Source organism: Streptomyces sp. NPDC014894 (assembly GCF_043080985.1).
Taxonomy (GTDB): Bacteria; Actinomycetota; Actinomycetes; order Streptomycetales; family Streptomycetaceae; genus Streptomyces.
This window is the reverse complement of record NZ_JBIBWD010000007.1, coordinates 1-115,343: the sequence shown is the minus strand read 5'-3', so window position 1 is coordinate 115,343 and position 115,343 is coordinate 1. Positions and strand designations below refer to the sequence as shown.

Annotated in this window: 98 protein-coding genes, 1 tRNA gene and 1 riboswitch (1 of these 100 running past the window's edge); of the genes, 51 read left to right on the top strand and 48 right to left on the bottom strand. The window is 71.4% G+C overall.

Translation table 11 applies throughout. From position 1 onward, the window contains the following. From gnd to dnaA, 3 genes are all read right to left on the bottom strand, one after another. A protein-coding gene (gene gnd / locus ACF089_RS18365) for a phosphogluconate dehydrogenase (NAD(+)-dependent, decarboxylating) (protein WP_392027494.1) crosses the window boundary here: on the bottom strand, positions 1-71 show its 5' end (the start). The gene continues 808 nt to the left of window position 1, outside the view; 71 of the gene's 879 nt are visible here — the first part of the coding sequence; it begins with the start codon at positions 69-71; the stop codon falls past the left edge of the window. 125 nt (positions 72-196) lie between these two features. Next, a complete protein-coding gene (gene dnaN, locus ACF089_RS18360) occupies positions 197-1,327 on the bottom strand; it encodes a DNA polymerase III subunit beta (RefSeq protein WP_392027491.1) in 1,131 nt (376 codons plus the stop codon). Between the two features lie 1,067 nt (positions 1,328-2,394). Then, positions 2,395-4,155: a chromosomal replication initiator protein DnaA gene (gene dnaA, locus ACF089_RS18355; RefSeq protein WP_392027488.1), complete on the bottom strand. Its 1,761-nt coding sequence runs from the start codon at positions 4,153-4,155 to the stop codon at positions 2,395-2,397. Positions 4,156-4,532: 377 nt separating this feature from the next. On the opposite strand from dnaA, the gene rpmH reads away from it, so the two are divergent. From rpmH to ACF089_RS18310, 9 genes are all read left to right on the top strand, one after another. Then, entirely contained in the window at positions 4,533-4,670 is a 138-nt protein-coding gene (rpmH, locus tag ACF089_RS18350; RefSeq protein ID WP_323448769.1) for a 50S ribosomal protein L34, read from the top strand. A gap of 18 nt (positions 4,671-4,688) precedes the next feature. After that, entirely contained in the window at positions 4,689-5,060 is a 372-nt protein-coding gene (gene rnpA, locus ACF089_RS18345) for a ribonuclease P protein component (RefSeq protein ID WP_392027485.1), read from the top strand. Continuing rightward, positions 5,057-5,416 carry a membrane protein insertion efficiency factor YidD gene (yidD, locus tag ACF089_RS18340; RefSeq protein WP_392027482.1) on the top strand — a complete coding sequence of 120 codons (360 nt, stop codon included), beginning with the start codon at positions 5,057-5,059 and terminating at the stop codon, positions 5,414-5,416. The genes rnpA and yidD overlap by 4 nt, the downstream gene beginning before the upstream one ends. Before the next feature lie 3 nt (positions 5,417-5,419). After that, positions 5,420-6,667 carry a membrane protein insertase YidC gene (yidC, locus tag ACF089_RS18335; RefSeq protein WP_392027480.1) on the top strand — a complete coding sequence of 416 codons (1,248 nt, stop codon included), beginning with the start codon at positions 5,420-5,422 and terminating at the stop codon, positions 6,665-6,667. Between the two features lie 14 nt (positions 6,668-6,681). Next, positions 6,682-7,209 (top strand): protein jag, encoded by a 528-nt coding sequence (locus ACF089_RS18330; protein WP_392027478.1) that lies wholly within the window; start codon positions 6,682-6,684, stop codon positions 7,207-7,209. A gap of 114 nt (positions 7,210-7,323) precedes the next feature. Continuing rightward, positions 7,324-8,040 (top strand): 16S rRNA (guanine(527)-N(7))-methyltransferase RsmG, encoded by a 717-nt coding sequence (rsmG, locus tag ACF089_RS18325; protein ID WP_392027475.1) that lies wholly within the window; start codon positions 7,324-7,326, stop codon positions 8,038-8,040. Between the two features lie 275 nt (positions 8,041-8,315). Continuing rightward, complete coding sequence (locus tag ACF089_RS18320) at positions 8,316-9,392, top strand: ParA family protein (protein WP_392027472.1); 1,077 nt, start codon at positions 8,316-8,318, stop codon at positions 9,390-9,392. Continuing rightward, positions 9,389-10,486: a ParB/RepB/Spo0J family partition protein gene (locus ACF089_RS18315; protein ID WP_392027470.1), complete on the top strand. Its 1,098-nt coding sequence runs from the start codon at positions 9,389-9,391 to the stop codon at positions 10,484-10,486. Before ACF089_RS18320 ends, ACF089_RS18315 begins: the two co-directional genes overlap by 4 nt. Positions 10,487-10,674: 188 nt before the next feature. Further along, positions 10,675-11,292: a GNAT family N-acetyltransferase gene (locus ACF089_RS18310; RefSeq protein ID WP_392027467.1), complete on the top strand. Its 618-nt coding sequence runs from the start codon at positions 10,675-10,677 to the stop codon at positions 11,290-11,292. A gap of 90 nt (positions 11,293-11,382) precedes the next feature. Here ACF089_RS18310 and trxA read toward each other — a convergent pair whose 3' ends face one another. The 7 genes from trxA to ACF089_RS18275 form a co-directional block, all read right to left on the bottom strand. Beyond that, on the bottom strand, positions 11,383-11,718 hold the full coding sequence (gene trxA / locus ACF089_RS18305; protein WP_392027464.1) for a thioredoxin: 336 nt from the start codon (positions 11,716-11,718) through the stop codon (positions 11,383-11,385). Positions 11,719-11,769: 51 nt separating this feature from the next. Continuing rightward, positions 11,770-12,744, bottom strand: a complete 975-nt coding sequence (gene trxB / locus ACF089_RS18300; RefSeq protein ID WP_392027461.1) for a thioredoxin-disulfide reductase — start codon at positions 12,742-12,744, stop codon at positions 11,770-11,772. A 126-nt stretch (positions 12,745-12,870) separates the two neighbouring features. Then, positions 12,871-13,764, bottom strand: a complete 894-nt coding sequence (locus tag ACF089_RS18295; protein ID WP_392027459.1) for an anti-sigma factor family protein — start codon at positions 13,762-13,764, stop codon at positions 12,871-12,873. After that, positions 13,761-14,462, bottom strand: coding sequence for an RNA polymerase sigma factor SigM (gene sigM, locus ACF089_RS18290; RefSeq protein WP_392027456.1), 702 nt, complete (start codon positions 14,460-14,462; stop codon positions 13,761-13,763). The genes ACF089_RS18295 and sigM overlap by 4 nt, the downstream gene beginning before the upstream one ends. A 25-nt stretch (positions 14,463-14,487) precedes the next feature. Then, on the bottom strand, positions 14,488-16,200 hold the full coding sequence (locus ACF089_RS18285; protein WP_392027453.1) for a protein kinase family protein: 1,713 nt from the start codon (positions 16,198-16,200) through the stop codon (positions 14,488-14,490). 116 nt (positions 16,201-16,316) lie between these two features. After that, positions 16,317-18,686: a murein biosynthesis integral membrane protein MurJ gene (gene murJ, locus ACF089_RS18280; RefSeq protein ID WP_392027450.1), complete on the bottom strand. Its 2,370-nt coding sequence runs from the start codon at positions 18,684-18,686 to the stop codon at positions 16,317-16,319. A gap of 45 nt (positions 18,687-18,731) precedes the next feature. Then, complete coding sequence (locus tag ACF089_RS18275; protein ID WP_392027448.1) at positions 18,732-21,137, bottom strand: DUF6049 family protein; 2,406 nt, start codon at positions 21,135-21,137, stop codon at positions 18,732-18,734. A 226-nt stretch (positions 21,138-21,363) separates the two neighbouring features. Here ACF089_RS18275 and ACF089_RS18270 point away from each other — a divergent pair, with 226 nt between their 5' ends. Then, positions 21,364-22,812: a CCA tRNA nucleotidyltransferase gene (locus ACF089_RS18270; RefSeq protein WP_392027446.1), complete on the top strand. Its 1,449-nt coding sequence runs from the start codon at positions 21,364-21,366 to the stop codon at positions 22,810-22,812. A gap of 96 nt (positions 22,813-22,908) precedes the next feature. Here ACF089_RS18270 and ACF089_RS18265 read toward each other — a convergent pair whose 3' ends face one another. The 3 genes from ACF089_RS18265 to ACF089_RS18255 all read right to left on the bottom strand — a co-directional run bounded on the left by ACF089_RS18265 (position 22,909) and on the right by ACF089_RS18255 (position 26,134). Beyond that, positions 22,909-24,177: an MFS transporter gene (locus tag ACF089_RS18265; protein ID WP_392027444.1), complete on the bottom strand. Its 1,269-nt coding sequence runs from the start codon at positions 24,175-24,177 to the stop codon at positions 22,909-22,911. Positions 24,178-24,280: 103 nt separating this feature from the next. Further along, on the bottom strand, positions 24,281-25,363 hold the full coding sequence (locus ACF089_RS18260; RefSeq protein ID WP_392027441.1) for an inositol-3-phosphate synthase: 1,083 nt from the start codon (positions 25,361-25,363) through the stop codon (positions 24,281-24,283). A gap of 51 nt (positions 25,364-25,414) precedes the next feature. Then, a complete protein-coding gene (locus ACF089_RS18255; protein WP_392027439.1) occupies positions 25,415-26,134 on the bottom strand; it encodes a helix-turn-helix transcriptional regulator in 720 nt (239 codons plus the stop codon). 359 nt (positions 26,135-26,493) lie between these two features. On the opposite strand from ACF089_RS18255, the gene ACF089_RS18250 reads away from it, so the two are divergent. Both ACF089_RS18250 and ACF089_RS18245 read left to right on the top strand, forming a co-directional pair. Then, positions 26,494-29,340, top strand: coding sequence for a transglycosylase domain-containing protein (locus tag ACF089_RS18250; protein WP_392027436.1), 2,847 nt, complete (start codon positions 26,494-26,496; stop codon positions 29,338-29,340). 146 nt (positions 29,341-29,486) lie between these two features. Continuing rightward, positions 29,487-31,001, top strand: coding sequence for a glycosyltransferase family 87 protein (locus ACF089_RS18245; RefSeq protein ID WP_392027433.1), 1,515 nt, complete (start codon positions 29,487-29,489; stop codon positions 30,999-31,001). A gap of 3 nt (positions 31,002-31,004) precedes the next feature. Here the strand turns inward: ACF089_RS18245 and ACF089_RS18240 are convergent, their stop codons facing one another. The 3 genes from ACF089_RS18240 to ACF089_RS18230 form a co-directional block, all read right to left on the bottom strand. Further along, on the bottom strand, positions 31,005-32,036 hold the full coding sequence (locus ACF089_RS18240; RefSeq protein ID WP_392027430.1) for an alanine racemase: 1,032 nt from the start codon (positions 32,034-32,036) through the stop codon (positions 31,005-31,007). 151 nt (positions 32,037-32,187) lie between these two features. After that, positions 32,188-33,306 (bottom strand): lipid II:glycine glycyltransferase FemX, encoded by a 1,119-nt coding sequence (locus tag ACF089_RS18235; protein ID WP_392027427.1) that lies wholly within the window; start codon positions 33,304-33,306, stop codon positions 32,188-32,190. Between the two features lie 112 nt (positions 33,307-33,418). After that, positions 33,419-33,724 carry a hypothetical protein gene (locus tag ACF089_RS18230; protein ID WP_392027425.1) on the bottom strand — a complete coding sequence of 102 codons (306 nt, stop codon included), beginning with the start codon at positions 33,722-33,724 and terminating at the stop codon, positions 33,419-33,421. 310 nt (positions 33,725-34,034) lie between these two features. Here ACF089_RS18230 and rpsF point away from each other — a divergent pair, with 310 nt between their 5' ends. From rpsF to rplI, 4 genes are all read left to right on the top strand, one after another. Beyond that, positions 34,035-34,325, top strand: coding sequence for a 30S ribosomal protein S6 (gene rpsF / locus ACF089_RS18225; protein ID WP_006604399.1), 291 nt, complete (start codon positions 34,035-34,037; stop codon positions 34,323-34,325). A 73-nt stretch (positions 34,326-34,398) separates the two neighbouring features. Then, entirely contained in the window at positions 34,399-35,004 is a 606-nt protein-coding gene (locus ACF089_RS18220) for a single-stranded DNA-binding protein (RefSeq protein WP_392027421.1), read from the top strand. 56 nt (positions 35,005-35,060) lie between these two features. Continuing rightward, the gene (gene rpsR / locus ACF089_RS18215) at positions 35,061-35,297 is read left to right on the top strand and encodes a 30S ribosomal protein S18 (RefSeq protein WP_003956534.1); all 237 of its coding nucleotides are present in this window, start codon (positions 35,061-35,063) and stop codon (positions 35,295-35,297) included. Positions 35,298-35,314: 17 nt separating this feature from the next. Next, on the top strand, positions 35,315-35,761 hold the full coding sequence (rplI, locus tag ACF089_RS18210) for a 50S ribosomal protein L9 (RefSeq protein ID WP_392027418.1): 447 nt from the start codon (positions 35,315-35,317) through the stop codon (positions 35,759-35,761). 180 nt (positions 35,762-35,941) lie between these two features. Here the strand turns inward: rplI and ACF089_RS18205 are convergent, their stop codons facing one another. Next, positions 35,942-37,279, bottom strand: a complete 1,338-nt coding sequence (locus ACF089_RS18205; protein ID WP_392027415.1) for an MATE family efflux transporter — start codon at positions 37,277-37,279, stop codon at positions 35,942-35,944. 425 nt (positions 37,280-37,704) lie between these two features. On the opposite strand from ACF089_RS18205, the gene dnaB reads away from it, so the two are divergent. The 3 genes from dnaB (at position 37,705) to ACF089_RS18190 (ending at position 40,388) form a co-directional block, all read left to right on the top strand. After that, a complete protein-coding gene (dnaB, locus tag ACF089_RS18200; protein ID WP_392027412.1) occupies positions 37,705-39,189 on the top strand; it encodes a replicative DNA helicase in 1,485 nt (494 codons plus the stop codon). Positions 39,190-39,283: 94 nt separating this feature from the next. Beyond that, positions 39,284-39,499: a DUF6243 family protein gene (locus ACF089_RS18195; protein WP_392027409.1), complete on the top strand. Its 216-nt coding sequence runs from the start codon at positions 39,284-39,286 to the stop codon at positions 39,497-39,499. 232 nt (positions 39,500-39,731) lie between these two features. Next, entirely contained in the window at positions 39,732-40,388 is a 657-nt protein-coding gene (locus tag ACF089_RS18190; protein ID WP_392027406.1) for an HAD family hydrolase, read from the top strand. A gap of 95 nt (positions 40,389-40,483) precedes the next feature. Here ACF089_RS18190 and ACF089_RS18185 read toward each other — a convergent pair whose 3' ends face one another. Further along, positions 40,484-41,371: an MBL fold metallo-hydrolase gene (locus ACF089_RS18185; RefSeq protein WP_392027403.1), complete on the bottom strand. Its 888-nt coding sequence runs from the start codon at positions 41,369-41,371 to the stop codon at positions 40,484-40,486. A 199-nt stretch (positions 41,372-41,570) separates the two neighbouring features. Between ACF089_RS18185 and ACF089_RS18180 the strand changes: the two genes are divergently transcribed. Further along, positions 41,571-42,950: a serine hydrolase domain-containing protein gene (locus ACF089_RS18180; RefSeq protein ID WP_392027401.1), complete on the top strand. Its 1,380-nt coding sequence runs from the start codon at positions 41,571-41,573 to the stop codon at positions 42,948-42,950. Positions 42,951-43,049: 99 nt separating this feature from the next. Here the strand turns inward: ACF089_RS18180 and ACF089_RS18175 are convergent, their stop codons facing one another. The 7 genes from ACF089_RS18175 to ACF089_RS18145 all read right to left on the bottom strand — a co-directional run bounded on the left by ACF089_RS18175 (position 43,050) and on the right by ACF089_RS18145 (position 48,415). Then, the gene (locus ACF089_RS18175; RefSeq protein ID WP_392027398.1) at positions 43,050-43,502 is read right to left on the bottom strand and encodes a GNAT family N-acetyltransferase; all 453 of its coding nucleotides are present in this window, start codon (positions 43,500-43,502) and stop codon (positions 43,050-43,052) included. Between the two features lie 38 nt (positions 43,503-43,540). Further along, on the bottom strand, positions 43,541-43,999 hold the full coding sequence (locus ACF089_RS18170; RefSeq protein ID WP_392027395.1) for a MarR family winged helix-turn-helix transcriptional regulator: 459 nt from the start codon (positions 43,997-43,999) through the stop codon (positions 43,541-43,543). Between the two features lie 180 nt (positions 44,000-44,179). Beyond that, positions 44,180-45,040, bottom strand: a complete 861-nt coding sequence (locus tag ACF089_RS18165; protein WP_392027392.1) for a GNAT family N-acetyltransferase — start codon at positions 45,038-45,040, stop codon at positions 44,180-44,182. Positions 45,041-45,174: 134 nt separating this feature from the next. After that, on the bottom strand, positions 45,175-45,654 hold the full coding sequence (locus ACF089_RS18160; protein WP_392027389.1) for an NUDIX domain-containing protein: 480 nt from the start codon (positions 45,652-45,654) through the stop codon (positions 45,175-45,177). 52 nt (positions 45,655-45,706) lie between these two features. Continuing rightward, the gene (locus ACF089_RS18155; protein WP_392027387.1) at positions 45,707-46,597 is read right to left on the bottom strand and encodes a LysR family transcriptional regulator; all 891 of its coding nucleotides are present in this window, start codon (positions 46,595-46,597) and stop codon (positions 45,707-45,709) included. Between the two features lie 300 nt (positions 46,598-46,897). Further along, complete coding sequence (locus ACF089_RS18150) at positions 46,898-48,031, bottom strand: cystathionine gamma-lyase (RefSeq protein WP_392027384.1); 1,134 nt, start codon at positions 48,029-48,031, stop codon at positions 46,898-46,900. Positions 48,032-48,037: 6 nt separating this feature from the next. Continuing rightward, positions 48,038-48,415: a phage holin family protein gene (locus ACF089_RS18145; protein WP_392027382.1), complete on the bottom strand. Its 378-nt coding sequence runs from the start codon at positions 48,413-48,415 to the stop codon at positions 48,038-48,040. A 51-nt stretch (positions 48,416-48,466) separates the two neighbouring features. On the opposite strand from ACF089_RS18145, the gene ACF089_RS18140 reads away from it, so the two are divergent. The 4 genes from ACF089_RS18140 (at position 48,467) to ACF089_RS18125 (ending at position 50,862) form a co-directional block, all read left to right on the top strand. Next, positions 48,467-48,784 (top strand): cupin domain-containing protein, encoded by a 318-nt coding sequence (locus ACF089_RS18140; protein ID WP_392027379.1) that lies wholly within the window; start codon positions 48,467-48,469, stop codon positions 48,782-48,784. A 327-nt stretch (positions 48,785-49,111) separates the two neighbouring features. After that, positions 49,112-49,324 carry a DUF5326 family protein gene (locus ACF089_RS18135; RefSeq protein ID WP_392028157.1) on the top strand — a complete coding sequence of 71 codons (213 nt, stop codon included), beginning with the start codon at positions 49,112-49,114 and terminating at the stop codon, positions 49,322-49,324. Between the two features lie 206 nt (positions 49,325-49,530). Next, on the top strand, positions 49,531-50,301 hold the full coding sequence (locus ACF089_RS18130) for an IclR family transcriptional regulator (RefSeq protein ID WP_392027376.1): 771 nt from the start codon (positions 49,531-49,533) through the stop codon (positions 50,299-50,301). A gap of 120 nt (positions 50,302-50,421) precedes the next feature. Further along, positions 50,422-50,862, top strand: coding sequence for an SsgA family sporulation/cell division regulator (locus ACF089_RS18125; protein ID WP_392027373.1), 441 nt, complete (start codon positions 50,422-50,424; stop codon positions 50,860-50,862). Positions 50,863-50,974: 112 nt separating this feature from the next. On the opposite strand, the gene ACF089_RS18120 is transcribed toward ACF089_RS18125, so the two are convergent. Next, positions 50,975-52,486, bottom strand: coding sequence for a YibE/F family protein (locus ACF089_RS18120; protein WP_392027370.1), 1,512 nt, complete (start codon positions 52,484-52,486; stop codon positions 50,975-50,977). Between the two features lie 71 nt (positions 52,487-52,557). After that, positions 52,558-52,715, top strand: a riboswitch (TPP riboswitch). Here ACF089_RS18120 and thiC point away from each other — a divergent pair. Then, entirely contained in the window at positions 52,708-54,486 is a 1,779-nt protein-coding gene (gene thiC / locus ACF089_RS18115; RefSeq protein ID WP_392027367.1) for a phosphomethylpyrimidine synthase ThiC, read from the top strand. Its footprint overlaps the riboswitch before it by 8 nt. A 181-nt stretch (positions 54,487-54,667) precedes the next feature. Here thiC and ACF089_RS18110 read toward each other — a convergent pair whose 3' ends face one another. The 3 genes from ACF089_RS18110 to ACF089_RS18100 form a co-directional block, all read right to left on the bottom strand. Continuing rightward, positions 54,668-55,495 carry a hypothetical protein gene (locus ACF089_RS18110; protein ID WP_392027364.1) on the bottom strand — a complete coding sequence of 276 codons (828 nt, stop codon included), beginning with the start codon at positions 55,493-55,495 and terminating at the stop codon, positions 54,668-54,670. Positions 55,496-55,643: 148 nt separating this feature from the next. After that, a complete protein-coding gene (locus ACF089_RS18105; protein WP_392027361.1) occupies positions 55,644-56,855 on the bottom strand; it encodes a metallophosphoesterase in 1,212 nt (403 codons plus the stop codon). A gap of 174 nt (positions 56,856-57,029) precedes the next feature. Next, complete coding sequence (locus tag ACF089_RS18100) at positions 57,030-58,142, bottom strand: LacI family DNA-binding transcriptional regulator (RefSeq protein ID WP_392027358.1); 1,113 nt, start codon at positions 58,140-58,142, stop codon at positions 57,030-57,032. 443 nt (positions 58,143-58,585) lie between these two features. On the opposite strand from ACF089_RS18100, the gene hisC reads away from it, so the two are divergent. The 5 genes from hisC to ACF089_RS18075 all read left to right on the top strand — a co-directional run bounded on the left by hisC (position 58,586) and on the right by ACF089_RS18075 (position 68,594). Then, positions 58,586-59,665 carry a histidinol-phosphate transaminase gene (hisC, locus tag ACF089_RS18095; protein WP_392027355.1) on the top strand — a complete coding sequence of 360 codons (1,080 nt, stop codon included), beginning with the start codon at positions 58,586-58,588 and terminating at the stop codon, positions 59,663-59,665. 699 nt (positions 59,666-60,364) lie between these two features. Beyond that, a complete protein-coding gene (locus tag ACF089_RS18090) occupies positions 60,365-61,873 on the top strand; it encodes a cytochrome ubiquinol oxidase subunit I (protein ID WP_392027352.1) in 1,509 nt (502 codons plus the stop codon). 22 nt (positions 61,874-61,895) lie between these two features. Then, a complete protein-coding gene (cydB, locus tag ACF089_RS18085; RefSeq protein WP_392027350.1) occupies positions 61,896-62,897 on the top strand; it encodes a cytochrome d ubiquinol oxidase subunit II in 1,002 nt (333 codons plus the stop codon). Positions 62,898-62,970: 73 nt separating this feature from the next. Then, a complete protein-coding gene (cydD, locus tag ACF089_RS18080; protein ID WP_392027348.1) occupies positions 62,971-66,513 on the top strand; it encodes a thiol reductant ABC exporter subunit CydD in 3,543 nt (1,180 codons plus the stop codon). Between the two features lie 317 nt (positions 66,514-66,830). After that, positions 66,831-68,594, top strand: coding sequence for a GAF domain-containing sensor histidine kinase (locus ACF089_RS18075; protein WP_392027344.1), 1,764 nt, complete (start codon positions 66,831-66,833; stop codon positions 68,592-68,594). 117 nt (positions 68,595-68,711) lie between these two features. On the opposite strand, the gene ACF089_RS18070 is transcribed toward ACF089_RS18075, so the two are convergent. Continuing rightward, complete coding sequence (locus ACF089_RS18070) at positions 68,712-69,578, bottom strand: Cof-type HAD-IIB family hydrolase (RefSeq protein WP_392027341.1); 867 nt, start codon at positions 69,576-69,578, stop codon at positions 68,712-68,714. A gap of 174 nt (positions 69,579-69,752) precedes the next feature. On the opposite strand from ACF089_RS18070, the gene ACF089_RS18065 reads away from it, so the two are divergent. Further along, on the top strand, positions 69,753-70,703 hold the full coding sequence (locus tag ACF089_RS18065) for an LLM class flavin-dependent oxidoreductase (RefSeq protein WP_392027339.1): 951 nt from the start codon (positions 69,753-69,755) through the stop codon (positions 70,701-70,703). A 115-nt stretch (positions 70,704-70,818) separates the two neighbouring features. On the opposite strand, the gene ACF089_RS18060 is transcribed toward ACF089_RS18065, so the two are convergent. Together ACF089_RS18060 and ACF089_RS18055 are read right to left on the bottom strand one after the other, a co-directional pair. Continuing rightward, a complete protein-coding gene (locus ACF089_RS18060; RefSeq protein ID WP_392027336.1) occupies positions 70,819-71,778 on the bottom strand; it encodes a MerR family transcriptional regulator in 960 nt (319 codons plus the stop codon). Then, complete coding sequence (locus ACF089_RS18055; RefSeq protein WP_392027333.1) at positions 71,775-73,631, bottom strand: SDR family oxidoreductase; 1,857 nt, start codon at positions 73,629-73,631, stop codon at positions 71,775-71,777. Before ACF089_RS18055 ends, ACF089_RS18060 begins: the two co-directional genes overlap by 4 nt. A 272-nt stretch (positions 73,632-73,903) precedes the next feature. On the opposite strand from ACF089_RS18055, the gene ACF089_RS18050 reads away from it, so the two are divergent. The 5 genes from ACF089_RS18050 (at position 73,904) to ACF089_RS18030 (ending at position 78,325) form a co-directional block, all read left to right on the top strand. Beyond that, a complete protein-coding gene (locus tag ACF089_RS18050; RefSeq protein WP_392028155.1) occupies positions 73,904-74,881 on the top strand; it encodes an ABC transporter ATP-binding protein in 978 nt (325 codons plus the stop codon). Next, the gene (locus ACF089_RS18045) at positions 74,878-75,780 is read left to right on the top strand and encodes an ABC transporter permease (RefSeq protein WP_392027331.1); all 903 of its coding nucleotides are present in this window, start codon (positions 74,878-74,880) and stop codon (positions 75,778-75,780) included. The genes ACF089_RS18050 and ACF089_RS18045 overlap by 4 nt, the downstream gene beginning before the upstream one ends. Further along, the gene (locus ACF089_RS18040; protein WP_392027329.1) at positions 75,777-76,688 is read left to right on the top strand and encodes an ABC transporter ATP-binding protein; all 912 of its coding nucleotides are present in this window, start codon (positions 75,777-75,779) and stop codon (positions 76,686-76,688) included. Before ACF089_RS18045 ends, ACF089_RS18040 begins: the two co-directional genes overlap by 4 nt. Positions 76,689-76,704: 16 nt before the next feature. Further along, the gene (locus ACF089_RS18035) at positions 76,705-77,424 is read left to right on the top strand and encodes an ABC transporter permease (protein WP_392027326.1); all 720 of its coding nucleotides are present in this window, start codon (positions 76,705-76,707) and stop codon (positions 77,422-77,424) included. A gap of 259 nt (positions 77,425-77,683) precedes the next feature. Further along, on the top strand, positions 77,684-78,325 hold the full coding sequence (locus ACF089_RS18030) for an NADPH-dependent F420 reductase (RefSeq protein ID WP_392027324.1): 642 nt from the start codon (positions 77,684-77,686) through the stop codon (positions 78,323-78,325). Between the two features lie 652 nt (positions 78,326-78,977). On the opposite strand, the gene ACF089_RS18025 is transcribed toward ACF089_RS18030, so the two are convergent. From ACF089_RS18025 to ACF089_RS17985, 9 genes are all read right to left on the bottom strand, one after another. Further along, on the bottom strand, positions 78,978-79,790 hold the full coding sequence (locus tag ACF089_RS18025; protein ID WP_392027321.1) for an HAD family hydrolase: 813 nt from the start codon (positions 79,788-79,790) through the stop codon (positions 78,978-78,980). Next, a complete protein-coding gene (serS, locus tag ACF089_RS18020) occupies positions 79,787-81,076 on the bottom strand; it encodes a serine--tRNA ligase (RefSeq protein WP_392027319.1) in 1,290 nt (429 codons plus the stop codon). The genes ACF089_RS18025 and serS overlap by 4 nt, the downstream gene beginning before the upstream one ends. Before the next feature lie 686 nt (positions 81,077-81,762). After that, a complete protein-coding gene (gene pheA / locus ACF089_RS18015; protein WP_392027316.1) occupies positions 81,763-82,698 on the bottom strand; it encodes a prephenate dehydratase in 936 nt (311 codons plus the stop codon). Positions 82,699-82,793: 95 nt separating this feature from the next. Beyond that, on the bottom strand, positions 82,794-84,122 hold the full coding sequence (gene efeB, locus ACF089_RS18010) for an iron uptake transporter deferrochelatase/peroxidase subunit (protein WP_392027313.1): 1,329 nt from the start codon (positions 84,120-84,122) through the stop codon (positions 82,794-82,796). Positions 84,123-84,129: 7 nt separating this feature from the next. Beyond that, entirely contained in the window at positions 84,130-86,295 is a 2,166-nt protein-coding gene (locus ACF089_RS18005) for a copper resistance CopC/CopD family protein (RefSeq protein WP_392027310.1), read from the bottom strand. 21 nt (positions 86,296-86,316) lie between these two features. Beyond that, positions 86,317-86,778 (bottom strand): copper chaperone PCu(A)C, encoded by a 462-nt coding sequence (locus ACF089_RS18000; protein ID WP_392027308.1) that lies wholly within the window; start codon positions 86,776-86,778, stop codon positions 86,317-86,319. After that, complete coding sequence (locus ACF089_RS17995) at positions 86,775-87,446, bottom strand: SCO family protein (RefSeq protein WP_392027305.1); 672 nt, start codon at positions 87,444-87,446, stop codon at positions 86,775-86,777. Before ACF089_RS17995 ends, ACF089_RS18000 begins: the two co-directional genes overlap by 4 nt. A gap of 300 nt (positions 87,447-87,746) precedes the next feature. Beyond that, the gene (locus ACF089_RS17990; protein ID WP_392027303.1) at positions 87,747-88,538 is read right to left on the bottom strand and encodes a YcnI family protein; all 792 of its coding nucleotides are present in this window, start codon (positions 88,536-88,538) and stop codon (positions 87,747-87,749) included. Positions 88,539-88,631: 93 nt separating this feature from the next. Then, complete coding sequence (locus ACF089_RS17985) at positions 88,632-89,447, bottom strand: hypothetical protein (protein ID WP_392027301.1); 816 nt, start codon at positions 89,445-89,447, stop codon at positions 88,632-88,634. A 231-nt stretch (positions 89,448-89,678) separates the two neighbouring features. Here ACF089_RS17985 and ACF089_RS17980 point away from each other — a divergent pair, with 231 nt between their 5' ends. Next, positions 89,679-90,137: an ATP-binding protein gene (locus ACF089_RS17980; RefSeq protein ID WP_392027299.1), complete on the top strand. Its 459-nt coding sequence runs from the start codon at positions 89,679-89,681 to the stop codon at positions 90,135-90,137. A 63-nt stretch (positions 90,138-90,200) separates the two neighbouring features. Here ACF089_RS17980 and ACF089_RS17975 read toward each other — a convergent pair whose 3' ends face one another. Together ACF089_RS17975 and ACF089_RS17970 are read right to left on the bottom strand one after the other, a co-directional pair. Continuing rightward, positions 90,201-91,658 (bottom strand): aminopeptidase P family protein, encoded by a 1,458-nt coding sequence (locus ACF089_RS17975; protein ID WP_392027296.1) that lies wholly within the window; start codon positions 91,656-91,658, stop codon positions 90,201-90,203. 418 nt (positions 91,659-92,076) lie between these two features. Beyond that, positions 92,077-93,837 (bottom strand): PP2C family protein-serine/threonine phosphatase, encoded by a 1,761-nt coding sequence (locus tag ACF089_RS17970; protein ID WP_392027293.1) that lies wholly within the window; start codon positions 93,835-93,837, stop codon positions 92,077-92,079. A gap of 578 nt (positions 93,838-94,415) precedes the next feature. Here ACF089_RS17970 and ACF089_RS17965 point away from each other — a divergent pair. Continuing rightward, a complete protein-coding gene (locus ACF089_RS17965) occupies positions 94,416-95,108 on the top strand; it encodes a bifunctional DNA primase/polymerase (protein WP_392027289.1) in 693 nt (230 codons plus the stop codon). A gap of 1,098 nt (positions 95,109-96,206) precedes the next feature. Here ACF089_RS17965 and ACF089_RS17960 read toward each other — a convergent pair. The 3 genes from ACF089_RS17960 to ACF089_RS17950 form a co-directional block, all read right to left on the bottom strand. Continuing rightward, entirely contained in the window at positions 96,207-97,193 is a 987-nt protein-coding gene (locus ACF089_RS17960; RefSeq protein WP_392027287.1) for a DUF5926 family protein, read from the bottom strand. A 280-nt stretch (positions 97,194-97,473) separates the two neighbouring features. Next, positions 97,474-98,031, bottom strand: a complete 558-nt coding sequence (locus tag ACF089_RS17955) for an ATP-binding protein (protein WP_392028153.1) — start codon at positions 98,029-98,031, stop codon at positions 97,474-97,476. A gap of 115 nt (positions 98,032-98,146) precedes the next feature. Beyond that, positions 98,147-98,956, bottom strand: coding sequence for a glycerophosphodiester phosphodiesterase (locus tag ACF089_RS17950; RefSeq protein WP_392027284.1), 810 nt, complete (start codon positions 98,954-98,956; stop codon positions 98,147-98,149). A gap of 372 nt (positions 98,957-99,328) precedes the next feature. On the opposite strand from ACF089_RS17950, the gene ACF089_RS17945 reads away from it, so the two are divergent. Together ACF089_RS17945 and ACF089_RS17940 are read left to right on the top strand one after the other, a co-directional pair. Continuing rightward, positions 99,329-100,966, top strand: a complete 1,638-nt coding sequence (locus ACF089_RS17945; protein WP_392027281.1) for a S1C family serine protease — start codon at positions 99,329-99,331, stop codon at positions 100,964-100,966. A gap of 93 nt (positions 100,967-101,059) precedes the next feature. Next, positions 101,060-101,149 (top strand) — tRNA-Ser (locus ACF089_RS17940). Between the two features lie 166 nt (positions 101,150-101,315). Here ACF089_RS17940 and ACF089_RS17935 read toward each other — a convergent pair. Both ACF089_RS17935 and ACF089_RS17930 read right to left on the bottom strand, forming a co-directional pair. Next, positions 101,316-101,453, bottom strand: a complete 138-nt coding sequence (locus tag ACF089_RS17935; RefSeq protein ID WP_392027278.1) for a hypothetical protein — start codon at positions 101,451-101,453, stop codon at positions 101,316-101,318. 186 nt (positions 101,454-101,639) lie between these two features. Next, positions 101,640-102,134: a GNAT family N-acetyltransferase gene (locus tag ACF089_RS17930; RefSeq protein WP_392027275.1), complete on the bottom strand. Its 495-nt coding sequence runs from the start codon at positions 102,132-102,134 to the stop codon at positions 101,640-101,642. A 379-nt stretch (positions 102,135-102,513) separates the two neighbouring features. Here ACF089_RS17930 and ACF089_RS17925 point away from each other — a divergent pair, with 379 nt between their 5' ends. The 11 genes from ACF089_RS17925 (at position 102,514) to ACF089_RS17875 (ending at position 115,241) form a co-directional block, all read left to right on the top strand. Next, a complete protein-coding gene (locus ACF089_RS17925; RefSeq protein WP_392027272.1) occupies positions 102,514-106,443 on the top strand; it encodes a DNA polymerase III subunit alpha in 3,930 nt (1,309 codons plus the stop codon). Between the two features lie 6 nt (positions 106,444-106,449). Further along, a complete protein-coding gene (locus tag ACF089_RS17920) occupies positions 106,450-107,544 on the top strand; it encodes a hypothetical protein (protein WP_392027269.1) in 1,095 nt (364 codons plus the stop codon). Between the two features lie 232 nt (positions 107,545-107,776). Next, complete coding sequence (locus tag ACF089_RS17915) at positions 107,777-108,079, top strand: hypothetical protein (protein WP_392027266.1); 303 nt, start codon at positions 107,777-107,779, stop codon at positions 108,077-108,079. Positions 108,080-108,474: 395 nt separating this feature from the next. Beyond that, positions 108,475-108,651: a hypothetical protein gene (locus tag ACF089_RS17910; RefSeq protein WP_392027263.1), complete on the top strand. Its 177-nt coding sequence runs from the start codon at positions 108,475-108,477 to the stop codon at positions 108,649-108,651. A 40-nt stretch (positions 108,652-108,691) separates the two neighbouring features. After that, complete coding sequence (locus tag ACF089_RS17905) at positions 108,692-109,768, top strand: bifunctional MaoC family dehydratase N-terminal/OB-fold nucleic acid binding domain-containing protein (protein ID WP_392027260.1); 1,077 nt, start codon at positions 108,692-108,694, stop codon at positions 109,766-109,768. A gap of 2 nt (positions 109,769-109,770) precedes the next feature. Continuing rightward, positions 109,771-109,914 carry a hypothetical protein gene (locus tag ACF089_RS17900; protein WP_392027257.1) on the top strand — a complete coding sequence of 48 codons (144 nt, stop codon included), beginning with the start codon at positions 109,771-109,773 and terminating at the stop codon, positions 109,912-109,914. Positions 109,915-110,051: 137 nt separating this feature from the next. After that, complete coding sequence (locus ACF089_RS17895; RefSeq protein ID WP_392028151.1) at positions 110,052-110,474, top strand: MaoC family dehydratase; 423 nt, start codon at positions 110,052-110,054, stop codon at positions 110,472-110,474. Then, positions 110,471-111,637: a lipid-transfer protein gene (locus ACF089_RS17890; RefSeq protein ID WP_392027255.1), complete on the top strand. Its 1,167-nt coding sequence runs from the start codon at positions 110,471-110,473 to the stop codon at positions 111,635-111,637. Before ACF089_RS17895 ends, ACF089_RS17890 begins: the two co-directional genes overlap by 4 nt. 52 nt (positions 111,638-111,689) lie before the next feature. Further along, positions 111,690-112,676, top strand: a complete 987-nt coding sequence (locus ACF089_RS17885; protein WP_392027252.1) for a DUF1906 domain-containing protein — start codon at positions 111,690-111,692, stop codon at positions 112,674-112,676. Positions 112,677-112,878: 202 nt separating this feature from the next. Further along, positions 112,879-113,463 (top strand): SigE family RNA polymerase sigma factor, encoded by a 585-nt coding sequence (locus ACF089_RS17880; RefSeq protein WP_392027250.1) that lies wholly within the window; start codon positions 112,879-112,881, stop codon positions 113,461-113,463. Positions 113,464-113,594: 131 nt separating this feature from the next. Beyond that, positions 113,595-115,241, top strand: a complete 1,647-nt coding sequence (locus ACF089_RS17875; RefSeq protein ID WP_392027247.1) for a long-chain fatty acid--CoA ligase — start codon at positions 113,595-113,597, stop codon at positions 115,239-115,241. Positions 115,242-115,343: the final 102 nt, after the last annotated feature.

Here is a 115,343-nt window from a genome sequence, read left to right as displayed (position 1 = left end):
TGGCCCGCGCGGCGGATGCGCTCGCGCATGTTGCCGCCCATTTTGCCGAGGCCGACGAGGCCGAGCTCCATCTTCGTGTCCTTAAGCGTCGAATGCCGATGCGTAAACCGGTTCCGAGCCTACGCCGGAGTGCGGTGTGCAGCCCGACGGGCCTGCCCCGGTGGGAACAGGCCCGTCGTGATCGTCCGGCCGGGGCTCAGCCCGAGAGCCGTACGGGCATGATCAGGTACTTGTACGCCTCGTCCGCCTCGGCGTCCACGGCGGGCTTGCCGCTGAGCAGCGCCGGCTTGGTGGAGGTGGTGAACGACAGCTGGGCGACCGGGGAGTCGATCGCGCTCAGGCCGTCGAGCAGGAAGGTCGGGTTGAAGGCGATCGAGATGTCGTCGCCGTCCAGCTGGGCGTCGACGCGCTCCACAGCCTGTGCGTCGTCGCTGGAGCCCGCCTCCAGGATCAGCACGCCCTGCTCGAAGCTGAGCCGGACCGGGGTGTTCCGCTCGGCGACGAGGGCGACGCGCTTGACGGCCTCGACGAAGGGCGCGGTCTCGATGACCGCCACCGAGTTGAACTCGGTCGGGAACAGCGTCCGGTACTTCGGCAGATCGCCTTCGAGCAGCCGGGTGGTGGTGCGGCGGCCGGCGCCCTCGAAGCCGATGAGGCCCTCGCCCGCACCCGAGCCCGAGAGCGCCAGGGTGACGGTGTCACCGCTGGTCAGGGCCTTGGCGGTGTCCAGGAGCGTCTTGGCGGGCACCAGCGCGACGGCGGAGGCGTCCGGGTTCTCCGGCTTCCAGAGGAACTCGCGGACCGCGAAGCGGTAGCGGTCGGTGGAGGCCAGGGTGACCGTCTCGCCCTCGATCTCGATGCGCACACCGGTGAGGACGGGCAGCGTGTCGTCGCGGCCGGCCGCGATGGCGACCTGGGCGGCGGCGGAGGCGAAGATCTCGCCGGGCACGGTGCCGGTCGCGGTCGGCATCTGCGGCAGCGCCGGGTACTCCTCCACCGGAAGGGTGTGGAGGGTGAAGCGCGAGGAGCCGCAGACGACGGTCGCCCGTACACCGTCTGTGGAAATCTCCACCGGGCGGTTGGGGAGGGCGCGGCAGATGTCGGCGAGCAGCCGGCCGGAGACGAGAACGGTGCCGCCCTCGTCGACCTCGGCCTCGACGGAGACCTTGGCCGAGACCTCGTAGTCGAAGCTCGAGAAGCTCAGCGCGCCGTCCTCGGCCTTCAGCAGGAGGCCCGCGAGCACGGGCGCCGGCGGACGGGCCGGGAGGCTCCGGGCCACCCACGCCACCGCCTCCGCGAGTACATCGCGCTCAACCCGGATCTTCACCGGAACCGCCTCCTGCTGTTGCTGGCTCGCCTTGCTGGCCTCGTCGTCGGCTGTGTCGCCGGGGACCAGTCTGACGCACCGCACTGACAGTCGGCGCTGCTCGGGGTCAAGTCGTGATCGAGGGTGTCGCGGTCCGCCGGGCCGAGTTGTGCACAGGGCCTTCTTCCAAGCGGATTCCCAGCTAACTCTAGGTGGGAGTAGTAGTAGGGCCTGTGGAAACCGTGGATAACCCCGTTTTCGCAGGTCAGGGCCTGTTTTTTATCCACCGTGCCTGTGGGTGGAGCCGGTGGATAACCAGGTGCTTCTGTGGACACCGGAAAGTTCTGCACAGGCCATGCACAGCCCGGGGGCAGTTCTCCCCAGCCCTGTCCCCAGCTTTACCCAGGTTCCCCACAGCCCAATCCGCCTCGTTGGTGTGACGGCTTTCACTCGACACGGTGAGAGCGGCCCCGATGTTGCCGAACAGTGGACAGCGCTGTGGACAAGCTGTGGGCAACCGGCCGCTGCCTGTGGGTTGCCGGTGGACAACTTTGATCACAGCCTGTGGACGTTTTCTCTGTCCACAGGCTGTGGACGAAGGTTTGCCACAATTCCACAGGGTGCTGACCTGCTGTGATGATCATCGGGTGGCTCCGCCTGTGGACACAGTCTGGACAACTTCCCAGTCCCCAGGCTGTGGACGGGAAATTCTCCCCCAATCTGTGGAGAAGAGCGTCACGCGGGCCGGTATTCGAACAGCGCCGACGCGCCCGGTCGCGGCTCCGCCCGCCCGGAAGGGGCCCGGAGCCCTCCGAAACGGGCTCGCGGACCTCCGAAACGGGCCCGGCGACCGCCGGAACCGACCCCGGCGACCGCCGGAACCGACTCCGGGTACGGCCTCGAGACGCTCCCGGAGCGCTCGGCGGAGGCGTCCCGGTGGTCGGTTCCGGGCGGGCCGGGACGCGCTTCCCGATCGCGCCGGGGTCCGTGGCGCGCCCGGCGCCGCCCCCAGCCCCGCCGCCAGGACGACGAGGAGCGCCCCGGGAGTCGGACTCCCGGGGCGCTCCTCGTGGTGCCGTACGGCGCTGTCAGCCGTTCTTGATGCGGTTGGTCAGCTCGGTGACCTGGTTGTAGATCGAGCGCCGCTCCGCCATCAGTGCCCTGATCTTGCGGTCCGCGTGCATCACCGTCGTATGGTCCCGGCCGCCGAACTGCGCGCCGATCTTCGGCAGGGAGAGATCGGTCAGCTCACGGCAGAGGTACATCGCGATCTGCCGGGCCGTGACCAGCACCCGGCTGCGTGACGAACCGCACAGATCCTCCACCGTCAGCCCGAAGTAGTCGGCGGTCGCCGCCATGATCGCGCCCGCGGTGATCTCCGGGGCCGAGTCCTCGCCGCCCGGGATCAGATCCTTCAGCACGATCTCGGTCAGCCCGAGATCCACCGGTTGCCGGTTGAGCGAGGCGAACGCGGTCACCCGGATCAGCGCGCCCTCCAGCTCGCGGATGTTGCGCGAGATCCGGGACGCGATGAACTCCAGCACCTCCGGCGGGGCGTTCAGCTGCTCCTGGACCGCCTTCTTCCGCAGGATCGCGATCCTGGTCTCCAGCTCCGGCGGCTGCACATCGGTCGTCAGACCCCACTCGAAGCGGTTGCGGAGCCGGTCCTCCAGGGTCATCAGCTGCTTGGGCGGCCGGTCGGAGGAGAGCACGATCTGCTTGTTGGCGTTGTGGAGCGTGTTGAAGGTGTGGAAGAACTCCTCCTGCGTCGACTCCTTGCTCGCCAGGAACTGGATGTCGTCGACGAGCAGGATGTCCACGTCCCGGTACCGCTTGCGGAAGGTGTCGCCCTTGCCGTCGCGGATCGAGTTGATGAACTCGTTGGTGAACTCCTCCGAGCTGACGTACCGCACCCGCGTCCCCGGGTAGAGGCTCCGCGCGTAGTGACCGATCGCGTGCAGCAGATGGGTCTTGCCGAGCCCGGACTCCCCGTAGATGAAGAGCGGGTTGTACGCCTTCGCCGGGGCCTCGGCGACCGCCACGGCCGCCGCGTGCGCGAACCGGTTGGAGGCCCCGATCACGAAGGTGTCGAAGAGGTACTTCGGGTTCAGCCGGGCGTGCGGCTCGCCGGGGCCGGGAGCCGGCGAGGGCTGCGCCCCCAGCGGACCGGTCGCGCCGCCGGGGACGCCCCGGTGCGGCGAGGGGGAGTCCGACGGATCGCGGCGCTCCGGACGCGGCTCGTACCCCTGCCGCTCGGGCGGCTGCGGGGAGCGGTAGTCCTGCTGCGGCTGGTGCGGGCGGGTGGTCGCGTACGGATCGCGGTCCTGGAAGCCGCCCAGTCGCGGCTGCTGCCAGGAGAGGTCCTCCTGGCTCCGGGGCCAGGAGCCGGGCTCGGGCCGCTGCTGCTGATAGTCGGGGTACGCGGGGCGGACCTCGGGCAGTCCGTCGTCCTGGGCGTGGTGTCCCCCGTATCTTCCGTAGGGCTCGTCGCGCGGGTAGCCCTGCGGCTCGTCGTGCGGGGGGCCGGGGTACGGGGAGTTCTGCTGGGGGGCGCCGGGCTGCGGGGCCGGGGGGCCGCCCGCGGAGTCGTCGACCGTGATCGCGATCCTGATCTGACGTCCGCACTCACGGCTCAGCGCCTTGCTGATCAGCGGGGCGAGCCGGCTCTCCAGGACGCGCTTGCCCCATTCGTTGGGGGCGGCGAGCAGCGCGGTGTCCGAGACCAGGGCGAGCGGCTGGCAGCGCTCGAGCCACTGCTTGTCCTTGGGCTCGACGCCCTGCCCCTCCGCGAGCAGCTGCTCCAGTACGCGTGGCCACACTGCGGCAAGCTCGGCAGGTACGTCAGCCACAGGGCACGCTCTCTCGCAGGTCCCACGAATGTGTGGTTCTCGGGACGGGGAAGGGATCTGAAGGACAGGCAAGGACAGAAAGGAAAAGTTCCGGAGTTCAGCCAAGGTAGTCAGGGCGGGCCGGGTGGTTCAAGTTGTTGTCCACAGCCTGTGCACAGTGGACCCCGCCATGAGGCTGGTTTGACCGGATGGCGTAGCCGCGCGTACCGTAACCAGGTCGAGTTGTCGATGGCTGCTGCCGCCTGCCTCCGATGGGCAAACATCACTCTCCGTGATGGTGAAGCGGTGCACACGGGCGTAAACGCGAGCTTCTCGTGGGCGCACGGTGACAGCCAGGCGATGTTTCGCCATCTACGAGCCATTTCTGGAGCCCCCGAGTGAGCAAGCGCACCTTCCAGCCGAACAACCGTCGTCGCGCGAAGACCCACGGTTTCCGTCTGCGTATGCGTACCCGCGCCGGCCGCGCGATCCTCGCGTCGCGCCGTGAAAAGGGTCGCGCCCGCCTGTCCGCCTGACCGCATACAGGTCATGACGTGCTGCCTACCGAGAATCGGCTGAGGCGGCGCGAGGACTTCGCGGCCGCGGTACGACGGGGTCGGCGGGCAGGCCGCCCGCTTCTTGTCGTCCATCTACGCAGCGGTTCACCGGACCCGCACGCGCCTGGGGAGAGCGCTCCCCAGACGTGTGCGGGTTTCGTCGTGAGCAAGGCAGTGGGTGGCGCGGTCGTACGCAACAAGGTCAAGCGCCGACTGAGGCATCTGATACGCGACCGGCTGGCCGAGCTGCCCCCCGGTAGCCTGGTGGTCGTACGGGCGCTGCCCGGAGCGGGCGACGCCGATCATGCACAGCTGGCCCGAGACCTGGACGCCGCCCTCCAGCGGTTGCTGGGAGGGGGCGCGCGATGAAGTACCCGCTGCTGGCCCTGATCAAGCTGTACCAGTGGACGATCAGTCCCTTGCTGGGGCCCGTCTGCAGGTACTACCCGTCGTGTTCCCACTACGGATACACGGCCATCGACCGGCACGGTGCGGTCAAAGGCACGGTGCTCACCGCCTGGCGGATTCTGCGGTGCAATCCGTGGTCGCCGGGCGGTGTGGACCATGTGCCGCCCCGTAAGCGTCCGCGATGGCACGAAATGCTGCGTGATGCCGTGCGCGGCCGCAAGGGCGGGAACTCCGCCGCCGATGTGCCTACCCGGGAGACGTCCACCGAACTCCCGAGTCCGGCAGCAGAGACCCCGCCCCATGCTCAAGGAGCCTGATTAGTGGACACGATTGCCAGTTTCTTCAGCTTCATCACCACACCTGTCTCGTGGATCATCGTCCAGTTCCACAAGCTCTACGGGGCGATCTTCGGTCCCGATACGGGCTGGGCCTGGGGTCTGTCGATCGTTTCGCTGGTGATCCTGATCCGCATCTGTCTGATCCCGCTCTTCGTGAAGCAGATCAAGTCGATGCGGAACATGCAGGCGCTCCAGCCGAAGATGAAGGCGATCCAGGAGCGCTACAAGAGCGACAAGCAGCGTCAGTCCGAAGAGATGATGAAGCTGTACAAGGAGACGGGCACCAACCCGCTCTCCTCGTGCCTTCCGATTCTGGCGCAGTCGCCGTTCTTCTTCGCGCTCTACTACGTGCTCTCCAACATCGCCTCGGGCAACACCGTCGGAGTGATCAACAAATCACTGCTCGACAGCGCCCGTGAGGCCCACATCTTCGGCGCTCCGCTGGCCTCGAAGTTCATGGACAGCCCCGGCAAGGTCGAGGCCCTCAACGCCTCCCTGCTCGATGTGCGCATCGTCACGGCCGTGATGATCGTCCTGATGTCGGCCTCGCAGTTCTACACGCAGCGCCAGCTGATGCAGAAGAACGTCGACCTCACGGTCAAGACGCCGTACATGCAGCAGCAGAAGATGATGATGTACATCTTCCCGGTGATCTTCGCTGTGATGGGCGTCAACTTCCCCGTCGGTGTTCTCGTCTACTGGCTGACCACCAACGTGTGGACCATGGGCCAGCAGATGTACGTGATCAACCAGAACCCGACGCCCGGCAGCAAGGCCCAGGACCAGTACCTCCAGCGTCTGCTGAAGTCCGTCGGCGCGCGGGGCGAGGTCCGGTCGCGGCGCAAGCGCAATGTCGTCCAGGCCATCGTCGCCAAGGGCCCGGACCGCAATGACAACGAGCGCAAGTTCATCAGCGGTCTCGCCAAGGTCGGCTACGCCGCTCAGCCGGACGGCACGGTGGCCAAGAGCGAGACGCCCGTCGAAGAGGCCGAGGGCGGCGTCGCGCACAAGCGCCAGCAGCCCAAGCGGCAGACCAAGGCGAAGCGGCAGTCCGCCACCGCCCAGGGCGCGGCCAAGGCCGACGAGGCCGAGGACAAGCTCTCGCTGAAGAAGGACTCGCCGCAGGACGCGAAGCCGAAGACGGCCGGCAAGCCTGCCGCACGCCAGCAGCCCAAGGCGGGACAGCGCAAGGGCCAGCAGCGGCCCAAGCACCCGTCGTCCAAGAAGTAAGAAGGAGTCCATCAGTGACGGAAGGCACCATCCCCGCCGCCGCCGAGGAAGCCATCGCCGAGGAAGGCGACACGCTCACCCGCCTTGAGCAGGAGGGCGAGATCGCCGCCGACTACCTCGAGGGTCTGCTCGACATCGCCGATCTCGACGGTGACATCGACATGGACGTCGAGGCCGACCGCGCGGCTGTCTCGATCATCAGCGACTCATCCGGCCGGGACCTGCAGAAGCTCGTCGGCCGGGACGGTGAGGTTCTGGAGGCGCTCCAGGAGCTGACCCGTCTCGCCGTCCACCGGGAGACCGGTGACCGCAGCCGGCTGATGCTGGACATCGCGGGTTTCCGCGCCAAGAAGCGCACGGAGCTCGCCCAGCTGGGCGCCAAGGCCGCCGACGAGGTGAAGACCACCGGTGAGCCGGTGAAGCTGAGCCCGATGACGCCCTTCGAGCGCAAGGTCGTGCACGACGCGGTCGCCGCCGCGGGTCTGCGCAGCGAGTCCGAGGGCGAGGAGCCGCAGCGCTTCGTCGTCGTGCTCCCCGCCTGATTCCTCTTCGATCATCGGCCCCGTCTGTATCGCAGGCGGGGCCGATCTTTGTCAGCCTGATAGTCAGCCACCAGGTCCACATTGCGACAGTGCGGTACGGAAGGACGGTCCCCCGTGACGGAGGCAGCAGAGCTTCCCCAGGCGCCCGACGCGGCGCGGACGGTTTTCGGAGATTTCTATCCCGAAGCCGTGCGCTATGCGGAGCTGCTGGCCGATGTCGGAGTCAAGCGCGGTCTCATCGGGCCCCGTGAGGTACCGCGGCTCTGGGAGCGCCATATGCTCAACTGCGCCGTGCTCTCCGAGGTGGTCCCGGAAGGCGTCTCGGTCTGCGATGTGGGCTCCGGGGCCGGACTGCCCGGCATCCCCCTGGCGCTGGTACGCCCCGATCTGAAGATCACGCTCCTGGAGCCGCTGCTCCGCCGGACCAACTTCCTCCAGGAAGTCGTCGAGCTGCTGGGCCTGGACCATGTGACCGTGGTGCGCGGCCGGGCGGAGGAGGTCCTCGGCACTCTGCCCCCGGTCCATGTGGTGACGGCCCGTGCCGTGGCGCCGCTCGACCGACTGGCCGGCTGGGGCGTTCCGCTGCTCCGCCCCTACGGCGAGATGCTGGCGCTCAAGGGCGACACGGCCGAGGAGGAGCTCAAGGGGGCCCGTGCCGCGCTGAGCAAGCTCGGTGTGGTGGAGACCTCGGTGCTGCAGGTCGGCGAAGGACTGGTGGACCCGCTCTCCACCGTGGTGCGGGTCGAGGTCGGGGAGAGCCCCGGCGGAGTGCGATTCGCGGCGAAGCGCGCCAAGGCGGCGCGCACCAGCCGTTCCCGCCGACGACGCTGAGCCGCGGTCCCGAGCCGCCGGGCGCGCCTGTCTCCGGGCTGCTCCATACCAGCAGGGGTGGATGGACAGCCCGGAGTGTCGAAGGGATGTAGTCCTGCGGCCCGTGCATCGTGTTTCACGTGAAACGTCGCTCACTGCTGCAAGGAATCATCAGCCGCGGGCGTGCCGCCGCCCCGATTCGGAGCCGGAAGCCCCCCGCCCGGGCCATGGAGTTGTCCACAGAGGTGGATTCATCCACAGAAGCACGGGCCTCGCTGGTTCCTGACCCCGAAAGCATGGCAGGCTCTCTTCATCGCGAGCCTGAAGTCGAGGAAGGTGAATCCTTGCGGTCCGACGCCAACATCGCGGGACCGATGACCGATCCGGTCCCCGGCCCCCGTACCGAGTCGCCGGGAGAGGATGTTTCACGTGAAACACCGCCCCCGATGGACGACACTCCTATCGGCCGAGCCGCTCAGCTCGCCATGGAGGCCATGGGGCGTGCCGGTGAGGGCCTGCCCCGACCTGAGCAGACCCGCGTCATGGTGGTCGCCAACCAGAAGGGCGGCGTGGGCAAGACGACCTCCACGGTCAATCTCGCCGCCTCACTGGCGCTGCACGGCGCACGTGTTCTGGTGGTCGACCTCGACCCACAGGGCAATGCCTCCACGGCGCTGGGCATCGACCATCACGCGGAGGTCCCCTCTGTCTATGACGTTCTGGTGGACAGCAGACCGCTCTCCGAGGTGGTCCAGCCGGTGCCGGACGTCGAAGGTCTCTTCTGCGCCCCCGCCACCATCGATCTCGCCGGTGCGGAGATCGAGTTGGTGTCGCTGGTGGCGCGGGAGAGCCGGCTCCAGCGGGCGATCCAGGCCTATGAACAGCCCCTGGACTACATCCTCATCGACTGCCCGCCGTCGCTCGGTCTGCTGACCGTCAACGCGATGGTCGCCGGCGCGGAGGTGCTGATCCCCATTCAGTGCGAGTACTACGCGCTGGAGGGCCTGGGGCAGTTGCTGAGGAATGTGGATCTGGTGCGGGGTCATCTCAACCCCGCTCTGCATGTGTCCACGATCCTTCTCACCATGTACGACGGCAGGACCCGGCTCGCCTCCCAGGTGGCGGAGGAGGTCCGCAGCCACTTCGGTGAGGAGGTGCTGAGGACGAGCATTCCCCGCTCGGTCCGTATCTCGGAGGCTCCGAGCTATGGGCAGACGGTGCTCACCTACGATCCGGGCTCCAGCGGCGCCCTGTCGTATCTTGAGGCCGCCCGGGAGATCGCCCTGCGCGGAGTCGGAGTTCAGTACGATCCGCAGCCTGCCCATCTGGGCGCCCAGAACAGCCAGCAGAACATCTCGGAGGGGATCCAGTGAGCGAGCGACGTAGAGGGTTGGGGCGTGGGCTCGGTGCCCTGATCCCTGCGGCTCCCCAGGAGAAGCAGATGTCTCCCGGGGGACCGTTGGGCTCTCCGGGAGCGGGTCCGGTACTGACCACGGAGCGGGGTGTCGCGGCCGCCAAGGTGACCTCGCTGCCGGCGGCGCCCGCCGCCGAGGCGTCCCTGCCGGCGCCGGCCACCGAGCCGGTGCCACAGCATCTGGAGCCGTCCGGGGCGCACTTCGCCGAAGTGCCGATCGACTCGATCACTCCCAACCCGCGTCAGCCCCGGGAGCTGTTCGACGAGGACGCGCTGGCCGAGCTGGTCACCTCCATCCGAGAGGTGGGGCTCCTTCAGCCGGTCGTCGTCCGTCAGCTGGGGCCCGACCGCTATGAGCTGATCATGGGCGAGCGCCGCTGGAGGGCCTGCCGTGAGGCCGGCCTGGAGCGGATCCCCGCGATCGTGCGCCACACGGAGGACGAGAAGCTCCTCCTGGACGCGCTGCTGGAGAATCTGCACCGCGCTCAGCTCAACCCGCTGGAGGAGGCGGCCGCCTACGACCAGCTGCTGAAGGACTTCAACTGCACCCATGACCAGCTGGCCGACCGGATCGGGCGCTCCCGCCCCCAGGTCTCCAACACGCTGCGGCTGCTGAGGCTGTCGCCGCCGGTGCAGCGCAGGGTCGCGGCGGGAGTGCTCTCGGCCGGTCATGCGCGGGCCCTGCTCTCGGTGGAGGACTCCGAGGAGCAGGACCGGCTCGCCCATCGCATCGTGGCCGAAGGGCTCTCCGTGCGGGCGGTCGAGGAGATCGTGACACTGCTCAACTCCAGCCCGACGAGCCCGGCCAAGCCGAAGGGCCCGCGTGCGGGCGGCCGGCTCTCGCCCGCGCTCTCCGATCTGGCCTCACGGCTCTCGGACCGTTTCGAGACCCGGGTGAAGGTCGACCTCGGTCAGAAGAAGGGGAAGATCGTCGTCGAGTTCGCCTCGATGGACGATCTGGAGCGCATCCTCGGCACCCTCGCCCCGGGCGAGGGACGAGTCCTGGAGCAGGGTCTCACCCCGGACGAGGACGCGCGGGACGACGAAGGCTGAGTCTCTCGGCGGTGTGCGGGGCGGGCGGTGTCCGGGGGTTCTCCGGACACCGCCCGCCCTTTGCGCTGACTCGGCATCTCCTCAGGGAGCGGATCGATACGATCGTTTCGGTGTGACGCGTCCACCGTGAGCGGCACGCGTCGGCGGCGTCCGGACGCGGCCCGGGAAGGAAGCGAGGAACTGCCTTCATGGGGCGTCGGCTTGTACCCCTCACGCTGGACAACCTCTCAGAGCTGCCCAGGCGCTGTCGGTCCTGTGTCTTCTGGGAACTCGATCCGGTCAGCGGGGACGCGGCGGTGAAGGCCGGGCGTGCGGAGCAGGAGAAGGAGGCGTGGATCTCGGCCGTGCTGCTGGAGTGGGGATCCTGCGGCCGGGTGGTCCGGGTCGACGAGGTTCCGGTCGGCTTCGTTCTCTACGCCCCGCCCGCCTATGTGCCGCGCTCCCTCGCCTTTCCCACCAGCCCGGTGTCGGTGGACGCCGTGCAGCTGATGACGGCCTGGATCAATCCGGCCTATCAGGGTCAGGGGCTCGGCAGGGTCATGGTCCAGACGGTCGCGAAGGATCTGCTGCGACGAGGGTTCCGCGCGATCGAGGTCTTCGGGGACGCGCGCTGGAAGCAGCCCGCCTGTGTATTGCCGGCGGATCATCTGCTCGCCGTCGGATTCAAGACCGTGCGCCCGCATCCCGGCTTCCCCCGGCTGAGGCTGGAGCTGCGGACCGCGCTCTCCTGGAAAGAGGATGTGGAGATGGCGCTGGACCGTCTGCTGGGAGCCGTTCAGAAGGACCCGGCGCTCAGACCGCTCTGACGCCGGACAGCGGAAGGGGCCCATCCCCGGGAGGATGGGCCCCTTCGATGTTTCACGTGAAACATCGGCTGCCGCTGAGCGGCGGTGCGATCAGCTGCCGGAGATGAACGGGTCCAGGTCGCGCACGATCGCGGCCTTCGGCTTGGCGCCGACGATCGTCTTGGCGACCTCGCCGTTCTGGTAGACGTTCAGCGTCGGGATCGACATGACGCCGTACTTGGCGGCGGTGGCCGGGTTCTCGTCGATGTTCAGCTTGACGATCTCGATCTTGTCGCCGTGCTCGGCCGCGATGGCCTCCAGCGACGGGGCGATCTGGCGGCAGGGACCGCACCACGCGGCCCAGAAGTCCACCAGTACGGGCTTGTCGCTCTTGAGGACATCCTCTTCGAAGCTGTCGTCAGTCACGTTCTTCAGCGGGCCGGCCACGGCGGCCTCCTTACGTCTTGGGGGGAGCGGGGAAAGGGGGGAACTCAAGGATCAGACCGCGGGGGTCTTCTCCGGCTCGGCGATCTTCTCGCTGTCGGCGAGCGCGGCGAGGAAGCGCTCGGCGTCCAGTGCGGCGGAGCATCCGGTGCCAGCGGCGGTGATGGCCTGACGGTAGGTGTGGTCGACCACATCGCCCGCGGCGAAGACACCGGTCAGGTTGGTGCGCGTCGACGGCGCCTCGACCTTCAGATAGCCCTCGTCGTCCAGGTCCAGCTGGCCCTTGAACAGCTCCGTCCGGGGGTCGTGCCCGACGGCGATGAACAGACCGGTGGCCGCCAGCTCGGAGGTCTCACCCGTCTTGGTGTTCCGCAGCGTCAGGGCGGACAGCTTCTGGTCGCCGTGGATCTCGGCGACCTCGCTGTCCCAGGCGAAGGAGATCTTCGGGTCGGCGAAGGCCCGGTCCTGCATGGCCTTCGAGGCGCGCAGGGTGTCACGGCGGTGCACGATGGTGACCGACTTGGCGAACCGGGAGAGGAAGGTCGCTTCCTCCATCGCGGTGTCACCGCCGCCGATCACGGCGATGTCCTGGTCCTTGAAGAAGAACCCGTCGCAGGTCGCGCACCAGGAGACGCCACGGCCGGAGAGCGCGTCCTCATTGGGCAGACCGAGCTTGCGGTGCTGCGAGCCGGTCGTGACGATGACGGCCTTGGCCCGGTGGACGGTGCCCGCCGTGTCCGTCACCGTCTTGATGTCGCCCGTGAGGTCGACCGAGACGATGTCGTCCGGGATCAGCTCCGCACCGAAGCGCTCGGCCTGGGCGCGCATGTTGTCCATGAGGTCCGGACCCATGATGCCGTCGCGGAAGCCGGGGAAGTTCTCCACATCGGTCGTGTTCATCAGGGCACCGCCGGCGGTGACGGCTCCCTCGAACACCAGCGGCTGCAGTGATGCGCGCGCGGTGTAGAGCGCCGCCGTGTAGCCGGCCGGCCCGGAGCCGATGATGATCACGTTACGGACGTCGCTCACGGGTTGATTCCTCGTCTCTGAAGACTGCGCTGCTGTCTACTGGGCCGAGTCAATGACTCTCACCCCACCCAACGGATCCTAAGGGGCTCGCATTCCCGCGAGCGCAGCACAGCGCGGTGGAACGTCTCAGCGACGGGAGTAGTCGTCCTTGAGGAGCAGTTTCCCGGTGGACGAGGGGGCGGAATCAGCGCACTCCGCGTCGACCACATAGACCTGGACCCGCAGGTCGTCCGCCGGGTTCGGGAAGACCACCAGATAGGCGTTCGCGCCGTTGTACGAGCCGTACTCGACCGCGATCGGGGTGTCGGTCCGGCCGGTGCCCCGCTGGACACAGGGCGGCGCCGTCGGCGCGCTCTTCATCCGGGAGGTCGGGGCCTCGTTCTCGGTGCCGAAGGTCCTGGCGCCCTCGGCCTTCTCCCCGTACCGGGCGGAGTCCGCGGTGAGGAGGGACCTGACCCGCTCGTCCAGGCCGGGGTCGGCGTAGTCCGAGGGGGCGCTCGCCGCCTGCGCGCCCTGGTCCCGCATGGCGCTCTTGTCGGCGTTGTCGCTGTTCAGCGTCTGGAGGAACAGCGCGCTCACCCAGAGGGCCGCCACTGTGAAGGCGGCGCCCAGCACCGCGACGGCGCGGCGGGACCGGCGCTTCCGTCCGGGGCCGGTCGCCCCTCGGGCCTGTCCCGCGGGGCGGGCGGACGAGCCGCTGGGCTCGCGCTGCTGGACGATGGGCGTTGTTTCACGTGAAACATGCGCGGTGTCGTCGGGTGCGGTCGAGTCCAGCAGCGCCTCGGCCGCCAGAGCCGCATCGATGCGTTCGGCGATGTCCACCGGCATCCGGGTGTTCCCGGGGAGCGTTCCGAGCAGTCCCCGGATCTCCTCCAGGGAGGTCCGGACATCGGCGCAGAGCGCGCAGGCGTCGAGGTGCCGCTCCACATCGGCGCTCCGGGAGGGCGGCAGCAGCCCTTCGGCGAGATCGGAGATCTCCGAGACGTCCGGGTGCTGAGTCATGTCGGCCGTGGATGTCATGCGCGCCCACCTCCGCCCTTCGCACCGGCAGGGTCATTCGGCCCCGCGTCCCTTTGTCCCGATGCCGGTGGGACGGAATCCCCCGGCGTCCGGTTCCTTCCCCCGTCGGATCGGCTCCTATCCCCGGGGTCACCGCGCAGATGGGTGAGCATAGGCAACAATCGGGCCCGCCCGCGCGCGCAGCGGCTCTTGACGGTCCCGGTCGGCACCTCCAGGATCCGGGCGGCCTCCGCGACCGGATAGCCCTGCATGTCCACCAGGATCAGCGCGGCGCGCTGGTCGGGGGGAAGCTTGGCCAGCGCGGCCAGCAGCTCGCGATTGAGGTCCTGGCGCTCGGCCGGCGCCTCGGCCGACTCATGGGGCTCCAGGAGCCGCTCCAGGCGTTCGGTGTCGTCGACGGGCTGGGTTCTGCGCGAGGCGGCCTTGCGGGCCCGGTCGAGACAGGCGTTCACGGTGATCCGGTGCAGCCAGGTGGTGACGGCGGACTGTCCGCGGAAGGTGTGGGCGGCCCGGAAGGCGGAGACCAGCGCGTCCTGGACCGCGTCCGCGGCCTCCTCGCGGTCGCCCAGAGTGCGCAGGGCGACGGCCCAGAGCCGGTCGCGGTGGCGCCGGACCAGCTCGCCGAAGGCGTGGGGGTCCCCCGCCACATGGCGGCCCAGCAGATCATGGTCGCTGGTGTCGCGGCGCGTTTCGTCCAACGGTGAGCCCCCTCCCCTGCTGCCGTCAGCTGGTGATCTTGATCTCCGCGACCTGGCCCTGGAATTTGCCGGGACTCGACGGCGGGAGATCCGTCAGCCAGACCAGAACGTACCGCGACCGCACCGGCTTGCCGGGCTTGAGAGCGACATTCGTCCCGGATCCTTCGGCGACCTTGTCGAATCCGGCCGAGGTCGTCGGCCGGGACAGGGCGGACTCGGGCGCCGTGCGCAGCTCCACGGAGGTGGTTCCGCCCATGAAGGTCACGTCGACCTTGCCGACCTGCTGGACCTTGCCGAGGTCGAGGATGATGCCGAGACCGTCCTTGAGCCGGCCGAAGTCCGGGCTGGCGTACCAGTTGGTGCTCCAGGACGTGCCGGGGTCGCCGTCGTAGCTGTTCACTATCTCGGCGGGCTTCTCCGAGGGGGGCTGGCCCAGCGGGTCGAAGTCGACGGCGCCGACGATGGCGACCGGCTTGCCGGATCCGGCCGCCGTGTCCTTGCCGGCGTTCTTCTTGTCGTCCACCTGGGAGGTGCCGGGGTCGTCCACGCGGTCCCGGCCCCGCTGGATCAGTTCGTTGGCGACCTGCCAGCTGCCGAGCCCGAGAGCGGCGATCAGCAGGGCCGCCACTCCCCACTTCAGCACCTTGCCGGCACGGGTCTCCAGCGGCGCGGGAGGGGCGGGGACCGGCTGGGTGGCCGCGAGGCCGGGCCGGATCGCCGAGCGGCCGTAGCTGCCCTGCTGGTAGGTCGTCCGCTGGTAGTCGGGCGGCGCGGCGAAGGTGGGCTCCGGCGGGCGGATGCGCGGCATCGCGGCGATCGCCTTGGCCAGCTCGTCCGGAGTGGTGCAGGGCGGCTCCTGCCGGGAGGCGGTGGCGCCGTCGTTGACCAGGGCGCGCATGGCCAGCTCGGCGAGGCCCCGGTGGACTCCCGCGCGCACCTGGTCCGGCGGGAGGAGCCCGACGCCCTTGGGCAGCCCCGAGAGGCCGTGGGCGTCGTTCTCGTAGGGCCAGCGCTGGGTCAGGGCGGCGTACAGCAGCGCGCCGACCGCTTCGGTGTCGGTGCGCTGAGGGCGCTCGGCGGTGATGCCGCGCAGCGCGGCGTTCACGGCGAGTCCGCGGATCCGGTACTGGCCGGTGGAGGTCCGCAGGACGGCGCCGGGGGTGAGCCTGAGATGGGCGAGGCCCTCGCGGTGCGCCGCGGCCATGGCCTGCGCGAGCTGGTCGACGAGCTGGTACGCCGCGTGCGGCTCCATGGGGCCCATGGAGAGCAGGGTGGTCAGCTCGGTGGCGTCCGGCAGCCACTCGTGGACGACGTAGACGAGATCGTTCTCCTCGACGGCGTCGAGGACCTGGACGAAGCGGGGGTCTCCCAGCAGGGCTGCGGAGCGGGCCGCGGCGAGCACGGAACGCGCCCGCGCGTGGTCGGCGGGGAGCAGATGCACTCCGACAGCGCGGCGCAGCTTCTCGTCCACCGCCCGCCAGCTGCTGAAACCGTCCAGACGGGTGATGCACTCCTCGAGGCGGTAGCGCCTGGCGAGCTTGTGCCCGCTGTGCAGCTCGGGCGTGGCGATGGAGGACTCGGCGCTCTTGCGCTCGCCGCCCTTGTCCGGCGTGGGCTTCCCCGCCGCGTCCTGAGATTGAGCCGCCCCGTCGGTCGTGGCCTTGTCCGCCTGCGCGGCCAGCGGTTCGTCTCCGCTGTTGTCGGCCACGTCGACGGCAGCCGTGCTACGTTCCGCCACCGTCGTTCCTGCCTCCCCATCCGTTGCGCATAACCAACAGCCGAACCAATTGTGCCCACAGTCCGCTGCTATGCACGACACACAGCGGCGGACGATGGTTGTGCGGTTTTCGGGGGCTAGCGGCCGAGGCGGCCGCGCACCATGCCGACGATGGAGTTCAGCTCCGCGATGCGCATCCGCTTCGCGGCGACGAAGAAGACGCCCAGGAGCACGATTCCGCCGCCCAGGAGGGCGGTGAGGGACCCGAGGGCTCCGCTGCCCAGCAGGTTCATGATGGCGTACGCGGCCGCGCCGCCGAGCGCCGCGGCGGGGACGGCGGCGATGCACAGGCGGGCGTAGGTGCGCATGATGTGGGAGCCGTCCAGATCGCCGTCCAGCCGCTTCTTCAGCCTGCGCCAGGCGACGCCCACGCCGACCATGTACGCGAGACCGTATCCGGCGGCCATGCCGACGACCGCCCAGCGGGCGGGCAGCAGCATGAAGCTGGCGACGGCGGTCGCCGCGTTGACCACGGCGACGATGACGGTGTTGTAGAACGGCGTCCGGGTGTCCTCGTAGGCGTAGAAGCCCCGGAGCACCACGTACTGCACGGAGTACGGGATCAGGCCCAGGCCGAAGGCCATAAGAGTGAATCCGATGCCCCGCGCGCCCTCTCCCGAGCTGGCGTAGAGCAGGGTCGCCATGGGGAGGCCCAGCGCGAGGAAGGCGAAGGCGCAGGGCACGATCGCCACGGCCGAGGTGCGGAGCCCGTACGAGATGTCGTCGCGGACCGCGGCGGGGTCCCCGTCGTGGGCGGCGCGGGAGATCCTCGGGAGCACGGCGGTCATCACCGAGACCGTGATGATGGCCTGGGGCATCTGCCAGAGCAGCAGCGCGTAGTTGTACGCGGTGATGCCCGCGCCCTGGACGCCGTCCTTGGCGGCCTCCGAGCCGGCCCAGGTGGCGAACTGGGTGACCACGATCATGCCGAGCTGGTTGGCGAGCACGAAGAAGAAGGTCCACTTCGCGAGCCCCACGGCCTTGCCCAGGCCCTGGCCCTTCCAGTCGAACCGCAGCCGGATCTTGAAGCCCGCGTCCCGCAGATACGGGAGCATGGCCAGCGCCTGGACGACCAGGCCGAGCAGGGTGCCGATGGCGAGCAGCCGCACGCCCTCCGGTGTGATGGTGGACTCGGTGACCTCGGACTCGGTGAAGCCGCCGAAGGCCCAGATGAAGGCGGCGAAGGTCGCGATGGTGACGATGTTGCTGAGGACCGGGGTCCACATCATCGCGCCGAACCGGCCGCGGGCGTTGAGGATCTGCCCGAGCACCACATGGACGCCCATGAAGAACAGCGTCGGGATGCAGTAGCGGGCGAAGGTGACGGCCACCTCCATCTTCTGCGGGTCGGAGGCGATCGGGTCCGACAGCATCCGGATGAGCAGCGGGGCGGCCAGCACACAGACGGCGGTGACGCCGCCGAGCACCACGATGACGAGGGTCAGCAGACGGTTGGCGTATCCCTCGCCGCCGTCGTCGTCGTTCTTCATGGCCCGGACGAGCTGGGGGATGAAGACCGCGTTGAGGGCGCCGCCGCCGGCCAGCACGTAGATCATCGTGGGCAGGACATTGGCGACCTGGTAGGAGTCGTTCAGGGTGCCGACGCCGATGGCCGCGGCCATCACCAGGGTCCGCAGGAAGCCCGTGATCCGGGAGACGATCGTGCCCGCCGCCATGACGGCGCTGGACTTCAGCACGCTGGAGGCCTTGCCGCCGGAGCTCTTGGGCGGCGGCGGGGGCGCGGGAGCGGGCTCCGTGACCGGGGCGGGGGCGGTCTGCACCGCGCTCTGCTGGTCCCGGAAGAGATGGGCGAAGGCGTCCGGCCCCTGCTCCTGGCCCCGCTCCGGCTCGCCGGCCCGGGTGACCAGGTCGTCGACGCCGGTGTACTGGGTGGTCCTGGCGTCGTCGCCGTACGGCAGATGCCGGGAGGGGCCCTCGGGCTCGGGGGGCGGGGTCTGCGCCCAGACCCGGGGGTCGGGGGCGTACTGCGACGCGGGCGGCTGCTGGTACAGCGGCGGCGGCTGCTCGTAGGTGCCGGGGGGCGGCGGCGGGTGCGAGGCGCGGTCGTAGAGCGCCTCCGCCACCGGGTCCTGCGCGGACAGATCCTGCGCCCGGTACGGATCCGGGGCGTAGGCGTCCTGGAGGTAGGGATCCTGCGGGTAGTGAGCCTCGGTGTGCGGGGCGTGCGGGTCGTTCGGGTTCTGGGGGTACGCCTCCTGCGGATGGCCGCTCTGCGGATACGCGCCGTGCGCCTGCGCATCCTGGTGGTAGCCGTCCTGGGGGTACGCGTCGTGGGTCCGCGGATCCTGCGGGTACGGGTTCTGGGCGTACGGATCCTGGGCGTACGCCTCCTGCGCGGCGGGATCGGGGGCAGGCTGCTGCGGAACCTGGCCCGCGGGATCCGTGCCCGCGCCCTGACCGCGGTCACCGTCGTACGGCGCGTTCATTGCTACCCCACCTCATCGTCCCGGGCCGGCCGGCCACGACATCGCTCAACGGTCCACTTTCTCACCCGGGCCCGATGGGTTGCCGCTTTCCGGTCCGGTGTCCGGCTTCGGGTCACTCGCCTGCCCGTGATCCGGGCCGTCGGCGTCCTCCGGGGAGGCCTCCGCCGCCGGCGGGCCGTCCTCGCCGTTCTCGCCCGATTCGCCGTCCGCGCCGTCCGCGTCGGTCTCGCCGGAGTCGCCGTCTTCGGGAGCGGAGTCCTTCGCCGCCTGCTCCTGGGCCGCGGCGCGCTTGCGCTGGGTGTACATCCGCACACCCGCCAGGACGAGCAGCAGCACGCCTCCCGCGATCACGAGCATCACGGTCGGGGTGATCTCGGAGACCTTGACCGTGAACTGCATCTCGGGCCCGTAGGGCTCGTTGTCCTCGGTGTAGAGCTGGGCCGTCATCCGCACCTGGCCGTTGACATGCGCCAGAGCGTCGAACTTCACGGACTGGCTGTGACCGCCCTTGACCTTGATCGGCTGCTCCGCCATGCCCTTGTCGTCGAGGCTGAGGCGGGAGGCGTTGTCCGAGCTGAGCCGCAGAACCAGATGGTCGACGTCCTGCACCAGCCGGTTCTGCACGGTGATCGGGATGGTGGCGCTCTGGCCCGAGAGGGTGATCTGCGACTTCTTGATCAGCTGCACTTCTCCGGTGAGGACCTGGAGGTTCTCCCGGACGCTGGAGCGATACTGCTGGGCCTCGGCGCGGTGCCCGCGCCACGAGGTGGACATCTCCCGGTCGATGGCCCGGCCGAAGGGCGTCTCCACCCGGTCCATCTGGGTCAGGATGACCGTGAACTTGTCGAGCGCTTCCTGGGTCCTCTGGATGTCCTGGAACGCCTGGACCGGCAGCTCCTGCCGGCGGAGCCGGTCCGGATACTCCGCGGCCGACGGCACCCGGGTGGTCGCGCCGGCGTCCGGCTCGAACGCGGCGGCGTCGATCAGATCCATCGGCTGGGTCCAGTGCTGGGTCTTGAGACCGCTCAGCGCACGGGCCATCGACTGCGCCTGGGACACGGTCGGCATCCGCTGCGGGGCGACGACCAGGCTCCGCTGCTCATCGGTGTTCTGGAGCGTGACCGCCAGCGTCTGCGCGAGGAACTTCTGAATCGCGAGAGTCGAGGCGCCGCTGTTCAGCATGGAGCCCTGGAAGGCCTTGGAGAGCCGGGAGTCGGCGACCACGGCCGTCGTCCCGCCGCCGATCGGGCGGGCCGCGCTGGCCGTGTAGTTCAGATCGTCCCGCAGGCTGTCGCTCCGGGCGATCACCTTGTCCGCGCCCGCCGAGGTGGCCACGTCCACGATCGAGGAGTCGATCGCGCCCTCCACGGGCCAGGCGAAGTCCGTGGACGGCTTCTCGTGAATGATCGTTTCCACGGTCGACTCGGCGACCTCGGTGGCCTGCTGAAGATGGCCGAGCGAGCCGGGGACGTTCTTCCCCCGGTGCGCCAGGGAGGCCAGGTCGGGATCGGCGAACGGCAGCGCGATCACCTTGCGGCCCTTGACCGCCGACTGCAGATCGCTCAGCCACCGCATGGCGACGTCCTGGTTCTTGCCCGCGACCGTGTCGTCGCCCCGCTTCACCTCGTACGCGCCCGTCATGGCGTTCACGGTGGACAGCAGGTCGGGGTCGATCACCCAGGTGACGGGCAGATCGCGCCCGAGGGAGACCATCTGCCCCAGCCTGCCCTCCGGAGCCAGCTCGGCCGCGAGCGACTCGTCCTCCAGCACGGGGCTCTGCTCTTTGTCCGAGCGGGTCTCCGAGGTGAGGTGCGTCGAGGAGATCAACGGCCAGAGATAGGTGAGACGGGTCTTCTCCGGCTTCTCCAGAGCCTCGGGCTGCCAGGGGAGGAAGGTCCGCTCGATGCCCAGCACATCCCCGTACCGCGCCCCCGGGGTCCGGCCCGAGAGGGAGACCCCGAGCTGATAGACGCCGTCCTCGCCGAGATTCAGCTCGGAGACCGGGACGGTGAGCGAGAAGTCCCGGCTGATGCCGGGGGCGAGCTTGGGCAGCTTCACGGTGAACTCGTCGCCGACGGGCGCGCCGTCGGCGGCGGAGCTGTAGCCGGTCCGCTCGGCGGCCCGGTCGATGCCGGTCCTGCCGATGAGCCGCGGACCGACCCGCAGATCGACCTCCGCGTCGGCGACCGGCTGCCGGCTCTTGTTGACCACCGTGCCCGAGACCGTGAGCTTGTCGCCCTTCACCGGGGCGGACGGGGCGACTGTGTTCAGCGACACATCCACCGTGTGCGAGCCCGAGGGGGCCTTGGGGGCGGCCTGGGCCGAAGCGGCGGCCGGACCGCCGAGCAGCCCGGCCAGCAGCGGCAGGCCGACGATCACGGAGGCTGTACCGCGCAGCCGCCGGCGGGCAGGAGAGGGGGGCGTCTCCTGGAAATCTGCCGCCTCGGCCACGCGCACGTCCGTCCCTCGTCGTCTGATGCCGTTGGTCGCTGTCGCATATTGCGTCCACGCATGGTAACGAGGTGCGGCGCGCCGAAGTGCCGCGGACCGCCCCACAAGATCGCGGACGGCCCCGGGGTGCTCACCGGCGCGCGGGGCGGGGCGGGCCGCCGGGCGGTCGCGGGGCTGCCGATAAAGAGGGACACCGCGGCCTGTGGGCCACGTACCCTCTTCTGTTGTGCCGAACGCCAATGAAGACAGCCCCACCGCACTGAGCCAGGTGCAACGCCGCGCGGTCATGGAACTACTCCGTGTAGCACCCGTGGCCGATGATCTCGCGCGCCGATTCCAGGAGGCGGGGTTCAGCCTCGCCCTGGTCGGCGGATCGGTGCGAGACGCCCTCCTCGGCCGGCTCGGCAATGATCTGGACTTCACCACGGATGCCCGCCCCGAGGACGTTTTGAAGATCATCCGCCCATGGTCGGATTCGGTGTGGGACGTCGGTATCGCCTTCGGCACGGTCGGCGCCCAGAAGAGCGGCTACCAGATCGAGGTCACCACCTACCGCTCGGAGGCGTACGACAGGACCTCGCGCAAGCCCGAGGTCTCCTACGGCGACTCCATCGAGGAGGATCTCGTCCGCCGTGACTTCACGGTGAACGCGATGGCCGTGGCCCTGCCGGAGAAGGAGTTCATCGATCCGCACCAGGGCCTGGAGGATCTCGCCGCCCGGGTGCTGCGGACGCCCGGCACCCCGGAGGAGTCCTTCTCCGACGACCCGCTGCGCATGATGCGGGCCGCCCGGTTCGCCGCCCAGCTGGACTTCGAGGTGGCGCCCGACGTGGTCGCGGCCCTGAAGGACATGGCCGACCGGATCGAGATCGTCTCCGCCGAACGGGTGCGGGAGGAGCTGAACAAGCTGATCCTCTCCGCGCACCCCCGCAAGGGTCTGGCGCTGCTGGTCGACTCCGGCCTCGCCGCCCAGGTGATGCCGGAGCTGCCCGCGCTGCGGCTGGAGAGCGATGAGCACCACCGGCACAAGGATGTGTACGAGCACTCCCTGACCGTGCTGGAGCAGGCCATCGATCTGGAGGAGGACGGCCCGGACCTGGTGCTGCGGCTGGCCGCGCTCCTCCATGACATCGGCAAGCCGAGGACACGGCGCTTCGAGAGCGACGGACGGGTCTCCTTCCACCACCACGAGGTGGTGGGCGCGAAGATGACCAAGAAGCGCATGATCGAGCTGAAGTACTCCAACGAGCTGGTCAAGGACGTCTCACGGCTGGTGGAGCTGCATCTGCGGTTCCACGGCTACGGGACCGGCGAGTGGACCGACTCGGCCGTGCGCCGCTATGTACGGGACGCCGGCCCGCTGCTGACCCGGCTCCACAAGCTGACCCGCTCGGACTGCACCACCCGCAACAAGCGCAAGGCGAGCGCGCTCTCCCGGGCCTACGACGGGCTGGAGGAGCGGATCGCCCAGCTGAAGGACCAGGAGGAGCTGGACGCCATCCGGCCCGATCTGGACGGCAACCAGATCCAGGAGATCCTCGGCGTCCGGCCCGGCCCGGTGGTCGGCCAGGCGTACGCCTTCCTGCTGGAGCTGCGTCTGGAGAAGGGCCCCCTGGAGCAGGACGCGGCGATCGCGGCGCTCAAGGAATGGTGGGCCGCTCAGAGCGCGGAGTGATCCGCCGGCGGGAGACGCCGCGATGTTTCACGTGAAACATCGCGAGAGAAACGGCATGAGGGGCGATGTTTCACGTGAAACATCGCCCCTCGTCCGTCAGCGCACTCCGTCGGTCCGCCGCCATCGGGCCATGGTGACGGCGATCCCCGCGTAGATCAGCGCCACCGCCACGACCAGCTGCGCCGAGCGCCCGTCGGGAGGCAGGATCAGCGCCGCCACCCCGGCCGCCCCGACGAAGGCCACATTGAAGAGCACGTCATAGAGGGAGAAGATCCGCCCCCGGTAGTCGTCGTCCACCGAGGTCTGGACGACCGTGTCGGTGGTGATCTTCGATCCTTGGGTGATGAACCCCAGGACGAAGGCGGCGATCAGCATCGGCCCGGGCGCGAACGGCAGCCCCAGGGCCGGTTCCAGAATCGCCGCCGATCCCGCGCAGACCACCAGCCAGCCATAGCGGCCGAACCGGCCGATGGCCCAGGGAGTCACCACGGCCGCCGCGAAGAATCCGGCCCCGGAGACCGCGACGGCCAGCCCGAGCAGCGCGAGCCCGTCCTGCTCCCGCTCGTACCAGGCGTAGCGGCAGAGCATCAGGACCATCACCAGCAGGGCCCCGTAGTTGAAGCGCATCAGGGTCATCGCGACCAGGACCCGGGCCGCCGCCGGCCGTTCGGCCAGATGCCTCAGCCCGCCCGCCATACCGCGCACGGTGGAGGCGACGGCGGCGGTCAGCCGGGGCTGTGCCGTCTGCGTGTCGGGCCCGAGCAGCCGGCGGTCCATTCTGAGCGAGGCCAGCGCCGAGCACAGATAGAGCGCGGCGCCGAGCAGAACGACCGCGGCGTCGGAGTCCTCCGACACCAGCCGCACCACGAAGGCCAGCCCGCCGCCCGCGGTGGCGGCCAGGGTGCCGGCCGTCGGCGAGAGGGAGTTGGCCATGACGAGCCGCTCCTGGTCGACGACCCGGGGCAGCGCGGCCGACAGACCCGCCAGGACGAAGCGGTTGACCGCGGTGACGGAGAGGGCCGAGGCGTAGAAGAGCCAGTCGGGAACGGAGGCGATGATCAGCAGCGCGGTGCCGATCGCGAGGACGGCGCGCAGCAGATTCCCGTAGAGGAAGACCTGCCGGCGCTGCCAGCGGTCCAGCAGCACTCCGGCGAAGGGGCCGACCACGGAGTACGGGAGCAGCAGGACGGCCATGGCGGAGGCGATGGCTGCGGGAGAGGTCTGCTTCTCCGGGGAGAACACCACATAGGTGGCGAGTGCGACCTGATAGACGCCATCGGCCGATTGGGAGAGGAGCCGGACCGCCAGCAGTCGGCGGAAGTCGGTCAGGCGCAGGAGTACGCGAAGATCACCTACGACGGGCATGCGGTCAAGCGTCACATACGCGGAGGGTCCCCGGGTGAACAACCCGGGGACCCTCCGCGGCCGATCGACCGAACGCCGGGAGGCCCGGCGCCGTCGAGAGGCTTTAGCGCTCGACCTCGCCCTTGATGAACTTCTCGACCTGGTCGCGAGCCTCGTCGTCGAAGTACTGGACCGGCGGGGACTTCATGAAGTACGACGACGCCGAGAGGATCGGGCCGCCGACGCCGCGGTCCTTGGCGATCTTCGCCGCGCGGACGGCGTCGATGATGACGCCCGCGGAGTTCGGGGAGTCCCAGACCTCGAGCTTGTACTCCAGGTTCAGCGGGACATCGCCGAAGGCGCGGCCCTCGAGGCGGACGTACGCCCACTTGCGGTCGTCCAGCCACGCCACGTAGTCCGACGGACCGATGTGGACGTTCTTCTCGCCCATGTCACGGTCGGGGATCTGCGAGGTGACGGCCTGCGTCTTGGAGATCTTCTTGGACTCCAGCCGGTCCCGCTCCAGCATGTTCTTGAAGTCCATGTTGCCGCCGACGTTCAGCTGCATCGTGCGGTCCAGGACGACGCCCCGGTCCTCGAAGAGCTTCGCCATCACACGGTGCGTGATCGTGGCGCCGACCTGAGACTTGATGTCGTCGCCGACGATCGGGACGCCCGCCTCGGTGAACTTGTCCGCCCACTCCTTGGTGCCGGCGATGAAGACCGGCAGAGCGTTGACGAAGGCGACCTTGGCGTCGATGGCGCACTGCGCGTAGAACTTCGCGGCGTCCTCGGAACCGACCGGCAGGTAGCAGACCAGAACGTCCACCTGCTTGTCCTTGAGGATCTGGACGATGTCGACCGGAGCCTCAGGAGACTCCTCAATGGTCTCGCGGTAGTACTTGCCCAGACCGTCGAGGGTGTGACCGCGCTGCACGGTGACACCGGCGTTCGGCACATCGCAGATCTTGATGGTGTTGTTCTCGCTGGCGCCGATGGCGTCCGAGAGGTCGAGCCCGACCTTCTTGGCGTCGACGTCGAAGGCGGCCACGAACTCGACGTCACGGACGTGATAGTCGCCGAACTGGACGTGCATCAGACCCGGCACCTTGCCGTCCGGGTCGGCGTCCTTGTAGTACTCGACGCCCTGCACCAGCGAGGCGGCGCAGTTGCCCACGCCGACGATGGCTACGCGAACCGAACCCATTCCGGTTGCTCCCTGTGTGATCTCGGATGAAACCCTGCGGACCGCGGGGCTTCAGTTTGCTGGGCCGTCGGACGGATCCGGCGGGGCGGCGGGCCCGGGGGCAGTGCCCCCGGCGGTCCCGGCGCCCCTGTGCCGGGGCAGGCCGCCCGACGGCCCAGATGTGCTGTCCTGCTGCTGAGCGGAGCCGTCGGTGGCGGAGTGTCGCTGATCCCGCCCCGCCCGCTCGCTCTCGATGAGCTCGTTCAGCCAGCGCACTTCGCGCTCCACGGATTCCATGCCGTGCCGCTGAAGCTCAAGGGTGTAGTCGTCGAGGCGCTCCCGGGTGCGGGCCAGGGAGGCGCGCATCTTCTCCAGACGCTCCTCCAGCCGGCTGCGCCGGCCTTCCAGCACCCGCATCCGTACCTCGCGCTCCGTCTGTCCGAAGAAGGCGAACCGAGCCGCGAAGTGCTCGTCCTCCCAGCTGTCCGGACCGGTGTGCGAGAGCAACTCCTCGAAGTGTTCTTTTCCCTCAGCCGTCAACCGGTAGACGATCTTGGCTCGGCGCCCTGCGAGCGATGCCGCGAGGGCGTCCTCGGGAGCGTTGCCCGGTTCCTCGATCAACCAGCCGTTGGCGACCAGCGTCTTGAGGCAGGGGTAGAGGGTCCCGTAACTGAAGGCCCGGAAGATTCCCAGCGAGGTATTGAGCCGTTTCCGCAGCTCATACCCGTGCATCGGGGCTTCGCGGAGCAGTCCGAGCACGGCGAACTCAAGGATGCCGGAGCGTCTGCTCACCGTCGCCCTCCTTCGCCGTCTCAGCCGCTTATGTCGTGCTGATGTATCGACTCGATACATCAGCACGATAGGCCCGTGTTCCTGCTGCGACAAGGGGGGCCATGGTGAACGGCGTCACATCGTCGATTCACGGTGAGTAACTTGCCTGATTTGGGGTGAACTTCTGACCTGGGAGAGTTTCGAGCCTGCGTAGTCTGTGCGGATGCAGACCGCCGGGAACCCCAGGACGCCAGAGAGCGTCACGGTCGTGGACATAGCGCGGACGCGGCCCCTCACGGGCCCGGCCGCGACCACGGCGGGGAGACTGGACCACACCTGCCGCTTCCAGGCGTCTCGCCTGCCCGAGGAGTAGTCGTTCGATGAGCGAGCACCGTCGCAAACCGCCGCAGCCGCAAGGTGGCGGGCGTGCGGCTGCCAGACGCGCCGCCCAGCAGCCCTCCGGCCGCCGCGCAGCCCAGCCCAGAGAGACCGGCACGGGGCATGGTTCCGTGTCACACAGTGAGGATCGGCCCTACAGCGGCCGGGCGGAGGCCCGCCGCGCCGCCCAGCGCGGCGGCCGCCGCAGAGTCGACGCGGGCGCGGGCGCCGGCGCCGGTCATGGCGGCCGCGGCGGCGGCCGTCGCGGTGGCGGCGGTGGCGGCGGCGGCCACGAGGGGCGGGGCGGGCGCCCCGGCAAGAAGCGCCTGATCGACTATCCGCGCCACGACAAATACGGCTGGCGTCGCTGGATGCCGTCGTGGAAGCTCGTCACCGGAATCTGCCTGGGCTTCCTGGGCAGTCTGATGACCGCCGCCACCATCGCCTACGCGATGGTCGGGGTGCCCGACCCCGACAAGACGGCGGAGGCCGAGAACAACGTCTACTACTGGGACGACGGCACCCAGATGGCCGCCACCGGCGGTGAGATCAACCGGCAGAACATCGGGCTCAGCCAGATCCCCAAGGACATGCAGAACGCCGTGATCTCGGCGGAGAACAAGACCTTCTGGGACGACTCGGGCATCGACCCGAGGGGCATCAGCCGGGCCCTGCTGAACATGGCCAAGGGCCAGGAGACCCAGGGCGGCTCCACCATCACCCAGCAGTATGTGAAGAACGCCCGCCTCGGCGACCAGTCGCAGACCCTGAGCCGCAAATTCAAAGAGCTGTTCATCTCCATCAAGATCGACAGCAATGTGAAGAAGCGCGATATCATGGCCGGCTATCTGAACACCTCGTACTACGGGCGCGGCGCGTACGGCATACAGGCCGCCTCCCGTACGTACTACGGCAAGGACGCGCAGAAGCTGAACGCCAGCGAGTGCGCCGTTCTCGCCTCGCTGCTGAAGGGCGCCACCTGGTACGACCCGGCCGGCGCGACCGATCTGAACCCGGCCGCGACCAAGGAGAAGAACGGGAAGCGGGCGGAGGACCGCTGGCGCTGGATCCTCGACGAGATGGTCAAGGACGGGCATCTGGACGCCGCGAAGCGGGACGCGTTCGTCGCGGACGGGTTCCCCATGCCCGATCCGGTGCGCAAGGGCGCGAAGCTCGGCGGGCAGATCGGCTATCTGGTCGACCTGGCCAAGGCGAACTTCCTCGCCAAGAACACCCGCGGCATAGACGCCACCGAACTCGCCCAGGGCGGGCACGAGATCCACACGACCTTCAACAAGGAGAAGGTCAGGAAGCTCGAGGCGGCGGTCACCAAGGTCCGCAAGGAGAACATCGACCCCAAGAAGCGGCCGAAGAAGGACACCCACGTCCAGTTCGGCGGCGCCTCGGTGGAGCCCGCGACCGGCAAGATCGTCGCGATCTACGGCGGTGAGGACGCGACCAAGCACTTCACCAACAACGCCAACACCACCGGCGCCCAGGTCGGGTCGACCTTCAAGCCGTACGTCCTGGCCGCGGCCATGCGCGACGGCGTCCGCGACCCGCGGCTCGGCAGCGAGCAGTCGATGGAGCAGCGGACCCAGATCAACCCCGACAAGACCGTGTACAACGGCAAGAACAAGCTCAGGATCAAGAAGTACAACGGTGAGATCTGGCGCAACGAGAAGGGCGAGGAGCTCTTCCAGGTCAATGACGGTGACAAGTCGTACACCGACATCAACCTGCGGGAGTCCATGATCGTCTCGGCCAACTCACCCTTTGTGCAGCTGGGCATGGACGTCGGCATCCCCGAGGTCCGCCGGGCGGCCGAGGACGCGGGCCTGCTCCCCGAGTCGCTCGACAAGTCGAACGTGCCGTCGTTCTCGATCGGCATCTCCACCCCGAGCGCCATCCGCATGGCCAGCTCGTACGGAACGTTCGCCGCCGAGGGGGAGCGCCGGGAGCCGTACTCGGTGAAGTACGTCAAGAAGAGCGGCAAGACGATCTTCCAGCACAAGGACGAGCCCGTCGGCGCGTTCACCGCGAACATCGCGAACAATGTGACCGATGTGCTCAGGGACGTCGTCGAGGACAAGAAGGGCACCGGCCGCAACGCGCGGCTCCCGGGCCGCCAGGTCGCCGGCAAGACCGGCACGACCGACGGGAACAAGTCGGCCTGGTTCGTCGGCTACACCCCCCAGCTGTCCACGGCCATCGACATGTACCGGCTGGACGACAACGAGAAGAACGCCAACCGGGGCTTCCTCAAGATGTTCGGCACGGGCGGCCAGGAGAAGATCCACGGCTCCTCGTTCCCGTCCGAGATCTGGCAGCTGTACATGTCGGACGCGCTCAAGGGCGAACCGGTGAAGAAGTTCCCGAAGGCGGAGCCCATCGGCAGCGAATTCTGGGGCGGCGGAGCCAGCAGCCCCGCCCCGACGCCCTCCTTCACGCCGTCGCAGACTCCGTCCCAGACCCCGTCCCAGACGCCGTCGCAGACTCCGTCCCAGACCCCGTCGAAGACGCCGTCGCAGACTCCGTCCCAGACCCCGTCCCAGACGTGCAATCCCTGGCAGGACTGGGACTGCGGCGAGGACGGCGGAAGCGAGGGAGGACAGCCGGGCGGCGCCGCGAACGAGGGCGGCTCGGGCGAGAACGGCAACGGCGGCAACGCCGGGAACGAAGGCGGCGCCGGGGAGAACGGCAACGCCGGGAACCAGGGCGGCGCCGGGGAGAACGGCAACGCGGGCAACCAGGGCGGCGCCGGGGAGAACGGCAACGGCGGCAACGCCGGGAACCAGGGCGCCGCCGACGCCGGCGGAGGTCTCCTGGCGGGATCCGACGGGGATTAGCGCCCCCGCCCGCCCCACCCGGCTCCGGCCGGGAATCGAGGGCCGCCGGATCCGGCGGACCCGGTCTGTGCTCGACCGGCAGATCGCGCGCACCGGATCCGGCGGCCCTCGTGGCGTCCTCCCGTCCGTACGGCAGGATGAGCACCATGCCCAGGCCAGAAGAGACGAGCGTGTACCAGGACCGGCCGGATGTACGGCCCACCCGGCGGGACTCCGTCGCGGCGGCCGGCAGCGAGCTGATCGGCGGACCGGCCGGCCGCTGGGCCCTGCGCGGCCCGAGCGGCTATCTCACGCCCGTACGCGTCGTGGTGCTGGTCGCCCTCGGCACGTTCGCGCTGGGCATGGTCCAGAAGCTGCCCTGCTACAACTGGGCCTGGTTCCGCGGCGCGAACTCGCAGTACACCCACGCCTGCTACTCCGACATCCCGCACCTCTACATCGGGCGCGGCTTCTCGGAGGGGCTCATCCCGTACTTCGACCGGCTCCCCGGCGATATGAGCTACCTCGAGTACCCCGTGCTCACCGGGCTGTTCATGCAGGTGGCGTCCTGGCTCGACCTGTCCGGCGGCTCGATCCAGGAGCAGCAGCAGACGTACTGGATGATCAACTCGGGCATGCTGATGATCTGCGCGGCGGTCGTCGCCGTCTGCGTCACCCGCACCCACCGCCACCGCCCCTGGGACGCGCTCCTGGTGGCCCTCGCCCCCGCCTTCGCGCTCACCGCCACCATCAACTGGGACCTGCTGGCCGTGGCGCTCACCGCCGCCGCGATGCTGATGTGGTCCCGGGGCAGGGCGGTCGCCTTCGGCGTCCTCATCGGTCTGGCGACCGCCGCCAAGCTCTATCCGGCCCTCCTGCTCGCCCCGCTCCTCCTGCTCTGCTGGCGGGCCGGGAAGTGGCGCGAGTTCGCCACGGCCTCCTTCGCCGCGGCGAGCACCTGGCTGGTCGTGAATCTGCCGGTGATGATCGGGGCCCCGGAGGGCTGGCGGAAGTTCTACACCTTCAGCCAGGAGCGCCAGGTCGACTTCGGATCCCTGTGGCTGATCATCAAGCAGCGCACGGGCGCGGCGATCGAGCCGGAGGCGGCGAACAACTACGCCATGCTGCTGATGGTGCTGATCTTCGTGGGCATGGCGGCCCTCACGCTGTACGCCCCGCGGCGGCCACGCTTCGCCCAGCTGGCGTTTCTGATCGTCGCCGCGTTCATCCTCACCAACAAGGTCTACTCGCCGCAGTACGTCCTGTGGCTCGTGCCGCTCGCGGCGCTGGCCCGCCCCCGCTGGCGCGACTTCCTGATCTGGCAGGCCTGCGAGGTCATGTACTTCCTCGGGATCTGGCTGTACCTCGCGTACACCACCGGGGAGAAGCACCAGGGGCTGCCGGCCGAGGGCTACCACGTGGCGGTCGCCCTGCATCTGCTGGGCACGCTGTACCTGTGCGCGGTGGTGGTGCGCGACATCCTCAGGCCGGACCGGGACGGCGTACGTCAGGACGGCTCGGACGATCCGTCGGGCGGAGTGCTCGACGGGGCCGACGACGTCTTCGTGCTGACACGGACGGACGACTCGCCGGAGCTCCCGGCCGATGTGCCCAGGACCGACTGGGGCGCCCCGCCCCGGGAATCCGCCGAAGAGCGTTCCCGGGACGCCGCCGAGCGCTAGCGCCTAGCGCTCGACCAGCCGGTCGAACTGGGTCGTGGTGTGGCGCAGATGCGCCACCAGCTCGTCGCCGACCCTCGGCTCCTGCGCGTCCGAGGGCACGAACAGGATCGAGACCTGCATGTGCGGCGGCTCGGCGAACCAGCGCTGCTTGCCCGCCCACACGAACGGCGAGAGATTGCGGTTGACGGTCGCCAGCCCGGCGCGGGCGACGCCCTTGGCGCGCGGCATCACGCCGTGCAGCGCCTTGGGGGCCTCCAGGCCCACCCCGTGCGAGGTGCCGCCGGCGACGACGACCAGCCAGCCGTCGGAGGCGGCCTTCTGCTGGCGGTAGCCGAAGCGGTCCCCCTTGGAGACCCGGGTCACATCGAGCACGGCCCCGCGGTACTCGGTGGCGTCGTGGTCGCCGAGCCACAGCCGGGTGCCGATACGGGCGCGGAAGCGGGTCTGCGGGAACTGCTGCTGGAGCCGCGCCTGCTCCTCGGCGCGCAGATGGCTGACGAACATGGTGTGCAGCGGCAGCCGGGCGGCCCGCAGCCGGTCCATCCAGCCGATGACCTCCTCGACCGCGTCGGAGCCGTCCGTGCGGTCCAGCGGCAGATGGATCGCGAAGCCCTCCAGCCGCACATCGTCGATCGCGCCCGTCAGCTGGGCCAGATCCTGCTCGGAGACCCCGTGCCGCTTCATCGAGCTCATGCACTCGATGACGACCCGCGCGCCCACCAGGGCGTGCACCCCATCCACGGAGGAGACGGAGCGGACCACCCGGTCCGGCAGCGGCACCGGCTCCTCGCCCCGGCGGAAGGGCGTCAGGACGAGCAGATCGCCGCTGAACCAGTCCTTGATCCGGGCGGCTTCGTAGGTGGTCCCCACGGCCAGCATGTCCGAGCCGAAGCGGGAGGCCTCTTCCGAGAGCCGCTCGTGGCCGAAGCCGTAACCGTTGCCCTTGCAGACCGGCACCACGCCGGGGAAGGAATCGATCACAGACTTCTGGTGCGCCCGCCAGCGCGTGGTGTCGACGTACAGGGAGAGCGCCATGGCCGGCCCGGGACCTTTCTGATGGCTGCGGTGTGGAGGAGAGGGGTTACGGGATCTACGAGGTTACGGCGTGGGCGACGGCGGCGTCAGCAGCCCGTCGCCCATCGGCGTACGGGCGCGCACGGCGGCGCCGGAGCGTCCGAGCGTTCCGTCAGCGGCGCGACATATACATGTCGAGCGCCTTGTGGAGCAGCTTGTTGAGCGGGAAGTCCCACTCGCCCACGTACTCGACGGCTTCCCCGCCCGTGCCGACCTTGAACTGGATCAGACCGAAGAGATGGTCGGTCTCGTCGAGCGAGTCGCTGATGCCGCGCAGGTCGTAGCAGGTCGCGCCCATGGCGTACGCGTCGCGGAGCATCCGCCACTGCATCGCGTTGGAGGGGCGGACCTCGCGCCCGATGTTGTCGGACGCCCCGTACGAGTACCAGACGTGCCCGCCGACGACGAGCATCGTCGCGGCCGACAGGTTCACACCGTTGTGGCGCGCGAAGTACAGCCGCATCCGGTTGGGATCCTCGGTGTTGAGGACCGACCACATGCGCTGGAAGTACGAGAGCGGCCGGGGCCGGAAGCGGTCGCGGATCGCCGTGATCTCGTAGAGCCGCTGCCACTCCTCAAGGTCGTGGTAGCCGCCCTGGACGACCTCGACGCCGGCCTTCTCGGCCTTCTTGATGTTGCGGCGCCACAGCTGGTTGAAGCCCTTGAGGACATCGTCGAGCGACCGGTTGGCCAGCGGCACCTGGTACACGTAGCGGGGCTGGACGTCGCCGAAGCCGGCGCCGCCGTCCTCGCCCTGCTGCCAGCCCATCTTCCGCAGCCGGTCGGCCACCTCGAAGGCGCGCGGCTCGATGTGCGTCGCCTCGACGTCCCGCAGTCGCTTCACGTCCGGGTCCTGGATGCCCGACTTGATCGCGGGCGCGTCCCAGCGGCGGATCACCACCGGCGGGCCCATCTTCACGGAGAAGGCGCCCTGCTGCTTCAGATGGGCGAGCATGGGCTGCAGCCAGTCGTCCAGATTGGGCGCGTACCAGTTGATCACCGGCCCCTCGGGCAGATAGGCGAGGTACCTCTTGATCTTGGGCAGCTGGCGGTAGAGCACCAGTCCCGCGCCGACGAGTCGGCCGGTCTTGTCGAACCAGCCCAGATTCTCCGAGCGCCATTCCGTCTTCACATCAGCCCACGCCGGGACCTGGCAGTGACTGGCCGATGGCAGGGACTGGATGTACGCCAGATGCTGCTCTCGGCTGATGGTCCTCAGGGTCAGGCTCATGCGGGGCGCTCCTCGGCAGGTGTGTCCCCATGGGTCAGGGGCTCCGGCTCTCGCGCCGAAGCCTACTGGGCCCGAGGAGCGCCCCAAATGGCCGCTCTGCCCTCGCGGTCGGTCAGAAGAGCCCGCCGAAGAGTCCTCCGTGGGCCATCCCGAGGAAGAAGCCGAACGCCGAAGCGCCCAGACCGACGATCAGAGCCGTCCGTTCGCGGGTCGTCACCGAGATGAACTGGCCGTACGCGCCGGTCAGGATTCCGATCAGCCCGGTCCACGAGCTGAGCAGATGCAGATGGTGGAACATCGCCGAGACGAACGCGATGACGCCCAGTACCAGCGTCACCGCGACCAGGGTGTCCTGGACGGGGTGGGGCTTGCCGTCCGTGGCGAAGAGGGAGGTCTGACGTCGCACTGCCTGTGCCATGTGGCACCTCCTGGCGTTGCCGGAGCGCCGCGCATCGTAGCGCCGCGCACACCCGATGTGTACAGATTGTGCCCCCCGGGCTCCGGATTTCAACCGGAAGCACCTCTCCGGGTACTCTGTACGGTCTGCACTGGTGTCTGTCCTGGCGAAAGCCCGGAACCGGCCCCTGTCCCGCGCGAGAGCCCGGGCGGGAGCCGATCGCCCGCCGCTGTCAGTGGCGGCTGATTCACTCGGACACCCTTGCTACGCATCACGACCCTCCTGCCACGGAACGACCGTGGCCGCTGAGTCCAAAGGAGGTGGGTTCCACATGCGTCACTACGAGGTGATGGTCATCCTCGACCCCGATCTCGAGGAGCGCGCTGTCTCCCCGCTGATCGAGAACTTCCTCTCCGTCGTCCGTGAGGGCAACGGAAAGGTGGAGAAGGTCGACACCTGGGGCCGTCGTCGTCTCTCTTACGAGATCAAGAAGAAGCCCGAGGGCATCTACTCGGTCATCGACCTGCAGGCCGAGCCTGCGGTCGTCAAGGAGCTCGACCGCCAGATGAACCTGAACGAGTCGGTCCTCCGGACCAAGGTCCTCCGCCCCGAGACCCACTGAGCTTCGGCTCAGAGGACATCGGGTTTCGAGTAGCAGCAAGCAGCCAGAAGCAATCCCGCCGAGAGGTTCACCCATGGCAGGCGAGACCGTCATCACGGTCGTCGGCAATCTTGTCGACGACCCCGAGCTGCGCTTCACCCCGTCCGGTGCGGCGGTCGCGAAGTTCCGCGTCGCGTCCACTCCCCGCACCTTCGACCGCCAGACCAATGAGTGGAAGGACGGCGAAAGCCTCTTCCTGACCTGCTCGGTCTGGCGTCAGGCGGCGGAGAACGTCGCCGAGTCGCTCCAGCGCGGCATGCGTGTCGTCGTGCAGGGCCGGCTCAAGCAGCGGTCCTACGAGGACCGCGAGGGCGTCAAGCGCACGGTCTACGAGCTGGACGTCGAGGAAGTCGGCCCCAGCCTCAAGAACGCCACGGCCAAGGTCACCAAGACCACAGGTCGCGGTGGCCAGGGTGGCTTCGGCGGCGGTCAGCAGCAGGGCGGCGGCGGAGGCAACTGGGGCGGCGGCTCCGGTGGCGGCCAGCAGGCCGGCGGCGGTGCTCCCGCCGACGACCCGTGGGCCACCAGTGCTCCGGCCGGCGGTCAGCAGCAGGGCGGCGGCGGAGGCAGCTGGGGCGGAAGCTCCGGCGGCTCGGCCGGTTCTTCCGGCGGCGGCTACTCGGACGAGCCCCCCTTCTAGGGATCACTCCCTGGGGTGCTCGTACCCCCACTTCTTGATCACACAGGAGAAACACCATGGCGAAGCCGCCTGTGCGCAAGCCAAAGAAAAAGGTCTGCGCGTTCTGCAAGGACAAGACCGTGTACGTGGACTACAAGGACACGAACATGCTGCGGAAGTTCATTTCCGACCGCGGCAAGATCCGTGCCCGCCGCGTTACCGGCAACTGCACGCAGCATCAGCGTGACGTCGCCACGGCCGTGAAGAACAGCCGTGAGATGGCGCTGCTGCCCTACACGTCCACCGCGCGCTAAGGGAGGGTGACCGAATCATGAAGATCATCCTCACTCACGAGGTCACCGGCCTCGGTGCCGCCGGCGACGTAGTCGACGTCAAGGACGGCTACGCTCGCAACTACCTGGTCCCGCGTGGTTTCGCGATCCGCTGGACCAAGGGTGGCGAGAAGGACGTGGCGCAGATCCGCCGCGCCCGCAAGATCCACGAGATTGCGACCATCGAGCAGGCCAACGAGGTCAAGGCCAAGCTCGAGGGTGTCAAGGTTCGTCTGGCTGTTCGCTCCGGCGACGCCGGCCGTCTCTTCGGCTCCGTCACCCCGGCCGACATCGCCACGGCGATCAAGTCCGCGGGTGGCCCGGAGGTCGACAAGCGTCGTGTCGAGCTCGGTGCGCCGATCAAGACCCTGGGCTCGCACCAGGTGTCTGTGCGTCTGCACCCCGAGGTTGCCGCGAAGCTCGGCATCGAGGTCATCGCCGCCTGAGTGCCGCGTATGACTGAGTTGTAGGAAGGGCCGCACCCGATGGGTGCGGCCCTTTCGTCTGCCGGCTCTGTTTCACGTGAAACACGGTCCCGTGGTTTCACGTGAAACAGGGCGGCGGTGTTTCACGTGAAACGAACATCGGGCGCTCGCGGCGGAGGAGCGGCGAGCCGTGCGTATCGCTCAGCGGGTGGCGCCGGTGACGATCCAGCGGCCGGAGCGGGTCCGGTGCCACAGCGTGGCCATCCGGACGGCCATCATCAGCCCCATGCACCACCAGAGGGCCGTGAGTCCGCCTCCGAGGGCCGGGACGAGCAGTGCCACGGGTGTGAAGACCGCCAGGGTCAGCAGCATCGCCCAGGCGAGATAGGGGCCGTCCCCGGCTCCCATCAGCACACCGTCGAGCACGAAGACCACTCCGGCGACGGGCTGGGTGAGAGCGACCACCAGCAGGGCGGGCAGCAGGGTGTCATGGACCGCCGAGTCCCCGGTGAAGACCGGGATGAGCAGCGGTCTGAGGGCCACCAGCAGCAGGCCGAAGACCACTCCGGACGCGATGCCCCACTGGACCATGCGGCGGCAGACCTGACGGGCTCCGGTGGTGTCGCCGGCACCCAGATGGCGGCCGATGATCGCCTGCCCCGCGATGGCGATCGCGTCCAGGGCGAACGCCATCAGGCCCCACAGGGAGAGGACGATCTGGTGGGCGGCCACCTCCGCGTCTCCCATCCGGGCCGCGACCGCGGTCGCGATCAGCATGACGGCGCGCAGGGAGAGGGTCCGGACCAGCAGGGGGACGCCGGCCTGGGCGCTGGCCCGTATGCCGGCCGCGTCGGGGCGCAGTGACGCGTGATGCTTACGGGCGCCGCGGACGACCACGACCAGATAGGCGACGGCCATGGCGTACTGGGCGATGACCGTGCCCCAGGCGGAACCGGCGACGCCCAGACCGGCGCCGTAGACGAGTCCCACGTTGAGGAGCGCGTTGGCGGTGAAGCCGCCGACGGCGACATAGAGCGGGGTCCGGGTGTCCTGGAGGCCGCGCAGCACTCCTGTGGCGGCGAACACGATCAGCATGGCGGGGATGCCGAGGCTGGAGATCCGCAGATAGGTGACGGCGTACGGGGTCGCGGTGTCGGAGGCCCCGAAGACGTCGACGAGCCAGGGGGTGGCGGGCAGGGTGACGGCGACCAGGGCCGCGCCGAGGATGATCGCCAGCCAGATGCCGTCCATTCCCTGCCGGATGGCGGCCGGGAGGTCGCCCGCGCCGACGCGCCGGGACACGGCCGCCGTGGTGGCGTAGGCGAGGAAGACGAAGACGCTCACGGCGGTCATCAGAAGGGCCGCCGCGATGGCGAGCCCCGCGAGCTGGGAGGTGCCGAGATGGCCGACGATGGCACTGTCCGCCATCAGGAAGAGCGGCTCGGCGACCAGGGCCGCGAAGGCGGGGACGGCGAGTGCGATGATCTCTCGGTCATGGCGTCGCCGGAGCGCCTTCGGTGTCGCGGGGGCCTGTGTCATGCGCTCAATGTAATCTTCCACAGGTAAGAGATGCAATCGCCCTGGGGTTATTACATCGGGCTGGGGTGGCGGCCAGGGTGTGCGCCGTTTGTTCTGATCTTGGCCCGGTCGGGAAAGTTTTTCTCCCCCACAGCCAGTGGATGGAAAACATGCAGGTCAGAGGCTGCATGATGAGTTCGACATGATTTTGTCCACAGTGCTGTCCCCTGGTCCGTGCACAGGTTCTGGCAGGTTCTCCACAGCATCTGGTCGCTCGTCCACATGGCCTGTGGATAACCAGATTGGCTGACGGTGCCGTGGGGCCTACCGTGGACCGTCGCCCGACGCGCCGGAAGCGGAGTTGGGCCACTCGATTTGTCAGTGCCGTGCCGTAGAAAGAGAGGGCACGGCGAGGTCCGCTGAGCGGACGGGAGGAGGTGGCCCGGTTGAGCATTTCCGAGCCCTTGGACGACCCGTGGGCGGCCGACGGCGGCCCCGGCGATCGCCTGCCCGTCTCCCGTCAGCGCCGCAAGGATCATCGCGGCGGCCGTGACGATCAGCAGGAGCGGGGCGACGGCGGCGGTGGCTGGGAGGGAGGGTCTCCCGGCTTCGAGCGGGTGCCGCCCCAGGACCTGGACGCCGAGCAGTCGGTGCTCGGCGGCATGCTGCTCTCCAAGGACGCGATCGCCGACGTCGTGGAGATCATCAAGGGCCACGACTTCTACCGGCCCGCCCATGAGACGGTCTACACGGCCATTCTCGATCTCTACGCCAAGGGCGAGCCGGCCGACCCCATCACCGTCGCCGCCGAGCTGGTCAAGCGCGGCGAGATCACCCGGGTCGGCGGAGCCCCCTATCTCCATACGCTGGTCCAGTCCGTGCCCACCGCGGCCAACGCCTCGTACTACGCGGAGATCGTCCACGAGCGGGCGGTGCTGCGCCGGCTGGTGGAGGCCGGCACCAAGATCACGCAGATGGGCTACGCGGCCGACGGCGACGTCGACGAGATCGTCAACTCGGCCCAGGCCGAGATCTACGCGGTCACCGAGCAGCGCACCAGCGAGGACTATCTGCCGCTCGGCGAGATCATGGAGGGCGCGCTCGACGAGATCGAGGCGATCGGCTCCCGCAGCGGTGAGATGACCGGCGTGCCGACGGGATTCACGGACTTCGACTCCCTGACGAACGGTCTGCACCCGGGCCAGATGATCGTCATCGCGGCCCGGCCCGCGATGGGAAAGTCCACCCTCGCCCTGGACTTCGCCCGCGCCTGCTCGATCAAGAACAACCTCCCCAGCGTGATCTTCTCGCTCGAAATGGGCCGCAATGAGATCGCGATGCGTCTGCTCTCCGCCGAGGCCCGGGTGGCCCTGCACCACATGCGCTCCGGCACGATGACGGACGAGGACTGGACCCGCCTCGCCCGCCGTATGCCCGATGTCTCCCAGGCCCCGCTCTACATCGACGACTCGCCCAACCTCTCGATGATGGAGATCCGGGCGAAGTGCCGCCGGCTGAAGCAGCGGAACAATCTGAAGCTGGTCGTCATCGACTATCTCCAGCTGATGCAGTCGGGCGGCTCCAAGCGCGCCGAGAGCCGTCAGCAGGAGGTCTCGGACATGTCCCGAAACCTCAAGCTGCTGGCGAAGGAGCTGGAAGTCCCCGTCATCGCGCTCTCCCAGCTGAACCGTGGCCCCGAGCAGCGCACCGACAAGAAGCCGATGGTCTCGGACCTCCGCGAGTCCGGCTCCATCGAGCAGGACGCCGACATGGTGATCCTGCTGCACCGCGAGGACGCCTACGAGAAGGAGTCCCCCCGCGCGGGCGAGGCCGACCTGATCGTCGCCAAGCACCGTAACGGCCCGACGGCGACGATCACGGTGGCGTTCCAGGGGCACTACTCGCGCTTCGTGGACATGGCGCAGACCTGATCTGTCGCTCTTGTGGATCCCCGATCCCGTCTTCTCTTCCCACGGGCGATGCCCGCCATCCGTAGATCACTTCACATCATTACCGGGAGAACCCGTGACCGTGAGCAAGAACATCAACAACCCCGTGGGCATGGGCGGCGGCCAGCGCAAGAAGCTGTCCCGCGCCGAACGGCAGAACAACGGCCCGCACCGCAACCTCGACCGCCAGGGCGCGGCCGACCGCAAGGCCGAGCTGCTGCGCAAGATGCGCGAGAAGACCGGCACGGCCGAGGGCGCTGAGCACGCGGACGACGACACCGCACAGAGCTGACACACCGCTGCCGCGGCACGAGGGCGGGGCCCGGACCGCGACGCGCGGTCCGGGCCCCGCCGCCGTACTGAGCACGGCCGGCCCGAGGGCCACCGTGCCGGGGACAGTGGACACGGCCGCGGGACGGCTCTGGTGGGCACCTCGGGGGACGGCCGCCCGCTGAGGGCCCCTGGAAACAGGAGAAGAGGGAAACCGCGCCGCCGGGTGAGGGGTGCGTGGTCTACTCCTGGGCATGGCGCTGCTGATGATTGACCTGGACAACACCCTGGTCGACCGCGACGCGGCCTTCAGGGCCGCGGCCGGCGCGTTTCTGGCGGAGCGCGCGCTGCCCGCGACGGACGTCGAGTGGGTGATGTCGGTCGACGCCAACGGCTACGCGCCGCGGCCGGAGGTCGCGCGCGCCATGGCGGAGCGCTATGGGGCGGCGCTGCCGCAGAGCGCGGTCCGCGCGTTTCTCGATCGGGGCTCCGCCGATCGGGTCGTGCTCTCCGAGGCTGTTCGGGACGCGCTGGCCAAGGCGGTCGCCGGGGGCTGGTCCTGTGTGATCGTCACCAATGGGTGTACGAGGCAGCAGGAGGCGAAGATCCGGCGCACCGGGCTCGACGCGCTCGTCCACGGCTGGGTGGTGTCCGAGGCCGTCGGCCACAAGAAGCCGGATCCGCGGATCTTCCTGGCGGCGGCGGAGACGATCGGGGCCTCGTTCGACGGCGCGTGGGTCATCGGCGACTCGGCGCACGCGGACATCGCCGGGGCGCACCGGCTCGGCGTGCGCAGCGTCTGGGTCGCGGACGGCCGCCCCTGGCCGGCGGCCGACTACCGGCCCACGCGGATCGCCGCCGACACCGCGTCCGCGATCACCGGTGTCATCGAGTCGGCGGTCGGGCCGTAGCCGCTCCGGCGGACGGCTCAGCGGGCCGCTGACGCCCGCTGACGCCCCGGCCGGGCGGGAGAGGTCGGCGGAGGCCGCCCGTCCGCCGTGGGGCGTCACCAGCGGACGGCGGTGAAGTCGATCGGCCGGGGCCGCATGGAGCGGGCTCGGTCCGTGAGGGCGCGCAGCCGGTGCGCCATCTGCCCGGCGGGCAGGCGCTTGCGGTCGCCGTGGCCCGGCAGCAGCCACTCGAACCGGAGCCGGCCGGCGGTACGGGCCAGGGAGGCCGCCAGCACCTCGACTGAGTACCAGGTGACGCTCTCCGCCACTTCGAGGTCGTCGGTCGTGCGCGACCAGTAGAAGCTGTCACCGCTGAAGCAGTACCGGTCGTCGGCGATGTAGAGGACGCTCCCTCTGGTGTGGCCGGGGAGCGGATGGGCGAGCAGCCCGACGCTCACCTCGACGCTCGCGTCGCCGCGCAGGACGCGGTCGGCGTCGGGGGCCGCGTCCAGGTCGCCCTCGTGGATCCAGAGCCGCGCGCCGAAGCGGTCGGCGTACCGCCGTCCGTGCGCCGCGTGGTCCCGGTGGGTGAGCAGGACATCGGTGACGGGACCGAGCCGCTCGTAGCGGGCGGCGAGGGGCTCGCTCCAGCGCGGGGTGTCGATCATCGTCGTCGTGCCGCCGGGCCGGCGGACGAGATAGGAGTTGGCCCCCGCGGTCTGCCGGGAGTTGTGCCCGCAGAGCAGCACCGTGTCGTCGAGAGCGAGCGGAAAGGGATCCGGGCCCGGGTCGGGCCGTTCGTCGGTCCGTCTGAGCGAGCGGGTGTGGCAGGCGAGGGCGGCGGCGCGCATCATCCGTTCCTCGGCCTCGCCGTGCGGCGGGCGGAGGACTTCGGAACGTCCCGCGACCTCGCCGATCAGGCCCGGAGCGAGCTGTCTGGCGACATCGCAGTTGGTGCAGCGGTCGTCCACGTACCAGCCGGGGGTTCCGGCGTCATCGGTCATCGGCTGACCCGTCCCGTGCGGAGAGTGTCGGTTCGCTCGGGGTAAGCATTCCGCCGCCGCTTGGGAAGCGGAAGGTGCGCCGGGCCTTGTTTCTTCGGCCCGCGGGCCATCTGACGGCCGTCTTCGTAATGTCATGTGCATGCCTAAATGGCGGGGGTGCGAGATCGACGCGGCCGGGTCGGTCCGATAGACCTTGCCCATGACCTCACCCCTGACAGCGCTTCTCCCGGCCACGGAGCGCGCTCTGCTGCACCGCGTCGCCACCGCCCAGTCGGAGGGCCGCGCGCCCTCCCTCGTCGCCGGAGTGGCGCGGGAAGGACGACTGGTGTGGTCCGGCGCACGGCCCTCGGCCGAGGAGGACCGGACCCTGGACACCCAGTACCGGATCGGCTCGATCACCAAGACCTTCACCGCCGTCCTGGTGATGAGACTGCGGGACGAAGGACTGCTCGATCTCGGGGATCCGCTGGAGAAGCATCTGCCGGACACCGGAGTGGGGCAGGTGACCATCGCCCAGCTGCTCGGCCACACCGCCGGACTGAGCGCCGAATCCCCGTCGCCCTGGTGGGAGCGGACCTCGGGGGCGCTGCGCCCCGAACTCGCCGACGTCCTCGGCGAACGGACGAGGATGCACCCGGTCGGCCGCCGCCACCACTACTCCAACACCGGCTACACCGTGCTCGGCGCGCTGGTGGCGGCGGTGCGCGGCGACAGCTGGGAGAACGTCCTGCGGAACGAGATTCTCCGGCCGCTCGCCCTCGACCGGACGAGCGCGGAGCCGCACGGCCCCCGGGCCGAGGGCTGGGCGGTGCATCCCTGGGCCGATGTGCTGCTTCCCGAGCCCTGTGAGGACCTCGGGCTGATGGGCCCGGCCGGCCGACTCTGGTCGACCGTGGGGGACCTCTGCCGATTCGCGCACTTCCTGGCCGAGGGCGACGACCGCGTGCTCGGCGCCGCCTCCGTACGGGAGATGCGGACGCCGTCGGCCCCGGCCGAGGCCGGTGAGTGGGACGGTGCCTACGGCCTGGGGGTGCAGATCGTCCGGAACGGCGGACGCACCCTCGTGGGGCACACCGGCTCGCTGCCGGGCTTCGTCGCCGGGCTCTGGGTGAGCGTGGAGGACGGAGTCGCCGCCGCCGTGCTCGCCAACGCCACCTCCGGGCCGCTCCCCAGCCCCACGGCGGCCGATCTCGTACGGATCGTGGCCGAGGCCGAGCCTCGGATCCCCGAGCCGTGGCAGCCCCGCCCCGAGGTCGATCGGGAGCTGCTCGCCCTCACCGGCCCCTGGTACTGGGGGACCCAGTCGTTCGCGCTGAAGCTGCTCCCCGGGCGGGATGTGGAACTCCAGCCGCTCCGAGGCGGCGGCCGGGGCTCGCGCTTCGTCGCCGGGAGCGACGGAGCCTGGACCGGTCAGGACGGCTATTTCGCGGGGGAGACGCTGACGGTGGTGCGCCGGGAGGACGGCTCGGTCCGCCATCTCGACCTGGGGTCGTTCGTGTTCACCCGGGAGCCCTATGAGCCGGACGCGGGAGTGCCCGGCGGCGTCGACAGCGAAGGGTGGCGCGGGCTCCGCCCGTGAGAGACGGGCGATGTTTCACGTGAAACACCCTGCCGGGAGGTGTGTTTCACGTGAAACACACCTCCCGGCAGGGCAGTACGGCTTCTCGGTGTCGCTCGGTCAGAGCGGAAGCTTGAAACCGATGTGGGACGCCTCGAAGCCCAACCGCTCATAGAAACGATGGGCGTCCACCCGGGAGGCGTCCGAGGTGAGCTGCACCAGTTGGCAGTTCCGGCGGCGGGACTCCTCGACGGCCCACTCGATCAGCAGGGTGCCGAGACCGCTCCCGCGCTCGTCGGAGTGGACCCGTACCCCCTCGATCAGCGAACGGGTCGCACCGCGCCGGGACAGCCCGGGAACGAGCGTGAGCTGAAGGGTGCCGACGACCCGGCTCCCCCGGACCGCGACGGTCAGCAGCTGGTGCGGATCGCCCGCCAGCCGCTCGAAGGCGGCGCTGTACGGGGTCAGATCGCCGGGGGACTCGCGCTCCGCGCCCAGCGGATCGTCCGCGAGCATCGCCACGATGGCCGGGATGTCGTCGGCCGCCGCGGGCCGTATCTCCAGATCGTTCACGATCGGCAGACTACGCCGGAGATCCCTGGCACCTCGGGCTATGCCGGGGTCCGAAGCTCCTCGACCGCTCTGACCAGGGGAGCGAGGGCGGGGATCCCGGCGGCCGCGCCGAAGGCCTCCCGCAGGGCCGCCTCATGGGTGGGCCGGGCCTCGGCGAGCAGCGCCCGGCCGGGCTCGGTCACCTCGGTGTAGATCCCCCGGCGATCGGTGTCGCAGAGATGGCGGCGCAGCAGACCTCTGGTCTCGAGCCGGGTGACCAGTCTGGTCGTGGCGCTCTGGCTCAGCGCGACGGCCTCGGCGACCTGCTTCATCTGGAGATGCCCGTCGGCGCCGGGGTGCTGGCGGCTGAGGACGTCGAGGAGGGAGAACTCCCGCACGCTCAGACCGTGCCGGCTCTCCAGGGCCCGCTCAAGACGGGTTTCGACCTTCCCGTGGAGCAGCGAGAGGGCGTACCAGTTCTCGGGGAGCGCAGTGAGCGCGGGTTCGGCCGCGGTCATCCGATGTCCTCCTCCACACCCGGGGTGGCGTACTCCCCAGAGTAGAGGAGGCGTGCGAAGGGCCGCGCCCGCGGCCGTCGTCGGAGATCGGATCCCGCCGTGTCCGCCGTCCCGCCGGGGAGCCGTTCCGCGCGGGCGGGTCGGTCCGCGCGGAAGGGCCGGGCCGCCGCCCTCGGGGCGTCAGCCGAGCGCGACCGACAGCGGGGCGAAACGCCGGGTCCAGTCGCCCGGGAGGTCGTCGAGGCCGTGGACCATCATCGTGTTGTGCGAGACCGTCTCCAGCCCGTTCGCCCGCAGCCAGTCCAGCAGTTCCGTGTGGCGTTCGTCGACGTCGGTGCGGAAGGGCCGGTCCGTGCCCGGGGCCAGTGAGACGATCAGGGACTTGGCCGTGGCGGTGTCCCGGGCGATCAGCGGGCCGATCACATGGGTGTTCACATTCGGCCAGGCGGCCGCGTAGCCGGTGAGGACCCCGTCCTCCTCCGCCACCCGGATCTGGTCGGCGAAGGCCGGCAGCCGCGCGATCATATGGGTGCGGTCCAGGCCGAAGACCTCGGTGTCCAGCCGGACGATCGCGGAGAGGTCCTCGGCGGTCGCCGGACGGGTGGCGGCCGCCCCGACTCCGGCCCGCGCGCCCGCGTCGAGCCGGCCCCGGACCATCTCGGACCGGCCCACGGCGCCGAAGCCCAGCTGCTCGTAGAGCGGTCTGCCGTTCTGTGTCGCGTACAGACCGACCGGGGTGGCTCCGGTCCGCTCCAGCACATATCGCATCAGCCGTCGGCCGATGCCCTGCCGGGCGTACGGCTCGGCGACGAGGACCATGCCGAGCGTGGTGAGACCGGGGCCGTAGGAGGTCGCCACGCAGGTGCTCACCAGTCCCTTGCCGGCGGGGTCGTCCATGCCGTACGCCGTGCCCGCCGTGAGCAGCAGGCCCCACTTGTGCTCCTCGCGAGGCCAGCCGCGATGCTCGGCGAGATCGGCGCAGGAGACGAGGTCGCTCATGGTGAGGCGACGAATGGGCAGCTCTGGCAGCGGTGTGGGCATAGGGATCAGGCTGGCCGAAGCGGTGATCGCTCGTCCAGTGCTTTGCCGGAAGTGATCGCCCCGCCCCGGCGGCGCGGCGGACCGGGCCCCCGCCGGGCGGCTCCGGGCCACAGCGGCTCACCTCGCCCCGTGCGTCAGCCCAGATCGGGTGCGTGCAGAGCCCGTACGCCCTCGATATTGCCGTCGAGATAGTGCCGGAGCGAAAGCGGTACGAGATGGACCGCCGCGATTCCGACCCGGCTGAAGGGCACCCGTACGGTCTCGTAGTCGCCGCACGGCTCGTCGACCTCCGGGCCGTGCCGGCGCGCGGGGTCCATCGAGGCCAGCCGGCAGACGAAGAAGTGCTGCACCTTCACTCCGGTCACCCCGCCGCCGGCGATGTGCTCGACGGTGTCGACGAAGCACGGGACCACATCGGTGATCTTCGCGCCCAGCTCCTCGTCCACCTCGCGGTGGAGGGCGTCGACCACGGTGTCGTCCTCGGGCTCGACCCCGCCGCCCGGTGTCAGCCAGTAGGGATCCACGCCGGGCTTGGTCCGCTTGATCAGGATGAGATCGTCGCCATCGAGCAGGATGGCGCGGGCGGTGCGCTTGACCACGGGACGTTCGGTCATGACTGGAAAATGGCCCGTACCGGCCGTTCTGAAACTCCCCCGGGTCGCCCGGTCACCAGTCGACGGCGGCGCGCAGCAGCCACTCGTGCGCCCGCGCGATATGGGGGAGGGCGAGCGTTCCGGTGCGTACGACGAGGAAGTAGGTGCGCAGCGGGGGCACCGGGGGATCGAGGAGGGCGACCAGCCGCCCCCGCTCCAGGGCGTCCTCGCACAGATAGCGGGGCAGTACGGCGAGCCCGGCTCCCGAGGCGGCCGACTCCAGGACGGCTCGCAGGTCAGGGGCGATGACGGTGCCCGCGGCCGCGGGCCGGGAATCGAAGATCGCGGACCAGTAGCGCGAGACCAGCGGGAGGGATTCATGGACCTCCACCACCGGCAGCTGAGCCAGGACCACATGGCCGTCGCGCAGGACGTCGGGCCCCAGCCTCGCCGCCCAGCGGGGCGAGGCGACCAGTACGTGCTCCTCGTCGCAGAGCGGGGTGGAGGTCAGCAGTCCGCCGCGGGGGCGGGCCGTGGTGATGGCCAGATCATGGTGCCCGGCGGCCAGGCCCTCCAGGGTCTCCTCGGCGTTGCCGAACGAGGCCCGCAGCGCCAGTCCCTGGGCGATCAGCGGGGTGAGGGCGGGCAGGGCGCGCAGCGAGGTGAACTCGGGGAGCCCGGCGAGGTGCAGGGTCCGGACGCCCGACTCCTCGTCGAGTCCCGCCTCGGCGATCTCGACCAGGGCGTCCAGATGCGGTGCGGCCCGGTGGGCGAGTTCGTCGCCGATGGTGGTCGGGGTGACGCCCCGGGCCTGGCGCAGGAACAGCGGTCTGCCCAGCTGCCGTTCCAGCGTGCGTATCTGACCGGTCACCGCGGGCTGGGAGAGCCCGAGCAGCGCGGCGGCCCGGGTGAAGGAGCCCGCTCGGTGCACGGTGACGAAGGTGCGCAGCAGGGCCAGATCCATTCCGAGCCCCTCCCGAGCGGCCGTGGTTGCGGACCGAACAACTATAAATATGTCGATAGGTCGCTGTCGCTACTGTGATTGGACACTGACGCAGAGTCAACTAGCCTGGGTCGAGCGGTTCTCCGGGGGGATGAACCGGGGCGGTCCGAGCCACGAGGGGGGAGGCTCGGACCGCCCGCCAGGATGTTCGCGAACCTACCCTGCCCGGACGGGTTCCGCGGCTTTCTCCGGAGATCACGGCAGACTGATCGCCGCGCTCCGGACCGGTGCGGGGCTCTGCCCGCCCCGGTCGCCCGACGGCTACCCGGCGGCCGCGTCCAGCGCCCGCAGGACGTCCGCCACCAGATCGGCGGTGTCCTCCGCGCCCGCCGAGAACCGGATGAAGCCCTCCGGCACCGCGTCACCGCCCCAGCGGCCCCGGCGCTCCGCCGACGAGCGCACCCCGCCGAAGCTCGTCGCGTCGTCCACCAGCCGCAGCGCGTCGAGGAAACGCTCCGCGTGCCCGCGGTCGGGCAGCACGAAGGAGACGACCCCGCCGTACCGCCGCATCTGCCGGGAGGCGAGGGCGTACGACGGATCCGACGGCAGCCCGGGACAGCGCAGCCCGGTGACCTCCGCCCGATCGACGAGAGCCTCGGCGACCGCCAGCGCGTTCGCGCAGCTCCGGTCGTTCCGCAGCTGGAGCGTGGCGAGCGAACGGTGCGCGAGCCAGGCCTCCATCGGCCCGGGAATCGCCCCGACGACCTTCCGCCAGCGCCGCACCTCCGCGGCCCGCTCGGCGTCGCGGCAGGTCACATGGCCGAGCAGGATGTCTCCGTGGCCCGTCATCCCCTTGGTGTCGCTGGCCACCGAGAAGTCCGCGCCCAGCTCCAGCGGACGCTGCCCCATCGGCGTCGCGAGGGTGTTGTCCACCGCGACCAGCATGCCCCGGGCGTGCGCCGCGTCCGCGAGACGCCGTACATCGCACACATCGAGCCCCGGATTGGACGGCGTCTCGATCCACAGCAGCCGCGCGCCCGGCAGCGCCTCCAGCTGGGCGTCGCCCGCCGTCGGCGCGGTCCTGACCTCGACGCCGTACGCCGTGAGCTGTTCGCCGATCAGCGGCAGCGCCTGATAGCCGTCGGAGGGCAGCACCACCGCGTCCCCGGATCTCAGCTGGGAGAAGAGCACCGCGGAGATCGCGGCCATCCCGGAGGCGAAGGTCACCGTCTCGACCTCCTCCCCCGGCGCCTCCAGCTCCCCGATCGCCCGCTCCAGATGCGTCCAGGTCGGATTGGAGTCCCGCCCGTAGGTGTACGCCCCGGTCGGCTCGCCCGGCAGATGGAAGTGGGCCGCGAAGACGGGCCCCGGCAGGGCCGGCTCGTGCCGCACCGGCTCGGGCAGCCCCGCCCGTACCGCGCGCGTACCGTCTCCCAACAACTCTGACCTGGTCATACGCGCTCAGTCCCCATCGGGCAGGGCGACGTTCAGGGCCCAGGAAACGACCGAGACGATCAGTCCGCCGAGTACGGCGGTCCAGAAGCCGTCGACATGGAAGGAGAGGTCGAACTGGTCGGCGAGCCAGGAGGTCAGCATCAGCATCAGGGCGTTGACGACCAGCGTGATCAGCCCCAGCGTGAGGATGAACAGTGGCAGCGTCAGCAGCTTCACCAGAGGTTTGACGACGAAGTTGACCAGACCGAAGAGGAGCGCGACGACCAGCAGGGTCCCGGCCTTCTTCGCGGTGCTGTCACCGCTGAGGGTGATACCGCCGACCAGCCAGATGGCCACGGCCAGCGCACCCGCGTTGGCGAGCGTCTTGACGAGGAAATTCAACATGTGTCTGATCGTGACAGACGTGATCGGGACGACGGCAGGGGCGGACGCACGATGAAGGCTTTCCGGCTGGACGAGCTGGAGGCGGAACGCCTCGCGAACGACGGCGCGTATCTGCAGTTCCTGCGGGAGCGGAATATGTCGGTGGGGCTCTACGCGCTCGACGCGGGGCAGCTCGACGCACAGCGGCCGCACCGGCAGGACGAGGTCTACTTCGTCGTCAGCGGCCGGGCGGCGATCACGGTCGGCGAGGAGACGACGCAGGTCGCACGGGGCAGCGTGGTCTATGTGCCCGCCGGAGTGCCCCACAGGTTCCACCACATCACCGAGGCCCTGCGGGTCATGGTGGTCTTCTCGCCCGCCGAGGGCTGAGCCGCCTCCCGGACGGGCCCCGGGCGCGGGAGGGGCCGGCGGCCGGACCGGAAGGCCCGCCTCCTGGGGAAGGCCGCCAGGCCGGACCGGACGGCCCCGGGCGCGAGGAACGGCGGGTCCTCCTGGGGACCGACCACCGGACGCCGGTCCTCCGGCCTGAAGCGGAGGCCGGCCCCGCCCCCTCCCTAAGGGTTCGGTCAGGGGAGAGCAAGGGATCACGGCCCCCCGTTCCGCCCTCCGGCCGCCTAGCATCGAGACCACGAGCACGATCCCGGAGAGCCGTCGGACACCGTCGGACGCAGCAGAGAAAGAGGTAGGGCGATGGCAGTGAAGGAGATCTTCACCGGGATGCCGTGGTGGGTGAAGTGGGTCGCGGTTCCCCTCATAGTCCTCGTCGTGTTCGGCGGGATGATCCTCAGCGTGGTCGGCTTCGTGATCGGCCTGCTCTTCAAGGCGCTGCTCCTGGTGGCGCTGGTCGCCGGACTCGTCTTCGTCGTACGGAAGTTCACGGCTTCCTCGAACTCGCGAGGGGACTGGTAACCACTGGCGGTACAAGTGTTAACCCGGCCGGGGGAACACCTGTTGACCACCAGATCCATCCGCTGGGGCGGCCGTTACAGTGACAGGCCGCCGCCACGGCCTCTGGTGTCCCTTCCGGGAGACTCCCGGAAGCCCTGTGCGGCGGGCACGCGGGGGCGGCCCCCGCGGGCGGGCGAGTCGCCCGTCACCATGCCCGGGGGTGACCTTTGGCCACAGGTACGAGCGACACTGCCCCGACGCTCATCGGTTCGGTGCAGCGGGCCCTGCGGCTGCTGGAGGCCGTCGCCGGTCATCCGGACGGCGCGCCCGCCAAGCAGCTCGCCCGGGAAGCGGCCATTCCCCTTCCCACCGCCTACCATCTGCTGCGCACCCTGACCCACGAGGACTATCTGCGCCGCGAGAAGGGCGTCTTCCTCCTCGGCGGCGCGGTCGGCCGACTGGTGCTCGGCGAGTCCGTGCAGAATCGTCGCAGCAGACTCGACGAGACGCTGGAGCACTGGCGGGACGCCATCGGAGCGCCGGTCTACTTCGCGCTCTACCGCGAGGGTGAGATCGAACTCGTCGGCTGCGCGGACTCCCCGTACGCCCCCGCGGTCGAGGAGTGGGCGAACTTCCGGGAGACCGGCCACGCGCACGCCGTCGGCCAGTGCCTGCTGAGCCAGCTCGGCCGGAGGGCCCGGGCCGACCATCTCGACCGTCACCCGGTGCAGCCGGTGACGCCCTACTCCGTACGGGACCGGCGCGCCCTGCTGGAACGGCTCGACGCCACGGGGCGGATGGAGCCGGTGATCGAGCGCCAGGAGTACGCGCTCGGCACGGTCTGCGCCGCCGTTCCGGTCACCGTCGGATCGACCGCCGCGGCGATGGCGATTTCCCTGCCTCTCCACCAGGAGAGCCGGCTGCTTCCCGCCGTCGAACAGTTACGCAACGGAGTGGGCGGCCTGCTGAACACGCTCGCCTTCTCTATCAGTATCTGAAAAATCACTGCTTGTAGTCCTCTAGCGCATACAGCACGATTGCGGCAAGAGGGTCAAGGGGATCATTCCTGGCCGTTTTCGACGGTCATTCAGCAGTCTTCCTTCACTGCGGGGTAAACGATGCGCGAATCGGTGCAGGCCGAGGTCCTGATGAGCTTTCTCGTCTCCGAGGAGCTCTCGTTCCGGATCCCGGTGGAGCTTCGGTACGGGACGGAGGATCCGTACGCCGTGCGGATGACCTTCCATCTGCCCGGAGACGCACCGGTGACCTGGGCCTTCAGTCGCGATCTGCTGCTGGACGGGCTGCTGGGCCCGGCCGGTGAGGGCGATGTCCACATCGCGCCCGCCGGGCCGGAGGAGCCGGCCGATCTCGGCATCCGGCTCCAGGTCGGCGGCGACCGGGCGCTCTTCCTGGTGAGCGCCGCGCCGGTGGTGGCCTTCCTCGATCGCACCGACAGGCTGGTGCCGCTCGGCAAGGAGCGGGCGTACGGCGACTTCGAGGGCGATCTCGACCGGGCGCTCACCGGGATCCTCGTGGAGGCCGAGGAGAACGCGGGCTGATCCTCGGCGCCGGCTCCGGGGGAACGCGGACTGATCCTCGGCGCTGCTCCTGAGGAGAACGGGGCCGGTCCTCGGCGCTGCTCCTGGCGGGAACGAGAGCCGGTCCTCGGCGCTACTTCTTCCGCCGCCGTCCCTTGCCGCCGCCCAGCCCCGGCAGACCGCCGCGCCGCGCCCCCGCGCTCTCCGCGACGACCGGGGCGGCCGTCGCCGGGGCGGCGGCCCGTGCGAAGACCGCGGAGCCGGCGCCGCCGCCCACGGGCGAACTCTGGGGCCGGTCGGCGGAGACGACCAGCGCCGCGAGCGCCGTCGTCACCGGCACTGAGGCGACCAGACCGATCGACCCGATGAGGGTCCGTACGATCTCCGCCGCCACCACCTCGCTGTTGGCGACCGTCCCCACCGCGCTCTGCGCGATCGAGAACAGCAGAAGCAGCGGCAGCGCGGCGCCCGCGTAGGCCAGGACAAGGGTGTTGACCACCGAGGCGATATGGTCCCGGCCGATTCTGATGCCCGCGCGGTACAGCGCTCTCGGCCCCATGTCCGGATTGGCCTGGCGCAGCTCCCACACCGCCGAGGTCTGGGTCACCGTCACATCGTCCAGCACACCGAGCGAACCGATGATCACACCAGCCAGCAGCAGTCCGCTCATGTCGATGTTCGGATAGAGGCCGTGGATCAGACCGGTGTTGTCGTCCGTGTTGCCGGACAGACTCGCCCACCCGATGAAGACCGACCCCAGCAGCCCGATCAGTATCAGCGAGATCAGGGTGCCCAGGACCGCCACCGAGGTGCGCGCGGTCAGTCCGTGGCAGGTGTAGAGCGCGATCAGCATGATGGCGCTCGCCCCGACCACCGCGACGATCAGCGGATTGGAGCCCTGGAGGATCGCGGGCAGGATGAAGAGGGTCAGCACGGCGAACGACGCGGCCAGCGCGATCAGCGCCATCAACCCGCGCATCCGTCCCACCAGCACCACCGCGAGCGCGAAGACGCCGGCCAGCAGGGCCATCGGAAGCGTACGGTCCACATCGATCACCGCGTACTGGAGTTCGCGGGGAGCGTCCGGCGCGTACGCCACCACCACCTCCTGCCCCTGCTTCAACTGCCGTGACGCCTCGGGCTGGACGATCTCGGTGAAGGTGCGGCCCTGGTTCTTCCCGGTGGTGACCTTGATCTCGGCCTTGCCACAGGTTCCCTTGGCCGAGTTGACCGCCTCCCGGCCCTGGGGGGTGGAGGTGTCCCCGGTCGGCGGCACCTGACCGGCGTTCACCTCCTTGCAGTCGACCTGGACGACCCGGGTGACCATCGCCTCCTCGGTCTGCCGGTCGAAGCCCACACCGGTGCGCTCGTGGCCGGGCGCCGAGCCGGGCCAGAGCACCACGAGCCCCACCACCACGGCGGTGGCGAAGGGGATCAGCACCGCCGCGATGACCCGGCGCAGATGCCGGGAGACGGGCGCTGCCGGGCCGTGGCTGTGGCTGTGCGAGTGACCGTGAGCATGCCCGGCCGGCTCGGACGGATACGGCCTCGGCGGCTCCGGCGGCGGGCCCGGCGGGGGCCGGTGCGGACCGGGATCCGGTCGGGGATCGGGATCCTGCTGGGGGTCGGGCGGCGAAGAGGTCACCGACCGATCATCGCAAGAACGGAGGAGGGCCTCTGTTCAGCACGCCAGAAAGGACGCTAGCGTGGTGCCACCTTTGCACACGCGGGAGCTCGGAGCACCGGGCTGAGAGGGCGCTGATCTCCGTACGAGCCGACCGGCCGACGCCGGTGACGGGCCGCGGGAACCGCTGCGTCGACCGCCGAACCTGTTACCGGGTAATGCCGGCGTAGGGAGTAGGTCTCATGACCGTTCAGGATGCACGCACGCCTGCCGTCGACCGGACCGCCGGGGACGGCGAGCGCAAGCCGGGCTGGCACAAGGGATATGTCGAGGGCTCCCGCCCCGATCTCCGGGTGCCAGTCCGTCAGGTGCACCTCACCAATGGCACGGATGTGACGCTGTACGACACGTCCGGCCCTTACACCGATCCCGCCGTCGAGACCGATGTACGGCGGGGGCTGTCGCCGCTGCGGGAGAACTGGATCATCGGCCGGGGCGACACCGAGGAGTACGCGGGCCGTCCGGTCCGCCCGGAGGACGACGGCGTCAAGCACACCTCGCCGCGCGGCGGCCTCAAGAACCTCGACGCGGTCTTCCCCGGCCGCCCGCGCCTGCCCCGCCGGGGCCGCGAGGGCCGGGCGGTGACCCAGCTCGCGTACGCGCGCCGGGGCGAGATCACCCCGGAGATGGAGTACGTGGCCATCCGGGAGAACGTCTCCCCCGAGGTGGTGCGCGAGGAGATCGCGGCGGGCCGGGCCGTACTGCCCGCCAATGTGAACCACCCGGAGATCGAGCCGATGATCATCGGCAAGAAGTTCCTGGTCAAGGTCAACGCCAACATCGGCAACTCCGCGGTCACCTCCTCCATCGAGGAGGAGGTGGAGAAGATGACCTGGGCGACGCGCTGGGGCGCGGACACGGTCATGGACCTGTCGACCGGGCGCAATATCCACACCACCCGCGAGTGGGTGCTGCGCAACTCCCCCGTGCCGATCGGGACCGTCCCGCTCTACCAGGCGCTGGAGAAGGTCGACGGCCGGGCCGAGGAGCTGACCTGGGAGGTCTACAAGGACACCGTGATCGAGCAGGCCGAGCAGGGCGTCGACTACATGACGGTCCACGCGGGGGTGCTGCTGCGGTACGTCCCGCTGACCGCGCGCCGCAAGACCGGCATCGTCTCGCGCGGCGGGTCGATCATGGCCGCGTGGTGTCTCGCGCACCACAAGGAGTCGTTCCTCTACGAGAACTTCGAGGAGCTGTGCGAGATCCTCGCCGCGTACGACGTCACCTACTCGCTCGGCGACGGTCTGCGGCCCGGGTCGATAGCGGACGCCAACGACGAGGCGCAGTTCGCGGAGTTGGAGACGCTCGGGGAACTCAACCGGATCGCCAAGCGTTTTCAGGTACAGACGATGATCGAAGGCCCCGGTCACGTCCCGATGCACAAGATCAAGGAGAACATCGACCTCCAGCAGGAGATCTGCGAGGAGGCCCCCTTCTATACGCTCGGCCCGCTCACCACGGACGTGGCCCCCGCGTATGACCACATCACCTCCGGCATCGGGGCGGCGATGATCGCCTGGTGGGGCACCGCGATGCTCTGCTATGTCACGCCCAAGGAGCACCTGGGCCTGCCCAACCGCGACGATGTGAAGACCGGCGTCATCACCTACAAGATCTCCGCGCACGCGGCCGATCTCGCCAAGGGGCACCCCGGGGCGCAGGAATGGGACGACGCGCTGTCCGACGCGCGGTTCGAGTTCCGGTGGGAGGACCAGTTCAATCTGGCCCTCGACCCGGACACGGCACGGGAGTTCCACGACGAGACGCTGCCGGCCGAGCCGGCGAAGACCGCCCACTTCTGCTCGATGTGCGGTCCGAAGTTCTGCAGCATGAAGATCTCCCAGGACATCAGGAGGAAGCACGGCCAGTCGCAGCAGGAGATCGAGGACGGGATGAGCGAGAAGTCCGCGGAGTTCGCCGCCGCGGGCAACCGGGTGTATCTGCCGATCGCCGAGTGAGACCGGCCGGGGCGCCCGCCCCGAGCCGGGCGGCTGCCCGGGCCCGTGTCGCCGGGTGCTGTGACCCGGGTGAACGGGCGGGCGGTCCGTTCACCGGGGCCCTGTGGCCCCGGAGCGGTGGACGGGCCGGCGGCCCCGGGGCCCGCGGAGCCGTGGGCGGGACGCCGGGCCCGGCCGGCGGTCATCGCTCCGGGCCGGGCCGCGGGCCCCCGAAGTCGGGGCTGGTGAAGGCGGCTCCCCGGTCGGGCGGCGCGCCCCCGGCCGGGTCCGGCCCGGGACCCTCCGGAGCACCCGGCGGGTCCGGGGACGTCGGATCCGCGTCGGGATCCGACAGTGCCGCCCGCAGGAACGGCAGAATGCCCCGCTCCAGCAGGGCGTGGAGCCAGGCATCCTTGGCGCGGTCCACCTCGTCGGGGAATCCCTCGGCCGGCTCCTCGGCGGGGACCTCCGTCGCGGCGTTGCCCAGGGCGGTGCGCAGCAGGGCCGCCGCGGCGAAGAGGATGGCGGCCGCCGTCGCCGCCGCGAAGAACCAGCCCGCGGTGACCAGGGGCGTGGCGATGGAGGGAGCGGGATCGAGCGCTTTCAGCAGATGGCCGACGAGGAGGAAGATCAGCGCCGCCGTACCGGCGAGGACCGGCGCGAGCACGGTGATCACGGCCGTGAGCCCGGCGCCGCTCTCCGCCGTACCGCCGTCGGCCGTACCGCTCTCCGCCGTACCGCTTCCGGGCGTACCGCCTTCGGAGGTCGCGGCGGCGCGCGGGGCGGCCGGGGACGAGGGGGAGCGGGTCTCCTCGCGGATCGCGGTGTAGTGCTCGTACTCGGCCGCGGCCGCCCCGGCGATCAGGGACGTGGCGTTCAGGGCCATGGTGCGCAGTTGTGTGGGGTTCAGTCGCCGTCCCACGGCGGCGAGATCCGGACGGTCGTGGGCGTTGCGCAGTGCCTCGTCGAGGATCCGCTCGTACTCGGCGCGGTCCTCGTGCAGCAGGTGCGGAGCGCTTTTCATGTGCATCCCCCGATGCTCCGCCGCGCCGGGCGGTCCGGACACGGCCGGACCACGGGGCTGGGACGGAGGAGAGACTGCTACGGATAAGCCGATGGTAGAGCCGCAACACCGGGGCGTGACAGGGGATTTCGGTAACAGCGTGCGCCGGTTCCGCTCAGCGGGGGAGCGGAAGCTGGACGACCAGCAGCTTTCCGGCCATGGTCACACCGCCGTCCATGGCGATCGCGAGCCCGTCCGCGTAGACGTGCGGCCCCTCGACCACCGGACGCTCGCCGTCCTCGCCCTCCTCGGTGCCGACCTCGCCCAACAGATAGGGGATGGGGCTGTGACCGTGCACGATACGGGCGCCGCCGTAGGTGGAGAGCAGTTCCCGCACGGCCTGGGGGCCGGCCTCGTCGCGGAAGGCGAAGCGCTTGGTGAGCTTGCGGAAGAGGTCCCAGCACTCGTCGGCGTCATTGCGGGTCAGGATCTCGTGGACGGTCTCGTTGACGTCCTCGATGGTCGATCCGTACTCGAGATAGGCCGTGGTGTCGGAGTGGACGAGCAGATGTCCGTCCTCCTCGACCACCGCGTCGAGGCGGGCCATCCACTGGAGGTGGACGTCCTGGAGCCGGTCCATATCGCTCTTCTGGCCGCCGTTGAGCAGCCAGGCGGCCTGGAAGGTGGCGGTCCCGGCCCCGGAGTTGACCGGGGTGTCGGAGAACCGCTTGGCGCCCAGGAGAAGCAGTTCGTGGTTGCCCATCAGGGCCTTGCAGTAGCCGCCGGCGGCGGCCGCCTCGGCGGAGAGCCGCATCACGAGATCGATGACGCCGATGCCGTCGGGGCCTCGGTCGGTGAAGTCGCCGAGGAACCAGAGGCGGGCGTTCCGGGCGGCCCAGCGGCCCTCGGCGTCGATCAGCCCCTGTGCGGCGAGCGCGGCGACGAGTTCGTCCAGATAGCCGTGGACGTCGCCGACCACATAGAGCGGGCCGAGACCGTCGGCCCCGGGAGAGCCGTCGGGCGCGGGCGCCGGGACGGCTTCGACCGGCGCGCCGCGGCCGATGACCGGCAGATCGCGCTCGGTGGGGGTGTAGCCGTCCGGCAGCTCCCCCTCCGGCACGGCGTCGCCGGGGTGGGCGGGCGCGGGGCGGCTCGGGGGCGCGGGCGGCGGGCCCGGCGGGGGCGGCGGGGGCGGCGGAGGCGGCGGCCCCTGCGGCGGCGGGGGAGTCTGTGGAACATGGGCCTGGGGCGGCGCCTGTGGCGCCGGAGGCTGTTCCCGCCCCTCCGGCGTCTGCGACTGCACGGGTACTTGCGCGTACGGCGGAACGCGGAAATCGCGCAATGTCGCCGTCCGCACCACGGGTCCCTGACCGGCCCCCTGAGTCATCGACCCCTCCACCACCGTCGCGCCGCCGTTCACCTCTCGGCCCAGCCTGGTCGGGGTGGTCCGCGGTGTCGTGCGCCCATCATAGGAATGAGGTCCGCGCTCTGTGACGCACCAGGGGTGGTGAATCGGTCCGTACCCCTGATGCGTCGGTTGTTTCGTCCTGATTGAGGAGTTCTAGTCGGGTGCGGGGGAACGGGGTGCGCTCACCGTCGTCCTCGGCGAGCGGCGCTGTGAGGACGTCCGGACGATCAGTTCCGTCGGTATCACCTGCTCGACCGGCCGCCCCTCGTCGATTCCCTCGATCGCGTCGATGAGGAGCTGGACGACCGCCGTGCCGATTCTGCGCGGTTTGAGTGAGAGCGTGGTGATGGGCGGTTCGGTGGCGGCGTACACCGTGGACTCGCTGCAGCAGACGAGCAGCAGATCCTCGGGGACGCGCAGACCGTACCTCCGCGCCGCGGCGAGGAGATCGGTGCCATTGGGGTCGAAGAGCCCGTAGACGGCATCGGGCCGGTCCGGGCGGGCGAGCAGCCGGTCGGCGGCCACGGCCCCGGCACAGGGGTCGTGAGCGGGGTAGGACTCGTATACCGGGTCCTGTCCCACGCGCTCGCACCAGCGGAGATAGGCGGTGGTGGACAGTCGGGTGTAGGTGTCGGTGGTGGTGCCGGTGAGGAGTCCGATTCTGCGGGCCCCGGCGTCGGCGAGATGGTCGAGCAGATCGAGTACGGCTGCTTCGTGGTCGTTGTCGACCCAGGCGGTGACCGGGAGGGTGCCGGCCGGGCGGCCGTCGGAGACGACGGGCAGCCCCTGGCGGACGAGTTCGGTCACGACCGGGTCGTGGTCGGAGGGATCGATGACGACCGTGCCGTCGAGGGCGACATTCGACCAGACGTCGTGACGGGAGGTGGCGGGGAGGATCACCAGCGCGTAGCCGCGGGCGAGCGCGGCCGAGGTCGCGGCCCTCGCCATTTCGGCGAAGTAGGCGAACTCCGTGAAGGTGAAAGGTTCATCCCCGTACGTCGTCACGGTCAGGCCGATGAGCCCCGACTTTCCGGTACGGAGGGTGCGGGCCGCCGCCGACGGGCGATAGCCCAGTCGGTCGGCGACCTCGCGGACATGCCGGCGGGTGGCGTCCGGGAGCCGGCCTTTCCCGTTGAGCGCGTCGGAGACAGTCGTGATGGAGACACCGGCTGCGGCGGCGACGTCTCGGATGCCCGCCCGACCTTGCCGGCTCCCCCGGCGGGATGTGTCCGTCCGGCTCACCTGATGCTTCCCTGCTGCTGTCATGGCGAGCCGATAGTAGGGCTCGCGCGGACGGTTGGGCCGGTCGCATATTCACTCGTTGACAGGCACGTTTCTGCATGATCATAACCCATCAACTGCCTTGGAATTTAAAGGAGTTGGCCGGTACATCTATGGTGAACTGGGTGTCTGGCGGCATGGCCCTGACGCTGGGGGGATGTCTCGAAGAGGTCTCAACTCACCTCTACGGGGGATGCGCGCCACGGCGCGAGCCACCGGCGCGCGCCAGGGAAGTGGGCGCTCCCCCACCCTTTACGGCCCGACCCGTACGCAGTCGGCGGGAATCCTCATAAGGTGAGCAGTAATGGTTCCGGGGCGTCGGATCGGCGCTCCGGCCGTGATCGTCCGAAGCTCAGGATGAGGCTTCGGACGAGATGAAGCGATGTGCTGGTTCCGTGATGTGGACGGACGGTCGAGGAGGACCTGCGGTGAGCGAGACGAGCCCCAAGCTGCGCGCCGAGCTGGACGGCATCCCCACATACAAGCCGGGGAGGCCCGCGGCCGCCGACGGCCCGGTCGCGTACAAGCTGTCGTCCAACGAGAACCCCTATCCGCCGCTGCCGGGGGTGATGGAGAGCACGCTCGCCGCGGCCCGCTCCTTCAACCGCTACCCGGACATGGCGTGCACCGGGCTGATGAACGAGCTGGCGGACCGCTTCGGCGTGCCGGTGGAGCATCTGGCCACCGGCACCGGCTCGGTGGGCGTGGCCCAGTCGCTGCTCCAGGCCACCTCGGGCCCGGGCGACGAGGTCGTCTACGCCTGGCGGTCCTTCGAGGCGTACCCGATCATCACCCGGATCAGCGGCGCCCGGCCGGTGGAGGTGCCGCTCACGGCCGGCGAGGTCCACGACCTCGACGCGATGGCCGACGCGGTCACCGACCGCACCCGGCTGATCTTCGTCTGCAACCCCAACAACCCGACCGGGACCGTGGTCCGCCGGGCCGAGCTGGAACGATTCCTCGACCGGGTGCCCTCGGACGTGCTGGTGGTGCTGGACGAGGCGTACCGGGAGTTCATCCGCGACCCCGAGGTGCCGGACGGGGTGGAGATCTACCGGGACCGCCCCAATGTGGCCGTGCTGCGCACCTTCTCCAAGGCGTACGGGCTCGCGGGGCTGCGGGTCGGCTTCGCGATCGCCCACGAGCCGGTGGCCGCCGCGCTGCGCAAGACCGCGGTGCCCTTCGGGGTGACCCAGCTCGCGCAGGACGCGGCGGTGGCGTCGCTGCGCGCCGAGGACGAGCTGCTGGGCCGGGTCGGCTCGCTGGTCTGCGAGCGGACCCGGGTGTACGAGGGCCTGGTCGGGCAGGGCTGGACCGTGCCCGAGACCCAGGCGAACTTCGTCTGGCTGCGGCTGGGCGGGCGTACGGCGGACTTCGCCGCGGCCTGTGAGGCGGCCGGGGTGACGGTGCGGCCCTTCGCGGGCGAGGGGGTGCGGATCACCATCGGCGAGGAAGAGGCCAATGATCTCTTCCTGCGCACCGCGGAGACGTTCCGCAAGGAGGGCTAGGCCCGGGCCCGGGCGGCCCGGGCGGCCCGGGCTTCCGGGGGTCGGCGAGCCTGCGCTCCCCGGCCGGCGCCCCGCCCTCCCGGGCGGCCCGTTGGCGGCCTCCACCCCGTCGCGCTCCCGGGGGCCGGGATGCACAGGGGCCCCGGGCCTCGGGATCCGCAGGGCCCCCGGGCCTCGGGATCCGCAGGGCCCTCCGGGGCCGACCCGGAGGCGCACCCGGGGCCGCTCGCCCCGGAGGCGCGTGCCCGGCTCCCGCTCGCCCGGCCCCCGGGCGGAATGCGCTCCGGAGGCGCGGCCGCGCCCCCGGATTCCGCCGGGCCCGCGCGCGCCCTCCGACCACCCGGCTCCGGAAGCGCCGCCGGTCCCGGACGCGCCCCGGCACCGCCCGGTCCCGGATGCCTCCGCCCCGGGGCCGCCCCCCGGAGTCAAGGGCGTGGATCAGTCATTTCCCGCAGGGTCCGGACCGCTCTCAGTCCGGGCCCTTTCGGTGTGCCCGGGGCGGGGCGATCACCGGCCTCCGGCCCGGATCACCCCGGATCCGCCCGAAGGGCACCCCCCGGTCATAGGTGTGGTTTTCGTATGGGTCATAATTGCTTGTGAATGTGAACGCGTTCACAAGCGTGTCCTGTTCATCCCGCGATCACTGGGATTATTCAGGCAAACTGCCGCTCGACCTCGTCGATGTAAGGAGATGACGACGTGGACTTGGCTTTGGCGCCGGAGACCTTGGCGCGATGGCAGTTCGGCATCACCACCGTCTACCACTTCCTCTTCGTCCCTCTCACGATCTCCCTCGCGGCCCTGACCGCGGGGCTCCAGACCGCCTGGGTCCGTACGGAGAACCAGAAGTACCTCAAGGCCACCAAGTTCTGGGGCAAGCTCTTCCTGATCAACATCGCCATGGGCGTCGTCACGGGCATCGTGCAGGAGTTCCAGTTCGGTATGAACTGGTCTGACTACTCCCGGTTTGTCGGCGACATCTTCGGGGCCCCCCTCGCCTTCGAAGCGCTGATCGCGTTCTTCTTCGAGTCGACCTTCATCGGGCTGTGGATCTTCGGCTGGGACAAGCTGCCGAAGAGGATCCATCTGGCCTGTATCTGGATGGTCTCGATCGGCACCATCTGCTCCGCCTACTTCATCCTGGCGGCCAACTCCTGGATGCAGCACCCCGTCGGGTACCGCATCAACGAGGAGCGCGGCCGGGCCGAGCTGACCGACTTCTGGAAGGTCCTCACCCAGGACACGGCGCTCACCCAGTTCTTCCACACGATCACCTCGGCCTTCCTCGTCGGCGGCGCGTTCATGGTCGGCATCGCCGCCTACCACCTGGCGCGCAAGAAGCACATCCCCGTGATGCGGACCTCGCTGCGGCTCGGTCTCGTCACCCTGATCACCGCCGGCTTCCTCACCGCCATCAGCGGCGATGTGCTCGGCAAGGTCATGTACCGCCAGCAGCCGATGAAGATGGCCGCCGCCGAGGCCCTGTGGGACGGCGAGGCGCCCGCCCCCTTCTCGATCTTCGCCTACGGCGATGTCGACGAGGGCCACAACAAGGTCGCCATAGAGATCCCGGGCCTGCTGTCCTTCCTGGCCAAGGGCGACTTCGAGTCGTACGTCCCCGGTATCAACGACATCAACAAGGCCGAGCAGGAGAAGTACGGACCGGGCGACTACCGGCCCAACATCCCCGTCGCCTACTGGGGCTTCCGCTGGATGATCGGCTTCGGCATGGCGTCGGTCACCATCGGTCTGCTCGGCCTCTGGCTCACCCGCAAGAGGTTCCTGCTGCCGGCCGCGCTGCGCACGGGCGAGGACGAGGTGCCGCATCTCGTGCTCTTCCGGAACAAGCCGCTGAGCCCGCGCTTCAGCAAGTGGTACTGGGTCACCGCGCTCTGGACCATGACCTTCCCGCTGATCGCCACCTCCTGGGGCTGGATCTTCACCGAGATGGGCCGTCAGCCGTGGGTGGTGTACGGAGTGCTGCGCACCCGTGACGCGGTCTCCCCCGGGGTCTCCCAGGGCGAGGTCCTCACCTCGATGATCATCTTCACCGCCCTCTACGCGGTGCTCGCGGTGATCGAGTTCAAGCTGATGGTCAAGTACGCCAAGGCGGGACCGCCCGAGCTGACCGAGGCAGACCTCAACCCGCCCACCAAGATCGGCGGCGACGACCGTGACGCCGACCGTCCGATGGCCTTCTCGTACTGAGGCCCTGAGGAGCTGCTGAGTCATGGAACTCCACGACGTCTGGTTCGTCCTGATCGCCGTCCTGTGGACCGGCTACTTCTTCCTCGAAGGCTTCGACTTCGGGGTGGGCGTCCTGACCAAACTGCTCGCCCGGGACCGGAAGGAACGGCGGGTACTGATCAACACCATCGGGCCCGTCTGGGACGGCAACGAGGTGTGGCTGCTCTCCGCGGGCGGCGCGACCTTCGCCGCCTTCCCCGACTGGTACGCCACCCTCTTCTCCGGCTTCTACCTCCCGCTGCTGCTGATCCTGGTCTGTCTGATCGTGCGCGGTGTGTCCTTCGAGTACCGCCACAAGCGGCCCGAGGACCGCTGGCAGACCAACTGGGAGAACGCGATCTTCTGGACCTCGCTGCTGCCGGCCTTCCTCTGGGGAGTGGCCTTCGGCAACATCGTCCGCGGAGTGAAGATCGACGCGCAGAAGGAGTACGTCGGCAATGTCTTCGATCTCCTCAACGCCTACTCGCTCCTCGGCGGGCTGGTCACGCTCACCCTCTTCACCTTCCACGGCACCGTCTTCGTCGCCCTGAAGACGGTGGGGGACATCCGCACCCGGGCCCGCGCCCTGGCGCTGAAGCTCGGACTGCTCACCGCCGTCCTGGCGCTCGGCTTCCTGGTCTGGACCCAGGCCATGCGCGGCGACGGCAGCAGCCTGGTCGCCATGGCCGTCGCGGTGGTGTCCCTGGTGGCGGCGATCGGCGCGAATCAGGCGGGGCGCGAGGGCTGGGCGTTCGCGCTCTCCGGAGTGACCATCGTGGCCGCCGTCGCGATGCTCTTCCTGACGCTCTTCCCGAACGTCATGCCGTCCTCGCTCGACGACGCCTGGAACCTCACGGTCACCAACGCCTCGTCCACCCCCTACACGCTCACCATCATGACCTGGTGCGCCGGGATCGCCACCCCGGTCGTGCTGCTCTACCAGGGCTGGACGTACTGGGTGTTCCGCAAGCGGATCGGCACCCAGCACATCGCCGACGCCCACTAGGCCCGTCTTCCGGGCGGGCCCGGCACGATCCGAACCAGGGCTCAGCACCGCCCATCGGTCTCATCAGCAGGGGATGTTTCACGTGAAACCGATCGACCCGCGACTGCTCCGGTACGCCCGGGCCACCCGTGGCTTTCTGCTCGCGGTGGTGCTTCTCGGACTGGTCGGGGCGGCGCTGGTCGTCGCCCAGGCGATGCTCATCGCCGAGGTGGTGGTGGGGGCCTTCCAGAAGGACCTCACCGCCTCCGCCCTGGCGACCCCGCTGGCCCTGCTGGCGGCGGTCGCCGTCGGCCGGGCCGGGGTCTCCTGGCTCACCGAACTCGCGGCGCACCGCGCCAGCGCGGCCGTCAAGTCCGAGCTGCGGGAGCGACTGCTCGCCCGCACCGCCGAACTCGGCCCGGGATTCCTGAGCCGGCAGCGCACCGGATCGCTGGTCGCGCTCGCCACCCGGGGCATCGACGCCCTGGACGACTACTTCTCGCGCTATCTGCCGCAGCTCGGCCTCGCGGTCGTGGTGCCGGTGGCGGTGCTGGTCCGGATCGTCACCGAGGACTGGGTCTCCGCCGCCATCATCGTGGGCACCCTGCCGCTGATCCCCATCTTCATGGTGCTCATCGGCTGGGCCACCCAGAACCGGATGGACCGTCAGTGGCGGCTGCTGTCCCGGCTCTCGGGCCACTTCCTCGACGTGGTCTCCGGACTGCCCACCCTCAAGGTCTTCGGACGGGCCAAGGCCCAGGCCGACTCGATCCGCTCCATCACCTCGGAGTACCGGCGGGCCACCATGCGCACGCTGCGGATCGCCTTCATCTCCTCCTTCGCCCTGGAACTGCTCTCCACCCTCTCCGTCGCCCTGGTCGCCGTCACCATCGGCATGCGGCTGGTCCACGGCGACATGGACCTCTACACCGGCCTCGTCATCCTCGTCCTGGCCCCCGAGGCCTATCTGCCCATCCGGACGGTGGGCACCCAGTACCACGCGGCCGCCGAGGGACTCTCCGCCGCCGAGGAGATCTTCACCGTCCTGGAGACGCCCGCCCGCGCCGGCGGCACCCGGTGGACGCCCCGCGCACCGCGACTGGAACTCGACGCGGTCACCGTCCGCCACCCCGGACGCGGCGAACCCTCGCTCGACGCCGCCTCGCTGACCGTGGAGCCGGGGGAGACCGTCGCCCTGGTCGGACCGAGCGGCATCGGCAAGTCCACCCTGCTCGATGTCGTCCTCGGCTTCACCGAACCGACCGAGGGCCGGGTGCGGATCGGCGGCGTCGACCTCGGCGAGCTGGATCCGGACCACTGGCGCGGACAGATCGCCTGGGTGCCGCAGCGGCCGTATCTGTTCGCCGGGACCATCGCCGAGAACGTCCGGCTGGCCCGGCCCGGCGCCGACGACGACGCCGTGCGGACCGCGCTGCGGGACGCCGGGGCGGACGACTTCGTCGGCGCGCTCCCCGACGGCGCGGACACCGTGCTCGGCGAGGACGGCGCGGGGCTCTCCGCGGGTCAGCGCCAGCGGCTCGCCCTGGCCAGGGCCTTTCTCGCCGACCGCCCGCTGCTGCTGCTCGACGAGCCGACGGCCGCACTGGACGGCGAGACCGAGGCCGGCCTCGTCGAGGCGGTACGCCGGCTGACGGCGGGCCGGACCGTGCTGCTCGTGGTCCACCGCCCCGCCCTGCTCGCCGTGGCCGACCGCGTGGTCACCCTCGCCCGCCGCGCCTCCGCCGTCCCGGAGCCGGTGCGCACCGCCCCTGCGAAGGCCCCGGACCCGTGGACCGTGACGACGGAGCCCCTGGACGAGGACCCGTACAGCTTCGCCGGAGACGGCGCCTCCGGCGGCGAACCGGTGCTCACCCGGGTACGGAACGCCGCCGGGACCGAGCGGGCGCGCTTTTGGCTCGGCATGCTGCTCGGCAGCCTCGCCCTCGGATCCGCCGTGGGGCTGATGGCCGTCTCCGGCTATCTCATCTCCCGCGCCTCCGAGATGCCGCCCGTGCTCTATCTGATGATGGCCGTGACGGCGACCCGCGCCTTCGGCATCGGCCGGGCCGTCTTCCGCTACGCCGAACGGCTGGTCTCCCACGACGCCGTCCTGAGGATGCTCGCCGGGCTGCGGGTCGCGGTCTACCGCCGGCTGGAGCGGATCTCCCCCGCCGGGCTCCGGCGGACCAGGCGCGGCGATCTGCTCTCCCGGCTCGTCACCGATGTGGACGCCCTCCAGGACTACTGGCTCCGCTGGCTGCTGCCGGTCGGCTCCGCCGTGGCCGTGGGCGTGGGATCCGTCGCGTTCACCGTCTGGCTGCTGCCCGAGGCCGGGGCGGTCCTCGCCGTCGGCCTGCTCGCCGCGGGACTGCTCGTACCGCTGCTCAGCGGGGTGGTCGCCCGCCGCGCCGAGCGGCAGCTCGCCCCGGCCCGCGGGGCGCTCGCCACCCGGCTGGTCGATCTGCTCCGCGGCACCGCCGAACTCACCGTCGCCGGGGCGCTCCCCGGCCGGCTCGACGGCGCCCGGGAGGCCGACCGCCGGCTCACCCGGATCGCCGCACGGACCGCCGCCGCCACCGCGCTCGGCAGCGGGCTCACCACCCTGATCTGCGGACTCACCGTCGTCCTCGCCTCCCTGGCCGGAGTGCGGGCGGTGGCCGACGGCCGGCTCGACGGCGTCCTGCTCGCGGTCGTCGTCCTCACCCCCCTCGCCGCCTTCGAGGCCGTCACCGCGCTGCCGCTCGCCGTCCAGTACCGCCAGCGGGTCAGGCGGAGCGCCGAGCGGGTGTACGAGGTGCTGGACGCGCCCGTGCCCGTCCACGAGCCGGAGCACCCGGCCGCCGCGCCCGCGAGCGCGTTCCCGCTGCGGGTGCGCGGGCTGCGGGCCCGGTACCCGGGAGCCGAGCGCGACGCGCTCGCCGGACTGGACCTCACGCTCACCGCCGGCCGCCGGGTCGCCGTCGTCGGCGTCTCGGGCTCCGGGAAGACCACCCTCGCCCAGGTGCTGCTCCGCTTCCTCGACGCCCACGGCGGCGACTACACGCTGGGCGGGACGCCCGCCCGGGAGCTGGACGGGGACGACGTCCGGCGGCTCGTCGGGCTCTGCGCGCAGGACGCCCATCTCTTCGACAGCTCCGTACGGGAGAACCTGAGGCTCGCGCGTCCGGAGGCGACCGAGGACGAGCTGCGGCGGGCGCTCGCCGACGCCCGGCTGCTGGAGTGGGTCGACGAGCTGCCCGAAGGGCTCGACACCCTGGTCGGCGAGCACGGCGCACAGCTCTCCGGCGGCCAGCGGCAGCGGCTGGCGCTGGCCCGCGCGCTCCTCGCGGACTTCCCGGTGCTGGTGCTCGACGAGCCCGCCGAGCATCTCGACCTGGCGACCGCCGACGCGCTGACCGCCGATCTGCTCGCGGCCACCGAGGGCCGTACGGCACGGGGCGCGGCCACCGTGCTGATCACCCACCGGCTGCGGGGCCTCGACGCCGTGGACGAGATCGTCGTACTGGAGGACGGCCGGGCGGTGCAGCGCGGCCCGTACGCGGAGCTGGCCGAGACCGAGGGGCCGCTGCGGCGGATGCTGGAGCGGGAGCGGGCCGCGGATCTCCTCGGCGAGCGGCTGACGACGGTCGGCGGCTGACCGGCGGACCAGGGGACCGGCTGAGCGGCGGGCCGGCGGACCAGGGGATCGGCGGACCGGCGGACCGGCTGACCGGCGGGGGAGCGGGAGGCGGTACGGGAACGGGGGCGCCCGCCCTCGTCCCCGTACCCGCGTCCGCGCGGTGGAGGCCCGCCGCCCGGCGACGGACCGGCCCGGTGTCCCGCCGCCGGGCGGCCGTGGACCGGCCCGGTGCCTTGCCCGGGCGGCCGTGGAGCGGGGCCGTCGGGCGGCGGAAAGCGGTCGGTCGAGCGGTGGCCGACTTTCCTCCCCAAATGGGAATTACTAGGCTCGACGGCATGACCGTGCCCGAACCGAAGGACGCGCGGGACCCCGAGGAGCCTTCCGATCCGGCGGAACCCGGCGGATCGAGGGATCCGCTCGAAGCCGCGACCGTGGCGACGCGCAGCCTCCAGGGCCTGTCCACCGAGCTGACCGCCCGGGTGCCGCAGCTGCTGGAGGCCATGCGCTCGGTCGGAACCGGTCTGGAACTGCACTCCACCCTCGACCGGATCTGCGAGACCGCCGCCGAACTCGCCGACGCCCGCCATGCCGCCATCGGCGTCGTGGACGAGGAGGGCAAGGGGCTCTCCGACTTCGTGACCTACGGCGTCGGCGAGGACGTCGCCCGGCGGATCGGGCGCAGACCGGACGGTCACCGGGGGCTCCTCGGCGCGCTGATCCACGATCCCGCCCCGGTCAGACTGGCCGATCTCACCTCCGATCCGCGCTTCGCCGGATTCCCCCCGGGCCATCCGCCGATGCGGACCTTCCTCGGCGTCCCCATCCGGGTCCAGGGCGAGATCTTCGGCAATCTCTATCTGGCGGAGAAGAACGGCGGGGGCGAGTTCAACGACTACGACCTCCACATGGTGCGCGTCCTCGCCACCGAGGCCGGCATCGCCATCGGCAACGCCCGGCTCTACGAGGCCGCCCGCCAGCGGGAGCGCTGGATCGACGGATCCGTCGCCGTCACCACCGCCCTGCTCTCCGGCCAGGACGCCGACGAGGCCCTCTCCGTCGTCGCCGAACAGTCCCGCAGACTGGCCGACGCCGACGCCGGGATCGTCATGCTGCCCGCCGCGGAGGGCGGGCTGGAGATCGCCGCCGTCGCCTCGGACCACCCCGTGTCCACGCTGCTGGGCATGGTCATCCCGGCGGAGAGCCCCGTGGTCGCCGCGCTGCTGGCCGGTGAGCCGGTCTTCATCGCGGACGCGGCCACCGATCCGCGCGTCATCACCAGATCGGCCGAGCGGTACGGGCCGAGCATGATGCTGCCCCTGCACAGCGGCGGGCGGGTGCTCGGGGCGCTCGCCACGCCGAGGGTGCGCGGCGCCCGTCAGTTCAGCGAGGCCGAGCGGACCCTGGCGACCCAGTTCGCCTCGCAGGCCGCGCTGGCGCTGATCATGGCGGAGGCGCAGCGGGACCGGGAGCGGCTCGCGGTCTTCGAGGACCGCGACCGCATCGCCCGCGATCTGCACGATCTGGTGATCCAGCGGCTGTTCGCCACCGGGATGATGCTGGAGGGGGCCCAGCGCAAGTCGATGGTGCCCGCGGTGCAGGACGGCGTCGGCAAGGCGGTCGACGAGCTGGACGTGACCATCCAGGAGATCCGTACGGCGATCTTCGCGCTCCAGCAGGGCCCGGCCGAGGCGCCGGCGGGGCTGCGCACCCGGGTGCTGCGGGAGATCAATATGGCGGCGGTGCCGCTCGGCTTCCGGCCCGGGCACCGGTTCGTCGGGCCGGTGGACTCCGCCGTCGGCGAGCTGACCGGCAAGAATCTGATCGCGGCGCTGCGGGAGGCGCTGTCCAACGCCTTCCGGCACGCGGAGGCGTCCCGTATCGAGGTCGTGGTGGACGCCACCGTCGCCCTTCCCGACGGATCCGGCGGGGTACGGCTGACGGTCGCCGACGACGGGGTGGGGATCCCGGACGGCGGCCGCCGCAGCGGGCTGCGGAATCTCGCCCGGCGGGCCGAGTCGCTGGGCGGCTCGAGCGGCTGCGGCCCGGGGATCGGGGAGGACGGGCGGGGGACGACCGTGAGCTGGGAGGCCCCGCTGTAGCCTCCCGTGCCCCGTGCCCCGTGCCCCGTGCCCCCGTGCCGGGGCCGTCGGGCCGGGGCCGCCGTGCGCCGGAGCCGCCCGTGCCTTCCTTCGTGCTCGCGGGGCGGAGCGGGGCGCTCAGCGGGTCTTCGGGGGGAGGTCCCGCAGGATCCGCTCGATGACCAGGGCGACGCCGTCCTCGTTGTTGGAGGCGGTCCGGTCGGTGGCCACGGCGAGCACGTCGGGGTGGGCATTGCCCATCGCGTAGGAGACGCCGGCCCAGGTCAGCATCTCCACATCGTTGGGCATGTCGCCGAAGGCGACGACCTCCTCGGCGGAGATGCCGCGCTCGGCGCAGCACAGGGCCAGGGTGCGGGCCTTGCTGACGCCCGGGCCGCTGATCTCCAGCAGGGCCGAGGGGCTGGAGCGGGTGATCGAGGCCAGCGGTCCGGCGGCGGTGCGGGCCAGGGTGAGGAAGGCGTCGGGGTCCAGCTCCTGGTGGTGGGCGAGGAGCTTGAGCACCGGGGCTCCGGCGCCCGGCCGGTCCTCCTGGAGCAGCTTCTCGGCGACCGCGACGATGGTGCCGGGGGCGAAGCCGTGCAGCGGCGGGTAGCTCGGCTCGTGGTGGAAGCCCACGGTGGTCTCGACGCCGAAGGAGACGCCGGGGGCGGCCCCGCGCAGGGCGTGGACGACGTCGAGGGCGGTCTCCCGCTCCAGGGCCTGGACCTTGAGCACCTTCCCGCCCGCGTGCAGATCCACCACGGCGGCCCCGTTGGCGCAGATCGCCAGGCCGTGGCCGTGGACATGGTCGCTGACCGCGCTCATCCAGCGGGCCGGGCGGCCGGTGACGAAGAAGACCTCGATCCCGGCCTCCTCGGCGGCGGCGAGAGCGGCGACGGTGCGCGGCGAGACGGTCTTGTCGTCGTGGAGCAGGGTGCCGTCCAGATCGGTGGCGATCAGCCGGGGGGCCGCGGTCGCGGGCTGGGGATCGGTAGCTGGGGTCACCGGTCCATTCTCCCGCACTCGTCGCACGTGAGTGCGGGAGGGCGCACATGTGAGTGGGCGATGGGAGCAGGGGGGAGCACACGGCCCCGGGATGTGCGCTGAGGGGCGCGCGAAGAGCGCAGAGCGGCCGGATCCGGCGCATGGGCCGCCGCCGCGCCGCGTACGCTCGAACGCATGCGTCTGAGCACCGTGATCCTCCCCGTCCGCCGCTGGCTCGACGGAGGCCGCGACGAGTGGCTGCGCGCCGAGCAGCTCGGTTTCCACACCGCCTACACCTATGACCATCTGTCGTGGCGGACCTTCCGCGACGGACCCTGGTACGGCGCGGTCCCCACGCTCACGGCCGCCGCCGCGGCGACCGGGCGGATCCGGCTCGGCACGCTGGTCACCTCGCCGAACTTCCGGCATCCGGTGACCCTCGCCAAAGAGCTGATCTCGCTGGACGACATATCCGGCGGGCGGTTCACGCTCGGCATCGGCGCGGGCGGCAGCGGATTCGACGCGACGGCCCTCGGGCAGGAGGCGTGGACGCCGAAGGAGCGGGCCGACCGGTTCGGCGAGTTCGTGCCCCTGCTGGACCGGCTTCTCACCGAGCCCGCCGTGACGAGCGGGGGGACGTTCTACTCGGCGGACGAGGCGCGCAATGTGCCCGGCTGTGTGCAGCGGCCCCGGCTGCCCTTCGCCGTGGCGGGGAACGGCCCGCGCGGGATGCGGCTCGCGGCGGAGTACGGGCAGGCGTGGGTCTCCACCGGTGAACCGGCGATCTTCGAGACGGGCACCCCGGAGGAGTCCCGGGAGGCGATCCGGGCGCAGCTCGCCCGGCTCGGCAAGGTGTGCGCGGAGGCCGGCCGGGACGTGGACTCGCTGGAGAAGATCCTGCTCACCGGCTTCACTCCGGACCGGGACGCTCCGATGCGGTCGCTGGAGGCCTTCGTGGACTTCGCGGGCCGCCACTTCGAGCTGGGCTTCACCGAGATCGCGATCCACGCGCCGATCCCGGACTCCGACTTCGCCGCCGACCAGGCCGTCTTCGAGCGGATCGCCACCGAGGCGCTCGGCCGGCTGACCGATGGACAACCGGCCGGCCGGCATCCCCGCCGGCCGGCATCCCCGCCGGCCGGCTGACCGGCTGACCGCCTGGTCACAGCGGGCGGAAGAAAATATCGCCGCCGAGGTTTGGTCCACAGAGAACTCAAGTTATCCACAGGGTAATTGACGTTCCTGTGGACAACTGCCCACCCTATATGCCCGGTTGGTCAATATTCATCCTTCCGGGCTCTCTTGAGGCCAACGCGTCCAAGGTCCGCGCCCGCACCTCCCGTTCGGCCGCCGCCGCGATGAACGCGCCGACGTGCTCCGGGCCAACCAGCGCCCGGACGGCCCGGATCGTCTCCGGCGGCAGTCGCACCGATCGGGGCTCGGGCTCCTCCCGGACCGGTCCGCCCCGGGTCAGCCGCTGCCGGAGGCCGCGGGTGGCGAAGATCCGCATGGCGCGCGCCAGTTCGGCGTCCACCGTCTGCCGGGCGAGCGGGCGAAGCCGCCGTACCAGCTCCGTCGCCTCGACCGCGTCCGCCTCCGTCGGCGGACGATGACCCAGACAGCGGTCGAAGACGTGCTCGGTGGTGAACTCCAGGAAACGGGCGGCCATGTGCTCCACCTGGACGCGAAGTTCCCGCAGATGACCCGAGATCGCCGCCAGCGGGACGCCCGCCGCGTGCAACTCGGCGGCGACCGCCAGCTCTTGCGGGCTGGGCACCAGGAACTCGTCCTCCCGGCCGGGCACCCGCTCCAGCACCCCCAGCTCCACCGCCTCCGCGACGGCCGCGTCCATGACGGCCGCGTCCGCGACGGCCGCCCCGTCGGGCGGGCCGCCGAAGGTCTCCGCCAGCTCGGCCCGGGTGATCCGGGCCGCCTGCTCGTCCGTCCACGGCCCGTGCACCTCGGCGACGAGCCCGAGCACCCCGCCCAGACCGCGTCCGGCGTCCCACGCCGTCAGAAGTTCCTTGATCGAGGCCAGGGTGTAGCCCCGGTCGAGCAGATCGGCTATCTGCCGCAGCCGGGTGAGATGGTCCGGTCCGTACACATTGGCCCGGCCGCGTCGCTCCGGCTTCGGCAGCAGCCCGCGGTCCTGATAGGCGCGGATCGTCCGGACCGTGGCACCGCTGTGGTGCGCCAGATCCTCGATCCGGTACTCGCTCACAGCGGCGGGTCGACGCGGGCCACGGCGCGCAGAAGGCGGGGCGCGAACCGGGAGAGGAGAAGCGCTCCCCGGGCCTCCGGGGTCACCGGCACCACCGCCCGGTTCCGCAGCACGGCGCGCAGCACCGCGTCCGCGACCTTCTCCGGCGGGTAGTCGCGCCGGCGGTAGAACTGGGAGGCCTTCTTCCGCAGCCGCCTCTCCTCGGCCGCGTCGACGCCGACGAACCGGGCGGTGGCGGCGATGTTGGTGTTGATCAGCCCCGGGCAGATCGCGGAGACCCCGATGCCCCGGCCCGCCAGCTCCGCCCGCAGACACTGGCTGAGCATCAGCACCGCGGCCTTCGAGGCGCTGTAGGCGGGCAGCCCCTTCGTCGGCTGATAGGCCGCCGCCGAGGCGATGTTGACGATATGGCCGCCCTGTCCGCGCTCGGCCATCTGCCGGCCGAAGAGCCGGCAGCCGTGGACGACGCCCCACAGATTGACGTCGAGGACGTTCTTCCAGTCCTCGGGGCCGGTCTCCAGGAAGGATCCGGAGAGCCCGATGCCCGCGTTGTTGACCAGGACGTCCACCACTCCGTACTCGGCGGCGACCTTCTCGGCGAGCTTCTCCATCGCCTCGGTGTCGCCGACGTCCGCCGTCTCGGCCCGGGCCATGGGCGATCCGATCAGCCGGGCCGTCCCGGCGGTCGCGATCGCCCCCTCCGCGTCCCGGTCCACCGCCACGATCCGCGCTCCGGCCTTCGCGAAGGCCAGGGCGGTGGCCCGCCCGATCCCGCTCGCCGCCCCCGTCACCAGCACGAGCCGGCCGCCGAACCGCTCGGCGTACGGATCCCGCCCCCCGGACCGTACGGCCGTCGCCCCGGACCCCACCACCCCCGCCCCGGACCCCACCGCCGCCGCCCCGGACCCCACCACCCCCGCCCCGGACCGCACCCCCGCCCCGCCGGCAGCCGCCCCGCCCTCCCGGGACATGGCGAAGTCGCCGATCCAGTCGGCGAGCTGGTCCGGCCGGGTGCGCGGGACCCAGTGCCCGGCCGTGATCGTGCGCCGGGTCAGTCCCGGGGCCCAGGTCTCCAGATCGTCGTAGACCCGCTGGGAGAGAAAGTGGTCGCCGGTCGGGGTGATCAGCTGCACCGGCGCGTGCGCGTACGCGTCGGGGCGCGGACGGGCCAGCCTGGCGCGCACGTTGTCCCGGTAGAGCCAGGCCCCGTGCGCGGCGTCCCGGGGCAGCGACGCCGTCGGATAGTCGCCCCGGGGCATGCGCTCCAGCCGCTCCAGCGCCCCCGGCCACCGTCTGCCCAGCGGACCGTGCCAGGCCAGCTCCGGCAGGACCGGGGTGTGCAGCGCGAGGACGTACCAGGACTTGGCGCTCTGGCCGGCGAGCTGGCCGAGCCGGCGGGGCGTCGGCCGGGCCGTCCGCTTCTTGATCCAGTGCCCGAAGTGGTCCAGCGACGGCCCGGCGACCGTGGTGAACGACGCGATACGCCCCTCGGTCCGCGCCACGGTGACGAACTCCCAGGACTGCACCGATCCCCAGTCGTGGCCCACCAGATGCACCGGGCGGTCCGGGCTCACCGCGTCCGCCACCGCGAGGAAGTCGTCCGTGAGCTTCTCCAGGGTGAAGCCGCCGCGCAGGGGCTTCGGGGCGGACGAGCGGCCGTGCCCCCGGACGTCGTACAGCACCACATGGAAGCGGTCGGCGAGCCGGGCGGCGACCTCGGACCACACCTCCTTGCTGTCGGGATAGCCGTGGACGAGGACGACCGACGGCCGTGCGGGGTCGCCCAGCTCGGCGACGCACAGCTCGATTCCGCCCGTACGGACCCAGCGCTCCCGCGCGTCCTGCAGACCCACGCCGTCTCCCCACTCCCGCACCGCGCACGGTACGCGGCCGTAACGTGACACTGACGAATGTGACAATGAGCGGCGGCCGCGTCAAGGGCCCCGCACCGCCCTGTGGACAAGCCCCCGGCGACTTCCGTCGCCCCGCCCGATCCCTTCGTCGCCGGGCCGTGTCCTCTTTCGTATCGACCCCCCTAGGGGCCGTACGCCTGGAGTCGGACACCGATCCAGCCGTCCAGGCTGACGCCCGGTGTGGGGTGCGCCACTACGGTCGGAATGTGACTGTGATCGTGACCGAAAGCCTGAGCATGCGGTACCCGAGGGTGACCGCTCTTGACCGGCTCTCCTTGGACATCGGACCGGGTGTGACCGGTCTGGTGGGCGCCAACGGAGCCGGCAAGTCGACGTTGATCAAGATTCTCCTGGGGCTCTCCCCCGCCACGGAAGGCCGGGCCGCCGTGCTCGGCCTCGACGTCGCGACCAGCGGCGGAGCCATCCGTGAGCAGGTGGGCTACATGCCCGAACACGACTGTCTCCCGCCCGACGTCTCCGCCACCGAGTTCGTCGTCCACATGGCGCGCATGTCGGGGCTGCCCCCGACCGCCGCCCGTGAGCGCACCGCGGACACCCTGCGGCACGTCGGCCTCTACGAGGAGCGATACCGCCCCATCGGCGGCTACTCGACCGGCATGAAGCAGCGGGTGAAGCTCGCCCAGGCGCTGGTCCACGATCCCCGGCTGGTCCTCCTGGACGAGCCCACCAACGGACTCGACCCGGTCGGCCGCGACGAGATGCTCGGCCTGATCCGCCGCGTGTACACCGACTTCGGCATATCGGTCCTGGTCACCTCCCATCTCCTCGGCGAACTCGAACGCACCTGTGACCACGTCGTCGTCATCGACGGCGGCTCGCTGCTGCGCTCCAGCTCCACCAGCGACTTCACCCAGATCACCACGACCCTCGCCGTCGAGGTCACCGACAGCGACGAGCACCCCGACGGCAGCGCCGTGCTCCGCGAGAAGCTCACCGCCGCCGGCCTCACCCTGCACGCGAGCGCCGAGGAGGGGCTGCCCGGAGCGGGCCATGTCCTCCTCCTGGAGGCCGCGGGCGAGGAGACCTACGACGTGGTGCGCGACACCGTCGCCGGGCTCGGCCTCGGACTCGTACGCATGGAACAGCGACGCCACCACATCGCGGAGGTCTTCCGCCCCGACGCGGCGGCCCCGGCCGCGAACCAGCCGACGGAGGCGCCGACCCGATGAGCACCCAGACCCCGGGGGCCTCCCCCGAGACCACCCGTATCCACAACATCGGATACCGCAACTACGAGGGCCGGCGGCTCGGCCGCGCCTATGTGCGCCGGTCGCTGTACTCGCAGTCCCTGCGCGGCTCCTACGGTCTCGGCCGCTCGGCCAAGTCCAAGGTGCTGCCGATGATCCTCTTCGCGCTGATGTGCGTGCCGGCGGCGATCGTGGTGGCGGTGGCCGTGGCCACCGAGTCCAACAAGCTGCCGCTGGAGTACACCGCGTACGCCCTCTTCACCCAGCCGATCATCGGCCTCTACCTCGCCTCCCAGGCGCCGCAGTCCGTCTCCCGCGATCTGCGGTTCAAGACGGTCCCGCTCTACTTCTCGCGGCCGATCGAGCGCGCCGACTACGTGCTCGCCAAGTACGGCGCGATGGCCTCGGCGCTGTTCATCCTCACCGGCGTGCCGCTGCTGATCCTCTTCCTCGGCTCGCTGCTGGCGAAGATGGATTTCGCCGACCAGGCGGCCGGATTCGGCCAGTCCCTGGTCTCCGCGGCGCTGATGTCCGTGCTCTTCGGCGGGATCGCCCTGGTGCTCGCGGCCTTCACCCCCCGCCGGGGCTTCGGCGTCGCCGCCATCATCGCCACCCTGACGATCAGCTCCGTCGCCGTGACCGTCGTCCAGGAGATCGCCCGGGCGACCGACTCCATCGACGTCATCAAGTGGTTCGGCCTGTTCTCGCCGACCTCGCTGATCGACGGCGTGCAGACCGCCTTCCTGGGCGCGACCTCGGGCTTCCCCGGCGAGGCCGGACCGGGGGCCGGGGTCGGCGTGATCTATCTGCTCGTCGTTCTCGCGCTCATCGCCGGCTCGTACGCCGTTCTGATGCGCCGCTACCGAAAGGCCGGGCTGTGACCACCATCAACATCGAGCACACTTCACGGTGGTTTGGCAATGTCGTGGCCGTCAACGACGTCACGATGACCGTCGGCCCCGGGGTCACCGGACTCCTCGGCCCCAACGGCGCGGGCAAGTCCACGCTGATCAACATGATGGGCGGCTTCCTCGCCCCCTCCACGGGCGCCGTCACCCTCGACGGACTGCCGATCTGGCGGAACGAGTCCGTCTACCGGCAGATCGGCGTCGTGCCGGAGCGGGAGGCGATGTACGACTTCCTCACCGGCCGCGAGTTCGTCCTCGCCAACGCCGAACTGCACGGACTGGGCGCGCGACAGGCCCAGGCGGCGCTCGCCACGGTCGAGATGGAGTACGCGCAGGACCGCAAGATCTCCACGTACAGCAAGGGCATGCGGCAGCGGGTCAAGATGGCCTCCGCGCTCGTCCACGACCCGTCCGTGCTGCTGCTCGACGAGCCCTTCAACGGCATGGACCCGCGGCAGCGGATGCAGCTCATGGAGCTGCTGCGGACCATGGGCGCCGAGGGCCGGACCGTGCTCTTCTCCTCCCACATCCTGGAGGAGGTCGAGCAGCTCGCCTCGCACATCGAGGTGATCGTGGCCGGACGCCACGCCGCGTCCGGGGACTTCCGCAAGATCCGCAGGCTGATGACGGACCGCCCGCACCGCTATCTCGTGCGCTCCAGCGACGACCGCGCGCTCGCCGCCGCGCTGATCGCGGACCCGTCCACGGCGGGCATCGAGGTGGACCTCACCGAGGGCGGGCTGCGGGTGCAGGCCGTCGACTTCGGCCGCTTCACCCGGCTGCTCCCCCGGGTGGCCCGGGAGCACTCGATCCGCCTGCTCACGGTCTCGCCCTCGGACGAGTCCCTCGAATCGGTCTTCTCCTACCTCGTATCGGCCTGAAAGGAGCTGTGACGTCATGTACAACCCCACAGTCGCCCGGCTCACCTACCGGGCCGTGCTCGGCAGGCGCCGCGCGGCGATCCTGTTCATCCTCCCCGCCCTGCTGCTGGTCATGGCCGTCGCCGTCCGCAGTTTCAACGGTGTGGACGACCAGATCGCCGCAGACCTCCTCGGCGGATTCGCCATCGCCGCGATGGTGCCGCTGATCGGCGTGATCGCGGGCACCGGCGCGATCGGGCCCGAGATCGACGACGGCTCGATCGTCTATCTGCTCGCCAAGCCGGTGAAGCGCTCCTCGATCATCTTCACCAAGCTGATCGTCGCGATCGCCGTGACGATGGCCTTCTCCGCGATACCGACCCTGATCGCCGGTTTCATCCTCAACGGCAACGGCCAGCAGGTCGCGATCGCCTACACCGTGGCGGCGCTCGTCGCCTCGATCGCCTACAGCGCGCTCTTCCTGCTGCTCGGCACGGTCAGCAGGAACGCGGTCGTCATCGGCCTCATCTACGCCATCGTGTGGGAGAGCGTCTTCGGCAGCCTGGTGGCGGGCGCGCGCACGCTGAGCGTGCAGCAGTGGGCGCTGGCGCTCGCCGAGGACATCGGCGGCGAGGGCCTGATCGGCTCCGACGTCGGACTGCCCCTCGCGATCGGCCTGCTGGCGGGCGTCACCGTCGCGGCGACCTGGTACGCGGGGCAGAAGCTGCGGGTGCTGAAGCTCGCCGGCGAGGAGTGAGACGCCCCTCCCTCCGCTCATGCGATCACCGGGCCCCGGCCCCCGTCCGCGCGACACGGACGGGGGCCGGCCCCTTGTCCCGTACGGGAAGCCCCTCGGGGACGTACGTCCGGGGGAGTCCGTCCGTGCGGGCAACCCCCTAAGGGGCGTACGTATGACGGACGTTGCCGGTAAGACCCTCGCACCAGGACTCAAGGCCCTTACCCACTGGTCCTGTCGACCGATGCCGTGAGCGGGGCGCGCGCCTAGCGTCACCGGCATGACGAACATCGGAATACTCGGCACCGGAAACGTCGCCCGCGCGGTCGCGGCCAAGGCGGCGGAGGCCGGCCACGACGTCGTGCTCGGCTCGCGCGATCCCTCGGGCAGAAAGGGCCTGGGCCTTCCCGTCGTGTCCGTCGGCGACGCGATCGACCACGGCGACATCGTCGTCAACGCCACGCCCGGGACCGAGTCCCTCGCCCTGCTGACTCCCTTCGCGACACCGCTGCGGGGAAAGATCCTCCTCGACATCGCCGTCGGGCTCACCGCCGATCTGGGCCTGGCCCACCCCAACTCCAGCATCGCCGAGGAGCTTCAGGAGGCCCTGCCGGGGACCTCGGTCGTCAAGACCCTGTGCACCATGGACGCGACGGTGATGGTCGACCCTGGCCGGCTCTCCGGCCCCAGCACGGTCTTCCTCTCCGGCGACGACGCCGGGGCGAAGGCGCGGGTGGCGGAGCTGCTCGGCGAGTTCGGATGGCCCGAGGACTCCCGTACGGATCTCGGCGGCATCGGCACCGCGCGCGGCCAGGAGCATCTGGCGCTGCTCTTCATCGGGGCGGCGGGCGCGCTCGGCTCGTACGTCTTCAACTTCCGGCTGGTGCCGGACGCGCCGGAGCGGGCTGCCGAGCGCGGCTGAGCACGGCGGCCCGGCCCTCTCGGCGGCCGGACAAATCGGTGGCGGTGCGCGGCGGGCGCGGGGCACAGTGAGGGGACCGGCCGCGCTGCGGCACGGCCGGGCCACCCGCCGGGGCGGAGCGCGACGACGACCGTACGCACGGGTCCGTCGGGCTGCCGGCGCGGCAGCGCGGGCGGCGGCACGGACAGCCCCTCAGGGGCTCCGCGAAGCCGTCCGGCGGCTGCCCGGGGGCGGTCGCTTCGAGCGCGCGAGAGCGCGGACCGCCCCTTCCCGGGGGGCTCCCGGGCCTTCCACGGCCCTGGCCGGGCGAGCTTTCGCCGAGGCCGGGAGAAGGACCGTACGGTCCCGGCGGCCACGGGGCCGTACGGGGCTTCGTACCGGAGAGCGCGGGACCTCGGCCCCCGGACCCGGGGACTTCGGGGTACGGGCTCCGCCGCCCGGACCGGGCTCCGCAGACCAGGATCCGTCGCCCGAACCTGGGCTCCGCGGACCAGGATCCGTCGCCCGGACCCGGGCCTCGGGACTCCGGCGTGCCGGCCTCCACGGGCCGTTCCCGGCCGGGCGCGCGGTGCGCCCGGCGGCGGCCCGCCCCGGCCGACGAAAGGGCGGGAGGGGGCGGAATCGTTTCCTCCGCGGTGGGCGGGGAAGACGCTCAGCCCCGCAGCATGCCCTCGACGGTCAGCGCGATGCCGTCCTCCTCATTGGAGGCGGTGATGTCCGTGGCCACGGCCTTCAGCTCGGTGTGCGCGTTGGCCATGGCGACTCCCCGGGCCGCCCAGGCGAACATCGGGATGTCGTTCGGCATGTCGCCGAAGGCGATCGTGTCCGCCGCGCGCAGCCCGAGACGGCGGGAGGCCAGGGAGAGCCCGGTGGCCTTGGTGAGGCCCAGTGGGAGTATCTCCACCACGCCTGCGCCCGCCATCACCACGTCCACCAGTCCGCCGACCGTCCCCCGCGCGGCCGCGGTCAGGGCGTCGTCGTCCAGGGTCGGGTGCTGGATGTAGATCTTGTTCAGCGGAGCCGCCCAGAGATCGGCCGGATCCGCCAGGGCGACATACGGCAGCGGGCCGTCGTGGACCGCGTACCCCGCGCTGACCAGGACCTCGCCGTCGAGCCCGTCCCGGCTCGCGGCCAGGGCCAGCGGGCCGACCTCGGCCTCCAGCTTGGCCAGGGCCAGCCCGGCGAGCTGCCGGTCCAGGGTCACCGAGGTCAGCAGCCGCCGCTCGCCCGCGTGGTAGAGCTGCGCGCCCTGTCCGCAGACCGCGAGTCCCTCGTAGCCGAGGTCCTCCAGTATGTGGCGGGTCCAGGGGACGGACCGGCCGGTCACGACGATGTGCGCGGCGCCCGCCGCGGTGGCGGCGGTGAGCGCGTCCCGGGTGCGCCCCGAGACGGTGCCGTCGCCGCGCAGCAGGGTGCCGTCGAGGTCGGTCGCGATCAGCCGGTAGGGGAAGGGGGCCTGGCTCACGTGGCGATCGGCTCCAGGATCTCCCGGCCGCCGAGGTAGGGGCGCAGCACCGGCGGCACCCGGACCGAGCCGTCGGCCAGCTGGTGGTTCTCCAGGATCGCCACGATGGTGCGCGGTACGGCGCACAGGGTGCCGTTCAGCGTCGCCAGCGGCTGGACGGTCTTCTTGCCGTCCTGGTTCTCCCGCATCCGGACGGACAGCCGGCGGGCCTGGAAGCTGTCGCAGTTCGACGCGGAGGTCAGCTCGCGGTACTTGCCCTGGGTCGGGATCCACGCCTCGCAGTCGTACTTGCGCGAGGCGGAGGAGCCCAGGTCGCCGGTGGCCACGTCGATCACCTGGAACGGCAGCTCAAGACCGGTCAGCCACTGCTTCTCCCACTCCAGCAGCCGCTGGTGCTCGGCCGCCGCGTCCTCGGGGGCGACATAGGAGAACATCTCGACCTTGTCGAACTGGTGCACCCGGAAGATGCCGCGGGTGTCCTTGCCGTACGTCCCGGCCTCGCGGCGGAAGCACGGGGAGAAGCCCGCGTACCGCAGCGGCAGCTTCTCGGCCTCGATGATCTCGTCCATGTGGTACGCGGCGAGCGGGACCTCGGAGGTGCCGACCAGGTAGTAGTCGTCCTTCTCCAGGTGGTAGACGTTCTCGGCGGCCTGGCCGAGGAAGCCGGTGCCCTCCATGGCGCGCGGGCGGACCAGCGCGGGGGTGAGCATCGGGATGAAGCCGGCCTCGGTGGCCTGCGCGATCGCCGCGTTGACCAGGGCCAGCTCCAGCAGGGCGCCGACGCCGGTGAGGTAGTAGAAGCGCGAGCCGGACACCTTGGCGCCGCGCTCGACGTCGATGGCGCCCAGCGCCTCGCCCAGCTCCAGATGGTCCTTGGGCTCGAAGCCCTCGGCCGCGAAGTCCCGGATCGTGCCGTGCGTCTCCAGGACGACGAAGTCCTCCTCGCCGCCGACCGGAACGTCCTCGTGGACGATGTTGCCCAGCAGCAGGAGCAGCCGGCGGGCCTCTTCGTCGGCCTCGTGCTGCTCGGCGTCGGCCGTCTTGACGTCGGCCTTCAGCTGCTCGGCCTGCTTCAGCAGCTCGGCGCGCTCCTCGGGGGCGGCCTTGGGGATGAGCTTGCCGAGCCGCTTCTGCTCGGAGCGCAGCTCGTCGAAGCGGACACCCGACGACCTGCGCCGCTCGTCGGCGGAGAGCAGGGCGTCGACGAGGCCGACGTCCTCTCCACGGGCGCGCTGGGAGGCGCGGACACGGTCGGGGTCCTCACGGAGCAGGCGAAGGTCAATCACCCCACCAGGCTACCGGTGCGGACTCCCGGTCCAGCCACTCGTTATAGCCTTGCGTGGCTTTTCGCCCCAATTGATGCACTTTGCGTTGAAAGGGAAAGTGCTCCTGAATCGAGGAGGCGAGCGTCAAGTAAACACCATGGCATTCGCTGGAACGGGGCACCCGGGGGAGGCCGGAATTGACCGGTTTCCCTTCTGGGAGGCGGTACTTGGGCCGCTCTTGTCCACAGGGATGCGCCCTTCCGGAAAGTTATCCACAGCCTGTGCGGAAAAGTTGTGGATCGTGAGAGTGATCATTCACGAGTCGGTGCACAGGGCCTGCGATTCCTCTCCCAAACCCGTCGCACCCACTCATTCGGGTGGGAATTGCTCGCTCCAAAGAGTTGATCAATGAAAGGGAGATGACGGGGAGGTGGCAGGTCCGCCCCCGGACCTGTGGAGAGAGGGGTGCCGGCGGGGCCGATTTGTCGACCGGAGTGCGCGAAGTTGTCGACTTGTCCCCAGGTTGGGCGCAAGCCTGTGGATAACTCTGTGGATGCCGAAAATCAGCAGGTAGGACAGGTGGCCGACGCCGGGTCCGGAGCCGGTGCGGGTCCCGGCGTCGGGTCCGCGACCTGGGCCGGGTCCGGTGCCAAGTCCGGGACCGGGCCAGGGCCGGGTCCGGGTCCGGGAGCGCAGGAGCCCCGCGACTACGGCCTGCCGTCCTGCGAGCGCACCAGCCAGTCGGACGCCGCCGTGAAGTCCTCGTCCGAGGTCCCGGGGCGCGGCGGCCCCACCTCCTCCGGGGCCACCCCGGCGCGCGGATACGAGCCGAGGAACCGCACGTTCGGGCAGATCCGCTTCAGCCCCATGAGGGCCTCCGCGACCCGCCGCTCGGAGATGTGTCCCTCGGCGTCCACGGCGAAGCAGTAGTTGCCGATGCCCGCGCCCGTGGGACGGGACTGGATCAGCATCAGGTTCACCCCGCGCACGGCGAACTCCTGGAGCAGTTCGAGCAGCGCGCCCGGCCGGTCTGCGCCCATCCAGATGACCACCGACGTCTTGTCCGCGCCGGTCGGCGCGGCGGGCCTGGCGGGCCGGCCCACCAGCACGAACCGGGTCTCCGCGTTCTCCGCGTCGTGGATCTCGGTCACCAGCGGTTCCAGGCCGTACGTCGCCGCCGCGAACGCGCCCGCGAAGGCCGCGTCGTACTTCCCCTCCTGGACCTGCCGCGCGCCGTCCGCGTTGGAGGCCGCCGATTCCCACAGGGCGTCCGGCAGATGCGCCCGCAGCCAGTTGCGGACCTGGGGCTGGGCGACCGGGTGCCCGGTCACCGTCTTGATCGCCGACAGTTCGGTGCCCGGCCGCACCAGCAGCGCGAACGCGATCGGCAGCAGCACCTCGCGGTAGATCATCAGCGGCCGGCCGGCCGCCAGCTCGTCGAGGGTCGCGGTGACGCCGCCCTCCACGGAGTTCTCGATCGGCACGAGGGCGGCGGCCGCGTCCCCGTTGCGTACGGCGTCGAGTGCGGCGGGCACGGACACCATCGGGACGAGTTCGCGGGCGGCCGCCTCCGGAAGCGTGCGGAGAGCCGCCTCGGTGAACGTGCCCTCGGGCCCCAGATACGTGTAGCGCGTGGCTGACATACGGTCACCCTAATGGGGCCGGGGACGCCCCGGGACCGACCCGGTAAGAGGCGCACCTCCTGGACCTCGCCCCTTACCGGGCACGCGCCCCGCGATCACGACTCCAGCAGCCGCTGACCCACGTACTCGCCCTCCCGCGCGCCCCCCGGCACCGCGAACAGCCCGCTCGCCTCGTGCCGCAGGAACGGCGACAGGGCGTCGCCCCGGTCGAGCTTGCGCTGGACGGGCACGAAGCCGCGCAGCGGGTCCGCCTGCCAGCAGATGAAGAGCAGCCCGGCGTCCGGCGTCCCGTCCGAGTCGATTCCGTCGTGATACGAGAACGGCCGCCGCAGCATCGCCGCCCCGCCGTTCTGCTCCGGCGCCGAGATCCGGGCGTGCGCGTTGGCCGCGATGACCGGCCTGCCGTCGGCGTCCAGCCGGTCGAGGGCGAGCGCGGTCGTCTCACCGCCCCCCGTCAGCGGCGCGCCGTCCGACTTCCGCCGCCCGATCACCGCCTCCTGCTTCGCCCGGGTGAGCCCCTCCCAGTCGTCCAGCAGCATCCGGATCCGGCGTACGACGGCGTAGGAGCCGCCCGCCAGCCAGGAGTGCTCCCCGCCCGAGGGGACGAAGATCCGCCGGTCGAAGTCCTCGTCGGAGGGTTTCGGATTGTTGGTCCCGTCGACCTGGCCCATCAGATTGCGGGTGGTCATCGGCCGGGCGGTGGCCCCGGGCGAGCGGTTGAAGCCGTTCATCTGCCAGCGCACCCGGGCGGCGTCGCCCGCCGACCGCTGGATCGCGCGCAGCGCGTGGAAGGCGACAAGACCGTCGTCTGCGCCGATCTGCACCCACAGATCGCCCTCCGAGCGCCGGGCGTCGAGCCGGTCGGCGGAGAAGGCGGGCAGCGGGTCGAGCCCGGCGGGCCGCCGCGCCGACAGGCCCGTACGGCCGAAGAAGGTACGGCCGAAGCCGAAGGTGACGGTCAGCGAGGAGGGGCCCGCGTCCAGCGCGACACCGGTGTCGCCCGGTCCCCCGGGCCGGCCCGCCATCAGCTCCGCCGCCAGCGCCGACCAGCGGCGCATCAGCGCGGCCGCCTCCTTGCGGCCCGCGCCCGGGGCCAGATCGAAGGCGATCAGATGGCCGTGGGACTGGGTCGCGGTGGTGATGCCCGGCTGGCGCCCGCCGTGGAAGGCGACCGTGCCGGCGCCGACCGAGGCCAGCGCGGCGGGGGCCGGATCGGCCGCGGCGGCGTGGGCCCCCGCCCCGCCCGCCGCGCCCAGCGCCAGACCGGCCGCGCCCGCCGCGCCGGCGGTGGAGAGCAGCCGCCGCCGGGAGACGCCGCCGGGAGCGCCGCCCGAAGGCTCCGCGGCGCCCGTGGCGTCCGTGCTCTCCGCGGTCTCCGTGGCGGCCGCCGTGCTTGAGGTGTTCGCGGTGTTCACGGTGTTCATGAGCTGCTCAGCCGATCCTCACGCTCTTGTCGATGGTGGTCTGGTCGATGTCGGAGCTGCGCACGGTCACCTTGACCGTCCAGTCGCCGGGCATCGGGATCTGGACCGTGCCCGCGCTCCAGTGGCCCGCCGACAGCCGGGCAGGCGTCACGGGCAGCGGGCCGATCTGCTGGGACCGCAGGGTGAGGGAGACCTTCACCTCGGGCACGTCCATCGGCTTCCCGTCCGGACTCTCGACCCACAGATGCAGCTCATTGCCGCCGGCCCGGGCCGGGTCCAGGGTGAGCCGCACGGTCCCCCTGCCGTCCGGGCCGCCGGTGTCGAACGGCAGCTTCAGCTCGGTGGGACCCTGGGCCGCCGCGGGGGCGGCGGCGCCGGAGCCGGACTTCGCCGCCTCCTCCTGCGTACGGCCCGGTTCGGTGGCCGTCAGCACGGTGGTCACGGCGAGCACCACCACGGCGACGGCCGCCTCGGCCAGAACGGAACGGCGGAGTCCGGACCGCCCGGGGTCGGCGTCGCGCGCCTTCTTGCGCCGGGCGGTGTCAAGGGCGGCCCGCTGACGGGCCAGCTGCGCGGCCCGCTCGGGGGGCTCGCCTCCGCCGGCGGCCTCCGCGCCCGCCTCTGCTTCCGCCTCTGCTTCCGTGCCCGCTTCCGCCTCCGCGCCCGCCGCTGCTTCTGCTTCTGCCTCTGCGTCCGCCTCCGCTTCCGCGTGCCCGGCCCGGTCCGGGACGGTCACCGCGTCCTGTCGCGCCGCCGCGACCTGTCGCGGAACGGCGGCCGTACCGGACGCGGCCGGGGACTCCCCGGCCTCCCGGCGGTCCGACCCCAGCCGCGCGGTCCACTTCCGCGAGAACCACGCCACCCCGACCAGCGCCGCCACCAGCACCGCCTTGAGCAGCAGCAGCCGCCCGTAGGAGGTCCCGGTCAGCGCCGACCACGAGCCGACCTGACGCCAGGACTGATAGAGCCCGGTCACCGCCAGCACGACCACGCTCACGAACGCGACCCGCGAGAACCTCCGTACCGCCGCCGCCTCGATCGAGGGAACCCGGTGGAGCGCGGTCAGCAGCGCCGCCAGCCCGCCGAGCCAGCCCGCCACGGCCAGCAGATGCAGTACGTCGACGGGCATCGCGATCCCCGTCTGGATCCCGGTGGAGGCATGCTCCGAGAGCGCCCAGGTGGCGGCGATCCCCGCGGCGACGACGGCGCCCCCGACCGCGAGTCCGAAGGTGAGGTCCTTGCGCCGGGCCACGTCCTCGGGGGCTTCGCGGCTCTGCTGCGCGTACGTCCCGAAGAGCACCGCGATGAACAGCGCGGCCGCGCCGAGCAGCAGCAGCCGGGAGACCAGCGCCGCACCGGTCTTGGTCTCCAGGACGTCCGGCAGCCCGCCGAGGTCGAGGACGTCCGCGAGCCGCCCGGAGCCGGTGTAGGGGCCGCGCAGCAGCAGCATCGCGAGGGTGGCCGCGGTGAGCGTCACCCAGCCGTGGGCGACGAGCCGTTGCAGCGGCCGGACGGTGGCCCCGCGCCGCCAGCAGAGCAGGATGAACGCCGCGCCGCCGGCCATCACGGTGAATCCGGCGTACGCGGCATAGCGCGCGATGTCGTAGAGGAGGCCGACGGCTCCGCCGCCCGACGAGGCGCCGGGCAGCGAGACCGAGGTCTCCGAGGGCGCGCCGATGGAGAAGGTGAACGCGCCGGAGATGGGATGGCTGTCGGCCGACACCGCCTGCCAGGCGACCGTGTAGGTGCCGTCGGGCAGCGAGGGCCGGAGGTCGACGCCGTAGCCGACCGTGCCGTCCCGGGAGAGATCGCGGACGGTCGCCCGGTCCGCGCGGTCGCCGTCGGGGCCGAGGACCCGGATGGCGTCCTTCCCCATGGCGAGCCGCTCGGAGAAGGTGAGGGTGACCTCCGCGGGGGCGGTGGCGACCACCGCCCCGTCCTGGGGATCGCTCCCGGTCAGCGCCGCGTGCGCCGACGCGGGCCCGGCGGCGGCGAGCAGCGCGCCCAGGGCCGTGCCGACGAGCACGGTCAGGGCGAGCAGCGTCCGCAGCAGGGCCGCGACCGGGGGTACGGACGACCCTGCCGGGGGTACGGACGACCCGGGCGGCCCGGCGGGCCGGACGGGCCGGTCCCGGTCCCGGTCCGGGCGAAGGGGCGGGGCGGTGGCTGTCATGGCTGGTTGACTCCCCTGTGCCTAGTGCTTCGCGGGGTTGTACGTCGGCGCCTTGACCGGGAGGTCGACCGTTATCGGTCCCGACTTCTCGAAGTGCAGCTTCACCGGGATCCTCTCGCCCTGCTTCGGCCGCTCCTTCAGATCCGCGAACATGAGGTGGTTGCCGCCGCGCTCAAGATCCAGCTCGCCCTCGGCGGGGACGTCGAACCCCGCCACCTTCCGCATCTTCTGATCCTTCGACTCGTGGATCGTCACATCGTCGGAGAGCGGGCTGCTGACGGAGGTGAGCCGGTCGGCCCCTCCCTCATTGCGCACGGTGAGGAAGCCGGCGGCCATGTCGCTGACGGGCTGCGGCATGAAAGCGCCGTCGACCGTGAGCTTCGGCTCGGCCCCGCCGTCCTCGCCGCCCTGGGCGGAGCAGCCGGTGAGCGCCAGCGCGCCGGTCAGCGCCAGGGCGCCGATCAGGGTCCTGCCCCGGCTCACGGCTTCTCCCCCCGGACGAGCTTCGGCAGGTCCTTGGCGAAATCGTCCGAGGAGGTGCTCTCCCCGTACAGGACATAGCCCTTGTCCGTCTTCGGCGAGAACGCGACGACCTGCGCGCCGTGCATGGAGACGACGGTGTCGTCCTTCTCCTTCTTCGCCGGGTCGATGCCGATGCCCACCTGACGGGCGCCCGCCTGGATGGTCGGGAAGTCGCCGCTGAGTCCGATGAAGGACGAGTCCCCGGCGCTGGGCAGCCACCTGGCCAGCTCGGCGGGGGTGTCCCGCTCCGGGTCGGTGGTCACGAAGACGACCTGGAGCTTGTCCTGGTCGGCCTTGGGCAGCGACTTCTCGGCGATGGCGATATTGCTCATCGTCAGCGGGCAGACGTCCGGGCAGTTGGTGTAGCCGAAGAAGAGCAGCGTCGGCTTGCCCTTGGTCTGCTCCCGCAGGTCGAACTTCTTGCCCTTGGTGTCCGTGAGCACCAGGTCGGGCTTGGTGTACGGCTGGTCCAGCGCCGTGCCGGCGCCGGACTGGTCACGGCCCGAGAGGTCGGTCACGGCACTGGCGGCGTCGCCGGAGCCGCTGTCGCCGTCGCCGGAGGAGCAGGCGGACAGGGTGAGGGCGGCGGCCAGCAGGAGTGCGGCGGCCGGCCCGGTCTTCTTGCGCATGGAGAGTCGTCCCAGATGTGAGGTACGGGGAGGGGTGGTGGTCCGGGGGCCTGGGCCCCCGGACCCGTCAGTTCCGTCGGGCGCGCGGTCCGTCGGCCGGTCGGAGCGGTAGCCGTGGCCGGGGTCCGTCGGCCGCCGGGCGCATGGCCTGGCGGTCCATCGGTCCATCGGCCGGCGGGTCCATCGGTCAGCCGGTCAGCCGGTCAGCCGGTCCATGGGTCCGTCGGTCCGTCGGTCCGTCGGTCCGTCAGTCCGTCGGTCCGTCGGTCCGTCGGTCGTCGGGCGCGCGCGGCCCGTCGGTCAGGAGGAGCGGCGGCGGCCGGACAGTACGCCGAAGGCGACGCCGACGGCTCCGACCAGGATGCCGACGACCGCCAGGATCCGGGCGGTGGAGTCGGACCCGTCGGACGACGCGCTCGCGGACTTCTCGCCGTGCGCCGAGCCCTGGGCGTCCTTCGTGCCCTTCGTGTCCTCGGCGGCCTTGCCGTCCTTCGCGTCCTCGGCGTGGTGGTCGTCGGCCGGGGCCGACAGCTCCAGGACCGGAGCGGGCGACTCGGGCTCGGCCCCCTCCTGGGGAGCCTCGATCCAGCGCACGACCTCCTTGTTGTCATAGGTCTGGAGCGCCTTGAACACCAGCTGGTCGGCGTTCTCGGGCAGCTGCCCGAGGGAGACCGGGAACTGCTGGAACTGGCCCGGCCCGATCTTGGAGCCGTCGGCGGTCCAGGTCACCTTGGAGACCGCCTCGGTGATCTGCCGGCCGTGCGACTCCAGCGGCTTCGCCAGCTTGGACTTGCTGACCGTCACCTTCCAGCCCGGCACGGGCTGCGGCAGCACCGACGAGAGCGGGTGCTCGGTCGGCATGCTGATCTCCAGCTTCACGGTGGAGGCGTCGTCCCGCTCATTGGGGACCTTGAAGTTGACCGTGGCGTATCCGCCCTTGGCGGCCTCGCCCTGCGGCTGGACGCTGACGTGCGCGGCGGCGGTGCCGGAGAGCAGCAGTACGGCCGAGGCGGCGATCGCGGTCACGGCTGTGGCCCGGGCGGCGGCGCGGGAGGAGGTGCGAGAGACGTTCTGGACTCTGGTGGCACTCATGACGAAGACACTCCACGGTGAGGAGGGACGGAGGCGCGCGCGGGCGGAGCCGCGCGGGCGCGCCACGGCCGCGCTCCTGGCGAGCGGGCCGGGTCAGGCTGCGAGAACGAGCGCCGGGGCGGGCGGCCCGCGCCGGATCACCGTGTGCGCCAGCGCCTCGCCCGTACCCGGCGGAGGCGGTTCGTCCCGGGTGCGCGGCGCGCGCGCCCGCGGAGCCGGAGTCCGTACGAGACCGCCGCACAGCGCCCGTACGAGAGCGAGCGCGATCCGCAGGGAGCGCAGCCAGGCGGCCTCGGCGGCCCCGGCGACCTCGTGTGCGGAGCGGTCGGCGAGCTTGACCAGCCGGGTCAGCGCCAGATCACCGCGCCGCAGCAGCCAGCCGGTCGCGAGCGCGGCCAGCAGATGCGCCAGCAGCATGGGCAGCGAGGGCAGCAGCTCCGGCTGGGCCGCCGGGGAGTGCGCCGCCGGATGCGCGGGCGGGGTCAGACCCGCCGTGGTGACGATCCGGTGCGCGTCGGCGGGGGAGAGCGAGGAGGCCCCCGCCCCGCAGACGAGCTTGGCGGCCATTCTGATCAGCGCGTCGTCGGCGCTCGGCGGCAGCCGCAGCTCATGCTGCTGGCCCAGTCCGAACAGGGAGTGCAGAGCCAGCTGACCCGCGCCCAGCGCGACGGAGACCGCCGGCAGCGAGCGCGCCCGGCCCGTGAAGGGGACGACGAGGACGAACATCCCCGCCATGCCGACGACCAGCGTCCACCCGGGGACGGCCGCACAGGCGGCCAGCACATGTCCTGTCGCGGACAGCGCGACGCAGACCGCGGTGAACACCGCGGCCCGCAGCAGCCGTGGGCCGGCTCCGGCACAGGGACCGAAGAGCCCCGGCGAAGTCGGTGGGGACGACAGGGACGACATGGCGGGCTCATCATCCCACTGCGCCCCGCGCCGCCCTACGGCAGGCCCGCGTGCCTCGTACACCCGGCGCCCGCGATCCGTCCGCACCCGCGACCGCCCCGCGTCCCGGGCCCCGCCGCGCCCGCCGGGCGGGTCGGCCGAATGAGCGCAATCACATCGACGGCGTGCTTACGAACCGTGTCGGGGGGCAATACGTATCGGTATGTCGAGCCGCAGCCAGGAGGCTGGAGCATGAGCATCTGGTGGTCTCTCCACTTGCGGCGCGAAGCTGCGAGCGTTCCGCTCGCGCGGCGCCTGCTGCTCGGCACGATGGAGACCGCCGGAGTCGATCCGGACATCTCCTTCGATCTCTCGGTCGCCCTCAGCGAGGCCTGCGCGAACGCGGTGGAGCACGGCGGCGGCCACGGCCCCGGCGAGACCTCTGGGGCGTATCGGGTCACCGCGTATCTGGACGGCGAGAAGTGCCGTATCGAGGTGGCCGACTCCGGGCCCGGGTTCCCCGCCCGGAGCGGGGGCTGCGCGCACACCAGGGCGCAGGTCCCGGCGATGGCCGAGAGCGGGCGCGGGCTCTGTCTGATCGAGCAGCTCGCCGATCATGTCCACTTCGGCAACAGACCGGGGCACGGAGCGGTGGTCAGCTTCGACAAGATCCTCAAATGGCGGGAGGACGCGCTGCTCAAGGTCTCGTGAGACCCTGCGCGAGCGCGCCCTCCGGATGCTCGGCCGTGGTCGGCCGTGTGCCGTGCGAGCGGTTCAGCTCTTGAGCGCCGCCATCCACGCCTCGACCTCGTCGGCCCGGCGCGGCAGGCTCGCCGACAGATTCCGGTTGCCGTCCTCGGTGACCAGGATGTCGTCCTCGATCCGCACCCCGATGCCGCGGTACTCCTCGGGCACGGTCAGATCGTCGGCCTGGAAGTAGAGCCCGGGCTCCACCGTCAGACACATCCCCGCCTCCAGCGTGCCGTCGACATACGCCTCGGTGCGCGCGGCGGCGCAGTCGTGGACGTCCATGCCGAGCATGTGACCGGTGCCGTGCAGGGTCCAGCGGCGCTGGAGGCCCAGCTCCAGCACGCGCTCCACGGGGCCTTCCAGCAGCCCCCACTCCACCAGACGCTCGGCGAGCACATGCTGCGCGGCGTCGTGGAAGTCGCGGAACTTCGCGCCCGGCCGCACCGCGGCGATGCCCGCCTCCTGGGCGTCGTACACCGCGTCGTAGATCTTGCGCTGCAGCTCGCTGTAGCGGCCGTTGATCGGCAGGGTGCGGGTGACGTCCGCGGTGTAGAGGTCGTTGGTCTCCACGCCGGCGTCGAGCAGCAGCAGGTCGCCGGAGCGGACGCGGCCGTCGTTGCGGACCCAGTGCAGGGTGGTGGCGTGCGGGCCGGCGGCGCAGATCGAGCCGTAGCCGACGTCGTTGCCCTCCACGCGGGCCCGGAGAAAGAACGTTCCTTCGATGTAGCGCTCGCTGGTCGCCTCGGCCTTGTCCAGGACCTTGACGACGTCCTCGAAGCCGCGGGCGGTGGAGTCGCACGCCTTCTGCAGCTCGGCGATCTCGAAGGCGTCCTTCACCGCGCGGGCCTCGGAGAGGTAGACGCGCAGCTCCTCGTCGCGCTCGGCGGTGACCTTGTCGGTCAGCGCGGCCTCGATGCCGGAGTCGTGCCCGCGCACGGCGCGGACCGGGCCGGTCGCCTCGGTGAGCGCCGCCGCCAGCTCGCGGACGTCCTTCGCGGGAATGCCCAGCAGCCGCTCGGCCTCGGTGAGGGAGTGCCGGCGGCCGACCCACAGCTCGCCCTGGCCGGAGAGCCAGAACTCGCCGTTCTCCCGGTTGGAGCGCGGCAGCAGATAGACGGTGGCCCGGTGCCCGTCGGCGGTGGGCTCCAGCACCAGCACGCCGTCCTCGGACTGGTCGCCGGTGAGGTAGGCGTACTCGGTGGAGGAGCGGAAGGAGTACTCCGTGTCATTGGAGCGCGTCTTCAGATTGCCCGAGGGGATCACCAGCCGCTCGCCCGGGAAACGGGCCGAGAGGGCGGCGCGGCGGTCGGCGGTGTGGCCGGCCTGCGCGATGGGGCTCAGGTCATGCAGCTCGGTGTCGGCCCAGCCGCTCGCCATGCTCTCGGCGAGTTCGTCGGACACGCCCGGGTACAGGCCGTTCTTGCGCGGCTTGATCTGCTGCTCTTCTTCTTCCGGGGTACTCGGGGTGAGCTCCTCGGTCACGTCAGCCTCCTCGATACGACACTGGACCGGCCTCCATCGTATGTCTGCGCCGAAGGCGGCCCGACAGGGTGTGAGAAGTAAGACATAAGGGGCTTCTGGGTGAGGGCGGCCGAATCGGGCGGAACGGGCCTCCGGGCCGCCTGACGCGGGGCGCGGGACCCGGCCCCGCAGGGGGGCGGCCGGAGCAGGTCCGTACGGAAACGGCGGGTGCGGGTCCCGTACGGAGCGGCTGGACCCGGTCCCGTACGGAGGCGGCGGGAGCAGGCTTGATCGCGGAGCCGTCCGGGCCTGCCCGGAGCCGGGCCCGGGCCCGCTGCTCGGTCCTGCCCGGTCCTCCCGGACCTGCTGCCCGGCGTGCTCGGTCCTGCTGTACGGCCTGCTCGGTCCTGCCCGGGCCCTCCCGCACCCGGTGCGCGGATCATCCGAAGCGGGCGGCGAGCAGCACGATGTCCTCTCCGTCGGGCCGAGGTCCCGGCCCCGGCCCCGGCCCCGGTCCCGTGTCCGGCTCCTGGCGGAAGAGCGTGTTCAGTACGTGGTCGGCGACCGCTCCCGGGTCCTCGCGGGCCGCCCTCGGCACGCTCGCCGCGGCCGAGCGCAGCCGGGCGAAGGCCCGGTCCACGGGATCGCCGGTGCGCCGCAGCAGACCGTCGGTATAGAGGAGCACCGTTTCTCCGGGCTCGGGCGACAGCTCCACGCTCGGCGCCTCCCAGCAGGCGAGCATGCCCAGCGGCGCCGACAGGGACGTCTCCACGAACTCGGTCCGCCGCTCCCCGGTCACCAGCGGAGGGGTGTGCCCGGCCCCGGCGAGTACGACGCGCCCGGCCGAGGGCTCGGCGTAGGCGAAGAGCGCGGTGGCGGTCCGGGCGGGTTCGGTCAGCCGCAGCAGCAGTTCCAGATCGGAGAGCACGGCGACCGGATCCTCTCCCTCCATCACGGCGTACGCCCGCAGGGAGGCCCGCAGCCGGCCCATCGCGGCCAGCGCGCCCGGCCCCGAGCCGCTGACGGAGCCGACGGACAGCCCGAGCGCGCCCTCGGGCAGCGGCAGGGCGTCGTACCAGTCGCCGCCGCCGCGCGGCCCGGGCAGACGCCGGGCGGCGAGCCGGACCCCGGGCACCCGGGGCAGTCTGCCGGGCAGCAGTTCCTCGGTGACGGTCGCCACGGTCCGGCGGGCGTGCTCCAGCTCCAGCAGCCGGGCCAGATGCTCGGCCGCGTACCGCGCGTAGAGGCCGGTCAGACGGCATGGGCGCGGCCCGGGGGCGGTGGGCTCGTCGTACAGCCAGACGGCCGCGCCCAGGACGCCGGCCGTCTCGGCGATCAGGGGCTGGGTGTATCCGGCGGCGCAGCCGAGGCGGCCGGCGACCTCGCGGTGGCGGGGATCGACGGAGGGATCGCCGAGCAGGTCGGGGTGGGCGACGGCCCGTGGGGGGCCGCCCGCGCGGTGCTCCAGGATCCGGCCGTGGGCGGTCGCGTCGCGCGGAACGGTCTCGATCTGGCCCAGTTCGGCGTGGGTGAGGCCGAGGCCCCGGGTGAGCGCGGGGCCGTGGTCGGCGGCGAAACGGTCCGCCCCGGCGGCCGGGCGGGGTTCGAGGATCACCAGTCCGCGGCGGGCGCCGAGCAGCGCGGCCCCGGCCTCCAGCAGCTCTCGCAGAGCCGTGTCGAGCGAGTCGGTTCCGGCCAGGCGGCCGGTCAGCCCGTGGAGGGCGGTCAGATCGGAGACGCGGTCGGCGAGCCGGTGCTGGAGCAGTGCCCCGGCGGTCGGCCCGGGGGCCGTGCCGTGAGCACCGCGGGCGGTCGTGTCGCGGCCCGTGGCGCGGCTCGGGTCGTGGCGCGGGTCGGGAGTCGTCGAGGGGCGGGTCCCGGCCGGGTCCGCCGCCGTGTCCGACGTCGAGGCGGTCGCCGTGCCCGCCGTACCCGCCGTGCCCGTCTCCGGACCCGCCACCGTGCCCGTCTCCGGATCCGCCGAGGGGAGACCGGGAAGAGCCGTCGCATTGTGCGGCGGATACGGAACCGGAGAGTTGATTCCAGCCACTTTCGGCAGATGAGGGGTGCTCATCGCAGTCGGCTTTCCACCCGGTGCGTTCTGCTCAATAGCATCGCAAACCCCCATGTCATTCATGTCATTCTGCGCGGCTACCCATGGATCCACATCTACACGCAGAAGTAAGGGGATGTCCAGCATTGCACCAGTGGGATTGATGGTGTCTAGGGGAGTTTGAACTCCCCTTGGGACAATCTTGAACTTGGCCGAAAAAAGCGCCTGATGGAGGTCAATGGGGTCGACTGAGGGCGTTCGGCAGTGGATCCCTCGGTGGATCTCTCCGGGGTGAGGCCCTGGAGGGGCCGCCGCGGAACGCGTCATACCAAACGTGGTGGGTACGTAAACAGTGACGGCCAGGGGCAATTGGTACCGCTCCGGAACCTGGCGGTCGGCTCGGGCGTCCTAACAGCCGTAGGCCGCGACAGAACCACAGCAGACCCGCGACAGCGGGACGATCCCGGAAGCTGTGGGCGCGGACAGCAAGCGCCAGACGCGCGCCACTCGTGGCCGCGCGTTGCAAGGGAGTAGAGCCCACGTTCGGCCCTCGGCGGCGATCCTGTCGCAGGCGAAGCGAGGGTCACCCAGGCCGCTGGCACGGGGCGGTGATACGCCGACCAGTACGTACTCGTACGCCCAGTACGCATTTTGTACGCACAGTGAAGAGCTGCACACATGGTGTGATGTGGACCTCGGCGTTCAACGGAAAGGAACGAGCGCACATGCGCGAGATCCTCGGAAGGCGACGCAGGCTCCGGTTTTGGCGCAAGAAGGGACCCGCGCAGCCCGCACAGCTGGAAGCGGCGCTCATCTGCGCCACCGAGTGGCGATGGCCCGTACTTCCCGGCGCGGGGCTCACGTCGGCCGGCGGTCGCGGTGACCGCGGGCCCGGCTGCGCCTGCCCGGACCCCGAGTGCGTCGTACCCGGCGCACACCCCTTCGACCCAGGAATCCTCGCGGCGACCACCGACGAGAGGATGCTGCGCTGGTGGTGGGCGAACCGGCCCGCCGCGCCCGTCGTGCTGGCCACCGGGGGCGGCGCCCCCTGCGCGGTGAGCCTGCCGGCCCCGGCCGGGGCCCGCGCCCTGGCCGCGCTCGACCGGATGGACCTGAGGCTGGGGCCGGTGGTCGCGACCCCCACCCGGTGGTCGCTGCTGGTCGCCCCGTACAGCCTCGAACAGCTCGGTGAGCTGCTCTTCGCCAAGGACTGCGTGCCGAGTTCGCTGCGCTTCCACGGCGAGGGCGGGTATCTGGTGCTGCCGCCGTCGGAGACGGGGGCCGGGCAGGTCCGCTGGGAGCGGGCGCCGCTGCCGGGGTCGGCCACCCCCTGGCTGCCACGGGTGGAAGCGGTGGTGGACGCGCTGGTCGAGGCGAGCATGAACGCACCGGACGGCGGCAGCAAGCTCTCGTTCTGAGCGGGCGGCGCGGACGCCGTCCGCGCACTCCCGTCCGCGTTCCCCCCTCCTCCGGCCCTCCCGCCGTCCCCTTTCCCACCGTCCCCTTTCCCCCGGCCGTCCCTCCGGCCGCTTCCTCCCGTCCGTGCCGGAGCCCTCCCGTCCGTGCCGGGCCCCGGTCTCCGGGGCGGGCCGGGTGGATCGGGGCTGACCGGGCGGCGGGGCCGCACGGCCGGTTATGACGGATGGTGACGACGACCGGCTGCGACGGTTGGTTACGTACGGGAAATCAGACGGTCGGTCAAGAGCGCCGGAGTCGGCCGAAACCAAGCGTGATCACGCGGTTCCGAGCGAATGATTTCGGCAGGCGCGGCCGGAAAACACAGCGGAACCCACAGCTCCGGAAGATCTTCGCGCTACGGGCCCGGACCCTGTCGGGCGGCCTTGACGGCTGTTTGTGCGACTGCCGCCGCAATACCGGAAGGCGGCGGAATTCTGTTCCCCGGGCAAGTCGACGGGGTTCGAAGGCTCTGATCCGGGTATCGGCGACGTGGTCGATGCGGATGATGATCCCGGTGCCGGTGAGATCCCCGAGGTCTTTCCCGGGGTCGTATGACTGGCATGACCATGAGATATTCGGCGGCTGCGGAGTTCGCGGCGAAGGCCGGTCCTGGCGGGTCGGCGCGGGACTCCGCCGCTGCTCCGGCGCGGGGGCAACTGCCGCGCGTCCACCGGAGGTTGACGTACCGTCAACGGGCCAATGCGTTCCGTTGAAGTTTCAGCAAATGGAGAGGCCCGATCGCTGGCGACGGGGGATGCACCAGCGACCGGGCTTCTAGAACCGTAACAAGAGATCGGCGGTTCGCAAATTCGATCTCGGGTATTCGGACAGCGATTCAGCTTCACTCAGCGCGAGTTGTGACTGGAGTCACTCGGCCTTTCCGGGGGCCGCCGGACGGTCGCCGGACGGCCGCGAGGGCCGGGAGGGTCGGACGCGCCGGGCGGTTCCGACGCCGGACACGCCGCCGGTGCGTTCCGGTCCCGGCGGGCGCCGCCCGGCGGTCCGGTCCGGTTCAGGATCGGTGCCGGTTCCGGATCGGCGCCGGTTCCGATTCCGGATCAGCTCAGGGTGACCTGGCGGTTGGTGAGGCCGCCGCGCGCCCGGCGCTCGGCGGGGGTGAGCGGGGCGTCGGACGCCAACGCCCCGGCCAGCCGCTCGGCGAACTCGGCGGCCGGCTTCTCGCACTCCTTCGCGCCCATCGTGCTCGGCAGGTCCCAGACCGGGACCATCAGACCGTGCGCGCGGAACGAGCCCACGAGCCGGGTGCCTTCACCGAGCGAGGTGCCGCCGTCGGCGTGCAGCCGGGCGAGCGCGTCCAGCAGCGCGTCCTCGGGGTGGGGCATGACCCAGCGCAGATGGTTCTTCTCCGGGGTCTCGCACCAGTACGCGGCGTCGACGCCGGCGAGCTTGACGGTGGGGATCGCCGCCGAGTTCGCCCGCTCCAGGGAGGCGGCCACCTCGGGGGCGGGGCTCTGCGCGGACTCCGGGATCCAGAACTCGAAACCGGAGTGCACCTCGGGCTCGAAGGCGGCGGCCGGGTCCAGCAGGTCCTGAAGCCTGGGACCGTCGCCGGAGACCCGCTCCCCGGCGACCGGATTGCCCGGCTCCGCCGTCAGCGCGCGGCTCAGCGTGTCCGCCAGATCGCGGCTGAGGTCACCGGAGGAGGTGTCGTTCTGCAGACCGAGGAGGACGGAACCGTCGTCCCGGCGCAGTGCGGGCCACGCCATCGGCAGCACGGTCGCCAGCGTCACCGAGGGCACTCCGTCGGGCAGTCCGTCCTTGAGCGTCAGCGTCACGGTGGCCGCGGGCACCAGCTCGCGCAGGGCGACCCAGTCGCACTCGCCGGCCAGCCCCTCGAAGGGGCGCTGGACCAGCTCGGTCACCGAGTGCGCGGCGGCGTGGCCGTGACAGGCCTTGTAGCGGCGGCCCGAACCGCAGGGGCAGGGCTCACGGGCGCCGACCACGGGCACGGGCTCATTGGCGCCGAGGGCCCGGTTCCTGGGCTGAGGCTTCGCTGCCTTGTTCTGGGGGCGCTTCTTGGCCATGGTGCGGCTTCTCCCGGGTGCGGCGGTGGTGCTCGCGGCGGTGTGCGCCGTGCGGCGCTGCTTGCGGCGGTGCTCTGTCTGGCCGCGAGCCTAGCCGTCCGCCGGGCCCGCCTCGCCATGGCACCCGGCGGTGACACGGGGCATGGGCGGTACGGGCGCTTCCGCCGGGCACGGAGCGCGCGGCGGGATCCCCGGAGCCGGGCGCCGTCCGGAACGGCCGTACGGGAAGCCCGAGCCGCCAGGCATCCCGTAACCCTCTTGTGGTCTCTCGTGGTGCTCCTCAGCCAAGGTCGTCGTAGGCCTCCACCAGGTCGAATCCGGGGGCAGTGACGCGCGTAGCGAAATTGCCGCGGAGCTGCCCCTCACGCACGATCGCCCAGACGGTGACCTCGCCCGCCGCGTTGTCGCGGACACCCCACTCACGCGCGAGCGCGGTGATGATGTTCAGCCCGCGACCGCCCCGGGCGGTCACCGAGGGCGTGGCGGGAACCGGACGGGTGGGACCGCCTCCGTCCGTCACCTCGACCGTCAGCCGGCCGGTCATGTCCACGCGCCATGCGGCGTGGACGTCTCCCTCACCCACCTCCACGTGCCCCAGCGGCCTGCCGTGCCGGTAGGCATTGCTGAGTAGCTCGGAAAGAATCAGAACTGCGTCGTCGACGACCGCTTCCGGGACCCCGCCGCGGCGCAGATCCTCGCGCATACGGCGCCTTGCCTCACCCACGCCCGCAGGGCCATGGGGTACGGCCATGCTCGACGACGTGGGCACCTCTTGTGCCACCACCAACGCCACCCCCGAGACCTCCTTTGCCCCACGCCACGGTGTGAATGCCCCAATGGACTGGACCGGAAACCGTTCGAGGACGGGCCAGTGGGCGCACTCCTGACGGCCGAGTACGGATCGAACGCGCCGGTGCGCTCCCTGTCATGCGTGTGACGGGTGCTTCTGGGGTTTACACCCGGCCGAGTTGGGACAGGACCTGCCGCGGCCGGTTGGTGATGATCGCCTCCACACCCAGCCCGGCGCAGAGTTCGACGTCCTCCGGTTCATTGACCGTCCAGACGTGGACCCGGTGGCCGGCCCGGTGCAGCCGCTCGATGTAGGCGGGATGGTTCCGGACGATCCGGATGCCGGGACCGGCGATGCGCGCCCCGGCCGGCAGCCGTCCGTCGCGCAGCCGGGGGCTCACGAACTGCATCAGATACACGGTGGGCACGGTCGGCGCGGCTGCCGCGACCCGGTGCAGCGACCTGGCCGAGAAGCTCATGATCCGTACGGCGGAGTCCTCGGCCGCCGCGGGCGCGGCGAGGCCGAAGCGGCCGAGGAGCTGGAGCAGCCGCTCCTCGACCTGGCCCGCCCAGCGCGTGGGGTGCTTGGTCTCGATGGCCAGCTCGATCCGCCGCCCCGAGTCCGCCACGAGTTCGAGCAGGCGCTCCAGCGTCAGTACGGAGGTGAGGGACGGATCGCCCCAGTCGGGGCTCTCGGAGGAGTCCTCCCGCCCCTTCCAGGTGCCGAAGTCGAGAGCGGCCAGATCCGCCAGCTCCAGGGCGGAGACCGCGCCGCGGCCGTTGGAGGTGCGGTTGACGCGCCGGTCGTGGACACAGACGAGATGGCCGTCGGCGGTCAGCCGGACATCGCACTCGAGGGCGTCGGCGCCGTCCTCGATCGCCTTCATGTACGCGGCGAGGGTGTGCTCGGGAGCGTCTTCGGAGGCTCCGCGGTGGGCGACGACCTGGATCTGGTGCTGGCGTGCTGGGGTCACCGAGTCATGGTGTCACCGAGTCGGGGGCAGATGTGTACGGGCCGGGGGCGGTCCCCGGCGCGTGCGCCGGGCGCGGTGTCCGTCCCGGCCTCCCGCCCCGGCGGCGGGTCCGGCACTCTGGAACGGCGCGCCCGCGCGACCGTACGGACGGCACGCCTCCGCCACGGGTGCGGGCGGTGTGTCGGGGCACCCGGGAGGGTGTCCGTTTCGCCCTAAGTAAATGATTGCCCGAATACCCACAGCTCCTGCTTACAGTGGCCTGACGAGCCGTGGGAAATGCTGGACCGCGACACCGTGAGACATCCTTCCCGCGGCAACGGCGCCAGTGGACGTCTGCCGGAGTGATCGACGTGGAACTGAGGAGAGAGAGCTGTGAGCACTGAGAACGAGGGCAACGAGGGCACTGCGCAGCCGGCCGCCCCGTCCGTACCTCCTGTGCCGGCAGCACCTCCCGAGGGCGCGCCCCCGGCGGCTCCCCCGGCCGCCCCCGCGGACCACCACATCCCCGGCCACCGGCCCACGGAGCCCGCCTCCGCGCCCCCGGCGCACGCCCCCGCGCCCGGGCCCGTACCCCCCGTACCTCCTGCGGCGTACGAGCAGCAGCAGCATCAGCAGCAGCCCGCCGCCGCTCCGGCCGCGCACCAGCAGGCTCCGGCGCCGCACCAGCAGGCTCCCGCTCCGGCAGCGCACCAGCAGCCTGCGGCGCCGCACCAGCAGGGCGCGGGCTGGCCGCCGCCCCCGCCCGCCTTCCCCTCCTACGGCGCCGGACCCCAGGGCCCCGAGCAGCAGGGCGCGGGCCCGCACGGCGGCGACACGGCGGTCTGGGGCGCTCCGGCGCACGCCGCCGAGCCGCCCCGCCGCAAGCGCTCCGGCGGTCTGCTCGCCGCGGTGCTGGTCGCCGCGCTGGTCGCGGGCGGCGTCGGCGGCGGCATCGGCTACTGGGCGGCCGAGCGCAATGACGACGGCGTCAACTCCACGACGGTGTCGGCCGCCGACACCCCCCAGGACCTCAAGCGCGCCCCGGGCACGGTCTCGGCGGTCGCGTCCAAGGCGCTGCCGAGCGTCGTCACCATCGAGGCGAAGTCGAACGCGGGCGGCGGCGGGGACCTCGGCGGCGCCGGCGGCGAGCAGGAGGCCGGCACCGGCACCGGCTTCGTGTACGACCAGGAGGGCCACATCCTCACCAACAACCATGTGGTCGACTCCGCGGCGGAGGGCGGCGCGCTCTCGGTGACGTTCTCCAACGGCAAGAAGTACGACGCCGAGGTCGTCGGCCGCGCCCAGGGCTACGACGTCGCGGTGCTCAAGCTGAAGAGCGCGCCCCCCGGGCTCGCCCCGCTGCCGCTCGGCGACTCCGGCAAGGTCGCCGTCGGCGACTCCACCATCGCGATCGGCGCGCCCTTCGGCCTGTCGAACACGGTCACCACCGGCATCATCAGCGCCAAGAACCGTCCCGTGGCATCGGGCGACGGCTCCAGCGGCCGGAACTCGTACATGAGCGCCCTGCAGACCGACGCCTCGATCAATCCGGGCAACTCGGGCGGTCCGCTGCTCGACGCGCGCGGCGCGGTGATCGGGATCAACTCGGCGATCCAGTCGACCGGCGGCGGCTTCGGCCAGTCCCAGGCCGGTTCGATCGGTCTCGGTTTCGCGATCCCCATCAACCAGGCGAAGACCGTCGCCGAACAGCTCATCAAGACCGGCAAGCCGGTCTACCCGGTGATCGGCGCGACGGTCGAGATGTCCTCCAAGGGCGCGGGCGCCAAGATCACCACCCAGGGCTCCGGCGGCGGCTCGGCGGTCACCCCGGACGGCCCGGCCGCCAAGGCCGGCCTCAAGGCCGGCGACGTCATCACCCGCTTCAACGACAAGCCGATCGACAGCGGCCCCACCCTCATCGGCGAGATCTGGAACCACGCCCCGGGCGCCAAGGTCAAGCTCACCTACGAGCGCGACGGCAAGGAACGCACCGCCACCGTCACCCTCGGCGAACGCGAGGGCGACAGCTGACCCACCCACCGCCCCGGAACGCTGCTGCGACCTCCACCCTCATGCCGGTACTCTGTAGGCCGCTCCGCTCCCGGACACCCGGCACGGAGCGAGGGTGGGTTGCCCGAGCGGCCTAAGGGAACGGTCTTGAAAACCGTCGTGGCAGTGATGTCACCGTGGGTTCAAATCCCACACCCACCGCCAGTTCAAGGTGTGTGCAGGTCAGAAGGGGCGCCTCTCGTGAGAGGCGCCCCTTCTGCGTCTTCTGCGTCAACGGTCGGGCTGTGCCCGGCCGCTGTGTGGTTTCTGCGGGGTCCACCCCGGAGTTGATCCACAGGGATGCCCCGCGTCGCGTCCCGGCACTGGGTGATCAGGCGGCTCCGGTGGTCGGCACGTGGTCGTCGGCGATGGCGTCCATCAGGAGTTCGTCGCAGGGCCGGCCCCGCCAGTAGCCGGACTGGCGGAGGTGGTCATCGGGCCTTCGGCGGACGCGAGTTGGTCGAGGCACGGTGTCACCGGTTCGCCTTTTCGAGGCGGGTTTCGGTGCCGGTGGCCACGCCGGCCTGTTGTCGGATCGACAAGGGGTCCGCCTTATGGCGGGTGGCCGCCGGTATTTTCGCGCCCTCGCGAGGTTCCGACGGGGTCGCCGCCCCCGTCGCCCCCGTAGACCCGCCCCCGTCGCCCCGCCGCTCCTTCAGAGCGCCGCGCGGTAGCGCAGTTCGGTGAGGGTGATGTCGTCGTACACGTCGTCCTGGGTGGTGCCGTCGGGGCGGTAGCCGGCGCGTTCGTAGAAGTGGCGGGCCGGGTGGTTGGCGGCGAGGACCCAGAGGGTGATGGCGGTGGAGAGGGCGGCGCGGGCGTGGGTGTGGGCCGCGGTGAGGAGGGTGTGGCCGATGCCGGCGCCGATGAGGTCGGGGCGGACGTAGAGGGCGTACAGCTCGGCGGTCTTCGGCCGGGGGGCCTGGTCGCGGCAGGGGCCGAGGCAGGCCCAGCCGACGGGGACGCCGGAGTCGACGGCGACGAGATCCGTCGTGCCGGGGATCGGCCGGGAGAAGCGTTCGCGCCGGCGGACGGCGTCGGCCTCCGCGGACATGGCGTCCAGATGGGACTGGGGCACGATGCCCCGGTACGCGGACCGCCAGCCCGCCACCCGCAGGGCGGAGACGGCGTCGATGTCGGCTTCGGTCATTTCTCGTACCCGCGGCATCGCGCCACTGTAGGGCCGGGGCGGCGCGGCCGGCACCGGGTTTACGACGGCCCCGGGCGGCCCCGGGCGGCCCCGGTCGGGCCCGGGCACCCCCCCTCGGGGCGGGATCGTTCGTACGCCGCGTTCGAAAACGGATCCCCCGACAGCGACCGTACGAGGCCGGAGCGACCGTTTCCCGCCCCGCGAGCCCGCCGGAACCGCCCCAGGTCAGCGGCCGTACGCCAGAGTCGCCGCACCCGTCTCACCTGCCTCGTTCGCCTCCGCACATCTCAAGCGTTACGCTTATCGAACAGAGGTTCGATGACGTTTTCGGGGTGATCCGCACGAGACGGACAGAGGGGGTCCTGGCTGGAGGTACGACATGGAGGGCTTTACGCATCTGCACGTCTCCTCCGGCTACTCGACCCGCTACGGCGCCTCCCACCCCCGTGACCTGGTGCTACGGGCGGCCGAGCGCGGTATGACGACGCTCGCGGTGACCGACCGGGACTCGGTCACCGCGGTTGTGCGCTTCGCCAAGGCCGCCGCCGAGCACGGTGTGCGGCCGGTCTTCGGCGTCGACCTCGCCGTCGAGCCGCTCGCCGGACCCCGCGCGGCGGACGGACCCCGCACGGCAGGCGAACCCCGTCCGGCGGACGGCCGCCGCCCCGCCGCCCCGGCCCGAGCCCCCGGCCCCGCCTGGCCCGACCCGTACCGCCCCGCCGACCGCGAACGGCCCGGGCAGCGCCGGCGTACGCCCGTACGCGGCGGCGCCCATCTCCAGGAGCCGCCCCTGCGCTTCACGCTGCTCGCCCGGGACGCCCCGGGCTGGGCCGCGCTCTGCCGGCTGGTCTCGGCCGCGCACGCCCACCCGGTCGACGGCTACCCCGTCGTGTCCTGGGCCGCCCTGCGCCGGTACGCAGGGCCGTCCGACGGGCTGTTCGCCCTGCTCGGACCGGTGTCCGAGCCCGTACGCGCGCTCCAGGCCGGCCGCCCCGACCTCGCCGGGCGGCTGATCGAACCCTGGCGGGATCTTTTCGGCCCGTCCCTGCGCCTGGAAACGGTGTGGCACGGCCGGAGCCCCGCCCCCGGCGCCCTCGGCGGCCGCCCCGCCCCCGGCGCCCAAAGGACCCAAAGGACCGGCCCGGGAGCCCCAAGGGCCGCCCTCGACGCCCGAAGCACCGGCCCCGGGTCGCTGCGCCTCGCCGCCCGTACGCTCCAGTTCGCCGACCGGGCCGGAGTGCCCGCCGTGCTCGCCAACGCCGTCCGGTACGCCGACCCCGCTCAGCACCGTCTCGCCGATGTGCTGGACGCGGCACGGCTGCTGCGCCCCGTCGACCCGCGCCGGCTCGACTCCGGGCAGCGCTGGCTCAAGGGCCCGTCCGAGATGCACGCCGTCGCCGAGCGGATCGCGGAGGCGGCCGGGCTCGGCCGCGGCCGGGCGGCGCGGCTGCTGGCGCGGACGGTGGAGACCGGGGAGCTGTGCCGGGTCGACCCCGTCGCCGATCTGGGTCTGGGCCGCAGGCAGCTGCCCGAGCCCCATACGGTCGGCGCGGTGGACGCCGCCGACGCCGCCCGGGTGCTGCGGCAGCGCTGTGAGGCCGGTCTGGTCCGGCGCGGGCTGGACCGGGACCCCGCCGCCCGTGCCCGTCTCGAAGAAGAACTCGCCCTTATTTCCGAACTGGAGTTCGATACATACTTCCTGACCGTCGCTCAGGTGGTCTCCGACGTACGCGAGATGGGCATCCGGGTCGCGGCCCGCGGCTCCGGCGCCGGAAGCATGGTGAATCACGCCCTCCACATCGCCACCGCGAACCCCCTGGAGCACCGGCTGCTGTTCGCCCGCTTCATGTCGCGGCAGCGCACCGACCTCCCCGACATCGATCTCGACGTCGAGTCCGCGCGACGGCTGGAGGTCTACGACCGGATCATCGAACGCTTCGGACGGGAGCGGGTCGCCATCACCGGCATGCCCGAGACCTATCGCGCCCGGCACGCGCTCCGGGACACCGGGCTCGCCCTGGGCATCGCCCCCGGCGAGGTGGACCGGATTGCAAAATCGTTTCCTCATATCCGTGCCTCGGACATCACCGCGGCCCTCGCCGAGCTGCCCGAGCTGAGCCGGCTGGCCGCCGGAGCCGCCCCGTACCGGCTCCTCTTCGAGCTGGCCGAGGGCCTGGACGCGCTTCCCCGGGGCATCGCCATGCACCCCTGCGGAGTGATCCTCACCAACGCCTCCCTGCTCGACCGGCTCCCCGTGCAGCCCACGCCGACCGGCGGCTATCCGATGGTCCAGGCCGACAAGGAGGACGTGGAGGACCTCGGGATGATCAAACTGGATGTCCTGGGCGTCCGGATGCAGTCCGCGATGGCCCACGCCACCGCCGAGATCGAACGCGCCACCGGCCGCCGTGTCGACCTCGACGATCCGCGCCAGGTGCCGCTGGACGACCACTTCGCCTTCAAACTCATCCAGGCGTCGGACACCCTCGGCATGTTCCAGCTGGAGTCGCCGGGACAGATGGATCTGCTCGGCCGGCTTCAGCCGCGCGATCCGCAGGACGTCATCGCCGACATCAGCCTCTTCCGGCCGGGTCCGGTCGCGGGCGGGATGCCGGAGCAGTACGTCGCCGCCCGCCACGGCCGGCCCGTCACGCTCCCGCACCGCGACCTCGAAGAGGTGCTCTCCGACACCTACGGAGTGGTGATCTGGCACGAGCAGATCATCGAGATGTTCCATGCCATGACCGGCTGCGACCATGGATTCGGCGACTACGCCCGCCGCGCCCTCAGCGACCGCGCCCGGCTGCCGCTGGTCCGCGACTGGTTCCACCGGCGGGCCGCCGCCCGCGGCTACTCGCCCGCGGTGCGGGAGACGGTGTGGAAGACGATCGAGGCCTTCGGGGCGTACGGGTTCTCCCGCGCCCACGCGGTCGCGTTCGCCGTGCCCGCCCTCCAGTCGGCCTGGCTGAAGGCGCACCACCCGGCCGCCCTCTACGCCGGACTGCTCGAACACGACCCCGGAATGTGGCCGAAACGGGTCATCGTGGCCGACGCCCGGCGGCACGGCATCGCCGTGCTCTCCGTCGACGTCAACCGCTCCCGGCCGACCCACACGATCGAACGGGCCGCGGACGGCTCCTGGGGCGTACGGCTGGCCCTGTCCCAGGTCCGCGGCATCAGCGAGGACGAGGTCGCCCGTATCGCCGCCGGACAGCCCTACACCTCGCTCGCCGATCTGTGGCAGCGCGCCAGGCCCCACCGGCCGACCGCCGAACGGCTGGTGAACATCGGCGCGCTGGACGGGCTGAACGCGCTGGACGTTTCGAATGGTCCGGATGTTCCGGATGCCCTGGATGTACGGGACGTGCTGGGCGCTTCGGGCCCGCGCGGCGGTGGGAGCGGTGGACGCGGCGGACGCGGTGGACGCGGGCCCACCCGGCGGGATCTGCTGCTCCAGATCGCCGAACTCCACCGCCAGTACCGGGGGCGGCCCCTCGACGACGGCCAGCTGCCGATCCAGGGGTACGACCCGCACACCCGGAGCGCCGGGCTGCCCGAGATGACCGGCCGCGAGGCGCTCAGCGCCGAACTGAACGTCCTCGGCATGGATGTCACCCGGCATCTGATGGACCACCACCACCGGCTGCTGCGCGAACTCGGCGCGGTCGACGCCAAGCATCTGAGCGAGCTGCGGGCCGGGGAGACGGTGCTGGTCGCGGGGGTGCGCGCCGCCACCCAGACTCCGCCCATCGCCTCCGGCAAGCGGATCATCTTCGTCACCCTCGACGACGGCTCCGGCCTGGTCGACCTGGCCTTCTTCGAGGACAGCCACGCCGCCTGCGCCCATACGGTCTTCCATTCCGGGCTGCTGCTGGTGCGCGGCGCCGTCCAGCGCAGGGGCGGGCGCGGCACCGTCGTCGGGACGATGGCCTGGGATCTGGAGGCGCTCGCGGTCGCCCGGCGCGACGACGGGCCGGAGGCGGTGCACCGGCTGCTCGGGACGGGCGGCCTCGGCGGGTCCGCCGGGGCCGCTGGGACCACCAGGGCCGTTGGGGCCGACGGGGCCGATGGGGCTGCCGTGCGGCCGGACGGGCAGCGCGGTCGGGGCCGGGGCCCGGGCCACGGCCACGGCCACGGCCCGGGAGCGCCCTCGCGCACGATCCCGCAGGAGACCGGGGCGCGGCTGCACCCCTGGGCGGATCTCCGGCCCGCCGGCGAGCGCGCCGCCGATCCCCGGGCCCTGGACCCGGGGCCCGATTCCACCGATCTGAAGACCCTGGGCTACACCAGCCCCGGAAGCGCCGGGTGATCCGCGATGACCGAACGGCATGTGCTGCACATCCACTTCCACCTGGGGTACGGGTACGCGGGACCCGCCGGGCCCGCTGGGCCTTCCGCGTACGCCGGACCCGCCGGGCCCGACGGGTCCGTGTCCGGCGGACACGGCTCCGCACCCGCCGGACACGGGTACGACGCCGAGCTGTACGAGCGGCTGATCGAGCTGCTCCACGGCATCACCCCCCGTACCCAGGCGCTGCCCCCGGACGCGGCCGACTGCGATGTCACCGGCGCGCTGCGCTACTTCCACAGCGATCCCCAGGGGGTGGCCCAGCTGGTCCGGATGCGGGCGCTCGCGCTGTACGGGGTCGACACGACCATCGGCTCCGCGGGCAATCGCATGCTCGCCGCCATGGCCGCCGACGCCACCGCGCCCGGGGGCGTCACCCATCTCGGACCGGAACCGGAAGCGATCGCCGCGTTTCTCTTCCCCCGGCCGGTCGGGGCGCTCCACGGCGTCGGTCCCGCGATGGCCTCGCTGCTGGTCCGGCACGGGCTGTACACGGTCGGGTCCGTCGCCGGCACCCCGCTCGGCACCTTGCAGCGGCTGCTCGGCGGGGTCCAGGGGCGCAGGATCCATGAGCGCGCCCGCGGTCTGGACGAGCGCCCGGTGACCCCGCGGGCGCCGGCCCGCTCCTGCGCCGCGGACCAGGTGTTCGCACGCGATGAGCTGGACCCGGACCGGCACCGCCGGGCCGTGCTCGGTCTCACCGAACAGCTCGGCGCGCGGCTGCGGTCCGAGCACCGGATCGCCCGCAGGCTGACGCTGACGGTCCGCTACGCCGACCGCACCACCACGGTCCGCACCAGGACGCTGCCGGAGCCCACCGCCCACGGGTTCGCCCTGGCCCGGGTCGCGTACGGCCTCTACGAGAGCCTGGGGCTTCAGCGGGCCCGGGTCCGGGGCTTCGCGCTGCGGGCGGAGGAGCTGCAACCGGAGGAGTACGGGACGACGCAGCTGACCTTCGACCCGGCCGACGACAGGGCCCGCCGGATCGAGTCCTCGGCGGACCGGGCGCGGGCCCGGTTCGGCGCGGGGGCGGTGCTGCCCGCGTCCCTCGCCGGCGGCTGAGGGGTGCCGCTCACCGTCGGCGCCCGGGCTCAACCACCGTTCCGGGGGTGGTGAAAGAGGTTTATCGACATGTCCTCACGCTTGAGGGGGAATAGGCGGCTCTCGGATGGTTCGCGGGGGATTCGGTGGGCAACTCTGAGGTCGCGACGTCGTGATCGATTTCCTGGGCGGTGGGCCGCCGGCCGGGAGAGCCCAGCCGCACTTCCGCACCACAGGTTCCTGGAGGAACGACATGGCAAGCATCCGTACCGCCCGTGTTCTCGCCGCTGTTGCCGCCCTGCCCCTCACGGTCGCCGCCTTCTCGGGCGTCGCCGCGGCCGACAACGGCGGGTTCGCGGACAACGGATCGAACGCGACCGTCGCCTCGATCGTCGGCAGCGGCGTCGGCGTGGGCAATCTGGGCAATTCGACCACCGGTCAGCAGGTGGCCGGGCTCGGGTCGACCAACCAGAGCAATATCGCCAGTGTGAGCGGCTCCGGTTTCACCAGTGTCGACCAGGACGCCCTGGCCCTGAATTTCACTCCTCTGTGGTGATGTCCGGCCCGATGGGGGGACCGGCCGCGGGGCGACCGGTCAGGGGGTGACGAACGGCCCGCGCGAGGACGCTTCGGCGTCGTCGCGCGGGCCGTTCGTCGTGCTGTCGCGAGGGTGCGAACGCGCCGCGCCGCCGGGGCCGTTCGCGGGGTTTCGGGCGGGCGGCCTTGACACCGGGACTGAGTCTGACGGACAGTCAGAAAGTGGGCCGACGCGATCCGGGACACGGTCCGCACGCGGTCGTACGACACGTCCTGCGACACGTCCTGCGACACGTCCGACGGCGCGTCCGTCGGCGCGTCCCCGCACGGATCACGGCACGGCCTACGACCCTCACGACCCTCACGACCCTCACGACGCTCACGACGCGATCCGTACGCCCGGGAGGCGGCCCCGTGGATCTCGCTCCGACGGAACGGCAGCAGCAGCGGCTGCGCACCGAACTCCGCACCCCCTTCCGGTCCGTCGTGCCGGACGGCCCGCCGCCCGCCGAGGCCCCGGCGGACCGGCGCGCGCTGCCGCGCGGGACGGGCGCGGCGCGGGAGCCGTCGCGACGATGCGGCTCGGCGTGAGGAGGGGGCGCCAGTGACGCGCCCGGGGGCGGCGCCTGACATGGGCGCGGACGTTTCGGTTGCGGCCTCGGCTGTTCCGGCTCAGGCTGCGGCCTCGGCCGAGGACTTCGACCGGCGGCTGAAGGCGTACGAGGGCCGATCGGCGGTTCCGCCGGGCGTCGGCGCGGATCCGGTCAACGCGCCGATGATCAGGCACTGGTGCGAGGCGATGGGGGACGCCAATCCGGCGTACCGGGGGCCGGACGCCATCGCTCCGCCGACGATGCTCCAGGCCTGGACGATGGGCGGACTCCTGGGGCGACCGGGCCGCTCGGGGGCGCAGGAGGAGCTGTTCGCCCTGCTCGAACGGGCGGGGTGCACGGCGGTGGTCGCGACCGACTGCGAGCAGGAGTACGCGCGCCCGCTGCGGCCCGGTGACGAGATCACCTTCGAGACCGTGATCGAGTCCGTGTCCGGGCGCAAGAACACCAGGCTGGGCGCGGGCCACTTCGTGACGACCCGGACGGACGTCCGGGCGAACGGGGAGCCGGCCGGTACACAGCGCTTCCGCGTCCTGAAGTACGCCCCCGCCGGGACCGCCGCGCCGGTCACGGGGGCGTCGAGCGCTGGGACCGGGACGGCCGGGGCATCGCGGACAGGCGGGGCCGCGCCCACGCTCACGGCCATGGGCACAGGCGCGGTCACGGTCACGGACAGCACGGACGAACCGCCCCGGCGGCCCCGGCCCGTCGTCAACCGGGACAACGCCGGCTTCTGGGACGGCGTCGCCGCGCACCGGCTGCTCATCCAGCGCTGTACGGCGTGCGACAGGCTGCGGCTGCCCTGGCTGCCGGGGTGCGGCGAGTGCGGCTCGCCCGAGTGGGACACGGTCGAGGCGGCCGGCGCGGGGACCGTCCACTCGTATGTGGTGATGCACCACCCGCCCTTCCCCGCCTTCGATCCGCCCTACGCCGTGGCCCTGATCGAACTGGCGGAGGGCGTGCGCATGGTCAGCAATGTGACCGGGGTGCCCCACGACCGGGTGCGGATCGGGATGGCGGTGGAGCTGGAGTTCCTCCGGGCAGACGCGGAGCTTGAGCTTCCGGTCTTCCGGGCCTCGGCCGGGGAGGCGGGCTGACCATGGACGTCACCCCCACGGAGGCGCGGTCCGCCGCCCGGGAGCCGGCCGCGCGGATCGTCGGCGACCGGAACGCCCGTCCGGGGTGCGGAAGCGAAGTCCTCGCGGAACTCGGCGCGCCGCTCGCGCGGGAGGGGGCGTCATGAAGCCCGTGTACGGCACCGACAGCGGCGCCGAAGGCGGCGGCCCGGGCGGCGGCGACGGTCGCGCGGCCGCCGCCCCCCGCCCCGGCCCCGACCTCACCCCCGGCCCGGTGCGCGCCGGCCCGGTGCGGGTCCGCCCGGTGCGCCCCGGCCCGGCGCGGGTCCGCCCGGCGCGCGTCGGCGTGGAGCTGCCGCCGCTGGAGATCCCCGTCACCCGCACCCTGATCGTCGCCGGGGCGATCGCCTCCCGGGACTACCAGGACGTGCACCACGACGCCGAGCTGGCCCGGAGCAAGGGCTCCCCCGACGTCTTCATGAACATCCTCACCACCAACGGCCTGGTCGGGCGGTACATCACGGACTTCTTCGGAGAGCGCGCGGTGCTCCGCAAGGTCGCGATCCGGCTGGGCGCGCCCAACCACCCGGGAGACACCCTGGTGCTGAGCGGCACGGTCCTCTCCGTCGAGGACGGTGTCGCCGAGGTGAGCGTCGTCGGGGTCAACGCCCTCGGCCGCCATGTGACCGGCACGGTCACGGTCACCCTCCCGGAGGCCGCCGGATGAGCCTCCGCCACCGGGACGCGCTCGGGGGCCGGGCGGCCGTCGCCGGCATCGGGGCCACCGAGTTCTCCAAGGACTCCGGGCGCAGTGAGCTGGCGCTCGCCGTGGAGTCGGTGCGCGCCGCGCTGGACGACGCCGGGCTCTCCCCCGCCGACGTCGACGGGCTGGTCACCTTCACGATGGACACCAGCCCCGAGATCACCGTCGCCCGGGCCGCCGGCATCGGCGAACTGTCCTTCTTCTCCCGAGTCCACTACGGCGGCGGCGCGGCCTGCGCCACCGTGCAGCAGGCCGCGCTCGCCGTCGCCTCCGGGGTGGCCGACGTCGTCGTCTGCTACCGCGCGTTCAACGAGCGCTCCGGACGGCGCTTCGGCTCCGGGGCGGCACGGCGGGAGCCGTCGGCGGAGGGGGCGGCGCTGGGCTGGAACATGCCGTTCGGGCTGCTCACCCCCGCCTCCTGGGTCGCGATGGCGGCGCGGCGCTATCTGCACGTCCACGGTCTGACGCCCGACGCGTTCGGCCCGGTCGCCGTCACCGCCCGCCGGTACGCGGCCCGTAACCCCGCCGCGTACTTCCACGGGAGGCCGATCACCCTCGCCGACCACGCCGCGTCCCGCTGGATCGTGGAGCCGCTGCGGCTGCTGGACTGCTGCCAGGAGACCGATGGCGGCCAGGCGCTGGTGGTGACGAGCGCGGAGCGGGCCCGTGAGCTGCGGCGGCCGCCCGCGGTGATCGTCGCCGCCGCGCAGGGGGCCGGGCGGGCCCAGGAGCAGATGACCAGCTTCGCCCGGGACGATCTCACCGGTCTGCCCGAGACGGGCGCGGTCGCCCGGCAGCTCTGGCGGACGTCGGGGCTGGCCCCGGCCGACATCGACGTCGGGATCCTCTACGACCACTTCACCCCCTTCGTGCTGATGCAGCTGGAGGAGTTCGGATTCTGCGGGCCGGGGGAGGCGTCGGAGTTCGTGGCCGGGGGCGCGCTGCCGCTGAACACCCACGGCGGTCAGCTGGGCGAGGCGTACCTCCACGGGATGAACGGGATCGCGGAGGCCGTCCGCCAGATCCGGGGCACGGCGGTGAACCAGATACCGGGCGCGGCCAGGGCGCTGGTCACGGCGGGCGCCGGCGTTCCCACGTCCGGGTTGATCCTGGGCGCGGACGGCTGAGCGGCGGGCCGCAGCGCTGGCCGCGCGCGCCGGGCCGCCGTTGACTTCGGCCATGCGCACCCGCAGCCGGGCCCAGGTCGCCGCCGCTCTCGTACTGACCGCGCTGATCGGGCTGCCCGATCTGCTGCTGGCCCCGACGTCCGGCGGGACCTCGGCGGGCGCCCGCCAGGCGTCGACGACCAGCGCCCTGACCGAGCCCGGGGCCCTGACCGACCCCGGGGCCGCCTCGGTCCCCGACACCACCGCGGACACCGACTGGACCTTCCGCGGTCTCGCGTTCGACGTCTGCCGGGTCCCGTCGCTCGCCGTGATGAGCGCGTGGCGGGCGTCGTCCCCGTACGGCGCGGTCGGCGTTCCCTACGGGGGCCGCGGGCGCGAATGCCCCGACCAGCCGCATCTGACCCGGGGCTGGGTCGCCGAGGTGCACCGGATGGGCTGGCGGGTGCTGCCGGTGTTCGCCGGCTCCCAGCCCCCCTGCGCCCGCGGGCCCGCCGACGGCGAGCGGCCCCGCAGCAGCCCTGGCGCCCCGGAGACCCGCAGTACCCCCGGCACCCCGGAGACCATCGGGGCCACCCCCGCCGCCCAGGGCGAGCGCGAGGGAGGCGACGCCGTCCGGCAGGCCCGCGCGCTCGGCATGGACCGGGGCAGCGCGCTCTATGTCAGCCTGAGGTCGTACGACCTCGACGACGCCGGCTGTGTGCGCGCCACCCTCGACTACGTCCGCGCCTGGAACCGTGAGGTGCGCCGGGAGGGCTACGTCCCGGGCCTGCGCGGCGACGCCGAGACGGGCGCCCGGCACATGGAGACCGCCCGCCGCGCCGGCACGGGCGATCTGCCCTCCGCCCTCTGGTTCGCCCGCTGGAACCGCAGGCCGTCCCTGTACGGAGAGACGGTTCTGCACCCGTACGCCTGGCGCGTGAAGCGCCGGATCCACCAGTACGAGGGCGAGGTCAGCGAGGAGCACGGCGGCCACCGGCTGACCGTCGGACGGAATCTGACGGACGCTCCCGTGGCGCGGGTGGCACGCGCGGGCCGCTGAACGGAGCGGTCCCGGGCCGGTCCGGACGGGCCCTCTCCTCCGCTCGGAGGGGCGAATCGGCCCTGAGAGCGATGTCATCGCCTCTGAGGGTCTCCTCCACCTTCAGGAGGTGGGGCCGGCCCCACCCGTACAACCTGAGGCGGAGACGGCTTCAGGCCCTCCGGCCGATCCGCCGGAACGGCCCCGCTCCTAGCGTGGAGCCATGACCACGCCAGTCTGCACAAACGCCTCGAAGGCGGCTCTCGCGGGGCCTCCGTCGTACGGGGCCGACGCACGGTCCGCGCCCTACACCGGTTACGCGTCGTTCTCCTCGTACGTCCGTGCCCGGGGGCCGGTGCTGCTCCGCACGGCCCGCTCCCTCACCGCCAACCCGTGCGACGCGGAGGACTTGCTGCAGACCGCGCTGACCAAGACGTATGTCGCGTGGGAGCGGATCGAGGACCACCGGGCCCTGGACGGCTATGTGCGCCGCGCCCTGCTCAACACCCGCACCTCCCAGTGGCGCAAGCGCAAGGTGGACGAGTTCGCCTGCGACGAGATGCCCGAGCCGGAGACCGTCCCCGCGCCCGACCCGGCCGAGCAGCAGGCGCTGCGCGACGCGATGTGGCGCGCGGTGATGAAGCTGCCGGACCGGCAGCGGGCGATGGTCGTCCTGCGGTACTACGAGGATCTCAGCGAGGCCCAGACGGCGGAGGTGCTCGGGGTGTCGATCGGCACGGTCAAGAGCGCGGTGTCGCGGGCGCTCGGCAAACTCCGCGAGGACCCGGAACTGGCCCCGGTGCGCTGACCCGGCAGGGCCCTCCGGCGTCCCGCGCACGCTGAATCCCCGTTCCGTGGGTAGTGACTTACCAGCTGGTACAGGCGCAGAATCTGCACAACCTACCGCCACGTAGCGCCAGCGCCCACCGGGAGGACGCCGTGCTCAGCACCATGCAGGACGTACCGCTGACCGTGACCCGCATCCTGCGGCACGGGATGACGATCCATGGAAAGTCGCAGATCACCACGTGGACCGGGGAGGCCGAACCGCATCGCCGCAGCTTCGCCGAGGCCGGGGCGCGAGCCGGCCGGCTGGCGGGTGCTCTCCGTGACGAACTCGGCGTCGACGCCGACCAGCGGGTCGCCACGCTCATGTGGAACAACGCGGAGCATGTCGAGGCGTATCTCGCCATCCCCTCCATGGGCGCCGTGCTGCACACGCTCAATCTGCGCCTCCCGCCCGAGCAGCTCGTGTGGATCGTCCATCACGCCGCCGATCGCGTCGTCATCGTCAACGGCTCGCTGATACCGCTGCTCGCCCCGCTCCTGCCCCGTCTGCCGACGATCGAGCACATCGTCGTCTCCGGCCCCGGCGACCGCGCGCCGCTGGCCGGCGCCCGCGCGCGGGTGCACGAGTACGAGGAGCTGTTGGCGGACCGTCCGTCCGACTACGACTGGCCGGATCTGGACGAGCGGACCGCCGCCGCGATGTGTTACACCTCCGGCACCACCGGGGACCCCAAGGGCGTGGTCTACTCCCACCGCTCGATCTATCTGCACTCCATGCAGGTGAACATGGCCGAGTCGATGGGCCTCAGCGACCAGGACACCTCGCTCGTCGTGGTGCCCCAGTTCCACGTCAACGCCTGGGGCCTGCCCCACGCCACCTTCATGACCGGCATCAACCTCCTCATGCCGGATCGTTTCCTCCAGCCGGCCCCGCTCGCCGAGATGATCGAACGCGAGAGGCCGACGCACGCCGCCGCCGTCCCCACCATCTGGCAGGGCCTGCTGGCCGAGGTGCTCGCCAACCCCCGCGACCTCTCCTCGATGCGGCAGGTCACCATAGGCGGCTCGGCCTGTCCGCCCGCGCTGATGGAGGCGTACGACAAGCTCGGCGTACGGCTCTGCCACGCCTGGGGGATGACCGAGACCTCCCCGCTCGGCACGATGGCGCACCCGCCGGGCGGACTGAGCGCCGAGGAGGAGTGGCCGTACCGCGTCACCCAGGGGCGCTTCCCGGCAGGCGTGGAGGCCCGGCTCATCGGACCCGCCGGGGACCCGCTGCCCTGGGACGGCGAGTCCGCGGGCGAGCTGGAGGTCCGGGGGCCCTGGATCGCGGGCGCGTACTACGGGGGCGCGGGCGGCGAGGAGATCAGGCCGGCCGACAAGTTCAGCGAGGACGGCTGGCTGCGGACCGGCGATGTCGGCGTCATCAGCGAGAACGGCTTCCTGACCCTCACCGACCGGGCCAAGGACGTGATCAAGTCCGGCGGCGAGTGGATATCCAGCGTGGAGCTGGAGAACGCGCTGATGGCGCATCCGGAGGTGGTCGAGGCCGCCGTCGTCGCCGTCCCCGACGAGAAGTGGGGCGAGCGCCCGCTCGCCACGGTCGTCCTCAGGGAGGGCTCGGCCGCCGACTACGCGACGCTCCGGGCGTTTCTCGCCGGGCGGGTCGCCACATGGCAGCTGCCGGAGCGGTGGACGCTGGTCGCGTCGGTGCCGAAGACCAGCGTGGGCAAGTTCGACAAGAAGGTGATCCGCAAGCTGTACGCCGACGGGGAGCTGGACGTCACCCGCCTCTGAGAGCCGCGGCCCGTCCCGGTGGGCGCGACTAGTTCGTACCGATCTTCGCCAGCAGGTCCACGATGCGCGACTGCACCTCACCGCTGGTGGAACGCTCGGCGA

Bases quoted from the DNA above. Each gene is read 5' to 3' on its own strand.
- murJ (WP_392027450.1), bottom strand. From the start codon at position 18,686: ATGAACGCGCCGTACGACGGTGACCGCGGTCAGGGCGCGGGCACGGAT.
- ACF089_RS18045 (WP_392027331.1), top strand. From the start codon at position 74,878: ATGAGCACCCAGACCCCGGGGGCCTCCCCCGAGACCACCCGTATCCAC.
- pheA (WP_392027316.1), bottom strand. From the start codon at position 82,698: ATGTCAGCCACGCGCTACACGTATCTGGGGCCCGAGGGCACGTTCACC.
- ACF089_RS17890 (WP_392027255.1), top strand. From the start codon at position 110,471: ATGAGCCTCCGCCACCGGGACGCGCTCGGGGGCCGGGCGGCCGTCGCC.
- ACF089_RS18030 (WP_392027324.1), top strand. From the start codon at position 77,684: ATGACGAACATCGGAATACTCGGCACCGGAAACGTCGCCCGCGCGGTC.
- ACF089_RS18125 (WP_392027373.1), top strand. From the start codon at position 50,422: ATGCGCGAATCGGTGCAGGCCGAGGTCCTGATGAGCTTTCTCGTCTCC.
- ACF089_RS17925 (WP_392027272.1), top strand. From the start codon at position 102,514: ATGGAGGGCTTTACGCATCTGCACGTCTCCTCCGGCTACTCGACCCGC.
- ACF089_RS17915 (WP_392027266.1), top strand. From the start codon at position 107,777: ATGGCAAGCATCCGTACCGCCCGTGTTCTCGCCGCTGTTGCCGCCCTG.
- rplI (WP_392027418.1), top strand. From the start codon at position 35,315: ATGAAGATCATCCTCACTCACGAGGTCACCGGCCTCGGTGCCGCCGGC.
- ACF089_RS18155 (WP_392027387.1), bottom strand. From the start codon at position 46,597: ATGGATCTGGCCCTGCTGCGCACCTTCGTCACCGTGCACCGAGCGGGC.
- ACF089_RS18245 (WP_392027433.1), top strand. From the start codon at position 29,487: ATGCCCAGGCCAGAAGAGACGAGCGTGTACCAGGACCGGCCGGATGTA.
- ACF089_RS17885 (WP_392027252.1), top strand. From the start codon at position 111,690: ATGCGCACCCGCAGCCGGGCCCAGGTCGCCGCCGCTCTCGTACTGACC.
- yidD (WP_392027482.1), top strand. From the start codon at position 5,057: ATGAAGTACCCGCTGCTGGCCCTGATCAAGCTGTACCAGTGGACGATC.
- rpsR (WP_003956534.1), top strand. From the start codon at position 35,061: ATGGCGAAGCCGCCTGTGCGCAAGCCAAAGAAAAAGGTCTGCGCGTTC.
- ACF089_RS18185 (WP_392027403.1), bottom strand. From the start codon at position 41,371: ATGACCGATGACGCCGGAACCCCCGGCTGGTACGTGGACGACCGCTGC.
- ACF089_RS18035 (WP_392027326.1), top strand. From the start codon at position 76,705: ATGTACAACCCCACAGTCGCCCGGCTCACCTACCGGGCCGTGCTCGGC.
- ACF089_RS18260 (WP_392027441.1), bottom strand. From the start codon at position 25,363: ATGGGTTCGGTTCGCGTAGCCATCGTCGGCGTGGGCAACTGCGCCGCC.
- ACF089_RS18100 (WP_392027358.1), bottom strand. From the start codon at position 58,142: ATGACAGCAGCAGGGAAGCATCAGGTGAGCCGGACGGACACATCCCGC.
- ACF089_RS17980 (WP_392027299.1), top strand. From the start codon at position 89,679: ATGAGCATCTGGTGGTCTCTCCACTTGCGGCGCGAAGCTGCGAGCGTT.
- ACF089_RS18170 (WP_392027395.1), bottom strand. From the start codon at position 43,999: ATGACCGCGGCCGAACCCGCGCTCACTGCGCTCCCCGAGAACTGGTAC.
- cydD (WP_392027348.1), top strand. From the start codon at position 62,971: ATGTTTCACGTGAAACCGATCGACCCGCGACTGCTCCGGTACGCCCGG.
- ACF089_RS18005 (WP_392027310.1), bottom strand. From the start codon at position 86,295: ATGACAGCCACCGCCCCGCCCCTTCGCCCGGACCGGGACCGGGACCGG.
- ACF089_RS17985 (WP_392027301.1), bottom strand. From the start codon at position 89,447: ATGTCGTCCCTGTCGTCCCCACCGACTTCGCCGGGGCTCTTCGGTCCC.
- ACF089_RS18165 (WP_392027392.1), bottom strand. From the start codon at position 45,040: ATGCCCACACCGCTGCCAGAGCTGCCCATTCGTCGCCTCACCATGAGC.
- ACF089_RS18240 (WP_392027430.1), bottom strand. From the start codon at position 32,036: ATGGCGCTCTCCCTGTACGTCGACACCACGCGCTGGCGGGCGCACCAG.
- ACF089_RS18310 (WP_392027467.1), top strand. From the start codon at position 10,675: ATGGGGCGTCGGCTTGTACCCCTCACGCTGGACAACCTCTCAGAGCTG.
- ACF089_RS18250 (WP_392027436.1), top strand. From the start codon at position 26,494: ATGAGCGAGCACCGTCGCAAACCGCCGCAGCCGCAAGGTGGCGGGCGT.
- ACF089_RS17990 (WP_392027303.1), bottom strand. From the start codon at position 88,538: ATGAGTGCCACCAGAGTCCAGAACGTCTCTCGCACCTCCTCCCGCGCC.
- ACF089_RS18220 (WP_392027421.1), top strand. From the start codon at position 34,399: ATGGCAGGCGAGACCGTCATCACGGTCGTCGGCAATCTTGTCGACGAC.
- ACF089_RS17995 (WP_392027305.1), bottom strand. From the start codon at position 87,446: ATGCGCAAGAAGACCGGGCCGGCCGCCGCACTCCTGCTGGCCGCCGCC.
- ACF089_RS18190 (WP_392027406.1), top strand. From the start codon at position 39,732: ATGGCGCTGCTGATGATTGACCTGGACAACACCCTGGTCGACCGCGAC.
- ACF089_RS18180 (WP_392027401.1), top strand. From the start codon at position 41,571: ATGACCTCACCCCTGACAGCGCTTCTCCCGGCCACGGAGCGCGCTCTG.
- ACF089_RS18235 (WP_392027427.1), bottom strand. From the start codon at position 33,306: ATGAGCCTGACCCTGAGGACCATCAGCCGAGAGCAGCATCTGGCGTAC.
- cydB (WP_392027350.1), top strand. From the start codon at position 61,896: ATGGAACTCCACGACGTCTGGTTCGTCCTGATCGCCGTCCTGTGGACC.
- efeB (WP_392027313.1), bottom strand. From the start codon at position 84,122: ATGAACACCGTGAACACCGCGAACACCTCAAGCACGGCGGCCGCCACG.
- rpsF (WP_006604399.1), top strand. From the start codon at position 34,035: ATGCGTCACTACGAGGTGATGGTCATCCTCGACCCCGATCTCGAGGAG.
- ACF089_RS18295 (WP_392027459.1), bottom strand. From the start codon at position 13,764: ATGACATCCACGGCCGACATGACTCAGCACCCGGACGTCTCGGAGATC.
- ACF089_RS18140 (WP_392027379.1), top strand. From the start codon at position 48,467: ATGAAGGCTTTCCGGCTGGACGAGCTGGAGGCGGAACGCCTCGCGAAC.
- ACF089_RS18075 (WP_392027344.1), top strand. From the start codon at position 66,831: ATGACCGTGCCCGAACCGAAGGACGCGCGGGACCCCGAGGAGCCTTCC.
- ACF089_RS17900 (WP_392027257.1), top strand. From the start codon at position 109,771: ATGGACGTCACCCCCACGGAGGCGCGGTCCGCCGCCCGGGAGCCGGCC.
- ACF089_RS17965 (WP_392027289.1), top strand. From the start codon at position 94,416: ATGCGCGAGATCCTCGGAAGGCGACGCAGGCTCCGGTTTTGGCGCAAG.
- thiC (WP_392027367.1), top strand. From the start codon at position 52,708: ATGACCGTTCAGGATGCACGCACGCCTGCCGTCGACCGGACCGCCGGG.
- ACF089_RS18065 (WP_392027339.1), top strand. From the start codon at position 69,753: ATGCGTCTGAGCACCGTGATCCTCCCCGTCCGCCGCTGGCTCGACGGA.
- ACF089_RS17960 (WP_392027287.1), bottom strand. From the start codon at position 97,193: ATGGCCAAGAAGCGCCCCCAGAACAAGGCAGCGAAGCCTCAGCCCAGG.
- ACF089_RS18110 (WP_392027364.1), bottom strand. From the start codon at position 55,495: ATGCACATGAAAAGCGCTCCGCACCTGCTGCACGAGGACCGCGCCGAG.
- ACF089_RS18150 (WP_392027384.1), bottom strand. From the start codon at position 48,031: ATGACCAGGTCAGAGTTGTTGGGAGACGGTACGCGCGCGGTACGGGCG.
- ACF089_RS17905 (WP_392027260.1), top strand. From the start codon at position 108,692: ATGGGCGCGGACGTTTCGGTTGCGGCCTCGGCTGTTCCGGCTCAGGCT.
- ACF089_RS18160 (WP_392027389.1), bottom strand. From the start codon at position 45,654: ATGACCGAACGTCCCGTGGTCAAGCGCACCGCCCGCGCCATCCTGCTC.
- ACF089_RS17920 (WP_392027269.1), top strand. From the start codon at position 106,450: ATGACCGAACGGCATGTGCTGCACATCCACTTCCACCTGGGGTACGGG.
- ACF089_RS17930 (WP_392027275.1), bottom strand. From the start codon at position 102,134: ATGACCGAAGCCGACATCGACGCCGTCTCCGCCCTGCGGGTGGCGGGC.
- ACF089_RS18320 (WP_392027472.1), top strand. From the start codon at position 8,316: ATGGCAGGCTCTCTTCATCGCGAGCCTGAAGTCGAGGAAGGTGAATCC.
- ACF089_RS18205 (WP_392027415.1), bottom strand. From the start codon at position 37,279: ATGACACAGGCCCCCGCGACACCGAAGGCGCTCCGGCGACGCCATGAC.
- ACF089_RS17880 (WP_392027250.1), top strand. From the start codon at position 112,879: ATGACCACGCCAGTCTGCACAAACGCCTCGAAGGCGGCTCTCGCGGGG.
- ACF089_RS18230 (WP_392027425.1), bottom strand. From the start codon at position 33,724: ATGGCACAGGCAGTGCGACGTCAGACCTCCCTCTTCGCCACGGACGGC.
- ACF089_RS18145 (WP_392027382.1), bottom strand. From the start codon at position 48,415: ATGTTGAATTTCCTCGTCAAGACGCTCGCCAACGCGGGTGCGCTGGCC.
- ACF089_RS18105 (WP_392027361.1), bottom strand. From the start codon at position 56,855: ATGACTCAGGGGGCCGGTCAGGGACCCGTGGTGCGGACGGCGACATTG.
- ACF089_RS18265 (WP_392027444.1), bottom strand. From the start codon at position 24,177: ATGCCCGTCGTAGGTGATCTTCGCGTACTCCTGCGCCTGACCGACTTC.
- ACF089_RS17970 (WP_392027293.1), bottom strand. From the start codon at position 93,837: ATGCTGGACATCCCCTTACTTCTGCGTGTAGATGTGGATCCATGGGTA.